The sequence below is a fragment of the Enterococcus sp. R12 genome (genome assembly GCF_058135755.1).
On record NZ_CM176874.1, the window covers coordinates 1038086 to 1153428 of the forward strand.

Annotated in this window: 107 protein-coding genes and 1 pseudogene (2 of these 108 running past the window's edge); 77 read left to right on the top strand and 31 right to left on the bottom strand. The window is 44.5% G+C overall.

Features of this window, described 5'->3' with window-relative positions; genetic code table 11:
• Both ACTW1R_RS04820 and ACTW1R_RS04825 read left to right on the top strand, forming a co-directional pair.
• Positions 1–1659, top strand: partial view of a S8 family serine peptidase gene (locus ACTW1R_RS04820; protein WP_271814849.1) — the 3' portion only. The gene continues 2499 nt to the left of window position 1, outside the view; 1659 of the gene's 4158 nt are visible here — the last part of the coding sequence; its start codon lies off the left edge, out of view; the stop codon is at positions 1657–1659.
• A gap of 132 nt (positions 1660–1791) precedes the next feature.
• The gene (locus ACTW1R_RS04825) at positions 1792–3318 is read left to right on the top strand and encodes a hypothetical protein (RefSeq protein ID WP_271814850.1); all 1527 of its coding nucleotides are present in this window, start codon (positions 1792–1794) and stop codon (positions 3316–3318) included.
• A gap of 351 nt (positions 3319–3669) precedes the next feature.
• On the opposite strand, the gene ACTW1R_RS04830 is transcribed toward ACTW1R_RS04825, so the two are convergent.
• Entirely contained in the window at positions 3670–4509 is an 840-nt protein-coding gene (locus ACTW1R_RS04830; RefSeq protein WP_016610001.1) for an aldo/keto reductase, read from the bottom strand.
• A gap of 135 nt (positions 4510–4644) precedes the next feature.
• On the bottom strand, positions 4645–5472 hold the full coding sequence (locus ACTW1R_RS04835) for a manganese catalase (RefSeq protein WP_005225417.1): 828 nt from the start codon (positions 5470–5472) through the stop codon (positions 4645–4647).
• Positions 5473–5656: 184 nt separating this feature from the next.
• Here ACTW1R_RS04835 and ACTW1R_RS04840 point away from each other — a divergent pair, with 184 nt between their 5' ends.
• Positions 5657–6598 carry a magnesium transporter CorA family protein gene (locus ACTW1R_RS04840; protein ID WP_167821661.1) on the top strand — a complete coding sequence of 314 codons (942 nt, stop codon included), beginning with the start codon at positions 5657–5659 and terminating at the stop codon, positions 6596–6598.
• Between the two features lie 72 nt (positions 6599–6670).
• Here ACTW1R_RS04840 and ACTW1R_RS04845 read toward each other — a convergent pair whose 3' ends face one another.
• The 4 genes from ACTW1R_RS04845 to ACTW1R_RS04860 form a co-directional block, all read right to left on the bottom strand.
• Positions 6671–7522: a carbohydrate ABC transporter permease gene (locus tag ACTW1R_RS04845; protein ID WP_010747711.1), complete on the bottom strand. Its 852-nt coding sequence runs from the start codon at positions 7520–7522 to the stop codon at positions 6671–6673.
• On the bottom strand, positions 7512–7874 hold the full coding sequence (locus ACTW1R_RS04850) for a carbohydrate ABC transporter permease (protein WP_489927473.1): 363 nt from the start codon (positions 7872–7874) through the stop codon (positions 7512–7514). Before ACTW1R_RS04850 ends, ACTW1R_RS04845 begins: the two co-directional genes overlap by 11 nt.
• A complete protein-coding gene (locus ACTW1R_RS04855; protein WP_489927474.1) occupies positions 7850–8383 on the bottom strand; it encodes a carbohydrate ABC transporter permease in 534 nt (177 codons plus the stop codon). The genes ACTW1R_RS04850 and ACTW1R_RS04855 overlap by 25 nt, the downstream gene beginning before the upstream one ends.
• A gap of 92 nt (positions 8384–8475) precedes the next feature.
• Entirely contained in the window at positions 8476–9735 is a 1260-nt protein-coding gene (locus ACTW1R_RS04860; protein WP_489927475.1) for an ABC transporter substrate-binding protein, read from the bottom strand.
• A gap of 406 nt (positions 9736–10141) precedes the next feature.
• Between ACTW1R_RS04860 and ACTW1R_RS04865 the strand changes: the two genes are divergently transcribed.
• The 3 genes from ACTW1R_RS04865 (at position 10142) to ACTW1R_RS04875 (ending at position 12087) form a co-directional block, all read left to right on the top strand.
• Positions 10142–10390 (top strand): GlsB/YeaQ/YmgE family stress response membrane protein, encoded by a 249-nt coding sequence (locus ACTW1R_RS04865; protein WP_005225422.1) that lies wholly within the window; start codon positions 10142–10144, stop codon positions 10388–10390.
• A 183-nt stretch (positions 10391–10573) separates the two neighbouring features.
• A complete protein-coding gene (locus ACTW1R_RS04870) occupies positions 10574–10975 on the top strand; it encodes an Ohr family peroxiredoxin (protein ID WP_005225423.1) in 402 nt (133 codons plus the stop codon).
• A 77-nt stretch (positions 10976–11052) separates the two neighbouring features.
• Complete coding sequence (locus tag ACTW1R_RS04875) at positions 11053–12087, top strand: YncE family protein (RefSeq protein WP_489927476.1); 1035 nt, start codon at positions 11053–11055, stop codon at positions 12085–12087.
• A gap of 60 nt (positions 12088–12147) precedes the next feature.
• Here the strand turns inward: ACTW1R_RS04875 and ACTW1R_RS04880 are convergent, their stop codons facing one another.
• Positions 12148–12492 (bottom strand): peptidase, encoded by a 345-nt coding sequence (locus ACTW1R_RS04880; protein ID WP_005225425.1) that lies wholly within the window; start codon positions 12490–12492, stop codon positions 12148–12150.
• A 292-nt stretch (positions 12493–12784) separates the two neighbouring features.
• On the opposite strand from ACTW1R_RS04880, the gene pepA reads away from it, so the two are divergent.
• From pepA to ytpR, 4 genes are all read left to right on the top strand, one after another.
• Positions 12785–13861, top strand: a complete 1077-nt coding sequence (pepA, locus tag ACTW1R_RS04885) for a glutamyl aminopeptidase (protein WP_325816768.1) — start codon at positions 12785–12787, stop codon at positions 13859–13861.
• 129 nt (positions 13862–13990) lie between these two features.
• Complete coding sequence (locus ACTW1R_RS04890; protein WP_026008043.1) at positions 13991–14311, top strand: thioredoxin family protein; 321 nt, start codon at positions 13991–13993, stop codon at positions 14309–14311.
• A gap of 12 nt (positions 14312–14323) precedes the next feature.
• Positions 14324–14785 carry a universal stress protein gene (locus ACTW1R_RS04895; RefSeq protein ID WP_005225429.1) on the top strand — a complete coding sequence of 154 codons (462 nt, stop codon included), beginning with the start codon at positions 14324–14326 and terminating at the stop codon, positions 14783–14785.
• 572 nt (positions 14786–15357) lie between these two features.
• The gene (gene ytpR / locus ACTW1R_RS04900; RefSeq protein WP_005225431.1) at positions 15358–15972 is read left to right on the top strand and encodes a YtpR family tRNA-binding protein; all 615 of its coding nucleotides are present in this window, start codon (positions 15358–15360) and stop codon (positions 15970–15972) included.
• Positions 15973–16040: 68 nt separating this feature from the next.
• On the opposite strand, the gene ACTW1R_RS04905 is transcribed toward ytpR, so the two are convergent.
• Positions 16041–17345 (bottom strand): S1C family serine protease, encoded by a 1305-nt coding sequence (locus ACTW1R_RS04905; RefSeq protein WP_096741488.1) that lies wholly within the window; start codon positions 17343–17345, stop codon positions 16041–16043.
• Between the two features lie 373 nt (positions 17346–17718).
• On the opposite strand from ACTW1R_RS04905, the gene rlmH reads away from it, so the two are divergent.
• The 6 genes from rlmH (at position 17719) to ACTW1R_RS04935 (ending at position 21731) form a co-directional block, all read left to right on the top strand.
• Complete coding sequence (gene rlmH, locus ACTW1R_RS04910; RefSeq protein WP_008379108.1) at positions 17719–18198, top strand: 23S rRNA (pseudouridine(1915)-N(3))-methyltransferase RlmH; 480 nt, start codon at positions 17719–17721, stop codon at positions 18196–18198.
• Between the two features lie 66 nt (positions 18199–18264).
• Positions 18265–19002: a tRNA pseudouridine(38-40) synthase TruA gene (gene truA, locus ACTW1R_RS04915; RefSeq protein ID WP_005225435.1), complete on the top strand. Its 738-nt coding sequence runs from the start codon at positions 18265–18267 to the stop codon at positions 19000–19002.
• 42 nt (positions 19003–19044) lie between these two features.
• On the top strand, positions 19045–19830 hold the full coding sequence (gene map / locus ACTW1R_RS04920; RefSeq protein WP_128488873.1) for a type I methionyl aminopeptidase: 786 nt from the start codon (positions 19045–19047) through the stop codon (positions 19828–19830).
• Between the two features lie 577 nt (positions 19831–20407).
• Positions 20408–20506 (top strand): type I toxin-antitoxin system Fst family toxin, encoded by a 99-nt coding sequence (locus tag ACTW1R_RS04925; protein WP_115233064.1) that lies wholly within the window; start codon positions 20408–20410, stop codon positions 20504–20506.
• A gap of 590 nt (positions 20507–21096) precedes the next feature.
• A complete protein-coding gene (locus ACTW1R_RS04930) occupies positions 21097–21387 on the top strand; it encodes an AbrB/MazE/SpoVT family DNA-binding domain-containing protein (RefSeq protein WP_080583835.1) in 291 nt (96 codons plus the stop codon).
• The gene (locus tag ACTW1R_RS04935) at positions 21381–21731 is read left to right on the top strand and encodes a type II toxin-antitoxin system PemK/MazF family toxin (protein WP_325816660.1); all 351 of its coding nucleotides are present in this window, start codon (positions 21381–21383) and stop codon (positions 21729–21731) included. The genes ACTW1R_RS04930 and ACTW1R_RS04935 overlap by 7 nt, the downstream gene beginning before the upstream one ends.
• Before the next feature lie 314 nt (positions 21732–22045).
• Here the strand turns inward: ACTW1R_RS04935 and ACTW1R_RS04940 are convergent, their stop codons facing one another.
• Positions 22046–22453, bottom strand: coding sequence for an Lrp/AsnC family transcriptional regulator (locus ACTW1R_RS04940; protein ID WP_404850161.1), 408 nt, complete (start codon positions 22451–22453; stop codon positions 22046–22048).
• Between the two features lie 120 nt (positions 22454–22573).
• Between ACTW1R_RS04940 and ACTW1R_RS04945 the strand changes: the two genes are divergently transcribed.
• The 21 genes from ACTW1R_RS04945 to ACTW1R_RS05045 all read left to right on the top strand — a co-directional run bounded on the left by ACTW1R_RS04945 (position 22574) and on the right by ACTW1R_RS05045 (position 45040).
• The gene (locus ACTW1R_RS04945) at positions 22574–23119 is read left to right on the top strand and encodes a cysteine hydrolase family protein (protein WP_035006689.1); all 546 of its coding nucleotides are present in this window, start codon (positions 22574–22576) and stop codon (positions 23117–23119) included.
• A 316-nt stretch (positions 23120–23435) separates the two neighbouring features.
• Positions 23436–24359 carry a peptide-methionine (S)-S-oxide reductase MsrA gene (gene msrA / locus ACTW1R_RS04950; RefSeq protein ID WP_489927477.1) on the top strand — a complete coding sequence of 308 codons (924 nt, stop codon included), beginning with the start codon at positions 23436–23438 and terminating at the stop codon, positions 24357–24359.
• A 349-nt stretch (positions 24360–24708) separates the two neighbouring features.
• A complete protein-coding gene (locus ACTW1R_RS04955) occupies positions 24709–26070 on the top strand; it encodes a hypothetical protein (RefSeq protein ID WP_005225442.1) in 1362 nt (453 codons plus the stop codon).
• 16 nt (positions 26071–26086) lie between these two features.
• Entirely contained in the window at positions 26087–27310 is a 1224-nt protein-coding gene (locus ACTW1R_RS04960; RefSeq protein ID WP_271814866.1) for an amidohydrolase family protein, read from the top strand.
• A gap of 549 nt (positions 27311–27859) precedes the next feature.
• Entirely contained in the window at positions 27860–30967 is a 3108-nt protein-coding gene (locus ACTW1R_RS04965; protein WP_489927478.1) for a WxL domain-containing protein, read from the top strand.
• Between the two features lie 9 nt (positions 30968–30976).
• A complete protein-coding gene (locus tag ACTW1R_RS04970; RefSeq protein WP_489927479.1) occupies positions 30977–31186 on the top strand; it encodes a hypothetical protein in 210 nt (69 codons plus the stop codon).
• A gap of 247 nt (positions 31187–31433) precedes the next feature.
• Positions 31434–31841 carry a helix-turn-helix domain-containing protein gene (locus ACTW1R_RS04975; RefSeq protein WP_270276125.1) on the top strand — a complete coding sequence of 136 codons (408 nt, stop codon included), beginning with the start codon at positions 31434–31436 and terminating at the stop codon, positions 31839–31841.
• 321 nt (positions 31842–32162) lie between these two features.
• Positions 32163–32741 carry an LOG family protein gene (locus tag ACTW1R_RS04980; RefSeq protein WP_153883348.1) on the top strand — a complete coding sequence of 193 codons (579 nt, stop codon included), beginning with the start codon at positions 32163–32165 and terminating at the stop codon, positions 32739–32741.
• A complete protein-coding gene (locus tag ACTW1R_RS04985) occupies positions 32716–33177 on the top strand; it encodes a nucleoside 2-deoxyribosyltransferase (protein ID WP_489927556.1) in 462 nt (153 codons plus the stop codon). Before ACTW1R_RS04980 ends, ACTW1R_RS04985 begins: the two co-directional genes overlap by 26 nt.
• Before the next feature lie 15 nt (positions 33178–33192).
• Positions 33193–33915: a deoxynucleoside kinase gene (locus tag ACTW1R_RS04990; protein ID WP_005225447.1), complete on the top strand. Its 723-nt coding sequence runs from the start codon at positions 33193–33195 to the stop codon at positions 33913–33915.
• Between the two features lie 65 nt (positions 33916–33980).
• Complete coding sequence (locus tag ACTW1R_RS04995) at positions 33981–34832, top strand: helix-turn-helix domain-containing protein (protein ID WP_489927480.1); 852 nt, start codon at positions 33981–33983, stop codon at positions 34830–34832.
• Positions 34833–35033: 201 nt separating this feature from the next.
• Positions 35034–35972: an FAD:protein FMN transferase gene (locus ACTW1R_RS05000; RefSeq protein ID WP_489927481.1), complete on the top strand. Its 939-nt coding sequence runs from the start codon at positions 35034–35036 to the stop codon at positions 35970–35972.
• Between the two features lie 24 nt (positions 35973–35996).
• Positions 35997–36602 carry an NADPH-dependent FMN reductase gene (locus ACTW1R_RS05005; protein WP_375826210.1) on the top strand — a complete coding sequence of 202 codons (606 nt, stop codon included), beginning with the start codon at positions 35997–35999 and terminating at the stop codon, positions 36600–36602.
• Between the two features lie 26 nt (positions 36603–36628).
• Positions 36629–37849, top strand: a complete 1221-nt coding sequence (locus ACTW1R_RS05010; protein ID WP_176323979.1) for an NAD(P)H-dependent oxidoreductase — start codon at positions 36629–36631, stop codon at positions 37847–37849.
• Between the two features lie 261 nt (positions 37850–38110).
• A complete protein-coding gene (locus tag ACTW1R_RS05015) occupies positions 38111–39160 on the top strand; it encodes an FUSC family protein (RefSeq protein ID WP_156235551.1) in 1050 nt (349 codons plus the stop codon).
• 235 nt (positions 39161–39395) lie between these two features.
• Positions 39396–41465: a BglG family transcription antiterminator gene (locus ACTW1R_RS05020; RefSeq protein ID WP_489927482.1), complete on the top strand. Its 2070-nt coding sequence runs from the start codon at positions 39396–39398 to the stop codon at positions 41463–41465.
• A 24-nt stretch (positions 41466–41489) separates the two neighbouring features.
• Positions 41490–41792 (top strand): PTS sugar transporter subunit IIB, encoded by a 303-nt coding sequence (locus ACTW1R_RS05025; protein ID WP_015509266.1) that lies wholly within the window; start codon positions 41490–41492, stop codon positions 41790–41792.
• Positions 41793–41823: 31 nt separating this feature from the next.
• Complete coding sequence (locus ACTW1R_RS05030) at positions 41824–43113, top strand: PTS sugar transporter subunit IIC (RefSeq protein WP_008379073.1); 1290 nt, start codon at positions 41824–41826, stop codon at positions 43111–43113.
• Between the two features lie 18 nt (positions 43114–43131).
• Entirely contained in the window at positions 43132–43524 is a 393-nt protein-coding gene (locus tag ACTW1R_RS05035) for a hypothetical protein (protein ID WP_005225457.1), read from the top strand.
• 22 nt (positions 43525–43546) lie between these two features.
• Positions 43547–44413 carry a class II fructose-bisphosphate aldolase gene (locus ACTW1R_RS05040; RefSeq protein WP_156235547.1) on the top strand — a complete coding sequence of 289 codons (867 nt, stop codon included), beginning with the start codon at positions 43547–43549 and terminating at the stop codon, positions 44411–44413.
• Positions 44414–45040: a P-loop nucleotide/nucleoside kinase family protein gene (locus ACTW1R_RS05045; RefSeq protein ID WP_086338511.1), complete on the top strand. Its 627-nt coding sequence runs from the start codon at positions 44414–44416 to the stop codon at positions 45038–45040.
• Between the two features lie 43 nt (positions 45041–45083).
• Here the strand turns inward: ACTW1R_RS05045 and ACTW1R_RS05050 are convergent, their stop codons facing one another.
• The gene (locus ACTW1R_RS05050) at positions 45084–46088 is read right to left on the bottom strand and encodes a DUF389 domain-containing protein (RefSeq protein ID WP_270290573.1); all 1005 of its coding nucleotides are present in this window, start codon (positions 46086–46088) and stop codon (positions 45084–45086) included.
• A gap of 189 nt (positions 46089–46277) precedes the next feature.
• On the opposite strand from ACTW1R_RS05050, the gene ACTW1R_RS05055 reads away from it, so the two are divergent.
• The 5 genes from ACTW1R_RS05055 (at position 46278) to ACTW1R_RS05075 (ending at position 52724) form a co-directional block, all read left to right on the top strand.
• Positions 46278–46877: an NUDIX hydrolase N-terminal domain-containing protein gene (locus tag ACTW1R_RS05055; RefSeq protein WP_489927483.1), complete on the top strand. Its 600-nt coding sequence runs from the start codon at positions 46278–46280 to the stop codon at positions 46875–46877.
• Between the two features lie 160 nt (positions 46878–47037).
• Positions 47038–48348, top strand: coding sequence for an NCS2 family permease (locus tag ACTW1R_RS05060; RefSeq protein ID WP_270290571.1), 1311 nt, complete (start codon positions 47038–47040; stop codon positions 48346–48348).
• Between the two features lie 371 nt (positions 48349–48719).
• A complete protein-coding gene (locus ACTW1R_RS05065; protein WP_200126396.1) occupies positions 48720–49715 on the top strand; it encodes a LacI family DNA-binding transcriptional regulator in 996 nt (331 codons plus the stop codon).
• 146 nt (positions 49716–49861) lie between these two features.
• On the top strand, positions 49862–51238 hold the full coding sequence (locus tag ACTW1R_RS05070) for a PTS transporter subunit EIIC (RefSeq protein WP_015509272.1): 1377 nt from the start codon (positions 49862–49864) through the stop codon (positions 51236–51238).
• 43 nt (positions 51239–51281) lie between these two features.
• Positions 51282–52724 carry a glycoside hydrolase family 32 protein gene (locus ACTW1R_RS05075; RefSeq protein ID WP_489927484.1) on the top strand — a complete coding sequence of 481 codons (1443 nt, stop codon included), beginning with the start codon at positions 51282–51284 and terminating at the stop codon, positions 52722–52724.
• A 121-nt stretch (positions 52725–52845) separates the two neighbouring features.
• Here ACTW1R_RS05075 and ACTW1R_RS05080 read toward each other — a convergent pair whose 3' ends face one another.
• On the bottom strand, positions 52846–53517 hold the full coding sequence (locus ACTW1R_RS05080) for a cyclic nucleotide-binding domain-containing protein (protein ID WP_005225467.1): 672 nt from the start codon (positions 53515–53517) through the stop codon (positions 52846–52848).
• A 91-nt stretch (positions 53518–53608) separates the two neighbouring features.
• On the opposite strand from ACTW1R_RS05080, the gene ACTW1R_RS05085 reads away from it, so the two are divergent.
• Complete coding sequence (locus ACTW1R_RS05085) at positions 53609–54268, top strand: YczE/YyaS/YitT family protein (RefSeq protein ID WP_270290568.1); 660 nt, start codon at positions 53609–53611, stop codon at positions 54266–54268.
• A 21-nt stretch (positions 54269–54289) separates the two neighbouring features.
• Here the strand turns inward: ACTW1R_RS05085 and ACTW1R_RS05090 are convergent, their stop codons facing one another.
• Genes ACTW1R_RS05090 through ACTW1R_RS05100 form a run of 3 tightly spaced genes read right to left on the bottom strand, consistent with a single transcriptional unit; the run spans position 54290 to position 56471 of the window.
• Complete coding sequence (locus ACTW1R_RS05090; RefSeq protein ID WP_325836478.1) at positions 54290–54694, bottom strand: arsenic metallochaperone ArsD family protein; 405 nt, start codon at positions 54692–54694, stop codon at positions 54290–54292.
• A gap of 50 nt (positions 54695–54744) precedes the next feature.
• The gene (locus ACTW1R_RS05095) at positions 54745–55722 is read right to left on the bottom strand and encodes an ABC transporter substrate-binding protein (protein ID WP_270290566.1); all 978 of its coding nucleotides are present in this window, start codon (positions 55720–55722) and stop codon (positions 54745–54747) included.
• Entirely contained in the window at positions 55719–56471 is a 753-nt protein-coding gene (locus ACTW1R_RS05100) for a polysaccharide deacetylase family protein (RefSeq protein ID WP_489927485.1), read from the bottom strand. The genes ACTW1R_RS05095 and ACTW1R_RS05100 overlap by 4 nt, the downstream gene beginning before the upstream one ends.
• A 96-nt stretch (positions 56472–56567) precedes the next feature.
• Here ACTW1R_RS05100 and ACTW1R_RS05105 point away from each other — a divergent pair, with 96 nt between their 5' ends.
• From ACTW1R_RS05105 to ACTW1R_RS05150, 10 genes are all read left to right on the top strand, one after another.
• Positions 56568–57287: an ABC transporter ATP-binding protein gene (locus ACTW1R_RS05105; protein WP_010747744.1), complete on the top strand. Its 720-nt coding sequence runs from the start codon at positions 56568–56570 to the stop codon at positions 57285–57287.
• A complete protein-coding gene (locus tag ACTW1R_RS05110; protein ID WP_325836344.1) occupies positions 57284–58018 on the top strand; it encodes an ABC transporter permease in 735 nt (244 codons plus the stop codon). Before ACTW1R_RS05105 ends, ACTW1R_RS05110 begins: the two co-directional genes overlap by 4 nt.
• A 113-nt stretch (positions 58019–58131) precedes the next feature.
• Complete coding sequence (locus tag ACTW1R_RS05115) at positions 58132–58365, top strand: DUF1858 domain-containing protein (protein WP_167821684.1); 234 nt, start codon at positions 58132–58134, stop codon at positions 58363–58365.
• A complete protein-coding gene (locus ACTW1R_RS05120; RefSeq protein ID WP_325836343.1) occupies positions 58362–59675 on the top strand; it encodes a DUF438 domain-containing protein in 1314 nt (437 codons plus the stop codon). Before ACTW1R_RS05115 ends, ACTW1R_RS05120 begins: the two co-directional genes overlap by 4 nt.
• A gap of 214 nt (positions 59676–59889) precedes the next feature.
• The gene (locus tag ACTW1R_RS05125) at positions 59890–60711 is read left to right on the top strand and encodes a PRD domain-containing protein (protein WP_010747748.1); all 822 of its coding nucleotides are present in this window, start codon (positions 59890–59892) and stop codon (positions 60709–60711) included.
• 111 nt (positions 60712–60822) lie between these two features.
• Entirely contained in the window at positions 60823–62757 is a 1935-nt protein-coding gene (locus ACTW1R_RS05130; protein WP_270290600.1) for a beta-glucoside-specific PTS transporter subunit IIABC, read from the top strand.
• A 13-nt stretch (positions 62758–62770) separates the two neighbouring features.
• On the top strand, positions 62771–64258 hold the full coding sequence (locus ACTW1R_RS05135) for a sulfatase family protein (RefSeq protein ID WP_270290561.1): 1488 nt from the start codon (positions 62771–62773) through the stop codon (positions 64256–64258).
• Between the two features lie 29 nt (positions 64259–64287).
• Positions 64288–65400: an SPASM domain-containing protein gene (locus tag ACTW1R_RS05140; RefSeq protein WP_489927486.1), complete on the top strand. Its 1113-nt coding sequence runs from the start codon at positions 64288–64290 to the stop codon at positions 65398–65400.
• Positions 65397–66173 (top strand): sulfite exporter TauE/SafE family protein, encoded by a 777-nt coding sequence (locus tag ACTW1R_RS05145; protein ID WP_074534991.1) that lies wholly within the window; start codon positions 65397–65399, stop codon positions 66171–66173. Before ACTW1R_RS05140 ends, ACTW1R_RS05145 begins: the two co-directional genes overlap by 4 nt.
• A 15-nt stretch (positions 66174–66188) precedes the next feature.
• Positions 66189–67052, top strand: a complete 864-nt coding sequence (locus tag ACTW1R_RS05150; protein ID WP_156235523.1) for a formylglycine-generating enzyme family protein — start codon at positions 66189–66191, stop codon at positions 67050–67052.
• Between the two features lie 51 nt (positions 67053–67103).
• Here ACTW1R_RS05150 and ACTW1R_RS05155 read toward each other — a convergent pair whose 3' ends face one another.
• From ACTW1R_RS05155 to ACTW1R_RS05170, 4 genes are all read right to left on the bottom strand, one after another.
• Positions 67104–67946: a hypothetical protein gene (locus ACTW1R_RS05155; protein WP_271814060.1), complete on the bottom strand. Its 843-nt coding sequence runs from the start codon at positions 67944–67946 to the stop codon at positions 67104–67106.
• A 182-nt stretch (positions 67947–68128) separates the two neighbouring features.
• Entirely contained in the window at positions 68129–68344 is a 216-nt protein-coding gene (locus ACTW1R_RS05160) for a DUF378 domain-containing protein (protein WP_008379021.1), read from the bottom strand.
• Positions 68345–68372: 28 nt separating this feature from the next.
• On the bottom strand, positions 68373–68708 hold the full coding sequence (locus ACTW1R_RS05165; protein WP_156235519.1) for a YrhK family protein: 336 nt from the start codon (positions 68706–68708) through the stop codon (positions 68373–68375).
• Positions 68709–68736: 28 nt separating this feature from the next.
• Entirely contained in the window at positions 68737–69870 is a 1134-nt protein-coding gene (locus ACTW1R_RS05170) for an alcohol dehydrogenase catalytic domain-containing protein (protein ID WP_489927487.1), read from the bottom strand.
• A 287-nt stretch (positions 69871–70157) separates the two neighbouring features.
• Here ACTW1R_RS05170 and ACTW1R_RS05175 point away from each other — a divergent pair, with 287 nt between their 5' ends.
• Positions 70158–70442: a hypothetical protein gene (locus tag ACTW1R_RS05175; protein WP_026008050.1), complete on the top strand. Its 285-nt coding sequence runs from the start codon at positions 70158–70160 to the stop codon at positions 70440–70442.
• A gap of 55 nt (positions 70443–70497) precedes the next feature.
• Here the strand turns inward: ACTW1R_RS05175 and ACTW1R_RS05180 are convergent, their stop codons facing one another.
• Entirely contained in the window at positions 70498–71016 is a 519-nt protein-coding gene (locus tag ACTW1R_RS05180; RefSeq protein WP_142973765.1) for a cysteine hydrolase family protein, read from the bottom strand.
• A 242-nt stretch (positions 71017–71258) separates the two neighbouring features.
• On the opposite strand from ACTW1R_RS05180, the gene ACTW1R_RS05185 reads away from it, so the two are divergent.
• The 9 genes and pseudogenes from ACTW1R_RS05185 (at position 71259) to ACTW1R_RS05225 (ending at position 82505) form a co-directional block, all read left to right on the top strand.
• Positions 71259–72575, top strand: coding sequence for an ABC transporter substrate-binding protein (locus tag ACTW1R_RS05185; protein ID WP_008379010.1), 1317 nt, complete (start codon positions 71259–71261; stop codon positions 72573–72575).
• Positions 72576–72707: 132 nt separating this feature from the next.
• Entirely contained in the window at positions 72708–73619 is a 912-nt protein-coding gene (locus ACTW1R_RS05190; protein WP_005234717.1) for a carbohydrate ABC transporter permease, read from the top strand.
• Complete coding sequence (locus ACTW1R_RS05195) at positions 73619–74479, top strand: carbohydrate ABC transporter permease (RefSeq protein ID WP_005225484.1); 861 nt, start codon at positions 73619–73621, stop codon at positions 74477–74479. The genes ACTW1R_RS05190 and ACTW1R_RS05195 overlap by 1 nt, the downstream gene beginning before the upstream one ends.
• Positions 74476–75078, top strand: coding sequence for a hypothetical protein (locus ACTW1R_RS05200; RefSeq protein ID WP_005225485.1), 603 nt, complete (start codon positions 74476–74478; stop codon positions 75076–75078). The genes ACTW1R_RS05195 and ACTW1R_RS05200 overlap by 4 nt, the downstream gene beginning before the upstream one ends.
• 141 nt (positions 75079–75219) lie before the next feature.
• On the top strand, positions 75220–76254 hold the full coding sequence (locus tag ACTW1R_RS05205) for a LacI family DNA-binding transcriptional regulator (protein WP_081118221.1): 1035 nt from the start codon (positions 75220–75222) through the stop codon (positions 76252–76254).
• A 100-nt stretch (positions 76255–76354) separates the two neighbouring features.
• The gene (locus tag ACTW1R_RS05210; RefSeq protein ID WP_015509292.1) at positions 76355–77689 is read left to right on the top strand and encodes a PTS sugar transporter subunit IIC; all 1335 of its coding nucleotides are present in this window, start codon (positions 76355–76357) and stop codon (positions 77687–77689) included.
• 52 nt (positions 77690–77741) lie between these two features.
• Positions 77742–78208: pseudogene (locus ACTW1R_RS05215) on the top strand (hypothetical protein).
• 8 nt (positions 78209–78216) lie between these two features.
• Positions 78217–80454 (top strand): alpha-galactosidase, encoded by a 2238-nt coding sequence (locus ACTW1R_RS05220; RefSeq protein ID WP_489927488.1) that lies wholly within the window; start codon positions 78217–78219, stop codon positions 80452–80454.
• Positions 80451–82505, top strand: coding sequence for a beta-galactosidase (locus tag ACTW1R_RS05225; RefSeq protein WP_489927489.1), 2055 nt, complete (start codon positions 80451–80453; stop codon positions 82503–82505). Before ACTW1R_RS05220 ends, ACTW1R_RS05225 begins: the two co-directional genes overlap by 4 nt.
• Before the next feature lie 74 nt (positions 82506–82579).
• On the opposite strand, the gene ACTW1R_RS05230 is transcribed toward ACTW1R_RS05225, so the two are convergent.
• The gene (locus ACTW1R_RS05230; protein ID WP_081116578.1) at positions 82580–83416 is read right to left on the bottom strand and encodes an NAD(P)H-hydrate dehydratase; all 837 of its coding nucleotides are present in this window, start codon (positions 83414–83416) and stop codon (positions 82580–82582) included.
• Positions 83417–83575: 159 nt separating this feature from the next.
• Between ACTW1R_RS05230 and pepV the strand changes: the two genes are divergently transcribed.
• Positions 83576–85000 carry a dipeptidase PepV gene (gene pepV / locus ACTW1R_RS05235; RefSeq protein ID WP_005225493.1) on the top strand — a complete coding sequence of 475 codons (1425 nt, stop codon included), beginning with the start codon at positions 83576–83578 and terminating at the stop codon, positions 84998–85000.
• A 161-nt stretch (positions 85001–85161) separates the two neighbouring features.
• Here pepV and ACTW1R_RS05240 read toward each other — a convergent pair whose 3' ends face one another.
• The gene (locus ACTW1R_RS05240; RefSeq protein WP_081116579.1) at positions 85162–85617 is read right to left on the bottom strand and encodes a type II toxin-antitoxin system HicB family antitoxin; all 456 of its coding nucleotides are present in this window, start codon (positions 85615–85617) and stop codon (positions 85162–85164) included.
• A 309-nt stretch (positions 85618–85926) separates the two neighbouring features.
• On the opposite strand from ACTW1R_RS05240, the gene ACTW1R_RS05245 reads away from it, so the two are divergent.
• Positions 85927–86220: a hypothetical protein gene (locus tag ACTW1R_RS05245; protein WP_005234725.1), complete on the top strand. Its 294-nt coding sequence runs from the start codon at positions 85927–85929 to the stop codon at positions 86218–86220.
• A 140-nt stretch (positions 86221–86360) separates the two neighbouring features.
• Here ACTW1R_RS05245 and ACTW1R_RS05250 read toward each other — a convergent pair whose 3' ends face one another.
• Together ACTW1R_RS05250 and ACTW1R_RS05255 are read right to left on the bottom strand one after the other, a co-directional pair.
• Positions 86361–86567 carry a glycine zipper domain-containing protein gene (locus ACTW1R_RS05250; RefSeq protein ID WP_034857684.1) on the bottom strand — a complete coding sequence of 69 codons (207 nt, stop codon included), beginning with the start codon at positions 86565–86567 and terminating at the stop codon, positions 86361–86363.
• A gap of 128 nt (positions 86568–86695) precedes the next feature.
• Positions 86696–87004 carry a DUF5960 family protein gene (locus ACTW1R_RS05255; protein ID WP_008378984.1) on the bottom strand — a complete coding sequence of 103 codons (309 nt, stop codon included), beginning with the start codon at positions 87002–87004 and terminating at the stop codon, positions 86696–86698.
• Positions 87005–87164: 160 nt separating this feature from the next.
• Here ACTW1R_RS05255 and ACTW1R_RS05260 point away from each other — a divergent pair, with 160 nt between their 5' ends.
• Positions 87165–87515, top strand: coding sequence for a hypothetical protein (locus ACTW1R_RS05260; protein WP_375826227.1), 351 nt, complete (start codon positions 87165–87167; stop codon positions 87513–87515).
• Positions 87516–87634: 119 nt separating this feature from the next.
• On the opposite strand, the gene ACTW1R_RS05265 is transcribed toward ACTW1R_RS05260, so the two are convergent.
• Positions 87635–88378, bottom strand: coding sequence for an NADPH-dependent oxidoreductase (locus ACTW1R_RS05265; protein ID WP_375826228.1), 744 nt, complete (start codon positions 88376–88378; stop codon positions 87635–87637).
• A 349-nt stretch (positions 88379–88727) separates the two neighbouring features.
• Here ACTW1R_RS05265 and ACTW1R_RS05270 point away from each other — a divergent pair, with 349 nt between their 5' ends.
• Positions 88728–91379: a cation-translocating P-type ATPase gene (locus ACTW1R_RS05270; protein ID WP_375826388.1), complete on the top strand. Its 2652-nt coding sequence runs from the start codon at positions 88728–88730 to the stop codon at positions 91377–91379.
• Positions 91380–91437: 58 nt separating this feature from the next.
• On the opposite strand, the gene ACTW1R_RS05275 is transcribed toward ACTW1R_RS05270, so the two are convergent.
• The 5 genes from ACTW1R_RS05275 to ACTW1R_RS05295 form a co-directional block, all read right to left on the bottom strand.
• Entirely contained in the window at positions 91438–93576 is a 2139-nt protein-coding gene (locus ACTW1R_RS05275) for a transglutaminase-like domain-containing protein (RefSeq protein ID WP_375826229.1), read from the bottom strand.
• Entirely contained in the window at positions 93573–94616 is a 1044-nt protein-coding gene (locus tag ACTW1R_RS05280) for a DUF58 domain-containing protein (protein ID WP_167822982.1), read from the bottom strand. The genes ACTW1R_RS05275 and ACTW1R_RS05280 overlap by 4 nt, the downstream gene beginning before the upstream one ends.
• Before the next feature lie 2 nt (positions 94617–94618).
• A complete protein-coding gene (locus ACTW1R_RS05285; RefSeq protein WP_005225502.1) occupies positions 94619–95557 on the bottom strand; it encodes an AAA family ATPase in 939 nt (312 codons plus the stop codon).
• Between the two features lie 191 nt (positions 95558–95748).
• The gene (locus ACTW1R_RS05290; protein WP_375826230.1) at positions 95749–97590 is read right to left on the bottom strand and encodes an FAD/NAD(P)-binding protein; all 1842 of its coding nucleotides are present in this window, start codon (positions 97588–97590) and stop codon (positions 95749–95751) included.
• 37 nt (positions 97591–97627) lie between these two features.
• Positions 97628–98623, bottom strand: a complete 996-nt coding sequence (locus tag ACTW1R_RS05295) for an ROK family protein (RefSeq protein WP_375826231.1) — start codon at positions 98621–98623, stop codon at positions 97628–97630.
• Between the two features lie 172 nt (positions 98624–98795).
• Between ACTW1R_RS05295 and ACTW1R_RS05300 the strand changes: the two genes are divergently transcribed.
• Positions 98796–99602, top strand: coding sequence for a Cof-type HAD-IIB family hydrolase (locus tag ACTW1R_RS05300; protein WP_015509304.1), 807 nt, complete (start codon positions 98796–98798; stop codon positions 99600–99602).
• An 85-nt stretch (positions 99603–99687) separates the two neighbouring features.
• Here ACTW1R_RS05300 and ACTW1R_RS05305 read toward each other — a convergent pair whose 3' ends face one another.
• Both ACTW1R_RS05305 and ACTW1R_RS05310 read right to left on the bottom strand, forming a co-directional pair.
• Positions 99688–101838, bottom strand: a complete 2151-nt coding sequence (locus ACTW1R_RS05305) for a GH92 family glycosyl hydrolase (protein WP_375826232.1) — start codon at positions 101836–101838, stop codon at positions 99688–99690.
• A 5-nt stretch (positions 101839–101843) separates the two neighbouring features.
• Positions 101844–102896: a GntR family transcriptional regulator gene (locus tag ACTW1R_RS05310; RefSeq protein WP_336680748.1), complete on the bottom strand. Its 1053-nt coding sequence runs from the start codon at positions 102894–102896 to the stop codon at positions 101844–101846.
• A gap of 155 nt (positions 102897–103051) precedes the next feature.
• Here ACTW1R_RS05310 and ACTW1R_RS05315 point away from each other — a divergent pair, with 155 nt between their 5' ends.
• From ACTW1R_RS05315 to ACTW1R_RS05355, 9 genes are all read left to right on the top strand, one after another.
• Complete coding sequence (locus tag ACTW1R_RS05315; protein ID WP_015509307.1) at positions 103052–104341, top strand: glycoside hydrolase family 125 protein; 1290 nt, start codon at positions 103052–103054, stop codon at positions 104339–104341.
• A gap of 73 nt (positions 104342–104414) precedes the next feature.
• Complete coding sequence (locus tag ACTW1R_RS05320; RefSeq protein WP_375826233.1) at positions 104415–107093, top strand: alpha-mannosidase; 2679 nt, start codon at positions 104415–104417, stop codon at positions 107091–107093.
• 3 nt (positions 107094–107096) lie between these two features.
• Positions 107097–107972: an ROK family protein gene (locus ACTW1R_RS05325; protein ID WP_081091708.1), complete on the top strand. Its 876-nt coding sequence runs from the start codon at positions 107097–107099 to the stop codon at positions 107970–107972.
• Positions 107965–109356 carry a glycoside hydrolase family 1 protein gene (locus tag ACTW1R_RS05330; RefSeq protein ID WP_016608260.1) on the top strand — a complete coding sequence of 464 codons (1392 nt, stop codon included), beginning with the start codon at positions 107965–107967 and terminating at the stop codon, positions 109354–109356. The genes ACTW1R_RS05325 and ACTW1R_RS05330 overlap by 8 nt, the downstream gene beginning before the upstream one ends.
• 240 nt (positions 109357–109596) lie before the next feature.
• A complete protein-coding gene (locus tag ACTW1R_RS05335; RefSeq protein WP_086294872.1) occupies positions 109597–110478 on the top strand; it encodes an ABC transporter permease in 882 nt (293 codons plus the stop codon).
• A gap of 13 nt (positions 110479–110491) precedes the next feature.
• Entirely contained in the window at positions 110492–111412 is a 921-nt protein-coding gene (locus tag ACTW1R_RS05340) for a carbohydrate ABC transporter permease (RefSeq protein ID WP_005225516.1), read from the top strand.
• Between the two features lie 27 nt (positions 111413–111439).
• Complete coding sequence (locus ACTW1R_RS05345) at positions 111440–112909, top strand: ABC transporter substrate-binding protein (RefSeq protein ID WP_005225517.1); 1470 nt, start codon at positions 111440–111442, stop codon at positions 112907–112909.
• 278 nt (positions 112910–113187) lie between these two features.
• Complete coding sequence (locus ACTW1R_RS05350) at positions 113188–113808, top strand: DUF624 domain-containing protein (RefSeq protein ID WP_115232105.1); 621 nt, start codon at positions 113188–113190, stop codon at positions 113806–113808.
• Positions 113801–115343 carry the 5' portion of a sensor histidine kinase gene (locus ACTW1R_RS05355; protein WP_375826234.1) on the top strand. Its footprint extends 206 nt past the window's final position, so the window shows 1543 of its 1749 coding nt (coding positions 1–1543); it begins with the start codon at positions 113801–113803; its stop codon lies beyond the right edge, outside the window. The genes ACTW1R_RS05350 and ACTW1R_RS05355 overlap by 8 nt, the downstream gene beginning before the upstream one ends.

Consider the following 115343-nt stretch of genomic DNA (forward strand, 5'->3'; position numbering starts at 1 on the left):
GTTAGTGGAGTAATTAATATTTCACGACAGAATCTTCTTAGTTATAATTCGTTTGATAGGATAGGTTTAGTAAAAAATGACGACGAGGATGGTAGTAAGTCAGAGGTTGAAAGACTTACAACTAGTAGTTTTGCACAAACAAGAGGACTAAACTGGAATGTCGTAAATGGTGCCCAAGTTGTAAACGTGAGTCTTGGTGGGGGAAAAGAAGTGGATCGACTGATGTATCAAAATAGTTTTCTAAACCGTTTCATAAGAACCACACAAAACTTAGTTAGTGCTCAATATGAGTTCATTGTCGTTCATTCTGCTGGGAATAGGGCAATTGATGCTAAGTTCAACCAATCTTTTTCAAATATTGGAGAGGGACACAAGCTCAGAGAACGTATTATAACAGTCGGAGCAACAATGAATGTGAACAATCAAGTTGAAATGTGGAGCCGTTCAAATTATGGAACGATTATAGATGTTGTTGCTCCAGGGCATGATATAAAAAGTGCTTCATCGGTTAGCAAAGACTTATATGTTAATAAAAACGGTACTTCCATGGCAGCACCTCATGTTGCTGGTCTTGCCGCTCTTGTATGGTCGGAAAATCCAGGACTTTCGAGTGCACAAGTTAAAGAGGTCATCACCCAATCTGCAAAAAGGTCTGGCACAGAGGTTAAAGAAACTAGGGCAGATCTTCCTAAACTAACATACTATCAAGTAGATGCTCATGCTGCACTAAGTCAAGCTCGTGGAGTAAATCCAGATATTGATACGGTTCTCATTCGTGGAAAAGTTTGTCTAGAATCTAATGGTCATATGGTCGAAAATGCTCGTGTTCATTTGTATCAGAATAATGAACTATTAGAACGAACATGGACAGATCAAGGGGGAGAGTTTCGATTCCACAATCAAACGCCCGGTCATGATTACCGAATAACAGTGCACTACCCATGGCATGCAGCTGCCAGAATCAATAATCTTTCAACTACTGCTGGCAGTCAAGAAACGAATGTAGGGCTAATTTTCCTCCATGAATCTTCTTATGTAGGAATTGACACTGTCTTTTTATTAGATGATTCTGGCAGTATCAGCGCGAATAATTTTAGGCAGATGACTAATGAAGTACAGGCATTATTTTTAAATGAAGATGCTTTTACGAGTGACGATCGGATTAGCTTGTTTACCTTTAATTCTAGAGTAAATCGACATTTCTCATTTTTAAATCCTTTACTTGCAGCTGAGCGGCTTCCTAGGCAAGTTGGCGGTAGTACTGCATTAAACCAAGCAATTGCGCAAGGTAACCAAGAATTTGAACAGTATGGACGAAAAAACGCAAAAAAAGTAATGGTTGTTCTTACAGATGGACACAATAATATTTCAGGTCCCCCAGAGGCAGAGTTGATCCAACAGGCTAAAGAAAACGATGTAACAATCTTTTCTATAGGGGTGGGGAATAATCTAAATCAACGCTTTCTCGAAAATATTGCAAAAGAAACAGATGGTGAATTCTTCCATATCTCTAACTTCCAACAATTAGCAGAAATTTTTGAAAAAATTCGTTACGAACTATTTGACGAAGATATCCAAAAGCTGCAAATCGAACTTTCAGATACTATTGCTCAAAATCTTCAGACGACCAATGTGGAGTCTGAACGTTTAGTAGCATAGAGTTCTTTTTAAGGAATATGAATTTGTTGTTCATCAAATGGTTATCAATTAGTTTTTTTACTAGTGAAAAATAATCATTTGATGGACATTTTTTATAAACTTCGAAAACCTTAGATGTAAGGAGTGAATTGAATGCAATCAGATAAACGCATAACCTCAATGAGTAAGAAAAAGGCTGATAGAACAGATCCCTTATGTATCATTCTTTGTATTTTATTTATCTATTTCACCATCTGTCACTTTTTAGTTTTACCTGTAAAAGCAGCCGAAGTTTCAGATACTGATTCAATTCAGATAGAAGGCACCTTAGCGGCCATCCTCAACAGCGAAAGGAATACTACAGAACCCACAGAGCCGCTCACTGAACCATTGTTGGAAATCGTCACGGAACTTCCGAATTCAGAATTGATGGTTCCTTTTTTAGAATTGATTTATGCGGTCACACCAAGCGAAGGGCAAACGTTAGAAGAAGTCTATGTCAATGTGAACGGCGAATACGATCAGCACTTGTATAAAAAAAAAGCGGGAGAACCTGAAGTTACAGAGCGAACATTCGGTGAAGCTCGTCTCTTTCTTTCTACCGATGAACAGGAGAGCCGATTTGAATTAGTCGTCGTCGATAGCAGTAATGCAAGGACTCATTATCTCATCCAGCAACCCTTTTGGTTGTCAGAAAACCCCGAACCGTCATCACCGACTATCGCTGATGTAACGACGGAAGATTATTATGGGAAAGAAGTGACCTTTATTAATAATCGGGTCCATCTCCAATTGAACCATGAGACTTATACGCAAAAAAATGATGAAGGGTTCGAAACGATGCTTGACCTTGTTCTTGATGAATTTTCCTACTACGATATGGAGCTGGTCGCTGGACCAGACAGAAATGATCGAGTAGTGGTTCAGTTGAAGCAAACCTCGTATGAGGAACTGGGCAGACTTATTTCTGATTTGAATCTTTTCACACGTGATGTGATTGCCAATGGGAGGAGAGAGGAAATCGATTTAGCAGCGGCTGAACGTCTCCCAAAAACAGAGGAACCTGTCAATCGTTCTGTAGAATTCACACCAGAGATGCTAAAAATCGGCTGGGTACCGGGTTTGTTTTTCCGAAGATATCAGGACAATGTGGTAGGTTTCAAGCTGCATGAAGAAACCACATTTTTAAGTCCAGAATCATTTCCTGAAACTTATCTTAGCAAGGCACTGATAAAAGAAAAAATCGATGAAGCTGTTGCAACGATTGGCGGCGTTCGTTTAGAAGAAAATCGACCTTCCTATCCTTATGTGGAAGTAGGCGTTGCAGGAAATACCCCAAGGAATTTAGTGAAAAAAGGGCAACAACTACTAACTGATTATCCCGAAGTCTTTTCAAAAGGGTATGTAATAATCAGAGAAAGTCAAAAACTTCATAGTGTGCCAGATGTCTATCTACGACGATGGCGTGTTATGAGCACCTTTGAAGAACGGAACTATCCTATCTGGGCGACCATCAATAGGAATGGCACAGTATCATCCATATACAAAATGGGCTTAAGAGGGCTGCCGACTATCGTGAAACTACTAGGAGGCGCCGGTCTATTTTGTGGCATTCTGAGTTTCGCCATCTTCATTTACCGAAAAAGACCTCCTCGCAAGAAACACGAGTTTTGGGGATAACGTTCATTGATGGGCATGTGAAAATTCCTTTCAAGCTGAAGGAAAACGGGGGAAACGCTGTTGTCTTTAAGTGTCGAAACAGTGAAGGACAACCTTCTTTCGAGAAACCGACATTCGATTAAAAGCTGTGATGAACGCCTAGCTGAGGCTTGTTACCTTTAAGAAAATCGAACTGCTAGCAAGGATATTTCTGCCAAAAAGAATATTTTGATCGTACGACTTTGATCCACGCAAAGCTAACCACTGGAACCTTGGTTACATAAAAAACCTCTCAAAAGCAGCTGGTCGCTGATTTTTGAGAGGTTTTGTCTGCCAAGAGATAGCTATGGTGTTTTTTTCAGTTGTAATTGTTTATTCAAATTCTTCATACTCATTTGGGTCTTGACCATCGATGCGGCCGTCTGCTTTGTTTAACTGATTGATTTGATTGATTTCATCTTCAGTCAGTTCAAAGTCGAAGATCGCAAGATTTTCTCGTTGATGGGCGAGGTTTCTTGATTTTGGAAGGGGCAAAATGCCACGATCCACATGCCAGCGCAAGATGATTTGACCAGCTGATTTTTGGTATTTTTCAGCTAATTCAGTGATCAGTGGTTCTTTCAGGGCATCGCTGCCACGACCTAATGGGCTCCAAGCTTCCGTTACGATGCCGCGTTTTTTGTTTTCTGCGACCATTCGTTCTTGGACCCAGTAAGGATGGATCTCAATTTGATTTAATGCAGGAGTCACACCAGTTGCTTCAATGATGGCATCCAAATGTTCTGGTTCAAAATTGGAAACGCCGATGGAACGGATCAAGCCTAATTTTTGGGCGGTCACTAAGGCTTGCCAAGCTTCGACATATTTGCCGCGTTTTGGTAATGGCCAGTGGATCAAAAAGGCATCGAAGTAGTCGAGCCCCATGCGAGCAAGGGATTCTTGAATGCTGGTTAAGGCATCATCATAGCCATGGTATTTTCCTGGTAATTTTGAGGTGATATAAAATTCTGAACGTGGGATACCCGAGCGACGGATCGCTTTGCCGACAATGCCTTCATTGTCATAATTGGTTGAAGAATCGATCAAGCGATACCCGTCGGCGATCGCTGCTTGCAGCTGGCTCAATCCTTCGCCACCACGGATCTGATAGGTACCGATGCCCACTGCGGGGCGTAAATTGCCGTCGTTTAATGTCAATAAAGGTGCTTTCATAAAATGATTCCTCCTTTTCTTCTCTACATTCTACTCTAACGCTTTTTTGACAGGAACGTAACCAACTTGCTCAAACAGACAAAGAAAAAAGAGCAACGGTTTCTGTTTCAGAAACAATTGCTCTTTTTGATTAAATTATTTTTCAGGCGGTGTGCCATACATTTTTGGTGTGACTTGATCGAGTTTTGGCGCTTTTCCTTCGACTTTTGGTTCGTCTAGCCATTGGTATTCGCCTTCACCATCAAGGGCTTTGCCTTTCGCCCAAGAGCCTTCTTTACTTTGGTCGCCTTCTGAGAAGTTATAGAAATCATAAGCGATATCTAAGCGTTCGTTTTTGCGATCAAAGGTAGTCGGCACTAAAATCGAGCCTTCGTTTTCTTCCAATTCTTTCACGGCAGCTGCCCAAAGATTTTGGTGGTAGCTATCACGCGCTAATAAGACCGAAAGTAAGTCTTTGACCCCACGGTCATCGATCATTTCATAGATGCGTGCTACTTGCAGACGACCTTGTGATTCCGCATTTAAGTTGGCACGAAAATCAGCAAGTAAGTTGCCACTAGCAATGATATACGCACCTGACCATGGATTGCCGACGCTATCAGCAGGACGTGGTCCTAAGCCAGCAACGATGGCATGTTGCGGATTCATGCCAGAAATGATCGCACCGATCGTTGGGTCTTTTTTCATGGCAGCTTCCTGATCTTCCACAGGTGCACCTTCCAGCAGACGTGCAACCATCGTTGCTAACATTTCAACGTGTCCAAGCTCTTCAGTAGCGATATCCATTAACATGTCTTTGTATTTTTCTTCCCCACGGCAGCTCCATCCTTGGAATAAGTATTGCATGGCAACACTCATTTCTCCATATTGTCCACCGATTAATTCTTGAAGGTATTTCGCAACTAACGGATTTGGTTTTTCTGGTTTAGCTTCAAACTGTAATTCTTTCTGATGACGAAACATACTATTCCTCCTAAAATTTTTTATTGGGCCCATAAAAAGTTTCTCATGAATCGAAACGTTCGTCTAATAAAACGCACTTTGCCAAAATAAAAAAGCACTGAAAAGAAAAGCCATTTACTTTGACAAAAAGCGTGAAGCGTTAGATAGTTAAATTAAGAGAGAATTAGAAAAGGAGCGAGTCACCATGTTTCAGTATTACAAAATGGAAGACCGAAAAATCAGAGAATCTTCGGAGGAGGATTACAATTGGCTAGTGGTTTCTGGCACAGATCCAGAGGAACAACGACACTTGTTAGATAAGTATCAACTGCCCGAAGATATTTTTATTGGCGCCAATGAACCGGAAGAAGTCTCACGTTTGGAATACTTGCGCAACACCAAGTTAAATCATCCGATTCTCTATACTTTGATCGATTTGTCGGAAGTGACTGAGGATCGAATCGAAGACCGTCTTGAGCCTGTGACTTTTATCTACACCAAAGATCTGTTGATTACGTATGTCTCCCATCAATCCAATCTGATCAAACGATTGATCGAAAAGCATGAACAAGATATCCAACGGTATGAAGATATCGTTGCCTATTCGACGTTGATGATCTACACCCATTACATCAAAGGTCTGCAGGAAATGAAGAAGCAAATCGATGATTTGGATCAAGCAGCCCGTAAAACGACGGAAAACAAGGAATTGTTTAACTTAGCCGATACCGAGCGAGACATGGTCTATCTTGATCACACCTTGCGGGACCAAAACCATACTGTCGATCGATTGATGGATCGCAAAGAATTTTTGGATCGTTTGGATAATGAAGCACTCGTTTATGACATCAAGCTGCGGCAGAAATTTGCCATGAAAATGGTCACTATCTATCGCGACTTGTTAGAAACCATCGGTGGCTTGTTCTCTGATATGATGGACAACAATCTAAACCATTTGATGAAATACTTAGATTCTGCGGCATTAGTGGTGGCAGTGCCGTCCTTGATCGCGGGGCTATGGGGGATCAACACCGGGGGACTGCCAGGAAAAGACAATGCGATCGGTACGATCGTCGTCTTTGGCTTGGCTATTTTAGTCGGCATTTTAACCGCCGTCTACTTGTCACGAAAAGACTTTTCAAAATAAAAAGCGCCGCTGCTCTGTGGCACTTTTCATCCATAAAAGGAGAAAGGTGCGACGAAGCAGTCGGCACTTTTTTTATTTTAACCCGCTGTCTAAATTGCTGTCGAGAATCCAGCGCTGAAAGGCGAGGAAGACCAGCAGCAAAGGCAAAATGGAAATTACCGAGGCAGCGATCAAAATCGTCCAATTGATATTTTCCGCGCCCACCAAGCTGCGGATCGCCACTTGCAAGGTGTATTTTTTCGGATCATTCAAGACGATCAAGGGCCAGATATAATCATTCCACCGCCACTGGAAGGAAAAGATCCCCAGTGTCATAATGATTGGTCGGGCAATCGGCAGCATGATTTTCAAAAAGATCATCCCATCCGAAGCGCCATCGATGCGGGCTGATTCAATCAGATCGTCAGGAACGGAGACGAAAAAGGTTCGGAACATAAAGATACCGGTTGCTGTATTGATGGAAGGGATGATGATCCCCAATAAGTTATCATATAAGCCTAGTGAACGAATGACAGAAAACGTTGGGTTCATGATAACTTCCGTCGGCAGCATGGTGGTGGCGATGATACAGATGAAGAAAAAACGCAGCCATTTCGCATCGTATTTTGCAAAGGCATAGCCACAGGCGGCGCTGACTAGGATCGTCAATAAAGTGGTGACCACCGCTGAAATCAACGTATTATTGAAGTAACGAAAGAAATCCAATGTTGTCCAAGCATCAATAAAGTTTTGAATGGTTGGATTTTCAGGAATGATTTTCAAGGGATAAGCAAATAGTTCAGTCCCTGGTTTAAAGGCACTTAATAAGAACCAAAGTAGTGGAAAAAGGTACAGCAGGGAAGTGATGATCAGTGCCAGCGTTAAAAAAAACATCGCTGACTTTCTTGTGACAGGTCGTTTGGTTTTGATAGTCTTAGATGTCATTCTTGCCGCCTCCAATCTTCATTTGTGCTAAGCCTAACAGTAAAAGAATCACGAAAAGTACCATGGAGGCAGCACTGGCATAGCCGACCCGCATTTTGTCAAACCCAGTCGTATAGATATATTGCACGATCAACATGTTGTCGGTTCCTGGACCACCATTGGTCAGCGATTGCACGAGGGCGAACTCTTTCATAGCGCCGATCGAAGCCAATAAGATAACCATAAAGGAAGTCGGCCGCAGCATAGGCAAGGTGATGTAGCGTAATTTATGCCCAAAGCTGGCGCCGTCGATCTCGGCAGCTTCATACAATGAGCGAGGGATATTTTTCAAAGCTGCAGTAAATTGCAGCATGTTAAAGGCAGTCCCGCCCCAGATGGCAGCCAAAATAATGACAGAAAGGCAGCATTCGAGTCGGTAAACCACGGGACAGTTTGTTGTCCTGCTTGCTCTAGAATAAAGTTGATAAAGCCAAAGTTTTCACCAAACAGCCATTTCCAGATAACCCCAGCGATGATCCCAGAGATAGTCCATGGTAAGAAAAAAATGATCTTTGCGAGAAATTTGCCTTTCGCCAGCTGACTGTTCAACATCAAAGCGACGGCGAGAGAAACGACATAGATGCTTGGGACCAGAATAATCACATAACGAAATGTACGAAATAGTGCTTTATAAAAGCTGGCGTCTTGAAACAATTCTTGATAATTCGCCAAGCCGATAAAATTGGCTGTCGCAAAGCCTTTATAGTCCGTCAACGAGTAATAAAGTCCTAAGAGTGCTGGAATCAAAAAGAAGATAATGAACAAAATGATGCTTGCGCCAGTAAACAGCAGCGGCCATTTGTTTTTTTGTAAAGTGCTCACAGAAAATTCCTCCTCCGACGATCGTATCAGCAACAAAGAACCCGCAGTCTGCAAAAAGCCAGACTATGGGTTCTTTGTGGTTGAACGTCTGTTTATTTCTTCAAAAACCCATCATTGTAATCCTTGATCGTCTTGTCGATTGCCTCATCTAATGTAATTTCATCATTTAACACTTGCACGATGGCATCACGGTAAGCCCCTGTCAATCCAGTGTAGCCTTTCATACTCATCGTCACTTGATCGGTGGTTTGCTTGCTGCTGATTGGTTGAGCAGCGGCTGCGATCTCTTGGTTGTAGATTTCATAAGCATCCTGGCCTTGTTCATAGTCGACCGTCAAATCTTCCGCCGCAGGTAAGTAACCAGCATAGGTACAAAGCTGTTTGTAATTTTCCTCTTCGTACAACCATTTGATGAATTTTTCGCCTTCTTCACTGTTTTTACTATTGTTGAAGCCAGTGATGAAGTTGCCGCCCATATTGACCGCGCGGGTCTCTTCATAAGGAGAATAGGTGGATTGCCAGTTAAAGTTGCTGATGTTGGTAGAAAAATCAACGATCTGCCAGCTGCCAGAAAAGTAAGCTGGAACACGGCCGCTCTTGAACATAGCAGAAGCATCTTCTCCAGAGGTCCAAACCGATTTTGGCATCACTTCGTCATTGTTCAAATCAACAAATTTTTGCAAAGCCGCTTTCGTAGCATCATCGGTCGTATAAGAATCACCGCTGTCATCTAAAAAGAAATCTTGTCCCCCATATTGATAGGTGAAAGCCCGTAAACGGTGATCCGACGCGTCCATGACCATGCCGTATTTGGCATCGGTTTTTTCAACGACTTCATTGATCGCGGTTAAAAATTCATCCCAAGTCCAAATGTCCTCTTCCGAAGTGGGGTAGGTCACACCAGCTTCGTCAAACAAATCCGTATTGATAAACAACCCAGTGGCAGTGACATCAGAAGGAAGTGCTTTGACGACATCTGCTTCATCTTTGATCGTCATCGATTCCAATGTTTTTGCCTCACTGGCGATGTCTGATAGATCCATCAGATAGTCATTCCAGTCAGGTTGAACGGTAGAAACCCGCACGACTTCTGGCGCATCATCCGCTTGAACAGCTTTGGTGATCTTTGTCAGCAAGTCTGCATAAGGCACGTCGGTGACTTCGACAGTCACACCCGTTTCTTCCTTGTATTTTTCCGCCATTTTCGAATAAGCGCCGCCTTCACTGGTATCTCCAGAAACGAACATACGAATCTGCTTGTTCTCGCTGGCACTGTCACCACTGCCGCAGCCAGCGACCCCTAACATCACTGCTGCCAAAGACAAAATTGAATACCCTATTTTTTTGTTCATTTTGTTCCTCTCCTTTATTGAATGAATTTTGTTCAAAAAAACGTTTCCAATCGAAAACGATCGAAACGTCCCCCAATGAAAAATAGCTGAAGTACTGAAAAGATAGCAGTCCTAGGACTGATTGAGGAGTGAAAAGTGCCAATAATCTGACAAAATAAGAGTGGTTCTCCCTCAGTTTAGCGGATAAGATGCAAAATACAAAATAAAACGATTTCAAAAAATGCACCAATACTAAAAAAAACGAATTAAAGCTCTTACAACGATAATTAAGAAGTGCTGATAAACGTTAATATAACAAGGTTTGAAAATTATTTTTGCAAATTGAGTGCAAATCTTTTGTCTAAAACGGGGATTAAGCGTAACATAATATGTGTAATAACTACTTAAAAGAAAGAAGGAGAAAAATATGCATTGGTTATGGGTATTAATCGTAGGAGCTATTATCGGTTTGATCGCCGGAGCTATCACAAATAAAGGTGGATCAATGGGTTGGATCGCCAACATCGTTGCAGGTTTAGTAGGTTCAGCTATTGGACAAGCGATCTTAGGTTCTTGGGGTCCATCACTTGCTGGAATGGCAATCGTCCCATCAATTATTGGTGCGGTTATTGTAGTTGCTGTTGTTTCATTCTTCTTAGGACGTTCAAACGGCTAGTCCATTCAGCAATTGTTTCTATTCATTTATTTCGGGTAGCAATTACCTCGAATAGACAGGCAAATCCAGAGTTTCTGGGTTTGCCTTTTTTGTTTTTTAAAAGGATGCATAAGCAATCCCTTTGTCAGATTAGAAAATTGTCGTTACACTTGAAGTAGGTCGAAAAAGAAAGGAAGAGGTTCAATGAAAAAGCAATATGAAACAGCGATGATCAATCGAGGCGGACGTGTCGGAGAGGTCGAAGCACCAAACGGTAGTTTTCACCTGAAAATCGACAAGCCAGGTCTTCATAGTGAAGGGACCAATCCAGAGCAATTATTTGCCGCAGGCTATGCTTCATGCTTCAACGGTGCCGTACAGCATATGCTGAAAGAGCATAACATCGAATCCGAATCCGAAGTTAAAGCAAGAGTGTCTTTGTATCAGCATGAGGACGGTAGTTACCAAATCGGCGTGATTTTAGAAGTATCGTTACCAGGCGTTGAAAAAGCCGAGGCAGAGAAAATCGCAGAAGAAGCCCACGATTTTTGTCCGTATTCTCGGGCCACTCGCGGCAACATTGATGTCGAAGTTCAAGTAGTCTAAGCATTATTACGAATAGACAAACAATAAGCGGCTGGTAAATCAGCCGACAAGAGGGAATTCATCAAGGAGGCCAATCAATGAGACAAACAGAGAGCTTGCTGCTTTTGGGCGTGTTTGTGGTTGGCCTTTTTGTGGTGTACTGGCTAAAAAAGCACCGACAGGCGCGCCACAACCAAGCAATGGCAGCTCAACTGAAGCGTTATCCCAGCGTGCGGCAAGCGTGGCTGGCAGCCGGGGCAAACAGGGAAGCAGTCCTTTTGGTTCCAGGTTTAAAAGAAGCCACTGCCGCAGTGGCAACGAAGGCAACGGCGAAAGCAGAAACGAGGCTGCACAAGCATGCAGATCAGTGTCAAGCAATGACCCCACAAGGGTTGGCCGTTTCAGAGGACTATTTGTTCATCTCAGCGTATTGTTCGCAGCAGGAACATCACTCACAGCTTTATATAATAGAAAGAACGAATGGACGGCATCTGAAAACGGTGGTTCTGCCAAAGCGACCCCATGTCGGTGGACTAGTCTTTGATCGAGCAACGCAAATGCTGTGGCTAACCATTACTGGGAAAGGAATGGGGCGCGTAGCGTGTGTTTCTCTACAAGCACTGCTGGAAGATGATTCCTTGGCAACCAATCAGCCTATCGCTTATCAGCAAGTCATCGAATTGGCAGGCATCACTCACAGCTCCTATTTGGCAGCCGATAGCGGTGAACTTGTCTCAGGGACCTTTGCCTTGAAACAAGGGGGCGTGGTGGCGAATTATCCGCTGCCTGTTCTTTCAGACAGCGGTCGCAAAGCGTCTCCTCGCATCAAGCCGCGTAAGAGAAGGGTCACCACCACGAAAGTCCAAAGTATCGCCTTTACCACTGAATACATGTTGCTGGCACGTTCCTTTGGACCAGGGTCGGCGGAGTTATGGGTCTTTTCAAAGGATGCAACGGTGCTGACCCGCAAACATGCGTTGCGGCGCATCAAGTTTCCCCATTACCTTGAACAGATCGTGGTAGAAAAAGGACAGCTGTATTGCTTGTTTGAAAGTGGGGCATGGGCGTATCGGCAAAAAGGCGGCAGCATCGATGAAGTCGTGGTATTGGATCTTGCGACCTTGCTCCAGTAAAAGCACTGCTTAAAAAGAAAAAAGACCAGCCTCTTAAGAAGCTGGTCGTAAGTGCAGTGATTAGTCCACGATTGCTCGTTGGATATCTAAGACGGTACCTGTATGAGCATCTGCCAAAAATTCATAGGTGACAAGCTGCCCGTCTTCGGTGCGGGTGATGCCGCCAGTATATCCTTGGGAAGTGATCGCAAATTTGCGCAAAGGTTGTTTTTCGAAATTGATCCAAGAACCTTCGATCGGTCCTTCTTTGATAAATGCTGCTTTTATATTGTCTAAGACATCATCGGCATTCATGGCTTGCCTTTTCTTCAACCAGATCGTTGAAAAAATCCCTCCTGCAAAGCCAAGACCTAAACCGATGGTCAGTCCATTTTTAAAATAATGCAATGGATGCTCATTCTCCATCTAATGTCCCTCCTAAAGTAAGTTTTCCCGAATGTTTTGATCTCGGTGAAAGCACAGGTTCTCTTAACAATAGTTTACCATAGTTTAGAAATATTCTATAAGAAAAATAACCAACAATAGAAATTTGCGCTATAATAAAGAATATCAGTAGGAATAAGGAGGAAGAGAGCACATCCGTTGTTTCACCCAAAAATTGCTGGAAAACACAGCAACAGCAAGCGTTGCTTTTTCAAAAAAAGCAGCTTTGTTTCTTTAGGGCAGCAAACAACCGATACGTGTTTCTCGAATGATCATGGAAGAAAAAACATTTCAACGCATCAAAGAACTAACGGAGTTACAAGGAACCAGTGGGTTTGAACACGACGTGCGGACGTATATGCGTGAAGCGATGACCCCCTTGGTGGACGAGATCCAACAAGATGGCTTAGGCGGCATCTTCGGTTTGCGTCACCACCAAGAAGCAGATGCACCGCGAGTGATGGTAGCTGCTCACATGGATGAAGTTGGTTTCTTATTGACGACGATCACCGATCGTGGCTTATTCAAAGTCACTCCTTTAGGCGGATGGAACCCTTATGTGGTTTCTGCCCAACGCTTTACATTGAAAACAGCGAAAGGCGATTATCCATGTGTTTCTTCTTCAGTACCGCCACATTTGTTGCGAGGAAGCAGCGGTCAAAAAAATGTTGAAGTCACAGATATTTTGTTTGATGCTGGGTTTGAATCAAAAGAAGAAGCAGAAAGCTTTGGTGTACGTCCTGGCGATACGATCGTCCCACAAGTGGAAACCATCAAAACTGCCAATGGGAAAAACATCATCTCGAAAGCTTGGGACAACCGTTACGGCTGTGCAGTCGTATTAGAAGCACTTGAAGCCTTGAAAGAGGAAACGTTAGGCCATACGCTGATTGCTGGTGCCAATGTTCAAGAAGAAGTCGGCTTACGAGGTTCTCGTCCGTCTGTGACGAAATTCAAACCCGACTTGTTCTTTGCGGTCGATTGCTCGCCAGCAGATGACACAGTCACCAAAAATGGCACCTTTGGTCATCTAGGGGCAGGGACTTTGATGCGAATCTATGATCCAGGCATGATCATGTTGCCACGGATGAAAGAATTCTTGTTGGATACAGCAGAAACCAACAACATTCCGTACCAATACTTTGTTTCAAAAGGCGGTACCGATGCTGGTGCGGCACACATGGCAAATGAAGGGATCCCAAGTTCAGTCATCGGTGTTCCTGGACGTTACATCCACACCCACCAAACCCTATTCAGTATCGCTGATTATGAAGCGGCACGGGAAATGGTGATTCAAGTCTTGAAAGGTTTGGATCGTTCAACCGTTGATACGATCTTGGCTGGACAATAAGCGAGAACGAACGAAAAGAGACAGCCATCCGTTGTCTCTTTTTTTTTGCAGGGTTTTGCAAGATCAGCATGTCAGTTGGTAGTCCCTGAAAGAAAGGTGTATACTGAAAGAAAAGAAAGTGGTGAGCATTTGATTATTCCAAAAGATTTAGCAGAGTTAGCAACATATGTGGAGAAAGGCAAAAATGTCTTCTTTTTCACCGCCGATTGGTGTGGCGATTGTCGATACATCAAACCGCAATTGCCTGAGATCGAAGCGGACTTTCCAGATCTTCAATTTATCGAAGTCGACCGTGATGAATACATGGATGTAGCGGTTGAATGGAACATTTTTGGTATTCCTAGCCTCGTCGTTATCGAAGACGGCAAGGAGCTGGGACGGTTAGTCAACAAGGATCGCAAAACCAAAGAAGAGATCGAAGCCTTTTTAACCAGCGTACAATCAGCATAGGAGGGGAAAAAGATGGAAGCACAAAGATATCAAAACATTTTAGTAGGGATCGACGGTTCAGATCAAGCGATGTCTGCCTTCAAAAAAGCAGTGGAAGTCGCTCGTCGAAATCAAGGGAAGGTCTATGCCGCAACGATCATCGATCAGCAAGTGCCGACCATGATGGGCTATGCACCTTTGGATAGTTCCATCTTAGAACAAGAAAAAGATACGGCGAAAAATCTGATCGACGACTGCAAAGCCTACGCAAAATCAGTAGATTTTGATCTAGTAGAAGGCATCGTCGCTTACGGCTCCATCAAAGACGCCCTTGCCACTCAATTACCAGACCAATACGACATCGATTTGATCATGGTGGGGCAATCTGGGCTGAATGCCGTGGAACGCTTCATGATGGGGAGTGTCGCCAGCTTCGTTATCCGTGAAGCCCGGTGCGACGTGCTGATCGTATCACCTGAAGAAACCAAAGCGTAAGGTCATTTTTTTAAAATAAGCTTGTCGTTGCCGAGTTCTTTTTCTTAGAGAAGATGGCAGCAAAAGAAGACGAGGGTTAAAAGAAAGTTCCTGAGAACCAGCGATGTTTCACTTGTTAGCAAAGCACCGTCTTTCGCCGATGAGCTGCAGCTGGTTCTCAGGCTTTTGTGCTCATTTTGAGGGAAGATATCTGTCGCTGTTGTCTTGTTACATAGGTAGTAGTGCCAAACAGAAGTTTTTTAGAACTTGCGTTTACCGGCTCGTTAGCAAAGCAGCGTCTTAGCTAATAAGCCGCAGCTGGTTCTTAGTTTTTTCCTGTATACAGTTTTTGGATAACTTATTGTTGCCTTCTTTCGTAGAAAGTAGTTCTACCAGCAAATTCTTTAGAAGCCGCGGGTTCTGCTCCTTCGCCAATTCTCAACCTAAGCCAGCCAGCAGAAGTTGGTTCTCAGGCGTTTTTTGTCTTTGAAAATAAGTAGAATTTCAAGGAAAACAAAGAAATTCCATGACGGATGCCGAAAAATTTGTTAAGATTATGGGCGGAATGTGTAAGTACCTAAGGAGGAAAAAACGTGATTTTTGCTTATAACAAAGAATATGTCAGTGATACACTGCTTGCCATCACAGCAGATGATAAAGGATTAGAACAAACCGTCGAACGTAAAGGCAATGTTGCCCAAATCAAAAATGAAGAAGGCACGATCGTCGGCTGGAACTTTTTTGCGATCTCAGAAGTGATGACGATCGAAGGCCGTGGCCAAGTGACGTTGACGAAAGAACAAATCCAACAATTGAACACCATGATCAAAGAAGCAGGATTCAGCGAAGAACTGCCAGCAGATACGGAACCAAAAATCGTCGTTGGCTATGTGAAGTCTTGTGTGGAACATCCAGACAGCGACCATCTGTCTATCACGGAAACAGAAGTCGGGGATGGGGAAGTCTTGCAAATCGTCTGTGGTGCTGCCAATATCCGTAAAGGCTTGAAAGTCGTTGTCGCAAAACCTGGGGCAATGATGCCAGATGGCTTGATGATTTGGCCAGGGACGCTTCGTGGCGTAGAAAGCTTCGGAATGATCTGTTCTGCTAAAGAACTGCATTTAGAAGGTGCACCAATGAAAAAAGGCATCCTTGAACTGCCTCAAGATGCCGTTGTAGGTGAAGCTTTTCCAGTCGGTAAAGCCTAAAAAAATGAACTGCCGCTTCCTGTTTTTGCGGCAGTTCATTTTTTGATTGTTTCGATTGGTTTTGGTGATTAGTTGCTGCTGTCTGTTGATTGTTCGTTGATCGACGTATCAACGGAAAGTTTTACTTCTGCTGTTTTTTCTTCATCGCCACGATAGAAGGTTACAGTGATCGTGTCACCGACTTTGTGTTTGTACAACGCAGATTGCAGATCCGTTGTTGTGCTGACTTCTGTATCATCGATCTTCGTGATAACGTCATATTGTTGCAATCCTGCTTGTTCTGCTGGTGTTGCATTGTTGACTGAGTAGATCACAACGCCTGAAGTTACGGATGAAGGAACTTTCAAGATTTGTTCTTGTTGTTGTGATGTGATGGAACCTAAATCGATCGTTTGGATACCTAGTGCAGGGCGAACCACTTTGCCGTCTGCTTCTAGTTGATTGATGATTTCAACGACATCGTTACTTGGGATCGCAAAGCCCATCCCTTCGACACTAACACCTGAAGCAGAGCCCGAGGTGCTGGCGATTTTACTTGAGTTGATCCCAATCACTTGGCCATCAACGTTGATCAGTGGACCACCTGAATTCCCTGGGTTGATCGCAGCATCCGTTTGGATCGCATTGATACTGATCGTACCACCCGATTCGTTTTGGCTTGTTACTTGACGATTCAAGGAAGAAACGATCCCTTGTGTCACAGAGTTTGCGTAGTCAGAGCCTAGAGGTGAACCGATCGCGATGGCTGGTTCGCCGACTTTCAAGGCACTTGAATCACCGAATGTTGCTGCAGTTGTAACTTTTTCAGAAGAGATTTTTAAGACGGCTAAGTCAGTGTAAGAATCGGTACCGACCAATTCAGCTTTGACTTTCGTACCGTCTGCTAAGACAACTTCCAAACCGTCTTGACCTTCAACGACGTGGTTGTTGGTTACGACATAGGCATCGTCGCCATCGATTTTGTAGATGACTCCACTACCTTCAGAAGAAGCTTCTAAAGCACTGTCGTCGTCGCTTTGGCTATCGCCTTCACTTTGTCCACCTTGCTGACCAAAGAGGCTGTTCCAATCGTTGCTTTGACTTTGTTGTAGATTAATGATGGAAACGACAGAATCTTGTACTTTTTCAACTGCTTTCGTGACATCGCTAGTCACATCTAGTTTTACATTGGATACTTGGGTTTGTCCGTTAGAATCTTGGACCCCGCTGTTGGTCGTGGTTTCTGGTGTTGAAGTCAAAGAGGAACCCATTGCCAGATACAGACCGCCGAAGGTCAATAAACCGCCGACCATACCGCCTAAAATCCCAATACCTAATCGTTTTAATAAACCAGGAGAAGTTTTCTTGCCTGGTGTGACATATTTTCTTGCCATTACTATTTCCCCCTTAATGAATAATTCGTTATAATCAGTATATTCCTTCTATCTGAGATTAGTCTACTAAGAGATTTTGAAAAAAATATGAAGAAGTTGCGTAAGAATCTGTTTCAAACGATGAAATTTTCTTCGCAAAACCCGTTCATTTTTGAATAAAAATAGCAGGCAAAACTGGGGAGAAGCGAAGGTCTGTTTATCCACAGTGTGTGGACAAACTTGAAAGCTTTGGTTGGGTGGATGAAGAAACCCTTGAAGTGTCGCATTTTTATAGATAAGATAGAAGAATTTCAAAGAAAGTCAAAGTGTGTAAAAGGTTGTGGATAGCATTGTCCACATGTTCATAAAATAAGGGGATAACGAGGAGGAACCTATGAAAATCAAAATCGTCACAGTAGGAAAACTAAAAGAAAAGTACCTCGTTCAAGGAATCAACGAGTACGCCAAGCGATTGGGGGCATACGCAAAGCTTGAGTTTGTCGAAGTACCGGATGAAAAAGCACCAGAAACCTTGAGTGAAGCCCAAATGCTGCAAATCAAAGAAAAAGAAGGCCAGCGCATTTTAGCCAAAATCAAAGACACCGAATATGTCTTTGCCTTAGCGATCGAAGGCACCAACCCCACCAGCGAAGCCTTCGCCAAACAAATCGATCAACTCGGCATCCAAGGAAAAAGCCAACTGACCTTCGTCATCGGCGGCTCCCTAGGATTGAGTCAAGAAGTCATGACCCGCAGTGATGCCAAAATCTCCTTTGGCAAAATGACCTACCCGCACCAACTCATGAAACTGATCTTATTGGAGCAAATCTATCGTGCGTATCGAATCAATACGGGGGCGCCGTATCATAAGTAAATACCTCAAGCAATAGAATAGAAAAAAACTATCCACCGATAGTATCGGTAAAAAGGAGCAACAACCATGCGAAATATCAAATTAACGATTGAATATGACGGCAAGCGCTACTTAGGGTGGCAACGACTAGGAGATTCTGAAAAAACGATCCAAGAAAAAGTTGAAGGGGTCATCAAATTATTGACGGGAGAAGAAATTGAGATCGTGGGTTCTGGCAGAACCGATGCGGGCACGCATGCTCGAGGACAAGTGGCGAATTTCAAGACGACCCATCAAATGAGTTTGCCAGAGATGCAGCAGTTCTTTAACCGCTATTTGCCGCAAGACATCGTCGTCAACAAGATTGAAGAGGTGCCTGAGCGCTTCCATGCACGCTATCACGCCAAAGGCAAGCAATACAGCTATTATGTTTGGAACAACGCGATTCCATCAGTCTTTGCTCGCAATACTAGTTTTCATTGCCCGCAGCCCCTTGATTTGGAAAAAATGCAGCAGGCGGCTGAGAAGTTGATCGGCACCCATGATTTTATCGGCTTTTCTGCATTGAAAAAATCAAAAAAATCAACGGTGCGCACGATCGATGAAATCACCATCACACCAGAAGGCGACCTATTGCGGTTTACCTTCAAAGGCAACGGCTTTTTGCATAAAATGGTCCGAATCTTGACAGGCACACTGATTGCCATTGGCGATGGCACACTGCCACCAGAAGTGATCGATCAAGTGTTAGCCGATAAAGTACGACAAGCAGCTGGTGAAACAGTGCCTTCTCATGGCTTATTTCTAGATGAGGTGTATTATTAAAAGAAACAGGGTAATGGCTATTTAAGGAAAGGAGATCATCAATTGATCACATTAAAATCCCCACGAGAAATCGAACAAATGAAAACTTCTGGTCGTATCTTGGCAAGTATTCACGAACAGCTACGGGAAAAAATCGTTCCCGGTATCACCACGAACCAAATCAACGCCTTTGTCCATCAACAGATAGAAGCTGCAGGGGCAACAGCCGCGCAAATCGGGTTTGAAGGCTATGAATTTGCGACGTGTATCAGTGTCAATGAAGAGATTTGTCATGGTTTCCCTTCAGAATATGTTTTAAAATCAGGCGATGTCGTCAAAGTCGATTTTTGTGTCGATTACAAAGGGGCAATCTCTGACAGCTGTTGGACGTATGCGGTAGGAGAGATTTCACCAGAACATCAAGCGCTGATGGAAGTAACGAAAGAAGCCTTGATGAGAGGCATCGAGCAAGCACAAGTCGGCAACCGAGTTGGCGATATTGGTTATGCGATCCAAAGCTTCGCTGAAGAAAAAGGGTATGGTGTCGTGCGGGACTTTATTGCTCACGGCATTGGCCCAACCATTCATGAAGAACCATTCTTTCCTCATTTCGGGTTACCTGGCAAAGGAATTCGGTTGAAAGAAGGCATGACGATCACTATCGAGCCGATGATCACGACCGGCACTTGGCGCATGAAGATGGACCCGAACGGCTGGACAGCACGCACGATCGACGGCAGTTATTGTGCCCAATATGAACACTCGATCGCCATCACCAAAGAAGGTCCAGTCATCATGACGTTGCAAAAGGAAGAAACGTCAACATCACTTAATGTCTTTGAAAAATAACTGTGTGTAATTTCCGTAACATGAATACTTTCTACATCTCTTAAAAGGGCGTACCTAACTGATGGTACGCCCTTTCGAACTGTGCTTTTTTCAAAAAGATTCGTAAAAGAACTCAGTAATCAACAAGTGCTTGTCTATTCATATCGATATTATTTGATGGAGTCGTTCATATAGCATGTCGTGTGCTCAGTTGTTTTGGGGTGATTTAAACAAGCTATAGAATGATCTTTTTTCTACCTAAAATGAAAGTGGGATTGGAGAGTCAATTCTGATTTATCAGCCCGATAAAATAAAGAGCGAAACTAATTAAACCAATGAATTTCAAATCATTCATACAATGGACTAGAAGCTTAAAAGTGTTTGAGATTTTTTCCCTTCATTCTTTCTATAGAAGACTATTTTATAGTGTGAGGACAGAGTTGACGTTAGATATTTAAGACCAGCTACTAGATAAAAAATAGGTAATTTATTCAATTAATAGATTACACTTTTATTTTTGAAAACTGTCTAAATGATGCTGAAGATTTGATATAATAAAAAAGGCAACTTGCCCCCTGGGGGGGTGTTTGTAGTGTATATGAGTTTTCTATCGTTGGTTGTCGCACCAATTATTGTTGGTATAGTCATCGAACTATTTTCTCACTGGTTGGATGAGAAAGACAAAGACGACAACTAAGCAAGTTGCTATCCAACTCACATGCTAGCAGTCGCAACTAGCATAAAAAAAGGCGCTCCCTTTCGTCGCGGTTAGGGAGCGCCTTTGTGCTGTAGTGCTATAAATTTTCTATCGTTTCGCAAGGTTATTATACCACAGAAAAAAATAAAAAACTACCCGTGATATCCACTTGAATAGATAAAGTAAACGACCCAGTATTTTCTGATAAAGCCATGGATGACGGTTTTGCAGGTATTTCTATTGAAGAAATTGTTGGCTCCCTGATTAGTGGGAAAGTTAACTATTTTTTCGAACTAGCTATGCTATCGAATATAGAACACATGAGGGAATAAATAGGGGAGGGACAGCAATCCCTGTTGTTTACTACTTATTTGCATCCAAATATTGTTAATACCTAATGAGCGTATCACGTGGCTATAATCAAATCGTTTATGTCAGTCATTGTTTTACAATGCGACATTTCAGCATACTACAAATTTTTATTAGCACAGCAGAGTAAACTTTTAAGAACAATTCTTTTTAATGGAATTTAGGTGAATCGACCAAAAAGGATAATTATGTATATACTCTGTCGCGGTATATGTTATACTATGTATATACAGAAAGAGGTGTCGAACATGGAAATGCTACCTATAAAAAAATGGGGCAATAGTAACGGTCTTAGATTGCCAAAGTACATTATGGAGTATCTTGGCATTCATACTGATGACAAAGTGAAGATAATACAAGAAGAAGTAAACGGACATAAACGGCTAATCATCGAAGCAGCAAATGTAGAAAACGAGTTAACGATTGAAGAGTTATTTGAAAACTACACTGCTGAGAGAAATCATGTGGAAATTCAACATTTAGGTGAAGCAGTAGGGAATGAAAAATGGTAAGAAAACCTAGACAAGGGGATATTTTGTTATTGGATACAGCTCCTCGTGCTGGACATGAACAAACGGGAAAAAGGCCCTATATTGTTTTAAGTCATGACATGATTGCAGATTATAGTAACGTTGCCACCGTTGCTCCGATTTCGAGTACAAGTAGAAACTATCCGTTACATGTAAGTATTAATCCAGATTATGGCATGAAGACAACAGGAAAAGTATTGTTGGATCAATTAACGACAATTGATTATGAAGCCAGCGCATGTGTTTTTTTGGAAAAAGCGCATGAGCACTTGGTTGATGAATTATTGATGAAAGTTAGAACAGTATTTCAAAAAGTAAGTAAATAAAAACAGCATGCTCATCTTATCGATGTTGACCATGCTGTTTTCTTTTATTCTATAAACGCTTTGTCTCGTAACATTATACGCTGTACAATCTTTGAGATACTAGCTCCATTCCCGTAATCCTGAACGATATTTTTATAAACAAGGCAACGGGGGCGCTTTTGTGTCTGCACTAGCAATCTTAATACTTTATGCTTGGCGATGTTTGAATTCGGCACGCTGCTGCTGGGCATCATTGCGAAAATTTCGACGATCAAGACTTTGATGAATATATCAAGGAATCTAATGAATGTAGGACTAGCCCACAGACGCTAACATCAATCATCCCCGTGATTGAGTTTGTCAGCCACAAAGGTTTCTACACTATACCTGCCCCAGTTTGAGAGACTCTCTATAAATAAAGGGAAGGTTACATCTGTAAAATGACTGACTAAGAGATAACAAGCTTGACCTGAAACTTTATGAAAAACCTCAATTTCTTTGTATTGATTCACGAAGGCTTCAAAAGCTGTATAGCGATTTGAATCCATAAAAAACCGGATGTATTGCGTACTTGGATAGTTTACTACAATACTAAATCGCTGAATGATTCCCTCATCTTGCAACTTCAAGATGCGATTGCCCACGGCTTGTCCCGTCAGGTGGACCATTTCGCCGATTTCTTTGTTCGATAATTTGCTGTTGTGTTTCAGGATAGCTAGGATTTGTTCATCGATGATGTCCATAAGGGTTCCTCCTTTCATAATGAAAGTGAATTGACTTTATCTTTTTCAAGAGACGCTTTGTTGTAAGGTCATATGTATTTATACTGGATTATAACAAATAAGAAAAGAAATGGTGATTCTATGAAAAAAGCTTTAGTAATTATTGATGTCCAAAATGACTATTTTAAAGAAGGAAGAATGGCCCTTCATTCCCCTGAACAGGCGCTTGCAAACATAAATAAACTAGAAGCGTCTTTTATCGAAAAGCAACTCCCGATCATCTATATCCAACACATCAACGATCAAGAAGCAGCTGATTTTTTTGAACGAGGGACCAAAGGTGTGCTGCTGCATGAACAGTTAAAAACAACGCATTCTTCTATTATTATCGAAAAGCACTTTCCTAACTCCTTCATTGAAACAAATTTAAAAGAGACGTTAGACTCTTTAGGTGTTCAACAAGTTATCATCACTGGGATGATGACGCATATGTGCATCGATTCAACCACAAGAGCTAGTAAAGAACTCGGTTATCAGCCCATACTGATTTCTGATGCCACGGCAACGAAAGCATTAACATTTGAAGCACACGAAATTCCTGCGGAAGCTGTTCAACGAGCGTTTTTATCGGCGTTGGAAACTTTCTCTACGGTGATGAAAACCGATGACTATTTAAACGGATTGTAGAAAAATTGCGTATTTACTAACAAAGGCAAAGGTTCATTTGCATTGAGTGGTTCTTGATCACTCTTTGAAATTGGCAATCCTATCTCATTCCGCTTCAATGTTTCTAAAAAAAATGAATGCCCAATTGCGTACCCACCAATGATACTGAGCTGATCCCTCAGAGGATGAATAAGAACCAACCCATACAAAAGCCAATAACGTTCGAGGATTTCTCTCGAACGTTTTTTTGGGCATCAAATTGGGCGAATCGGCGAAACTATGGTACAGTGCAACCAAACAAGGAGCGAGAGTCGCTCCTTCATGAGGCAAAGGGGCAATGGTGATGAAGCAAACAACGATGGCGTGGCTGTCAGAAATCTATAATTTGATCTTGCATCCTGGCACGAGACAGTGGGAACGAGAACAACTGGTGCAAGCAAAAAATACACTGGAAACTCAGCTGGCGACCAAACAAAAAGCAGGCAAACACGAAAAGGAATCGTCAAATAGCCTTGAAGACCAACAGACCAGACGGGTTTTGGAAAAACTAGAAGCGTCGTTGCGTCCTTTGGCACTGAGAAACAATCTGACCCCGAATGTCGCAGAGTTTTATCAAACAATCAGCCAGTCAGCACCGACAAAGGCAATGAATGAAGAAACAAGCAAAGTCCAACCAGCAGAAGTTTCGGTGGAGCCGAACGAAACAGGTGGAAAAGCACAAGAAGTGGCTATTTTTGCTGGCGGTTGCTTTTGGTGTATGGTAGAGCCTTTTGAAGACCAGCCGGGCATTCTTTCCGTCTTGTCGGGGTATACCGGGGGAACAGTCCCGAATCCGACGTATGATCAAGTACTAAGCGGAACAACAGGGCATGTCGAAGCGGTAGAGATCATTTTTGATCCCGAAATCATCACCTATCAGGACTTGTTGCAGTTGTATTGGCAAGTGACAGACCCGACAGATGCTTTCGGACAATTTCAAGATCGCGGCAATTTTTATCGTCCAATCATTTTCTATACGACTGCTGAACAGGAAGTGCTTGCGCAAGGAGCAAAAAAGGAACTAGCCCAATCTGGTTATTATCAGCAACCTATCGTGACCGAGATCCGCAAGGCCAAGCAGTTTTGGCCAGCGGAAAACTACCATCAAGCATTTTACAAGAAACAGCCAAAGCGCTACCAGCGGATCAAGCGAGCGCGCAAACAACTGATGCTTTTTTATCGGCTGAAACGCTGGACAAACCGAGGAAAAAAACGATCATAAACAGAAGATCACTAAAAAAAGCGGGGCTCCGAGAAAAGGGCAAATGGATCAAATGAAGGCTCTTTTCTCCACAAGCCGCGCTTTTTTCTGCGCTTTTAGCCAATTGGATAAAAAACGTAGATTTATTTTAGAATAATGTCCAAAGAAAGCGTTAACAACAAGAATTATAATAGAGAAAGAAAAAGTGGCGAAAAAGGTCGAAAAAGCAGGTGTCTTTTGCTTGATTCCTTTCTTCGAGGAAAGAAGGTGGGAAACACCAGAGAAAAATCAGCGGAAAAATCAATCGGCAACACCCCATAGCAACACAACATTTATTATATGGAGATTCATATAAGTTAGGAGAAATGTGATGAAAAAAAAGGGAACGTTCGTCTCACTGTTTATGGCTCTCATTCTTTTTATCTTTTCAGAAAGAACAGTGTTTGCGGCAGAAGCGATCAATGAGATCGTCGCACCAACAGGAGTCAAAGCATTTCTAGTACTGATTCCATTAGTGTTAGTGCTGGTTTTGCTCTTTAAAAAAGTAGATATGATCATTGCTGGCTTGATTGCTGGGATCTTGGCGATGATTATTGGCGGGATCAGTTTAGCTGAAGCCAATTCGCAACTGTTGGAAGCTATTCCGACGATGTTGAGTATTACGGTGCCAATCATCAATTCCGCTGTAGCGATGGCGGTCTTCAAAGCGGGTAGTTATACGGCGGCCTTAACCTTAGCCAAAAGAGGAACCAAAGGAAAAGTGGAATATGTGGCTGGTTTTATTGTCATCTTATTGGCAGCAGCGACTTATATGTCTGGAATCGGCGGCGGGAGTGCGATGGTGATCGCACCGTTAGCATTTGCGGCAGTTGGGGTGGTACCCGAATTGATCGCAGCGATGTCGTTAGCAGCAGCGGTCTCCTTTACGACGTCTCCTGCCTCTTTGGAATCTAGTATCGTGTCTGAACTAGGCGGTTTTAGTGTCGCTTCTTACGTCGATCAAATGCGCCCATTTTGGTTGCTATTCGTTGGTTTGGCGATTTTATTGGCATTCTTCGGGACCAAGCGTCGTCATTTGGGCTTCAAAGAATCAGCCAACCAAGAGTACGAAAACAAAAGCAATGGCGAGTTATTCAAAACGACACTGCCTGCGATCTTCTTGCTTTTTGCGGTCATCTTTGGCCCGTTGATCAATGACCTGATCGGCTTTGTCCTCTTTACGCCGCTAGTTTATATGGTGGTCACGTTGGCGTTGATTTTTGTTTGTACCGACTTTTCCATGAATCAATCGGTGGAAGCGATGGTGGACGGATCCACGTATATTTTGACCCGCTTGTTCCAAGTGGGGATCTTTTTAGCCTTCATCAACGTGATCGCTGAAACTGGGACGTTTGCTGTAATTGCCGGTGCGGCACAAAATGCCCCCGCAGCGATCGTCGTTCCCGTGGCGATCTTGACGGGTGTCTTGATTGGGATTCCCGCAGGTGCCTATGTCGGCTCCGTTTTAACACTCGTGCTACCAGTTGCCGTTTCATTAGGCTTCCCAGTCTTAGCTCTTGGCTTTGTAACGATGGGGGTTGGCCTCGGCAGTCAAATGAGTTTCGTCAACATTACGATGCAAGCTTTATCTTCTGGCTTCCAAATTCCGATTCTAGATGTAGTCAAAGGAAACGTGAAGTGGTTGAGTTTAGCAGCCGTATTATTATTAGTCATCGGCTTAGTGTTTGGCTGATGGATAGGAGGAAAACATGGATTTATTGATCAAGCAAGCACGTCTTGAAGACGATGCAGAATTAGTAGACATTGCAATTTCAGAAGGAAAAATCACCGCAGTTGCACCCAACATTGAAGAATCAGCAGCAACAACGATTGAGGCGAAAGGCAAAGTGGTGATTCCTGGATTGATCGAAAGCCATATCCACTTAGACAAAGCCTTGATCGCCGATCGTGAGCCCAATAATTCAGGTACATTGCAAGAAGCGATCCAAGTTACGGCAAAGCTGAAACCGACCTTTACCGAAGAAGACATTTATGATCGGGCGAAACGCGCATTAGAAATGCTGATCGTACATGGCACGACTGCTGTGCGCACCCATGCCGAATTTGATCCAGCACAAGGCTTCACTGGGTTTGACACCATCATGCGCTTAAAAGAAGAATACCGAGACTTGATCGACATTCAGGTCGTTGCCTTTCCGCAAGAAGGAATTTTTAAAGCACCCGGAACGGATAAAATGATGATTGAAGCGATGGAAAAAGGCGCCGATGTCGTTGGCGGCATTCCTTACAATGATGCGCCAGCCAATGAACACATCGACTTGATCTTTGAGATCGCCAAACAATTTGACAAAGACATTGACTTGCATCAAGATTTTGCTGACGAAGCAGACGATACATCGATCGTCTACCTGTGTGAAAAAACTATCGCAGAAGGCTACCAAGGTCGGGTATCTGTAGGACATTTGACTGCGCTGCACGCTATGGAACCGGATCAGCTGGCAGAAGTTATCGATTTGATGGTCAAAGCCCAAATCAATGTGATGCCGTTGCCTGCGACCGACTTACACTTAGGTGCTAGAAATGATGCCTACAACGTTCGTCGTGCCGTGACGCCGATTCGCAAATTACGTGATGCCGGTGTGAATATTTGCTTAGGCAGCAACAATATCCGAAACGCCTTTACGCCCTATGGCAATGGGGATTTGATCCAAATCGCTATGTTGGCTGTGCCAGTGGCGCATTTAGGCGGTGCCGATGACCTGCCGACGGTCTTGCCAATGATTACGACCAATACCGCCAAAGCATTAAATATCAAAGACTATGGAATCGCTGTTGGCAACCGCGCAGATTTGATTCTTTTAGATACCAAAAGAAAAGCCGATGTGCTGATCGATATTCCTGAACGTTTAGTGGTCATCAAAAATGGCCGCATCACCGTGGAAGTCAAAAAAGAAGTGACGATCCACCGCTAAGCGATTTTTCGCCCTTATGGGGGTTGTCACAAAAAAAGTGAATCACTGAAAGAACACGTCCGTCAAAGGCAGTCTGACTGCTTTTGACGGATGTTTTTTTGTATAGGAGCAACCAGGTCGAACGGTATGCGCTTTGATTTTCTGAAACCGACAGTGGGACGTTTTCGATTCAATGACCTCTCCTGATCTAGAAGTAGGAAATGCCGCCCATGCAAGGATTTCCTTGACTGATGAATATCCTGATTTTTGATCTGTGGAGCTGTCCATTATACTTAAAGAGACAATCAAGGAGTGTGGGTCTTTCTCCAAAGGAAAAGAGGAGTAAGTACTTGTTTTTCACTTCTAAATCAGATTTTTCAAAAGCGTTTAGGCTGGGACCTCTAGCAGCTATCCATAAGAAACACATTGCTCAGCTTAAGCGAAGAAAAGGAGCAAAAACTGTATTGGCTTTGAGTATTTCGTTGGCTGTGTTTCCTAGTTGTTGTGAGCAGTCACTAGCCAATCGTCACAATCATAGTACCTAGACAAAGAAAGGAGGAGATCAACAAAATGAAAAAGAAGCCGCTAAAATTGCTGCTCCTAGTCATTGGGCTAGTGAGTATTCCGTTGAGTTTTCCCTTCTTACGAGATACTTTTATTGCGCCATTGTATGCGCTGCAGGAGCAAGAACGAGAAGAGGGTGAGCTTTCTTCAGCGGAAGAAATGGCTGATTTAACAGACGTTGATTTTCAATTTTTAACAAGTAACAAGCAAGGCTATTTAGGGGAGAAAATCCCCATCGAAATCATGGCACATCAGCCAGTAACCGAAGTGGCGGTGGTTCTGCCGCCAGAGGCAGTGATCGAGCCCTCCTTGTTTCCCGAAGGAATGACGATTGAACAGATGGAAGCCGACCAGTGGCAGCTGCTTAGCGAAACACCTCAGAGCAATTGGCTTTTGCCGATAACCTTTGAAGAAGAAGGAACCTACGGAGTCATGGTAGGAGAAGAACGGATAGAGATAGAAATCCAAGGTTCACCAGCAGAAGGTGAGGAAGGTCAGGAAGAAGCGCAAAAAAGCGATCGAGAGGAAGCAGAACCTGAAAACGAAGAGCATCCAGAAACAAACGATCCTGACCAAACAGAGCATCCAGAAACAACCGACCCTGGCCAAACAGAGCAGACGAGTCAACGGCTTCCCTTTGATGCCGATGATCCGGGCAATCTGTATTTATTAGGGGATGATGTTCGGACGATAGAGGTAGATAATTGGGTGGATTTTATGATTGCTATACAGGATGTTAGATATAATCATATCCTCTTGGTAGATGATTTTGAATCTCCTGATCGCCCGATGGAGGGATTGCCTGGAGCAGGAACGTCGACGAGTTCACATTTTACTTTACGTGACTGGGGGGGATTGTGGATGCACCCTGCCAATACGGTTATGAATGAAAGTGGAGGAGTTGCCTACCTAGATAATAGGAGACCAGACATTTCTCGAACGTTAATCATCGATGGACAAGGAAAACATAAAATTGATTTTCGAGCCGTGTCGGTATGTTTTTGGAGCTCAACGGTCAATGATGAAGAAAATATACCGTGGGATATTACACTCCAAAATATTGAAATTTATAGTGGGAATTATTTTGGGCCCATTCAATACAATGATTTAGATGATGCTGATCAAAGAAACGCAACGATGCGTTACCATAATGTCACACAGGTCGGTAATCAATTGTTTCATGGGTATCATGCTACAGCTAGTTTATCGGGGCATGTTTCTTCTGTACAAATGAATCCTTATGATGCAGGATTCGGACGCGGTAATTGGAACATTCATGGTCTTACTGAAGCAAATTTTGAAGTCGGTTATTTGGAGGTTCTTGAGGGGGCTAAAGTTCACCTTTCAACAATCAATGCAGGAAATATTTGGTTTCGCTATAGCTCAAATCCAACGTTTACGATCGGAGACGATGCGGAGGTTACGATCATTGCAAATGGTACAGGACAAGGTGAAGCATGGGGAGCAAATATATTCTTTAGATATAATTCTAATCTAACTGTAGGCAAAGGGGCGACCCTTAACTTGAACCCTAAAAGCAATTTTCCTGCTATTGTAACCAATGGCTGGGCTCCGGCTCAGACGGCTCATATCACTCTATTAGAGGAGAGTACATTAAATATCTACAATTCTGGACGTAATACTGCTGCTAACAATGATACGACCAATATTATTTCTATGCCACGTGGTCATGGTAGTAGTATTAATCTCAGAAAAGGGAGTACGCTTGATATCGAAGCAGTCAATCAAAATAATTCTGCTAGCCATGTTATTTTTTTTCATGCATCTGGACAAATTAATATTGATGAAGATGCTACCTTAGATATTAAGTCAGACAGTCTCTCAGCAAGTCAAAGCTTAATTATGTTTTCGACCAATAATAATACGAATAACTCAACGATCAATATAAATGATGCTGCAAGGGTAAATTTACAAAAGACTCGATCAATCACCTCAAGTACGGCACACGTGATTCGAGATGCAAGACTAAATGTAAATAATCAGTCGATTAAGCAATGGATTCCTGGAAATACAAACGAGAATCCTAATTTTGATTGGGAGAATATATTGAGGTTGAACGCTAATATTAACGGATCAGGAATACCGACTAATACGGTTAGCGCATTAGATCCCAATATAGCAGAACATGCCAGAGCGAACTTTACGCCAAGGGCGCAACGGCTCTTGTTTGAGAATATTCCTCCTGTCGAGATCGCGCTGGATCCTTTGACCAATGATCGCTCTCAACGAAATTCCTATACGATCACGGGAGAAACCAGTCCCGGCGCTTACGTTCGTTTCAGTAGGGATCTGAGTTTGCCAGAACCAACCTTAGATACTGTTGTAAATGGTGAGGGCGAAACAGAAAGTTTCCATGTCATTGCCGAAGCAGACGGCTCCTTTGAATTTGATCTTTCCCAATTTGATGACTTTGATTATTTCCGCGGGCAAGAAGTTGTAACGGCAACAGCATTTTTAAATGGACGACGCGATGAGACCTCCGTCATCGTAGACGGTGTCGATCCTCGAGATCCTCTGAATCCTGATGTAGATGTTGATCCAGATAATCGTCCGACGCTTCCTGAAAACCAAGGGTTGATCAGTATCGACTTTATCTCGCAATTTGATTTCGGACACGTGCCGATTCGTTCGAGTCAAGCCTATTATCCAGCACTGCCGCAAAAACTGCGCAATGCAGAGGATGATCCTGCTGGTGTAGAACGTCCAAATTATGTTCAAATCTCGGATCGGCGTGAGGAATCCACCGGCTGGACACTGAGCGCACGGCTAGATGAAGCAGGGTTTGTCAGTGAGGAAGGCCATCAGCTGCGGGGAGTCCAGCTCTTACTCAACAACATCCGCATGGCAACGACAAGTTCGAATACCTCCAGCGCCCCAACCTACTGGGAAAGTCGTGAACTTAATGCAGGCAGACAAATCTTGGCAAAAGCCGAAGAGGGACAAGGCAGCGGGACATGGATCCAACGTTTTGGTGATGGAGAAACAATGGATCAAAGTGTGATGCTGGAAGTTCCTGTCAGTGCTACACCGCAAGCAACAAGCTATACGGGTATTATCCATTGGGAATTAAGCTTTGTCCCAGAGATGGACTGAGCCGTCCCAATGTTTCTCAGTAGTCGGAAAAAAGAAGAAAATGGAGCCAGCAGCTGCAGAGAAAATCTGCGGCTGTTTTTTTATCTGCAAACAGCCATCGATGATGAAGCAACCGATAGCGCCCTTTGTGCTTTGGCGGATCTTCTTTGCTTAGAGAAATGGGGGAATCATTCATCACGTTTACTAGAGCAGATGCTGCTTTTTACTCCTTCACGTTGAAGGGCAAGAAATAGTTCGGAAAAATTCTGTCACAAAAGATGTAGTCGTTCGCCAAATGTTTTCTTAAAAATAAGAAGATCATTTTCTAGTCATTTGTTCTTTTTTCATCTATGATAGAAAGAAAACCGCTATCACGGAGATTTCGTTTAAGAAAATCTTGTCAAAACTGTTTGACAATGCCGTAATATCAATGGATTTGAGCAGCAATCACAGCAGGTCTGCGTTAAGGTAGGAGAAGGAGGCCAAGATGACGATTGGGGAAGCACTAAAGAACCATCGAGTCACACAGCAAATGAGCCAAGAAGAAGTAGCAACAAAAATTTTAGTGACCCGCACATCGATCTCAAATTGGGAAACCGGCAAGACGGTCCCAGACAGTTTGAATTTATTGAAACTGAGTACCCTTTATGGGTGCAGTGTCGATGAGCTATTAAAAAAGGAGCGAGCAGGAATGAAAAAGAACTTTCGTACGATGACCTATGGTGCTGGATTGAAAGATGGAACGATGCGTTTGAAAATCGAGACCGATGCCAGCAAGTTTTTCCCACGAGGGGTTGAAGTCAAAGCATCCGTCGATTTAGAAACAGGAGAAGTGACCTTTTTTGTCGAGCAAGAGGATTTGGAAAAACTGAAAGCAGCTACTGACGAAAAATAAATTTTTTATACAGTTTTTTGCTAAATTTTGCTTGGACAAGAGAAAAAAAGTGATGGATAAAAAACACGAGCCTAGCTGCATCGTGTTTTTTTATGTGGGATGAAAGAGGGCTGAGGCAATCGATGAAAGCTGATTCTACTTTTCCTTTTCTACTATTTTCAAGGTTTGTAACGTTTAAGAAAAAGCGAAAAGATGCTAACGGATATATACAATATATGGTGAATAGAACGGATTTTTTTCGAATGGAACACAATATGTAGTATTTACTTTTTTAAGAGATTGTGTAAAATAGCAGATGTAGTGAAGAAGGAGCTGTTGTTTTTGAGAGTAACTGTATGTTGCGGCACCCGTTTAGAAAATGAGGAAAAGTTGGCAAAGACCGCTCGTGCCATCGGCAATGCCTTGGCAAAAAATCACATCGAGTTGGTGTATTGCGGCCCTTTGGCTGGCTTGATGAGGGAGATCGTGAAAGGGGTCTTTGAAAAAGAAGGCGCAGTGACGGGGATCTATCCATCAGGTTCCTTTGCAGAAGATTTGCCGCCAATCATCACTGGATCAAGCACATACACCGAGTTCTATTCGGATACGAGGGAGGAACAAACGCAACAATTGCTGGAAATGAGCGATGCCTACCTTGTATTACCTGGTGGATTTGGTACACTAGAGGAGTTGTCATCAGTATGCTCTTTTATGACTCTTGGGCCATTTCCAGGCAAGCCGATCGGTGTGTTGATGACCGAAGGCTTGACTGATGGACTGAAGCCGCTGCTAAAAATGGTTGAAGCTTCCAGCTTTGCTTGGGCTGAACTGTCTGAAACGCTCTTTTTTCTATCTGACGTTGAGTCGTTGATCCAACGACTGGCAGCGAAGGGGTCTGGAAAGGAGTGCTTGGCAGGATGAAGCATGTCTATTTAGTGGGACCGTTTTTTCAAACGAACAAGTCGCCCGACTCAAACAAGTAGAACGCGGCTTAGCTGAAAACCCGCAGCCCTTGGCGGTCTATTCGCCACGCTTTTACCAAGAAGGTTCATCTGAACCCAATACACCAGAATGGGCGAGAGAAATTTTCGAAAAAGACATGCTGGAATTGACACGAGCCGACGTCGTCGTTGCCGTTTTGGATGACCATGAAGGGATCACCGATCCGGAAACATCCTTTGAAATCAGCGCAGCACACGTACGAAATAAACCAGTGATCGCTTTTCAGGAAAAAGCCGCGGCGGTCAATCTGATGTTGACGGAGTCGGTGCAAGCGTATTTGACTGATCTGGCGGCACGAACAGCGTATGATTTTGAAGCGATGGCGCACCGAGCATTTGTCGGTGACTATATTTAATAAAGGATGATGAATGTGTTATTAATCGCAGGAACGATCGGGGCAGGAAAAAGCAGTTTGACTGATTTTTTATCGAAGGAAATGGCGTCGAAGCCTTTCTATGAAAACGTGGAGGACAACGATGTTCTGCCATTGTTTTATTCCAATCCAGAACGATACGCCTTTTTATTGCAGATTTTTTTCTTAAACAAAAGCTTTTTAGGGATGCGGGAAGCTTTGTCCAATGATGACAATGTCATTGACCGCTCCATCTATGAGGATAGCTTGATGTTTCATCTAAATGCGGATCTAGGTCGAATCGCACCGATGGAAGTCGAACAATACGATAACCTGTTGAACACGATGTTGCGGGAATTGGAAGAATCAGCGCCATTGAAACATCCAGATCTAATGGTTCATATTAAGGTTTCCTTGGATACAATGATTGAACGGATCAACAAACGTGGTCGTTCCTATGAACAAATTGCCAACGATCCGACATTGTACGACTATTACAAAGAATTAAATCAGCGGTACGATGAATGGTATGAAAACTTTGACGTTTGTCCGAAAATGCAAATTGATGGGGATCAATTGGACTTTGTTGCCAATGAAGACAACCTCATGGTGATCCTCGAGATGATCCAAGAAAAACTGGCGGAAGTTCGTCAGACCCATGGCAAAGGACACTATTGTACGGACAAAGCCATCGCAAAAGGTGATTTTTCTAAGAAAAATGCAGCATCTGTGACAAGCTGATCCAGCAGTTGAGGACAGCTTAGGGAAAAAAAAGTGTCTTATCGACAATGGGAGGGAGCAAGGCGATGAATGTTGAACGATTTATTGAGGCGAGGAAACAGGCGGGCTTCTCGCAGCAAGAACTTTCGGAAGGAATCTGTACGCAAGCCACTTTGAGTAAATTTGAAAACAACGGTCAAGCACCGTCCCTCAAAATTTTGATCAAATTGTGTAATCGGATCGGCTTGCCATTGGTCGCCTTGTTTTCTTCCATGAATGTCGCAACGACCAAAATCAAAGAAGAATTGGCAAAAGCCGAATTCTACTTAATCACGAGCGAGTACGAACAGTTGGCTGCATTGTTAAGTCAAATCGAAGTGAAGCTGATCGATGAACCAGCATTAAAAGCGCAATATGATTATTTAAAAGGCTTTGAAATGATTTTTAATGAAGCTGCGATTACCGATGTCCTGTTTCAATTCGATCAGTTATTGATGAATGAAACGGCGGAGGAATTGTTTGATCTCTTAGCGTATACTGGGATCGGTTTGGTGTATGCCAGAGAAGAAGAATGGGCAAAAGCTGAGTTTTATGTGACGAAGGTCTTTGAGAAAATTTATACCTATCCGATCAAAACGATCGAAGACACGTGGCGGGTGTTGAACATCGTCTTCCATTGCGGCGTCTTTTATGCCAAAGTCGATGATTTGGAAACTAGTGATACCTTGTTGAATTATGTGTTGGCGATTTGTTCCGACAATCATTTGACCTACTACTTGGCTCGCGCGGCAGCCCAACTGACCGAAAATGCCATTCGCGAACAACAGCCGAAAGAAACAATTTTGGAAATGTTACACGATGCACGAGCGTATGCCAAAATCAATAAAAATGTAAAATTACTGGCGCATTTAAAAGCGGTCGAAGAAACGATTGATTAAAAATATATTTTCGACAAAAAAGATTTGTTGCGCAAATGCTTGATAACTAGCAGTCCTTTCGACGAAGGGACTGCTTTTTTTGATTTTCATTATATAAAAAAATATATAATCGTGTTGACAAAAAAATATATCGGGAGTATTCTTTAATTGTGAAAAAACTAACATATTTTGAGATGCATCGTTTTTAGGAGAAGAGATTTTATGAAGGCAGCAGTGAGAGAAGCCGCTCGCACGATTCAGCGGATGGGTACGTCCATTGAGTTAAAAGTCGCTCATACAAAACCAGAAAGTGTACTGGACGAGCTGGAGACCCAGCTGAAAGGATACGACCATCGCTTTAGTGCCAATGATCCGCGATCGGAATTGAATCAGCTGAATCAGTTGGCAGGACAAAAGGGGCTTGTGCTTGATCCAGAATTGTACCAGCTGATCGAAATCGGCAAACATCATAGCTGTGCTCCCCACAGTCAGCTGAATATTGCCATCGGTCCACTGGTCCAAGCATGGCGCATCGGGTTTGAAGATGCCCGCATCGTATCAAAGACGCAGGTCAAAGAATTGCTTGCGCTAACAGACCCGCAACAGATCCAATTGGCAGCAGGCAAGGTTTTTTTGAAAAAAGCTGGAATGAGGATCGACCTCGGAGCACTAGCAAAAGGCTACATCGCTGATAAGTTACGCACCCTTTGCCAAGCCCGTGGAGCAGCGTATGGATTGATCAACTTAGGCGGAAATATTGTCTGTTTCGGCGCTGCACCAAATCATTCGGACGGGCATTGGCGGATCGGGATACGAGATCCCAAGGGCGGTCGGGCCGACACCTTGGGCATTCTGCCAATCAAGGACCAAACCGTCGTCACTTCGGGCATCTATGAGCGGGTTTTGACCACCGCTGAAGGAACGTATCATCATTTGATTGATCCTCAGAGTGGCTTTCCCATCGAATGTGGGTATTTGAGCATCACGGTCGTTGCAGCGACATCGTTACTGGGGGAAATCTGGACTTCGCGCTTGTTTGGCAAGCCCATTCCAGTTGTTTTACAAGAGATTCAGCAGCAGCCAGAAATCGAAGGAATCATCGTAACCAAAGAAAATGAAGTCATTGCCTCTAAAGGCATTCAGGCAAGACTTTTAAGATAGCCCAACCAGAAAGGAAGAGACAGGATGAAATTTATCGGATTCGTAGGAACCAATGCCACTCGTTCCACCAATCGCACGTTGTTGCAATTTATGAAAAAAATGTTTGTCAATGAGGCAGAGATCGAACTAGTCGAGATCAAAGATCTTCCAATATTCAACAAACCAGAATCAAAGGAGTTGCCCGTACAAGTAACCCAGCTTGCCGAAAAAATCACGGCAGCAGACGGTGTGATCATCAGCACACCAGAATACGATCATGCCGTACCCGCAGCGTTGATCAATGCCCTGAACTGGTTGTCCTATGGAATTTTCCCGTTTGTTGACAAGCCAGTGATGATCACTGGTGCTTCTTATGGGACATTAGGTTCTTCTCGTGCCCAAGCCCATCTAAGACAGATTCTGGACTCTCCAGAGTTAAAAGCACGGATCATGCCTAGCTCTGAATTTCTATTAGGTCATTCGCTGCAAGCATTTGACGAGCAAGGCAACTTGATCGATGAAGAGCAGACCCAAAAATTGCAAGGACTGTTCAACGATTTTCTTTTATTTGTAAAAATTACCAGCCAGTTGCAGCACGCCCATGCCGCCAATCAAAAAGAAGCTGCTGAATTTTCATGGGAAACCATCTAATCGCAAAAGATAGGAGCGTAAAGACAATGAAATTGATCGGAATCGTCGGATCAGCCGCTGAAGTCTCCACCAATCGTCAGCTGCTGAACTTTATCAAAAAGCAATACAAAAAGGAATTCACGTTAGAACTTGTAGAGATCAAAGACTTTCCTCTCTTTAATCAAGAGGAAGATCAAACCCAAAGCCCAGCCATCCAGCGTTTGAATCGGCAATTATTGATGGCAGACGGTGTGATCATTGCCACACCAGAGCACAACCATACCGTGACGGCAGGACTGAAAAGCTTGCTAGAATGGCTTTCATTCAAAATCCATCCTCTGGAAAACAAACCAGTAATGATCGTGGGTGCCTCTTACTATGATCAAGGAACTTCAAGGGCCCAGCTGCATCTGCGCCAGATTTTGGACGCACCGGGAGTCAATGCTTTAGTGATGCCAGGGAATGAGTTTTTGTTAGGCAAAGCCAAAGAAGCTTTTGATGAAGCCGGTGATTTGATCGATGCCCGGACGGTTGCTTTTTTAGATGCGACGATCAACAGCTTCTTACAATTTATCAAAGTCGTTTCTGCCTTAGCGGGTCCCAAACAATTGCCGCCCGAAGACCTCTACGCCACAGGGAAAATCGCAACCACCGTGGAAGGGGTGGATATGTATGATGATCAATGGCTGGAAAAAGCCGCTGAAGCAGTCGGTGCTGTTTCTGGCAATACCTACGTCAAACTAAATCGCGGCTTGCTGACAGTTGATCAGATCAATTACTTCTTAGATTCGATGCCGATGGAATTGACATTTGCCGACAGCAATAACCAATTCTTGTATTACAATCTGCGGGAAGAAGCCCAAAATATGCTGGCAGCACGTGTGCCAGGACAAGTCGGCAATCCGTTAGCAAAATGCCATCCTGAAAAATCTTTCAAAAATGTTGAGTGGGTGATCCAACAGCTGCGCAGTGGGGCAACCGACGCGGTTCGGGTCCATGTGCCGAAACAGGTGCCAGAAAAATACATCGTCCACAATTATCAAGCGATGCACGATGAAAACGGAGAATATGCGGGGATCAACGAATACATCCTTGATTTCAAGCCAATCATCGAATGGTATTTGCAACAAACCGGCCAAAAACTTGTCGGCAATGAAGACGCCATTTCCAGTGCTTCTGTGCACCAAGAACCGACCGATGCGATCACTAGTGCCAGTACTCATGACGCACCTGCAGCAGATGCGGTCACCAGCGCTTCAGTGAAATAAGGGTTGTCTAAAGGGAGAGAAGGAATCGCTAGAAGCATTCGCTTGCAATCAGTTGCCAAGCGAATGCTTCTCTTTTTGCTGCTTTTTCATAAATAAACGGTTTTCTATGAGCGATTGAGTTGATCAAGGACATCGTTGCGAGAATTTCACAAAGTTTCTGAAAAAAATTTGCATATTCATCTTTTGCTTCGTATACTAGTTTAGGACGTTGCTTATAAAACGGCTGTATCATCGTACATATTTTTTGATAGGAGGAATTGCATGAAAGACAAACGAAAAGTCTTGCGTCCGTTAGGATCAGGGTTTGCGATGGCGGTTCCTTTGTTTATAGGGATCCTCGTTCAGGACCCTTTGATAAGTTCTGTGGGGGCGATGGGGGCTTTTTCCTACTTGGCTTTTCAACATCGGTCCCTTTTTTATAATCTGCGCGCCATTTTGACCCACGGCGCTGCGCTGCTGCTGGCATTTATTTTAGGCGCTGGGACAGCACTGATTCCTTGGAGCGCGCCTTTTATCATCGGTGCGTTATCGTTTTCTGCGTTTTTGTTGTCAAAAGTGATGCGGATCCCCAAGCCGGATTATTTCTTCGTGTTGATGCTTTATGCCACCGGCTTTAATTTTCACGCAGCGCACCTTGGAGAGATCTTGCACCACAGTTCCTATTTGCTTTATGGCATCGCAGGCTCACTGCTTGCTGGACTGGTGATTTCGTTGGCTGAACAGCTGCCGCTGAAAGAAGAAAAAACGGCCCTTCAACAACTGAGCTTGCACGAGAAATATTCGCTAGCATTATCTCAGCAACCAGAAATGGTCATCAAGGCGCTGCACTTTTCTTTGATATTGTTTATTGCGACCTACATTGCCTATCTGCTGCGGGACAGCAACGGTTATTGGATCTTGATTTCTGCTGCTGCCGTATTGGCAGGGGAACATATGGAAAAAATCAAAAATCGCACGATCGGTAGGGTACTGGGGGGAATCGTGGGGCTGCTGCTGGGTTTCTTATTGATGTCCTTGCATATGCCCCTTGAAGCAATCGCAGTGGTATTGATCATTCTAAACATATTGACGGAGTTTTTTATGCCAGTCAATTATACCGTTGCTAATTTTTTTACCAATCCGCAAGTCCTGCTGTTAATGACCATCGGTACTAGTTTTACGCCGCTGAAATTGATCCCATTGCGTTTTTCAGGGGCATTGATCGGCAGCGTGCTGGCAATGCTGTTGATCTTTCTAATGGATTGGGCAGTAAAGCAAATGGAACAAGCGCTGGGAAATAAGCCAGAAGACACGACGGATCATACACAATAGAATGCACCATCATCGATAAGCAAGAGCAGCAGCTCTTGCTTTTTTTGCCTTTGATCCTCTATCTAAACGTTATCTCCATCGGATAGGAAAATTAAGGGAAATATGAAATAATCGAGCAAAGGTTCCTATTTTGAAATAGAAGCGTTTACATTTTTGCAAACTAAAGTGGCAGAAACATCTACTTTTTTTGTTGTAAGCGAAATCATATACTCAAATCAAAGAAGGAGAGAAAGTTGTGAAAAAAAGAATCGTAGATGTTTTGCATCGCCTGTTGGTGACTGATTATCCACTATCCATCGAGCAACTGGCAGAAGAGACCGCAGCCAGTGGGCGGACGATCCGCAATGATTTGAATGAGATCAACACGTTTCTTGCTGACTTACACATCGGACCGATCCAAACCCTTCGAGGAAAGGGCATCCTTTTGAAACTGACCTCGAAACAGCAAGCCATCGTTTGGCAGGCATTACACGCACAACAGTCGGAATATATGACCCGTGAAGAGCGGAGTTTTGATCTGCTGCTGCATCTGACATTTTCAAAAGAGATCCTGGTGTTGAATAAAAAAGAAGAAGCGTACCAGATATCAAAAAGCAGCATGGATGAAGACATGCGCCGTTTGCGGGCGGACATCAATAAATATGGCATTGAGATCATCAGCCTAGGAAAAAAAGGACTGCGGTTGAATGGATCGGAACGAGCGATTCGGACGATGATTTTTGACATCATCAATCAGCGGATCGGTAGGTTGCCACTTGATAAACAGACCCCAGATTTAGTCTTTACGAAATTGCTTTATCGCTATTTGCCGCAAAAAGAAATCAAACAGATCCAACAAGTGATGCAAGGAGTATTGCCGCCAAATCAAAATGAGTTGTATAGCAGCCAAATCTTATTGTTTACCGCCATTTGGCTGATGCGTATCAGAATGAAGGAATTTATCACTCGCATGAACTGGTCTACTTCCAGCAATCAGCTCCAAGGATCAGCCTATATTCAGGCGATCGCTGAAACCTTTTCGATCCAGCCACCAGAAATCGAAGTCAACTATCTTTCTTTCATCATCGAGTCACTGAACTTTAAAGATTTGTCCAATTTCATCGAATGGGCGCATGCGCAACTTTTGTCGCTGCAGCTGATTCAATTTGTCGAATGCCAAACCAAGATCCCTTTTAGTAAAAAGGAAGAAGAGCTGTTAGAGGGATTGTATAAACATATGGCCGCGCTGATCGTTCGAGCCAAGAGCGGCATTCAAGTACCCAATCCGATCAAAGAGACCGTTCGCAAAAATTATAGACAAATCTACCAAGCCGTCAAGGGGTTCGCTCCTACGATCGAAGAGATCGTCGGTCAACCACTATCAGAAGATGAACTGACATTTCTCGTGATCCATTTTTCTACAGCCCTAAGTTCATTGAACCACGAGATCATTACGATCTATAAGGCGGTCGTCGTCTGTAACCATGGAATGGCAACCGGCAATCTGCTGGCAGCCAGCCTCAAGGAAAAGTTTCCAGAAGTAGAAGTTGCGGCAGTCTTGAATTCACAAGAAGTCAATTTGATTACAAAATTCGATGTAGATCTGGTTTTTTCAACCTATGAGATCGATTATCGAGAAAAGCCGGTATTACTGATCCCACCGATCATCAATGAAGAAAATCACCAAGTGATCCGCCGTTTCTTAAACAACAATGAACAATTCAAGCGGATCGCCTTTGACCAAAAAAATGCCACGCTGTTCTTCAATCAGTTGCTTACAGTGATTGAAGAAAGCGGCGGGACAGTCGATGCTGCCGCCTATCGCAAATTGACACACTTGTTTGAACAAAATCAATTAGCCATTAATGCAAGGGAGATTCAGCCAATGTTAAAAGATGTTTTATCCGCTAGTCATATTCAATTAAACGTTCCTGTTCAAAATTGGGAAGAAGCCATTGAACGCTCTGCGCAGCCGCTACTAAAAGAACAGATCATCGAAAAACGCTATATCGAGGCAATGGTTGCGGCGGTGGAGGAATACGGTCCTTATATCGTCATTGGCAAACATTTGGCGCTGGCGCATGCACGACCAGAAGATGGCGCCCGGCAGTTGGGTGTGAGTGTCCTCACCTTGGCGCCGCCAGTCGCATTTGGGAACCCAGAAATGGACCCCGTCAAAATCATTTTTTGCTTGGCTGCGGTGGACTCCTACTCTCATCTTGCCATCATGAAGGAATTGATCGAACTGATCAATGATGAAGAAAAAGTCACGCAGTTGCTGGCTTGCTCTACGATTGAAGCTTTTCAATCATTGCTATTTTCATAAAAAACAAGAAAAGGGGAAAAAATCATGAACAAATTATCGATCTTATTCGTATGCGGTGCAGGTCTTGGCAGCAGCTTTGCGGCTCAGATGTCAACAGAAGATGTCTTAACGAAATTAGGAGTGGAGGCGAAATTGGATCATGTTGATATCTCATCAGCGGTATCAATGAAACCAGACATCATCATTACGGCAGAGAATTTCCGAACGCAATTTGAAAAGTTTGCCTTGGACCCGACAACCGCAATTATTTATTTACGCAACATCGTTTCAAAACCAGAAATCGAAGAAAAAATCATCCCTGTATTAACGGAAAAAGGCGCACTGTAAGGAAGAGGCATGACGAAGGGAGTTTGAAAAAATGGGCATCATCAATTTTATCATTGATAATATTTTAACGCAGGCATCGATCACGATCGCTTTGATCGCGATGTTAGGGCTGCTGCTTCAGAAAAAGTCAGCAGGTCAAGTCATTTCAGGAAGTTTGAAGACGCTATTGGGCTTCCAGGTTTTAAGCGCTGGTTCTAGCATCATCGTCGGTAGTTTGACCTATTTCGGCGAGATTTTCACAGAAGGATTCGATATGCAAGGCATAATTCCTTCCATCGAAGCCATCAACGGGCAAGCGATGAATGAGTTGGGCTTGGGTCGGGACATAGCGCTGACATTTTTAGCCATCTTTGTTTTTAATATTTTATTGGCACGCTTTACAAAATGGAAATATATTTTCTTAACGGGTCAAGCCATTTTATGGATGGCGACCATGACGACGGTCTTTGGCTATTTCGCTGGTTTACGCGGCGTTGTCTTGATTCTTGTCGGTGGGTTGATTGGGGCGATCTTTGCCGTAGCGATGCCAGCGATGGCTCAGCCCATCATCCGCAAAGTCACTGGGTCAGACGACATTGCTCTCGGACATTTCTGTACGATCGGCTACCTCTTTGAAGCAGGCGTTGCCTATCTGTTTGGAGAAAGAGGCGAGAAGAAAAAATCGATCGAAGACATCAAACTGCCACGTTCTTTTGAATTTTTACAAGATACCTATCTTTCTGTCATGGTCGTGATGGTTCCACTGTATATCGTGACGGTCTTGTTTGCTGGAGAAACCTTTGCTTCTACGCTCTCTGGTGATCAAAATTACATCATGTATGCCTTCTTGCAAGCTATTCAATTCGTGGTTGGGGTCTATGTTTTGTTAGCTGGCGTTCGGTTGCTCTTAGGCGAGATCGTCCCTGCGTTTCGTGGGATCGCCATGAAATTGGTGCCTGATGCAAAACCAGCACTCGATTGCCCAGTGTTCTTCCCATATAGCCCCAATGCAGTTATTTTAGGCTTCATTACTACAACGATTGGGACAGTCATCGCCATGTTCGTTTTACCAGTCTTTGGCTTGGCGATGATCTTGCCAGGGATGCTGACGAACTTCTTTGCAGGCGGTACCGCTGGGATCTTCGGCAATGCGGTCGGTGGACGTCGAGGGGCGATCATCGGAGGGATCTTTCACGGCTTCTTCATTACGTTACTGCCAGCCCTACTTGTAACGATCTTCAATCAAATGGGCTTTGTTAACGCTACGGCAACTGATGTGGATACCGTCACGGCAGCCTTGCTATATGCTTGGATCATCAGTCCCTTATTGAAAAACTTTTAATCGCTAGGAGGAAGCCCCATGTTCTCTTTTTTCAAAAAAGAAAAAAAGCCCACAGAAACACCAGCGGTTCCTTTGACCGCTGAAGAAAGCCAAGAGGCCGAAGCGCTTATTGCAAATCTAGAAAGTCAGTTGCAAGCAGAAACCGACATCGACGAACAAGCAAAATTGTATGAAGCGTTAGGCTTGGCGCAGGCAAAACTTTCCCGCACAGAAGAAGCGATCGACGCATTGGAAAAAAGCTTGCAGGCGAAAAAATCGATCGGGGACGGCTACAAAAAACTGATGTCCCTATACAATGCTCAGCGTGCCGCCGCTGCACGAAACGGCGACGATGCAAAGATCGACTATTACATGGACAAAATGGAAGAAATGCGGCAAATCGCCAAACAACTTACGATCAGCGGCAATTAAACTAGACGAGGTGGAATCAAGGATGTATACAACATTAAAAGAAGTAACGAAAACAGCAGAAGCATTGAATTTTACAGTGGGGGCTTTTAATACCCATAATTTAGAAATGCTGCCAAGTATGCTGCGGGCAGCCAAAGAGATGGGCGCACCCATCATCATTCAAACAAGTATCGATACGGCGAAATACATCGGCTATGATGTCTTGGTCAATGTCGTCAAAACGATTGCCGATCACGAGCTAGTAGATGCTGTCTTGCATTTGGATCATGCCAGAGATTTCGATGAGATCAAAGCGGCGATTGATAGCGGCTATAGCTCGGTGATGTATGATGGCTCGCATTTGCCCTTCAAAGAAAACATTTTGAAGACGCGCGCAGTCGTCGAATACGCTCATGCTCATGGGGTGTCCGTCGAAGGAGAACTAGGAACGATCGGCGGCACAGAAGAAGGCATTCATGTGGAAGAAGACGATAAAGTCTTCACACGCCCAGAAGATGCGGTAGAATTTGTTGCTGCTACTGGCGTCGATGCGCTAGCCATCGCTATCGGAACCAATCACGGTCAATTCCGCTCAAAAACCGAAGTGAATGTTGAGTTATTGAAGGAGATCCATGCAGTCGTCGACGTGCCGCTAGTCATTCATGGAGGAACTGGCGTCAAAGAAGAAGATTATCCCGAATTGATCAATAACGGCATTCGCAAGTTTAATGTAGGTACTGAATTGTTGGTCAATTGGACGAAGATTGCGAAAGAAAGTTTTGGGGCAACGGAAGTCAACAAATCTTTGCGCCACAACGTGATCCCATCCAATGAAGCCATCAAAGAAATCGTCAAGCACAAGATCGGCCTTTTCATGAATACGAAAGCGCCGACTGCGATCGGCAAATAGATGGTACGCAAAAAGATGCTTGTTTTATTGGCAGGCAGCCCTGGAACTGGAAAAAGTTATTTACTGAACCTGTTGAAGACACGTTTTCCTGATCTTTTCGCTCTTACGCCAGATGAAATCAAAGAGTGCTATGCCGAATCCCTCGGCTTTGATTCATTGGCAGAAAAAGCCCAGATCGAAAAGCAGTATGTTTGGCCTTTTTACTATCAGGCATTGGGTTTGTACATGTCTTTAGGAAAACGCTTGGTGGTCTCGGAATACCCCTTTAGTGAAAAGCAGAAGCCCTTGCTGACTTTTCTCGCCCAAAGCTATGGCTATGACTGCTTGACCATACGTTTGACAGCTTCTTTTGAAACCTTATGGGAAAGACGTTACTTACGTGATCGAGCGGATGACCGCCATTTGAGTTTTATCATGGAACGGTACCATTACGGGGATGTACTGGAAGATAGACAAGCTGCAACCAACCATATAACCAAAGAAGCGTTTCGGCAAATCATCACTGATCGCCGTTACGATGACTTTCAGTTAGGAGCGCTTATCGAAGTCAATGTGGAAGATTACGAGCAAGTGGATTATCGCCCGTTGATCGAGCGAATCGCTGAACAACTCAATGACTTAAATTGAAGAAAAACAGGCGCTACACCTGAAAAGGGCAGCACCTGTTTTTTTAGTCTAATCCCAAAAATTTCGAAGTTCCTTGGTTTTGGACTTGTAGGATTTCGGCTAATACTTTGGCATCAAATTGCCCCTCTTTATTGGCAGAATAGACATTGACCTTGAGCTGGTAGTCGGGCAAAGCATAGTTTTCAAGACTTGCTTCAAGATGCGCGACCGCTTGTTTCGAGAGTGGTTCACCGACGAGTTTTAATTCAAGGGATTGTTTCTGCTCATTAAGTGTTTGCTCCAGCAAATAATGTTCCCCCAGTTTGGCTTCTACAAAACGCTTGGCATGGTATTCCACGATGGTCGTTTGGATCGTCGTATAAACGAAGAAACTCCCAATGACCGTGATCGGTAAGGCAACCACGGCAAACTTCCACCATTTTTGGTGACGGAAATCCCCATACTGCAACAGCCAGATGGTAATGAACAAGGAAAAACAAATCAAAAAGGAATTGGTGAAAAAGAGTTGAGCGGATTCCCATGAAATCGAATAGTCTTTGATCGACAGCCCATAACCCGTTACACAAAGCGGCAAAATCAGGGACGTCCCGATGGAGACACCGATAATGACATCGTTGTCGCGGCCCCTGACTTTGGCAAATGCCAGTGCTGAACCACCGATCAATGCGACGCAAATATCCCAAATCGTCGCAGACGTTTGGGTGATGATTTCAGGTGTTGTATCTTTGACTGGCGTGAGTAAGAAAAAGGCAAATGAGATGATTAGTACGATGATGACTTGGATGCTAAAGACCAGCAGTCCTTTTTTAACCAAACGTAAATGGGAAAGACCTAAACCAAAGCCGATCCCGTTGATCCCATTTAAAAGTGGCGAAATCAACATCGCCCCGATAATCGTTGTCGTAGAGTTGTAATTCAAACCAATCGAAGCAATCAGCGTTGCACAAACTAAAAGTGCATAGACGAGCATCGTTTGGTCCATATCTTTTTGAATTTTTCCAATCAATTGTTCTTTGGAAACTAAATCAGGCGTTAAGTTCACCTTCATCATCCTTTCTGAGAAAAATCATTCTAATCTTTTCATTGTCCCTTAAATCGACTGATTTTACAAAAATCTGCGTTTATTAGGCGTTGGCAGCCATGAGAATTCAAGGATTGGGTTGCCAATCTTTTGCAAAACAGCCGATTTCCTCTAGAATAAGAAGCATAACAGAGAAATGGAAAAGGCGGGGAATGGATGAAAGATTATTTTGCGCAATACAAACGCCTGTTATCGATCGCTGAAGCAGGTTTGTACTATGGCAAAGATGTGTACGATAAGGAACGTTACCAAGAGATCAAAGAGTTGGCATTGCATTTGATGAGTACCGTCGTGGATCAAGATGCAGCTGCGTTGACCCTTTTAACAGAAAAAAATGAGGGCTATCCTGCGCCCAAAGTCGATGTACGAGCATTGATCCAAAAAGACGAAAAAATCTTGCTGGTGGAAGACAGCCTGACGAAAGAATGGTCACTGCCAGGAGGCTATGCAGAAATTGGCTTGACGCCACGGGAAAACATAAAAAAAGAAGTGCTGGAAGAAGCTGGCTTGCTCGTTGAGGTCAAGGAGCTGCGAGCAATTTTTGATACGAATCTAAGACCAGACATTCCGCAAGTGTTTCAATACTATAAGCTGGTCTTTGCCTGTGATGTTTTGGCAGGAGATTTTATCAAAAATAGTGAAACCTCTAACAGCGATTACTTTTCGTTGAAGGAGCTGCCGAAGCTTTCCATCAAGCGCACCACCAAGGAACAGTTGGAGCAATTGGTGAATGAGAAGTCGTTACACGTTGATTAGAAACAGCTAAGGGTAAGATGTTGGAAAAAGCGTTTTATTGGTTTTTTTAACTGGATAATATTTACTTGCAGATAAAGTTGGTTTATGATTGATTTCGTCGTTTTCATTATAAAAAATCAAGCAATGGCGACACCTTTGCTTGATTGCTGGAGGAGTAAAAATGAAGAATCAAATCAATTCCTTTTTTGGGCTGGATGCCTTACAAACAACGGTCAAACGAGAAATCTTAGCTGGTTTTACCACCTTTATCTCGATGGCCTATATTTTATTCGTCAATCCAACGGTCCTTGGGGCATCTGGGATGGACGAAGGTGCCGTCTTTACGGCAACGGCGTTAGCCAGCGCATTGGGCTGTATCTTGATGGGGGTTTTAGCAAAATACCCGATCGCTACGGCACCCGCATTAGGGATCAACGCTTTCTTTTCTTATTCAGTCTGTATTGGAATGGGGGTTCCATGGCAAACAGCATTAGCGGGTGTGTTTGTGGCATCACTGATTTTCATCGTGATCACAATCTTTAAATTACGGGAACTGATCATTGATGCGATCCCTGCTGATTTAAAATATGCCATCTCTGGGGGGATCGGTCTGTTCATCGCCTTTTTGGGATTGAGCGAAGGCGGGATCATCGTTTCCGACGATTCGACCCTTGTGGCACTAGGTTCATTGAGTGTCGGTACGACGTGGCTGACGATTTTTGGTTTAGTGATCACTGCCGTCTTGATGGTTCGCAGAGTTCCTGGTGGAATTTTTATCGGGATGGCCGCAACAACTGTTTTAGGTCTTTTGACTGGCTTGATCCAAGCACCATCCAGTATCGTTTCTGCTGCACCGAGTATTTCGTCCACATTCTTAGTGGCGCTAAACCATGTAGGAGACATCAACTCCCTGCAAATGTGGGTCGTAGTACTGACTTTCTTACTCGTCACTTTCTTTGATACTGCAGGCACCTTGGTGGGACTTGCCAATCAAGCGGGTTTTATGAAAGACAACAAAATGCCGCGGGTCGGCAAAGCACTTGCTTCTGACTCCACCGCCATGCTCGCTGGTGCTTTATTAGGGACCTCACCAGTAGGCGCATATGTGGAATCCTCCGCTGGGATCGCCGTGGGCGGTCGTTCTGGCTTGACTGCCGTGACGACTGGAATTTTCTTCTTGTTCGGCTTGTTCTTTTCACCATTGCTATCCGTTGTTACTTCCCAAGTGACGGCACCAGCACTGATCGTTGTAGGTGTGCTGATGGCACAATCGCTGCGAGAAATCAAATGGCACGAAATGGAAATCGCAATCCCAGCCTTCTTGATTCTACTAGGCATGCCGTTGACCTACAGCATCTCCGATGGGATCGCCTTGGGCTTCATCTTTTACCCAATCACCATGTTAGCAGCCAAACGCGGCAAAGAAGTCTCACCAATCATGTACGGCTTGTTCTTTGTCTTTCTTGGGTTTATGTGGATTTTGAATGTGTGAGAGAGACGTTTTAATGTAAACTTAGGATAGGATTTCAAGTAATAAAAAACCAGTTAAGCGTGGCTTAGCTGGTTTTTTATTATATGTCGCTTGCTATAAAAATGTTCAGAATTGAATAAGGATTTACTATCCGTGGTTTATATGCCGACGGATCAGGGCGTTGTATTGCTTAAAAAAATACTCAATGATCTGATCGATCTTCACCATATCTTGTAAAGGGAGGTTTTAGTTTCTCTACCATTCATTGATTGTAAGATTACTTTGAAGTGAAACTTCATTCCAAAATCGCCCAACCCAACAATTTTCACGCAAAACCTGCGCTTTTCTATCAGTTATTGATATAATAAAAGAAAACGCAAAGGTGGGAAATCATGACAACGATCAAGGACATTGCTGAAAAGGCGGGAGTAGCGAAAAGTACGGTTTCCCGCTATCTGAACAATGGCTATATCAGTGAAGAAAAGCGCAAAAAAATTGATCAGATCATTGCTGAAACTGGCTATCGCCCCAATACATTTGCTCGTTCGCTGAAAGCCCAAGACACGAAATTGCTGGGCGTGATCATTCCTCGACTGAATTCACCATCGACAAATGATGTGTTGAAAGGGATCGATACGACGGCACGGGAAAACGGCTATCAAATGCTAATCACCAACTCTGATCAAAGCGATGAACGGGAATTAGAAAATATCGAAATGCTGGTCAAACAAAAAGTAGCAGGGATGATCCTGTTTGCGCGCAAAATCACGCCGCAGCTGCAAGCGGTGCTGGCAGAGGTTCCTATGCCTGTTTTATTGTTAGGCCAACAGTTGGCTGGCATTCATTCCATCGTCCATGAAGATTATCAAGCTGGCAAAACCATGGCAGAATATGCAGTCAGCGCTGGCCACCGACGTTATTTATTTGTTGGTGTCAGCGAAAATGATTATGCGGTAGGTGTCTTGCGGAAAAAAGGATTTCTTGATGTCTTGGCACAAACCCCCAACGTCAAAGTCGACTTTATCGAAACGTCCTTTTCAAGAAGAGAAACGTACCAAAAAGCCCTTGTGTTCTTGAAAGATCAATCGGCAACGTACATCGCCTGTGCTACCGACAATATTGCTGTTGCTGTATTGAAAGCCGCCCATGAACTAGGGTATCAAGTGCCGCAAGACTTTTCCTTGAACGGATTTGGTGGCTATGATTCGACGGATTATGTCTATCCGACCATCACAACGACCCAATATCCCTATGTCCAATTAGGCACCGATGCCGTCTTAACGATCCAAAAACTGACGCAAGGGGAAGAGGTTCCTGAGGTGATCGAATTACCGAATCGATTAGTGGTCAAACAGTCGACTGCCAAGCGTGAAAAGCAGGAGAAATAAAGCAAACATTTTTAGAGAAAACAGGACGTCCAGTTGCGGCGTTCTGTTTTTTTATTTTCTTTGCTTGCAATTGCAAACGGTTTCTGTTAATCTACAAATGTAGAACCGGTTCCACAAATGGACCGACGATCAAAGGAGTGGGAAAAATGAAGGAACAAAAAACGATTGACCAAGTGTTAGAAGCTGTTGGCGGCAAAGAAAATGTCAAAAACTTTGAACACTGTGCCACACGTTTGCGCTTGATTTTGAAAGACGATCAGTTAGTAGATAAAGACAAGGCGGAAGCAGTTGAGGGCAGCAAGGGCTATTTTTTCAACACGGGACAGCATCAGTTCATTTTTGGAACAGGAAAAGTCAATGAAGTTTATCAAGCCTTCGCAGCAGAAATGGGCAATGACGCCTCCGCTGATAAAGCTGGCTTCAAAGATGATGTGTATTCGAATCTGTCACCCGTCCAAAAAGTTGTCCGCACGTTGTCAGATGTCTTGGTGCCATTGATTCCAGCTTTGGTAACGACGGGGCTTTTGATGGGGATTCGGGGATTATTGACCGAGTTGGGGGTCACTTATAGTGCTGACTGGTTAGCTATGTTTGAAATGTTAACGGATACAGCGTTTGCCTTTTTACCTGTTTTGATCGCCTATAGTGCGACGAAAAAATTCGGCGGTAATCCGATCATCGGGATCGTGGTAGGATTGATGATGGTGGCACCGCAATTGCCGAACGCTTGGGCAGTTGCCAGCGGGGATGCAGAGCCACTGCACTTATTCGGTTTATCGATCTCTGGGTATCAAGGGTCGATTTTTCCAGCAATTATTGTCGGGATCTTAGTTTCTAAGCTAGAAAAATGGTTCCGTAAATTTGTTCCGCAAATGATGGACTTGATCGTGACACCATTCTTAACGATTGTCATTACTTTAGGTTTGATTTTGTTTGCGTTAGGACCAATCTTGCAAGTAGCTGAAAGAGCAGTCATCAACAGTATCGTCTACTTGGTGCAAGCACCATTGGGCATCGGTTATATCATTTACGGAGGGGTTCAGCAAGTGATCGTAATCACTGGATTGCACCATTCGTTAAGTATTATTGAGTTAGGTTTATTGAATACGACAGGCGAAAACGTCCTACAAGTCTTAGGTACAGCAAGTATGGCGGGACAATTTGGGGCTGCGATTGCTGCGGCATTTATTTATAAAAACAAAGTCAAACGCTCAAATGCCATCAGTGCGGCGGTTCCAACCTTATTTGGGATCACTGAACCTTTACTATTTGGGGTCAACTTACGCTCGATGCGCATTTTTGGCGCAGGCATGCTGGGAGGCGCAGTCGGCGGGTTTGCGACGTATGTCTTCCAATTAGCTGCCACTGGGATGGGCATCACTTTTATTCCAGGCCTGTTGTTGTATACTGGAGATTTCGGTGCCATGCTGAAATACGTTGTCGTGATTTTGATTGCCTTTGGTGTCGGTTTTGCTGGTGTCCAATTGCAGCGCAAACCGCTAGCCAAAGAGTTGAACCAATAAATAATCCCTTGCTGTTCATCGGCAAGAGAAAAGAGGTACCACATTGTTAACGAAGGAATACTGGGCACAGCTTGCCCAAACCCAAAGCGAATTAGCAGAAAAAATCAGTGCTGATGCGTGGCACTTGAACTATCATTTGATGCCAGAAACAGGATGGATGAACGACCCGAATGGTCTTTGCCAATTCAAAGGAGTGGTTCATTTTTACCATCAATATGTACCGCAAACGCCCCATGGCGGGGAACCACCTCACTGGGGACACAAAACGTCGACGGATTATGTCACGTTTCAAGAAGAAGCGCTGTTTCTTTCTCCCGAACACGACTATGACAAAGACGGGGTCTACTCGGGCTCTGCCTTTATCGAGAATGACGCGATCCATTTCTTCTATACTGGGAATGTCAAACATCCTGGTGATCATGACTATACCTTTAGTGGACGAGAACAAAACACGGTCCATGTAATCAGCAAAGACGGCTATACCGTCGAAAAGCAAGAAGTCGTGATTCCTCATGAAGACTACCCTGAAGGATTTACCGATCATATTCGTGACCCAAAGGTTTTTGCCCACGAAGACACCTACTATATGCTACTAGGCGCGCGTACGTTGGAAAACGAAGGCAAAATTTTGATTTATGAATCGACGGATTTAAATGAATGGACCTATCGAGGAATCTTTTTCGGTGAGAACTATGCTCTAGGCTACATGTGGGAATGCCCAGATTACTTCCATTTAGATGGCAAAGATGTGTTGGTCTTCTCACCGCAAGGCTTGGCAGCCAAAGAACATGCCTACCAAAATATTCATCAATCAGGGTATCTGATTGGTGAGGTGGATTGGGAAACCCTGACGTTTAAAGAAACTTCTGCGTTTCGTGAACTTGATTATGGGTTTGACTTCTATGCCCCGCAAACCTTTGAAGATGAGCAGAAACGTCGGATCTTGTGGGGCTGGATGGGGCTAGGGGATACCAGTCCTGAATACAGCAACCCTACGATCCCTCGCGGCTGGCAGCATGCAGCAACGCTGCCAAGACAGCTTTCGGTCAAAAATGACCAATTGTATCAAGAACCTTTGCCAGAATTCCAAAAATTGCGGGACAAGCAAGTCAGCCAAAAAATTGTGCTATCAGAGAAACCGCAGCACTTGTCTTTCGATGAGTCGGCGTATGAGTTGCAAGTTATGGCGGAAGCCCCATTGCAGCAGTTCCAGCTTGGACTTTTGCAAGATACGACTTTGGCTTATGAAGCTGGTGTCTTCACGATCCATCATGGCGTTTCTGGCTACGGTCGTAAACAGCGCAGTGTCAAGGTCGATGAACTGATGCAGCTGCAGATTTTTGTCGATACGTCTTCGATTGAGATCTTCCTAAATGGCGGGCAATATTGTTTGACCTCTCGCGTGTATCCCAAACGGACCGAGGCGATCGCTCTCAGCGGAACCGGCACGGTTACTGTCAATACTTGGGCATTGGCGAAAAAATAAAGCAACGATCCGAAAACGACAGCAAACAGTTGGTTTTTCTTGTTGCACCCCCAAGAGTCAGCTTTTTCTCTGGCTTTTAGGGGGGCATCATACCAACTATTTTGCTGTCGTTATTTGCTTGTTACTGCTTTTGTTGGTTTTGGATAAAGGTCTGCAGCGCAGGCGCATCGATCCGATAGCCGTCTGCAGTTTTTGTGACTAGTTTTTGCGTTTTGAAATCTTTTAAGGTATACGTTAAATGGCGATAGCTCACGCCTAAGTATTCTGCGGTCTCCGTTAATTTTTCTTGAAAAAGATCATCGATCGAAGCTTCCAACAGTAGATGGGCAAGGCGCCAAGCTAAGGGGTAGGTTTGATTGACGGAAAAATGATCCATACGCAGCAGCAATTTTTCACCGATAGTTTTGCCTAGTGTTTGTACGAAAGCCAGGTCTTGCATGAGCCCGTGGGCTGCTGCTTGCATCGGAATGCCCAGACATGTTGTTTCACCGATCGCAACCACGGTTTTCGGTACTGTTTCGGCGCCAATCAACGTGAGATCGCCAATGCAATCACCAGGATGGAGAAACTGCAGCAAGGCACGTTTGCCGTTTTCTTGCGTTTGAATGATCTTGGCTTTGCCAGTCAATAGGACGAAAAAGACCGACATCGGCACCGTTTCTTTTTGGATCGCTTCTCGATGATCAAAGGTCCAGAGGGCACTTTGTTGTAAAATCTCCTCAGGAATCGGCAAGGGGCAGCTTTCTTTGATTGGTACCTGCTTTATTGCCAAGGCATAAGCGGTTTTTTTCACTTTTTCCCTCCAAACTAGGAGAAATCTCCTATTTGTTTTTAGTCAGTATAGCACATACTTAGAAAAGCAAAAAAGAAAGTGTGGGAGAAAAATGAATAAAAAGCAATGGATAGGATCAGGGATTTTTTATGGGTTGAGTGCATTCGGGATCAGCTTGACCATTAAGGCAAGCGTTGGGGTCAGTAGTTTTAATGCCTTGAATGTTACGCTGGCAACGATGTCAGGAATCAAAGTCGGCACCATCACAACAGCCATCAACTTGGGCTTTTTAGCTGCCTGTTGGCTATTGGATCGGCGGCAGACGTCCCTCAAACAAAAAGGCAGTGAGTACTTGACTATGTTTTTTGCTTTGCTGGCATTCGGCTATTTGATCAATGGCTTTGTTTACTACTTCTTGGCATCGCTGCACTTGACGAATTATTGGAGCCAACTAGCTGCTTTGATCGGTGGGATCTTGATTTCTGGAACCGCGACGGGGCAAGTCCTACGGTTGCAGGTCTTGAAATTTCCAATCGAGCACTGGTGTCATTTGCTGGCGCAACGCAGTCGTTGGACTTTTAAGCAGTACCGTTATGGCGTTGATGCAGTCTGTATTTCGGGGGCACTCTTGCTAGCGATCAGTTTGGGCTTGCCGCTAGCGGTGAGGGAAGGGACGGTCATTAGTTTCTTTTTGCTGTCTGGTGCCATTGCTTGGTCGAAGGAACGTGATTTGGCTTTGGTAATACTGACACGGCAAAAGCGTCAAGGGTAAATCCTTCAACGTCTTTTGATCTTACGCATCAAATTGCACAGTGATCCCAGATTTCGTCAATTGTTCCCATTCACGGATCGTTGGCAAGCGACCTTGACAAAATAGCTGATCGTCAACATACACGAGTGGCAGACAGCTGCGCCCATTGCTTGCTAATTGCTGGCTGACGGCTTGATTCGCATGGAAAGGGGCAGGATCTTCTGTAAAAAAATATTCGTCGATCGTTAAAGGTTCGTTATGGAATGTTTGATGAGCCTGGGTCCTTTCTTCATTTATTTTTAACTGGTGAGTCAAGTGTGCTTCCCAAGTATCTTTTTTCTGGTCGGCATAAATAGCGATCGTTGGCATTGCATCAAATCCTTTCATGGCAGCTGATTTGTCAAAAGTATACCTGAATTTCTTGCTACGAGCAAAAAAGAGTATCAAAAAGAAGTGAAACGACAAAAAAAGACGCAAATGCGTCTTTTTTTTTTTTCTTATTCGTCAGCGGGTAAAAAATCGAAATTGGTCAACTCGTTGTAAGAATACGCTTGGTCGATTTGACCTTTGTCTTTCGTCCAAGCAATGATCGCGTCGAATTGCTCTTGCGGCACTTGCTGAGCATACGGATAGTCTTCCTGGCTGTCTAAGTAAGTACTCATAGCATCGGGAAATTGATAGTCTGCCAAGATGTCGGCATAGTCTTTTGCTGAATGAGCATTCATGTAATCGATGGCTTCGTTGTAAGCAGTGTAGAATGCTTTTAGGTCTTGCGGGCGATTTTGGATAACTTCGTCCATAAATTGCAGTGTGCCGCCTTTGATGCCAGCATCTTTAGAGCTGCCTAAAACAATCGCCCCTTGGGCAGCCAACATGCTGGCTTGCGGTTCCGTATAAACAGCGCCATCGACTTGGTCATTGAGCAATGCTTCGGAACGGGCAGAAAAAGAAGCGATATCCACGATGTCATAGGTAAAATCATTTTCCTGTGCAAATTGGTCCATGATGTATTCTAAAATGAAATTCGGTACAAGGGTGATTTTTTTATCCGCTAACCCTTTCATCTCAGTGATCCCTGAATTCGGTGAAGCGAGAATCTTGAAGTTTTCCAAAATATCAGAAGTGATCGTCATATCAATGCCGTTTTGCTTAAAGGTCGCTTCTGTCATGACATCGCTGATCGTACCATCCAGCTCGCCTGCCTGCACCGCCACATTGCGGTCATTCGGGGAAGTGAAGGATTTGAGTTCCACAGTCAATCCTTGCTTTTCGAAAAAGCCTTCTTCTTTTGCTAGAATGATCGGAATCGCTGATTCTGCTGGTAACACCCCGATCGTCAATGTTTGATCTGTGACCGCAGCTTCTGTACTGCTAGTGCTGGAATTGCTGGTACTTGCTGTTTCGCCAGTGTTACCGCAGGCGGCAGCGCCAACAGCGAATAGTGCTAGGATACTTGCTAAAATCGTTTTTTTCATTGGTTCATTTCCTCGTTTCTAAATCGTTGTTCAAAAGCAGCCAGTGGTAGTGAGAACGGGATGACTGCCCGATGGAGTTCCATTGGCTTGGTTTGTGCCGTGTTGATACCTGGTTTGGTGGTAAATGCTAGAACGAAGCCTTCCTTTTCCAAGGTAGCGATCGTCTGTGGATCATAAAAGCCAAAGGGATAGGCAAAAACATCCTTGATGGCCACGTGCTGATTGCAGCTTCGTAAGTCTTGCGCAAAGGCTGCTGGTGTTTCCCACATCGAACGCCCTTGCTGGTCCTTGCGTTCGTGAAAATGATCGGTATGGTTGGCATATTCGAAGACATCGCTCATTTCGGCTAATTCGCCGCTGCTCAATGTCCGCGAAACTTCTGGCTCGTAAGGCAGAGGGGCATCAAAAAGCCAGCCAGTCACGACAAAGGCTGTTGCCTTGAAACCAGCTTCTTTCAACAGTGGGTAGGCATATTCTTTCATCGATTGATAGCAGTCGTCAAAGGTCAGCAACACGGATTTTTCTGGTAGCGGCTGCTGCCGGAAATAAAAATCTTTGACTTCTGCAAGGGTCAACGTATGGTAATTTTCTGCTTTCAAAAAGTCGATTTGTTGTTTAAAATGAGAAGTGCTATTGAATAAGGGCAGAGGCAAGGCATCTTGATACCCGTCTGCGACTTTGATCGGGCGGACCTGATCATAAAGTTCTGCTTCGGGACGTATTTCATGAAATACGAGGGTCTGAAACATCATAAACCATCCTTTCTTGTCAATCACGCAAAAAATAGTATAGCATAAAATGTGAAAACCAACACAAATAATTTGAAGAAAGAAGTTTATTCTCTGATGAGTATTCTATTCGATTCCGTTTCCTTTACCTATGGAGATACCGCCATTTTTAAAAACCTTTCGTTTTGTTTTGAACAAGGCGCGACCTATGTGCTGCTGGGAGAATCGGGGATTGGCAAAAGCACGCTTTTATCCTTGATCAAAGGGTTGCAGCGACCGCAATCAGGCACGATCACTTACCAAGGCTGTTCCCCTGACAACATCGAGGTCGTTTTCCAAGAACTGCATTTGTTTCCTTGGCAAACAGTCTACCAAGCACTGGAAATGCCGCTGATTATCAACCAAACCCCTAGTGAGCGCCGTAAAAAACGGGTCGCCAGCTGTTTGGCTGAGTTGGGATTGACGCAGGTGCAGGACCGCTATCCGCATCAGCTTAGCGGCGGTCAAAAACAGCGGGCCGCCATGGGGCGGGGGCTGATCACACAGCCCGATGTTTTATTATTGGATGAGCCGACTGCTTCGCTGGACCAAGAAACCAAAGCAAACGCCCAAGCCATGATCGCTGCCCAACAGCAGCGCAGACAAAACAGCTTGATCGTGGTGACCCACGATCCAGAAGAGGCAGTGTTTTTGGGGCAGACGATTTTGCTGCTAAAAGATCAGGGCGTTACGCCGATCAGTAATCCTTTTTACGGCAGCCAGCAGGAACGAGACTCGTTGGCTTTTTATGAAGTCGTCTTGCAGTTAAAAGAACAAATGAGGGAGGCGAGGCAATGAAAACCATCAAATCTTTTGCTTGGGGCTTCTGTTCGTTTGTCTTGGTTTGGTGGGGCGTAAGCTGGGTGACCAACAATCGCTCACTGCCTAATCCTTTAGAAACGGCCGAACGTTTTTGGGCACTGCGAGAAGTCTTACTGATTCACACAGGTGCCAGTTTGCTGCGGGTATTTGCGGCGTTGAGTGGGGCGTTGCTAGTCGGTGTGCCGTTAGGAATCTTGATTGGGCGATCCCAAAGAGTGGATCGGCTGCTTGGTCCACTGCTTTACTTTTTATATCCGATTCCTAAAGTTGCGTTTTTACCCGTCTTTATGATTTTCTTTGGCTTAGGCAATCTCTCAAAAGTTCTCTTGATTTTTGCGGTGATCGTCATTCAAGTGATCGTCTCGATTCGTGATGCAGTCACAAAGATCCCGCCAGCGTATTTTCAGGTCATGAAAAATTATACTAACCAATGGCACTATGTCTTGCGCTTCGTTATTTTGCCCGCGCTCATGCCCGCGCTTTTTGCCAGTGTGCGGGTCAGTATCGGGATCGCGTTGGCTTCCCTCTTTTTTGCCGAAAATTATAACACGACGTATGGTGTCGGCTATCTGATCTTAAGTGCGTGGTCAAAAATGGACTACCCACAAATGCTTTCGGGTATCCTCCTGATTGCTTTGATGGGCTATCTGCTTTTTGCCAGTATCGATTGGTTGGAAAAAGTGGTGTGCCGTTACCGACAATCTTAGAAAAGAATGATCGATTGATAAATGTTTGCAGCAGTTCGTGTATTTTTGAACAAAATGATTTATACTAAGGATATCTTATTGAGAATCATTCTCATTGAAAGGAAGACCTTACTATGAAAGAAATCGATCTGTCAAAAACGCTCTATGAACTTGTGGCACAATACCCTGAAATACAAGAAATTATGAGTAAACTAGGGTTTACGGCGATCAATCAACCAGGGATGCTGCAAACTGCTGGACGTTATATGACGATACCCAAAGGTGCTCAGATGAAGAAGATCCCCTTGGAAATGGTTTGTCTCGCTTTCGAAAAACAAGGGTTTCTTGTGAAAGGAGCGACGAAATGAAAACTAACAGTCAAAGACAAGAACGGATCGTCGAAATACTGAGTTTGCTTCACCAAGGCGGTTCCTTTGAAGAGGCTAAACGCTTATTTAACGAAGAATTTGATGGTGTGGATGTGACGGAGATCACTGCTGCTGAAAAAGCTTTGATCCAAACGGGGTTGGACCCTTCTGAGATTCAGCGTTTGTGCAATATTCATGCTGCTGTTTTCAAAGGATCGATCAATGAGATCCATCACTCCAATGAAGAATATGGGCAACCAGGCCATCCTGTTCATACCCTGAAATTGGAGAACCAAGTCCTGCAATCCCTGTTGACCGATGAGATCGACAGCCTCTTAGCCAAAATCAAAACCGGTGATTGGACGCCTAAAAAGCGTCTACAAGCTGCCTGCAATGATTTAATGCAGATCGACAAACACTATGCGCGAAAAGAAACGTTGATTTTTTCTTACATGGAGAAGTACGGGATCACTGCGCCGCCAAAAGTGATGTGGGGTGTTGATGATGATATTCGGGTTATGATCAAAGCGCTCAATGAGCTTTTGGCATCCGAAAAAGCTGCCTATAATCCAATCGCTGTCCAATGGGAAGCAGTCAAAAACGAGATCGAAGAGATGATTTTCAAAGAAGAAGAAATCATGGTGCCCATGACGCTGGATGTCTTCAGTCTTAAAGATTGGGAACAAATTGCGACTGACAGTTTTGACATCGGCTTTGCCTTTATCCCAGAACCGCTTCCTTGGAAACCGAGCCAAGAAGCCCTTGAAAAGGAACAGGCGGCAGAACCCGCACGGCAAGCGGCGATCAAACAAGCCCAAGAAACAACCGCTGGCATCGCAGCCGGTTTAGGATTCAATGACTTTCAAGTCACAGAAACGGAAGATTCGCCGCAAATTGCTGAACAGCCGACCGTTTCATTGCCTACTGGTAATCTGCAATTTGAGCAATTGGTGGCCATTTTTCAAACGTTGCCAGTGGACTTGACCTTTGTAGATAGTGAAGAGCGGGTGCGCTTTTATTCAGAAGGCAAGAGTCGCGTCTTTCCACGAACGAATTCGGTTTTAGGTCGTGAAGTCGTCAACTGCCATCCACCGAAAAGCATGCATCTCGTGCAACAGATTTTGGATGATTTTCGAGCGGGTACAAGGGAGACTGCTGAATTTTGGATCGATATGCGGGGCCGTAAAATCTATATTCGCTACTTTGCATTAAAAAATGAAGCAGGCATCTATTTAGGTTGTCTAGAAGTCACGCAAGACATTACGGAGATCCAAACAATCGAAGGGCAAAGCCGATTGCTGGATCAGTGAGCAGTTTGGAGAAAGGCTGATCCGTGTCTAGTTGAAACGAAGCAAAAAAAGAAAAATCAATAAAACGCTTGCAACGTTTCTAGAAAAATAGTATAGTAAAGGCAATCAAATGGGTAGTTACTGATAATGCAGGCTATACCTTTTTACGTGTGTATGGATCCTACACATGTATTAAGGTATCGCCTTTTTTCATTTTAAGGAGGTGAGAAGCGTCTTGAAGATCAAAAAAATCTTAAACAACAATGCAGTTTTGGTCGGACAAGATGGCAAAGATTTTATCTGGATCGGTACCGGCCTTGGCTTCAAAATGAAACCAGGACAAACCGCCGATGAATCAAAAATTGAAAAAGTGTTTGTGCTTCATAAGAAATCCTCTGATCGTTTGATGGAATTGCTAGAGAACATTCCAATCCAATATGCGTCTCTTGCGGATGATATTATCCGTTATGGAAAGCAAGTCATTTCCTACCAATTAAGTGATTCCATTTACATCTCTTTGACGGATCACATCTATAATTTGATTCGCTTGAAAGAAGAAGGGATCAGCATCAATAATCGCTTGACCTGGGAAATCAAGCGTTTCTATCCCAACGAGTATGCAGTAGGAGAGCATGCGGTTCGATTGATTGAAAGCAAAACGCAATTCTCCCTAAATGAGGCAGAGATCAGTAATATCGCCATGCATTTTATTAATGCGCAAATCAATGACGATTCAGAGAAGATGGAAGATATCGAATTGCTGACACAAAAAATCAAAGACATTATTTCACTTATTCGTATTCACAATCGTGTGCACATTGATGAGAATAGTTTAGCTTTCGATCGCTTCGTCACCCATTTGAGATTCTTTTTTAAACGGATTGAAAACAAGGAAATCGTTGAAGGCGTCGGGAATCCTCTGTTAGTCCACGTGATTGATAAATATCCTAAAGCCTATGAAACCACCCGTTTGATTGGCGAATATTTAAATAAAACATTATATGACGATGAACAATTGTATTTAACGCTTCATGTACAAAAATTGATCGATCAATAATTCAAGGTGTTACTGGTAAAGCAGGCAAGACTTGACAAGGCTACAAGAAATGTAGTGTTGTTTGGTCTTGCCTTTTTTATTGGTTGTATAGTAGAGAAAGGAATGAATGAGATGCAATACCAAGAATTGAATGAACAAATTTTAAAGAATATCGGCGGAAAAGAAAACATTGCTGGATTGACGCATTGTATTACCCGTCTTCGGTTTAAACTTAAAGATGAATCAAAAGCCCAGACCCAAACGATCAAAAATTTGCCGGGGGTTGTCACCGTCGTCCAAAGTGGGGGACAATATCAAGTAGTTATCGGAAATCACGTAGCAGAAGTTTATAAAGAATTTACGGACATGATCGATATGAATACGGAAGAAACTTCTGGACAAGAGGAAGAACCAAAAGGGATTTTAAACCGATTTATCGATATTGTCGCTGGTATTTTTACGCCGATCATCAATGTCTTGATGGCAGCAGGGATGATCAAAGGGTTACTTGCTTTATTGACAACATTTGAAGTGCTGGATAAAGCATCAGGGACGTATTTGATTTTAAATGCGACAGGGGATGGATTGTTTTATTTCTTCCCACTCTTTCTAGGGTACACTGCTTCGAAAAAATTTGGGGGTAAACCCTTTATCGGAATGGCGATCGGGGCAGCATTAGTTTATCCGACGATCGTAGCAGCAAATGGCGGAAGCGAAGCGATGTATACCTTATTTGCAGGTTCTGTCTTAGAATCTCCAATCTATATTACTTTTCTTGGAATCCCTGTTATATTGATGAGCTATACTTCAAGCGTGATTCCAATTATTGCAGCTACTTATTTGGCATCAAAACTAGAAGCTTTCTTTTCTTTATTGATTCCACGAGCAGTGCGGAGTTTCTTTGTTTCTTTTCTGACCTTGATCATCACAGTTCCATTAGTCTTTCTAATCGTTGGACCGATTACTACTTGGGCAGGATTATTATTAGGGCAAGCATTGTCAGCTGCTTACGAGTTTAGTCCGATTATTGCGGGTATTGTTATCGGTGGATTTTGGCAAGTCTTCATTATGTTTGGCCTGCATTGGGGCTTTGTGCCGATCGCTTTGAACAACTATGCCACACTAGGGTATGATGTCGTGATGATGGCTGGTCTGGCAACACCCGTGGCGATGGCGGGAGTCACCCTCGCAATCTTTTTGAAAACTAGAAACAAAAAATTAAAAGAAATTGCCTTCCCTGCTTTTCTTTCGGCAATCTTTGGTATCACGGAGCCAGCACTGTATGGGGTAACCTTACCAAGGAAAAAAGCATTTTATACTACCTCCATCGCAGTCGCTGTTGCAGGAGGAATCATGGGATTGTTCAAAACGAGAGTCTATATCAATGGTGGGACAGGTATTTTCGCTTTACCACGATTTATTCACCCAGAAAATGGTATTGATAACAGCTTTATCGGGTTTGCCTTAGCTAGTGCCGTTGCCTTTGGATTAGGATTTTTGATCACGTTCTTTTATGCCTATAATCCTAAAAGTGATGACGAACCAGCTAGTGAAGGCACTCAGGAAAAAAACGTGGAGCCATCGACACTGAATCATGAACTTGGACAAACTGTTCTCTATGATTTAGCAACACCAGTTAGAGGAACGATCATCCCACTAAAAGAAGTAAGAGACGAAGCGTTTTCCAGCGGATTGTTAGGGAAAGGATTAGCTGTCATTCCGTCAGAAGGAAAGGTCTACGCACCAGCAGATGGAATCGTTTCAACACTTTTTCCGACAAATCATGCTGTGGGAATCACGACCGCAGATGGTGTTGAAGTTCTGATTCATGTAGGGATGGATACAGTGAATTTGAAAGGACAGTATTTCCAGCCAGCCGTTGCCCAAGGAGACTCAGTAACGAAGGGACAATTACTTTTGAGTTTTGATAAAGACGCATTGGAAAAAGAAGGCTATTCCATCGTGACACCGATTATTATTTCAAACACGGCGGATTACCTAGATATTGTTGAAACAGACAAACAAGATGTTGAAAAACAAGATACCTTATTAACGGTCATCGGTTAGGAGGAAAGACAAGTTGAAAAAAAATATCTTTTTATTCGTAGCAGATCAGATGAGAAATGACGCACTCGCACATATGGGGAATCCCGCATCAATCACCCCTAACTTTGATGAACTGGTAGAAGAAGGGGTTTCATTTGAAAATGCCTACTGCCAAAACCCTGTCTGTGTGCCTTCTAGAAATAGTTTTCTGACGGGTTTTTATCCACATGTCAATGGGCATCGAACGATGCACTATTTGCAAAGAGAAGATGAACCCAATATTTTGAAAGAAATGAAGAATCAAGGCTATGAAGTCATCTGGATCGGCAGAAATGATGTGGTTCCAGGGGATAAACCAAAAACAGACTATTGTGATGAATATTATGACGGTGTGGTAGACGAAAACACTCGGGATGCTCAAAACAGTGAAGTCAATCATTCTGCTGATATGAACGAAGCCAGTAAACAGCTGTACGACCAGATGCTTTCAGGAGATACGTATTATTCATTTTATATGGGAAAATTACCAGACAGTGAGGGCTATGGCAAAACGGACTGGAATTGTGTGAAAAAGGCGTTGGACTATCTTGAACGTCGCAGTCAGGAAAAGACAGACAAACCATTTTTCGTTTATTGTACGATCTCATTCCCACATCCACCCTATGCTTGCGAAGATCCATGGTATTCGAGTATTGATCGTCAGAAACTGCCGAAACGTCGGCCGAATATCAAAGATATTCCTAACAAAGCCTCAATGCTGTATGGCATCAATGAGAAACAGAATTTGAACGGTTGGACAGAAGAGCGCTTTGATGAATTACGAGCTACCTATTTAGCAATGGTTTCGCGTTTTGATCATCAACTGGGCATGATCAAAGAGAAGCTGCGTGAAACAGGCTTTTATGATGAAACAAACCTCATTGTTTTCAGTGACCATGGAGACTATACTGGTGACTACACGATCACTGAAAAAGTCCAAAACTGTTTTGAAGAGCCGATCACGAATGTCCCATTGGTCATCAAACCTGCTAAAACGATTGAAAGTGTGCCGCGAATCACCAAAGCACAAGCGGAACTGCTAGATTTACCAGCAACGATCGCCGAACTGGCTGAGTTCGATCTTTCCTATACACAATTTGGAAAATCATTGGTTCCTGTGATCGAAGGAGCCGAAGAGCACAAAGATGCTGTTTTTTGCGAAGGCGGACGAATTCATGGCGAGACACAAGCGATGGAGCTGGGGCATGGACCGAAATCTCCGTATTGGCCGCGGCTTGCGACACAGTATAGCGAAGGTCCGGAACATACAAAAGCAGTTATGTGCAAGATGGGAAACTATAAATATGTGATGCGTCTTTATGAGCATGACGAATTATATGATTTGGAAAAAGACCCAATGGAAATCAAAAACTTAGCACTAGAAAAAGAATACGCCGAAATTGTCGAGAAAATGAAGCAACGCGTTACTCGTTTTTATATGGAAACGACTGATTTTGTTCCGATGAAACGGGACAAACGCTAAATAAGTAAAAAAAGAATCGAGGCCTCCACATGAAACACATCTCCGTATTGATCAAGCCAGCATCCTCTCTTTGCAATCTGCGCTGCACCTATTGCTTTTATGCTAACGTCAGTTCCTTGCGTGAAGTGCGTTCCTTTGGCAAAATGAAAGAGGATGTAATGGAAAAGATGATTGCAAACATTTATGCAGACTTAGAAGCTGGCGATCATTTGACGTTGGCATTTCAAGGCGGAGAGCCGACGATGGCGGGGCTGAGTTATTTTAGAAAACTAACGGCTTATGTTGCGGCGCAAAAAAAGCAAGTGACAGTACACTATGCGATCCAGACCAACGGCATGGTGATCAATGACAAGTGGTGTCGTTTTTTGAAAGAGCATCGCTTTTTAGTCGGGCTGTCGATCGATGGGTATCCGCTTGCGCACGATCGTCATCGATTAGACGCCAAAGGGCGGGGAACCTTTGCGCGGGTTTTACAGACCAAGCGGTTATTGGATGCCTATCAGATCAAGTACAATGTCTTGTGCGTGTTGACAAATCCGTTAGCAAAGGAAGCCCAGCGTGTGTTTGACTTTCTCGAGGAAGAGCAGATTGCCTTTGTGCAATTCATTCCTTGTTTGGCTGATTTGGATGCCACATCAACCAACGACTATGCTTTGACACCAAGAAGCTTTGCTGGCTTTTATCAGCAGCTGTTGGCGTTTTGGCTGCAGGAATTGAAGCAAGGGCGCTACCTAAGTATCAAGCTGTTCGATGACTTATTGAATCTATTGGTGCGGCAGCAAGTAACTGCCTGCGGGATTCTAGGCAATTGCCAAGTGCAGTATGTGATCGAAGCCGACGGCAGTGTCTATCCTTGTGACTTCTATGTATTAGATGAGTATCGCATGGGCTATATCCAAGAGCAAACGTTGCGGCAATTGTTTTCTCAAGACTGTTCGCAGCAGTTTTTGTGCCAGAAAAAAGACATGCCTTCGAAGTGTACGCAATGTCCTTTCCAAAAAATGTGCCGAGGAGGCTGTAAACGAATGAAAGATGCAATGTACGTGGATAGTGAGGGTTTTTGCGGCTATCAGGAGCTGTTAAAAGACTTCACACCTAGAATCAATGAGATACTGGGGCTTTTGCAAGGGGTTAGACAATGATCGGACTGATTTATTTTCTCGTGATCGTCTTAGCAAATGCCGTAGGGGCAGTTTCGGGCATGGGGGGCGGCGTGCTGATCAAACCGATTTTCGATTTTATCGGCGCCCATTCTGTTGCTGCGATCTCTTTTTACTCGGCGACAGCGGTCTTCACGATGTCCATCGTTTCGACAGCTAGACAATTAGCCAGTGGACGGAAAATCAATTGGTCGATTGCCTTGTGGGTTTCTGGCGGCGCTGTGTTAGGCGGTGTTTTAGGCAATGTTGCCTTTGAACAGCTATTGCTGGTCTTTCGAGACGACAAGATGGTTCAGCTGATCCAAATCCTTGTGACCGTGCTGACACTATTGTTTGCTTTTTTGTATACAAAATATAACTGGCGCGGGTTTGCGTTGGAAAAAGTCGGCTGGTATGCAGCTTGTGGCTTGATTCTCGGCTTTCTAGCCAGTTTGCTGGGGATCGGCGGCGGACCCATCAATGTTTCTTTATTGATGCTGCTGTTTGCCATGCCGATCAAAGAGGCGACGATTTATTCAATTTGTACGATTTTTTTCTCACAGCTGGCAAAAATTTTGACGATCGCTTTTACGACAGGTTTTGGTGCGTATGATCTGCAAATTTTGTGGTTTGTTATTCCAGCCGCGATCGTGGGAGGACTCTTAGGCGCCAAGGCCAGCAACGTTCTGTCGCCGCAGCGAGTGACACTGGTATTTCAAACTGTGATCGTGCTGGTGTTACTGATCAATCTGTACAATGGCTATCAATTATTGTAAAAAGGAGGCAAGCAGATGCCCACGATTCCAGCAGGAACTTATCGAATCGGCACGAATACGATGGACGGCTTTGCCGAGGATCTTGAGGGACCGCAAATCAGCCTCGACAGCCCAGCATTTGCCATTGATGCCACGACGGTGACGAACCAAGCTTTCCAAGTTTTTGTGGAAGCAACAGGATATGTCACAGAAGCCGAGCGCTTTGGCTGGTCGTTCGTTTTTCACTATTTTTTAAGTGAGCAAACGAAACACCGCAGTCAAAAGGTACCAAATATGGCTTGGTGGTACGCGGTTAGCGGCGCAGATTGGCGTCATCCTGAAGGACCTGATTCAACGATTGCCCAGCGGATGGATCACCCAGTGGTTCAGGTGTCTCGCAACGATGCGATCGCCTATTGCCACTGGGCAAACAAACGCCTCCCGACAGAAGCAGAGTGGGAGATCGCTGCGAAAGGCGGGACAAGTTTTGAAAAATATCCTTGGGGAAGGGAATTTTTGGCAGAAAATACCTATCATTGCAATATTTGGCAAGGTGAGTTTCCAAAAAGCAACACGCAAGCAGATGGCTTTGCCAATACAGCGCCAGCGAAATGGTATGAGCCCAACGGCTTTGGTCTGTATCAAATGATCGGCAACGTCTGGGAATGGTGCGTCAATCCTGCCCGCATCCCGCTGACGCAGTTTCAACAACAGACGGGACAAACCTTTTGGGCAAGGAATCAAACACAAGATGATCAAATGTATGCGACTCGCGGTGGTTCGTTTTTGTGCCACGAATCCTATTGCAAACGATACCGAATTGCCGCTAGAAATGGTAATTCTGGGATGTCGGCAGCCAATAATTTAGGGTTTCGGTGTGTCAAAGACTTGGATCAGTAAACCGATAAAAACAAAAGCGGCACCTATCCACGTGGATAGGTGCCGCCTGTTTTATTGCCATTCGGATTGATAATTTCCTTTGAGATCATAGACATAATTGATCTCGGTGCGATTACGAATCCCATTTAACCCAACGGTCCAAGTCCATTCGCCTTGGAAGCCGTTTAAAATGACGATGCTGACGCCAGGAACATAGTGATCCAGCTGAGCTGCTCGCGCCTCAGAATCCTTGATGATCTTGGGAATGACGCCCCAATCGATGGCATCAAAGGCAATGGTATCTTCCATCGAAAGCTCGATCGTATCGTCGTCTTTTTTCCATTTGGTCAACAGATTTTCTGGGTAGTACCAATACTCGTCTTGCAGGCCTGTGTTTGGATTGATCACTCGCGCAACTGCATAAATGCCGCTTTTCAGCGGGACATTGCGTATGTGAAAACTATAGCTGACCAGTTGCAGCTCTTTGTCTTTGAATGAGGATTGATTCGGCAGCGCAGCCATAATTTCTTTGGCACTGGCTTCTTCTCGAAAGAGTTGGCGGTCTACAGGTAAAAAGGTGGAAACTACGCCAATACAAAAGAGAATCACTGGCAGCAAGAGCAATGAGAATAACCAATAGAATGGCGATTTTTTGCGTTTCTTGATGCCGATGATCAGACCGATCAAAAAGACCAGCAGGATCCCTGTTACCCAAAAGTAGGGGAACAAACGAACGATCTGATGCCTGGTTTCAACGACTTGGTATTCATTCAGACCAAACCAGTTTTCCGCGATGGTGAGGTTATTTAAAACAATGATTCCGCCAATAATACTTAGAATAAATAAGAAAATCAATAGCAAAAGTATCCGGCCGAGTATCCGACGTATCAGCGAGGGTCTAGTAGGTGGGGTCATGAGTCACGTCCTTTTTATTTTTTTCGAAAATAGTAGGTTAAATACAAGAGTAGTACAACTAGTGTTTTTTTTCAATGATTGTAGACAAAAAAACTGCATCCGCAGATGCGACCTCAAAAAGTTAGACCAAAAATCTAACTTTTTTGGGGTCAGTACACCGCAGATGCAGGTTTTATTTTCAATTAGTCGAGGGTTTGTTGGCGGGCGATAGCTGGAAAGAATTTCAGGCTATACAACGCGCTGATCCCAACTAGAATATAAATGACGCGGGCAATGATCGACGTGCTGCCGCCTGTGATCGCTGCGACAAGGTCAAACTCGAAGGCGCCGACCAGCAGCCAATTGATACCGCCGATGATCAATAGTGTCAGTGCGATCCCATCAAATGTTTTTAACATAGGAAACTCCTCTCTAGTTGTCGTCCCATCAACTTTCATCGTCGGTGATGGTGACATCTTTTTCTTTCTCGCCTTGTTGATTGCGATCATTATAGATATAGACATGGCGAACGATTTTAATCAGCGGGCGAATGGTCAAAAAGACTCCGCCGATCAAATAAGCAATCGTTCCGTAAATCGTAGGCAAGCTAGTTAATGAAACGATACTTCCGAAAATATAAAACAAGCCCGTCAAAATATCATTCGTAAGTGAGATCAACATGTAGCGATTTTGAAAGTAGATGCGAAAGCGGCTTGCCTTGATGATCACATCTTCTTCTTTTCCCGGATCGAATTGATGTTCACTCCGTTTGATTTTTGGCATAGGTGCTATCACTGCTCCTTTGTTTGTGCTAAGGTTTCAAGACAACTTTGATGTTCTTGTCTTCTTTTTTGTCAAAAATCTCATACGCTTTGGCAGCATCTGCTAAAGGCATCGTGTGGGTGATGATCTGTGACGGGTCAAACAAACCATCGGCAATCATGTCATAAATTTTCGGCATTAAATGGATCACAGGTGCTTGCCCGTGTTTGACATCAATGTTGCGCATAAAGAATTCTTGCAATGGATAAGAAGAAGCAGGAGTCATGTAAACGCCAGTGATTTGGACGGTACCAAATTTTTTGACTGCCTTGGCGGCCATCTGGATCGGTGAGATCGTGCCACTTTGTAAGCTGACTAGGTTTTTGGCTTTTTCTTTGACGGGTTCTAAACCATCCATCCCAACACAGTCGATAATCACATCAGCGCCACCTTTGGTCAGCTCATACAATTCATCGGCACTAGTAGCCAAATCATCCAATTGGAATGTTTCGACTTGATTGTAGCTGCTGGCTTTTTCTAAGCGATGAGCAACAGGGTCCACGGCAATCACCCGCTTAGCGCCTGCCATCACGGCAAATTTTTGGGCAAACAATCCAACTGGTCCTGAGCCTAAGACGATCACGGTATCATCCTTTTTGACGCCCGCATTTTGGACACTCCAATACGCTGTAGGTAAGATGTCAGATAAAAACAATACTTTTTCATCAGGGATCGTTGATTCAGGTACGATAAACGAGGTGAAATCTGCGAAAGGTACGCGCAAGAATTCGGCTTGACCGCCCCAGTGGTTGCCGTTCATTTTTCCAAAACCGAATAAGCCGCCATACAATGTATCTTCTGAAGAATTGTCGCATTGACTTTCCATTTCATTTTGACAAAAGTGGCAATGGCCGCACCCGATATTGAAAGGGATGACGACGCGGTCGCCTTTTTTTAGTTTCTGTACTTGACTGCCGACTTCTTCGACAATACCCATTGGTTCGTGACCAACGACATAGCCTTCTTCCAAAACCGAGCCGCCATGGTGGTAAAGGTGGAGATCAGAGCCGCAGATCGCGGTTGCGGTGATTCGGATGATCGCATCCGTCGGTTCTATAATCGTTGGATCTTCTACACGGCGAACGTCCATTTTTTGATTTCCTTGCCAGGTTACTGCTTGCATCATTTTTCCTCCTTGTTTGTACAGATAAGTTCGGACAATCACTAATTTTATCAACAACATGTTTTTACTTTTCAGTAACAGATAATTTAATTCTGCAAGGATTTTAACGATTTGACAACGAAAACGCTCAAAATGGTTGATTTGTTTTTTCTTCATCAATGGTTTAAAAAAAGAAAAACAGATGATTTGCTAAAAAAGTGAAAGCGTGACACTATTAAAGTGAAGCATGCATGTGTTACGAGTATTTAACGGAACCTGCATCAACCAGTGACAAGAAATGAGGAGGGATGATCATGGATCTAACGATTCGAGGAAAAGCTTCCTGCACCAATTGCAATGAAAACTTTGATGGGAAGCTGGTCGTTCATTTACAAGAAGACAGCGAGGGGCAATTAACCATGGTACCACCGCTGGAAACGAATGAATTGGCAGAAGATGAAATCGCTATTCATTACGCTTACGGGGAAGTGAAGGAAGCCATCGAAGGAACCTTCGTATGTCCAAACTGTCAGACTGAAAATGAGGTTCGGATTGAAATTCCGACCGAGCTATTAGATGGCTCAATGAATTAAATGAATAATCAAATTGAAAAAGCTCTCTGTTCCTTGAACAGGGAGCTTTCGTTACCTATTGGTCATTGGTTTGTTTTGTGCCATCAATGATTTGGACATTGAAGTCTCGTAAGATGTCGAGTCCTTGCGACTCGTGGTTTTTACCAGCGACTAATGTTTTATTGATGGTGAAATCAGCGTCAGGAAAGGCGCTTTGGATCTCGATGGTATTGGAAAGGACACAGATGTTGGTTTCAACACCAGTGATTTCGATTTTCTTTTCTTCTTCAGGTTCAAATAGATTTTTCTTGATGTCGATCAAGACTTCAGGTGGAATACTGTAATAGTATTTCTTGACGACTTTTTCATTTTTGAGAGGCTTAAGTTCTGGGATCAGCTGCAGGGCATCGGCTTCTTCATCAGGCGTTCCTTTGACTTCGATTGGAATGTCGCGGGTGTGTAAAATGTACTCCCCATTCGCCCGCGCTTGTTCTAGGCGCTTGGCGATTCGTTTGACGAGAGCGGCGCCATCTGGCACATACGCTTCGTTCTCTTCATCGAGAATTTGGTTTTGCATATCGACAATGACTAGCATGTGGTTACTCCCTTTCTATAAACATCGTTTTTCAAATGGTCTGACGTGAGGTTGAAAAATAGGTGCTAGTTCTATGATGCCCCACTTTTTTTATATTTTCAAAGAAAACGTTCTTCTTATCGAGAAACGGTAAAAACGTTATTTTTTTATTCGAATCACGATGCTTTTTATTTGCTGAAAAGAAGAAGTAGTGATAGCTTTTAAATAGTACATTAAAAATAAATGAAAGTAGGTTAGGTTAAATGAGAAAGTTATTTTATATGGGGACTTTGCTTTTTTCAGTTGGTGTACTGGCGGCAGGATGCGGCAACAGTGAAACCGCTGATTCCTCGGGGAATGAGTCAGCAGATGGCAAAACGACGTTGGACTTTTGGTCCTTCTGGGGGTCTGGTGCAAGACAAGAAGTAATTGAAGAAATTATTGATGATTTTAATGCGTCACAAGATAAAATCGAGGTCAAATACAGCTACCAGCCTTGGGGCGATATTTGGACAAAATCACTATCGTCAATCACTGCTGGCAATCCGCCTGATGTTATTGTACAAGATATCAATTCTGTTGCTCAGCGGGCAGAAGCGCAGCAAGCAACGAATTTAAGCGAGTATATCGAAGAGGGCTTTTCTGATGAATTTTATCCGCAATTATGGGATACGGTGGAGTACGAAGGGGATGCCTATGCCGTTCCATTCAATACAGATACGCAAGTGATTTTCTACAATAAGACACTCTTTAAAGAGGCTGGTATCAGTGAAGAGCAACTGCCACAAACGTGGGAGGAGTTAGAAACAGTTGCTCGTAAATTAGATGTCAAAAACGGTGATGATTTTGAGCGAATCGGCTTTTACCCATTGTGGAATTTAGGCGCTGACGTGTGGGCGTTGAATGCCGACGATGGCGTCAGCTGGTTTGACAAGGATGAGAACGTCAAAATCGATACAGACAACAAAGTGGAAGCGTTGGAATGGATCTTAGACTGGCAAGAGTATTATGGTCAAGATACCATTAATCGCTTAGAAGCTGAATTTGGTTCAGGGGTTGCCGATCCATTCATTTCTGGATTAGTGGCGATGCGTGCGCAAAACATCAACTACTACTCAAGTTTGGCGGAAAATGCACCAGATGACTTTGAATTTGGGGTCATTCAAATTCCTGAAAAAGAAAGCGGCTCTGGTCACTGGTCATGGGGCGGCGGGTTCGTCCTAGAAGTGCCATACGGTGCCAAAGATCCTGAAGCGTCCTATGAGTTTATCAAATACTTGTCGACACCAGAAGTTCAAGAGAAATTTGGTGAGAAGAGCTTTGATATCATGGCGAATCGGACAGCCAACGAAAACTTGGTCAACAACGACAATCTAGATGAAAACGGCCAAATGATCTACCAAATGGCGGATGAAAACTTTGCCAATACGGTGATCACGCCTGTGCCGTTGACAGCGCCTGACTTCAGCAGTCTTGTCAATGAACAGATCGACCAAATCATGCTCGGCAGCAAAACACCGGCTGAAGGGTTGGCAGATGCGCAAAAAGCGGTGGAAGATCTTGTTGAGCAAAACAAATAAACTTCAAAACGAGCGTTTTTAAAAAAGAAGGAAAGTCCAGTCGGTTAGCGGACTGGGCTTTGCTTTCTGCTTTGCGAAGCGGACATGTTTTCTTGAACAAACAATGAGTAAAAATAGAATGGAGTGGAAGGAATGCCAAAGAAGCGTTCAAAAAGTAAACGGCAAGAAGCTCTTTGGGGCTACTTCTTCGTAGCACCATTTTTGCTTGGGTTCGTGGTGTTTATGTTAGGGCCCATGCTGTTTTCCTTCGTAGGAAGCTTTACCGATTACAATCTGACGTCGAAAATGAATTTTATCGGCTTTAAGAACTTTACCCGCATGTTTACGCAAGATACCCTGTTTTGGAAATCTCTCTATAACACAGCGTATTTTGTACTCTTCAATGTTCCCTTAACCACGTTGTTCAGTGTCTTTCTAGCCACTTTATTGAATCAAAAAATCCGCGGAATCAGTTTTTTCCGAACCACCTTTTACTTACCAGCGATCCTTTCAGGGGTTGCCGTCTACGTCTTATGGATGCAATTATTATCTCCTTCCGCAGGATTGATCAATACCTTCTTGAGCTGGTTCAATATCAAAGGTCCAGCATGGCTGTTTGATCCCGAATGGACGAAACCAGCGTTGATTTTGATGAAGATTTGGAGTTCGGGGGGCGCGATGCTCTTGTATCTAGCTACCTTGCAAAATATTTCACCGACGCTGTATGAATCGGCTGAGATCGATGGGGCGGGAGTTTGGGCGAAATTCAAAAATATTACGATCCCTTTGATCACGCCAATCATCTTCTATGATGTGATTACTTCAACGATCGGTTCTTTTCAAATTTTCCAAGAAGCATACGTGATGACCAAAAATGGTACCGGCGGTCCGGCAAATTCGCTGCTCTTCTATAATTTGCATATGTGGAACAAAGCCTTCGTCGCCTTTGATATGGGCTATGCGATGGCCATGTCGATGATCTTGTTCTTGATCGTCTTAGTCTTGACCTTTATCAATCTCAAACTGGCACCACGCTGGGTTCACTATACCGGAGGTGGCAGCTAATGGAAATGACGACAAAAACACGAAGCAAATCAAGCCAACAGCGAGTCAAAAAAATCATCAGCTATGTGGTGATGTCGATCATCGGGATCGTGCTGCTGATTCCGTTGCTGTGGATGGTCTTTACGTCATTGAAACCGATGGAGGAGATCGTGCGCTACCCGCCGACCTTTTTCCCAGAAGAAATCAATCTTGGCAATTATTTGGAGACTATCAACGCCTTTCCATTTTGGCAGTATGCAAAAAATACGTTATTCATTACCGTCTTAGTGGTCTTCGGGAATGTCTTATCAAATTCCTTCATTGCTTATGGGTTTGCAAAATTGGCCTTTCCAGGAAAAAATCTGATCTTTGCCCTCGTCTTGTCTACGATGATGATTCCTGGCTTTGTGACGATGATCCCGCAATATGTCTTGTTTTCCAAAATCGGCTGGGTCGGCACCTATCTGCCGCTGATCGTTCCAGCGTTTTTCGGCAACGCCTTTAACATTTTCTTGATGCGGCAGTTTTACTTGTCCGTCAACAATGAATTGATCGAAGCCGCTAAGATCGATGGCGCCAATCATCTTTATATTTGGAGCCATCTAATGATCCCTTTGACGAAACCCGCGCTGATCACGATTGCCATCAACTCCTTCAATGGGGCGTGGAATGATTTCTTAGGACCATTACTGTATATTCAAAACCAAGAAAAGTACACGCTGCAGATTGGCCTGCAAGTCTTCCAAAACCAATCAACCACCCAATGGAACTACTTGATGGCAGGAGCAACGCTTGTGCTATTGCCGACGATCTTGCTATTCTTCCTCGCACAACGCTACTTTATTGAGGGAATGGATCTGACGGGAGGTTCCAAAGGATGAGAACAAAAGTTACCCCGCAACGCTTAAACCAAGCGCTGTTGACTGGCATCAACTGGCTTCCGCATTTACTGGTTTTACAAGGCATGTGGCTGTTGTATTCCTTGCCTTTGATCACCAGTACCACCGCTAGTCGAGCATTGATCGAGACGTTGACGGAACTGCGGAACGATGGCTTGGAGGCAAGCAGCAAAGCTCGTTTTCAGCAAGCATTTCATCAACAGTGGACAACAAGAAAAGGGCAAGACCGTTTGCTCAGTCTATTCTTCCTGCTGCTTTTGGCGGACAGCTTTATCTTTAGCCGTTTGCAGCACCCGCTGTTTCAGATCGCTAGTTACGCGTTAGCGTTCACCTTTGGCTTGTTTTGCTTGGTCTTACTTTATCAAACGAGGCTGCTTCACACCTATCCGCAGCAGCCCAGCTCATTGTTTTATAGTTTTTATCAGTTTGCTCGTTCACCCAAACGAGTACTGGCACATCTTCTAGCAACGGTGACGCTTGTCTTGACCTTTTTGCTGTTTGGTCCTGTCTACTTATTGGTCTTAGGGATCAGCACCTTGTATTTGGTCAATGTCGTGCTCTGTGACCAAGCGCTCAAATAGAAAACAAATGGGTATCCCGAAACTTCCTTAGTGAAAAGCTAAGGAGTTTCGGTTTTTTTGTGAAAAGAAGGTTGACAGGGTCAAAAATTATGCCTATGCTGAATGTAAATTTAGTAAACAGTAAACAGATGAGGTGCAGCTATGGCAAGTATGAGAGATATCGCGAAATTAGCCGGGGTGTCGGTAGCAAGTGTTTCTAGAATCCTTAACAATGATGAAACCTTCAGTATCAATGAACACACGCGGCAACGAGTCATTGAGATCGCCAACCAAATGAATTATTCAAAAGAAAAAAATCAACCCCATTCCCGTGAAGTCGGCGACCAAAACACGATTGCCATCATTACCCGCCACGATCGAGAGTCGGAAAGAAACGATCCGTACTTTATGATGATCCGCAATGGGATCGAAAAGGAAGCGGCGAAGTGGCGCTTAAAAACGATTCGGGCCTTTTCCATGCGGGAGCCTCAAAAAGATTTGGCACAATTGGCGAAGTATGGCGCAGTCATTATTATTGGAGAGATGACTAGCGATGCTTTGGCAGAGATCAGTCAGCAAAATGCCAATATTATCCTGGTGGATAATTATAGTGAAGCACCTAGCTACGATTGCATCCAAACCGATTTTGCCCAAAAGACTCACCAGATCCTCACGATGTTAAAAGAGAAGGGCCATGAGAATATCGCCTTTGTGGGTGGTGTTGCCAGCCGAGTGACGATTTCTGGCGAAGTCGTTTACGATGAACAAGAGATTCGAGCAGAAAACTACCGCCAATGGATGCTGCTCAATAAATTGGAAAAGTTCACAACCGTGCTGCAGGGGAAATGGTCACCAGAGACTGGTTTGCATTTTGGTCAGCAGATCGCGCAAATGAATCCTCGCCCCACAGCGATCGTCGTTGCCAGCGATCCTATGGCTGTCGGGGTTTACAAGGCACTCGCTGAAGCGGGGCTATCGATTCCTAAAGATGTGTCGGTCGTTAGTTTTGATGATATCGAAATGGCGCAATTTATGACGCCCGCACTGTCCTCTGTTAAGATGAAAGCCGAAGAGATGGGGCAGATGAGTGTCGAATTAGCGAAAAATAAAATCCTTGGGGTGCGGACGATGCCTGTTCGCGTCGTTTGTGGCAGTGAATTGATCATTAGAGAATCGATTGCCGAAAAAGATCAGTGACGTCTGATCTTTTTTTATTTTAGGGGTTGTGTAAACATTAACTAAACAACTATACTGATTGTAGTAAACGTTTACAGTTAAAAATAAAGGAGAAAACGAAATGAAGTTTATTGATAAATTAGCCGAAAAGATGGTGCCTTTTGCTCAGATCATTGCCAACAACAAATACTTGTTAAGTCTTCGTGATGGGTTTATGGTCGCTTTTCCTGCAACAATGTTTGCGTCAATTATGATTATTATTCAAAATCTGCCTGCTACTTTCGGACTCTCGGAAAAACTTCCAGAGGGATTCATCACGTTTCTAAACGACTTTTTTGGTCCTATCGGAAATGCGACCATGAGTATCACCGCTATTTTCGTTGTTTTTGGGATCGGCTATCAATTGGCTGGCAAGTATGGACAAGCCAAATTATTTGCGGGTGCCATCTCACTGTCTTCGTTTTTGATGCTGCTGCCTTTTGGCTCATCCGAAGAGTTAGGTACAGTGATCCCCTTGTCGAAATTAGGGGCTGAGGGAATGTTTGTCGGAATCATCACGGCCATTATCGCTACGCAGATCTATTGCAAAATCAGTGCGGCTGGGCTGACGATCAAAATGCCAGATTCGGTTCCGCCAATGATCGCAGAATCATTTGTCGCCATCATTCCTGGTGCGGCACCGTTGTTCCTTTTCAATTTGATTCGCTACTTGTTCACCTTTACTTCATGGGGCAATGCCGTTGATTTCGTTTATGAGATTTTGCAAAAACCATTAATGGGCTTAGGCGGTACGTTGCCAGCAGTACTGATCGCCGTCTTGTTCACCCAATTCTTCTGGTGGTTTGGGATTCACGGAACACTAGTGGTCAATGCGGTGATCGATCCAATCATGAATGCGTTAGCGATCGAAAACTATGAAGCCTACAAAGCAGGGGCTGAACAACTGCCCCATATCATTAACACTACGTTTATGGGCGTGTTCGTCAATCAAGGAATGCAGCTGGGGATCTCGATTACAATGGCCTTCTTTATCGCTCGTTCGATTCGGATGAAAAAATTAATGAAGACGGTGATCGCTCCATCTGTTTTCAACGTGTCTGAACCGATGACCTTTGGGTTGCCGATCGTCTTGAACCCGATCGCTTTTGTTCCATGGATCTTAGCGCCATTAGCCAGTACGACGATCTCTTACTTTGCGATTGCCGCAGGCTTAGTGCCGCGGCCAATCGGAGCAACGGTTGTTTGGACGACCCCTGTTTTCTTATCTGGTTGGTTAGGCACGGGTTCTGTTGCCGGCGCAATCTTACAGTTAGTGACGGTTGCCGTAATGACCTTGATCTGGGTGCCATTCTTGATCGTAATGGATCGCGGGTACTTGAAAGAAGAAAAAGCGGAAGCGGCATTAAATGAACAAGCGACATCTGAAACGATCAATCAAAGGGTAGAAGAAAGATAAGCCCAGAAACGGAAAGGAATGCAATAGCGCACCCTTTAGAAAGGAATTTGTTATGAGAACCGATACATTGTCTTGCAGTTATCAAATGAATACGACACCTCGGACTTTTCCCGTGTGTTATTGGCGGAACAAGAGAAATTCTTTCTAGCCAAACAAGCCCAAGAACCGTTCGGGGAAGGCTGCCGTATTGAAACGATGATCCAAACCAAAACCGCCCCGCGGTTGGTACCTGCCGTCATGACGGTCAAAAAAATTGCCGCGGATGAGCTGTGGCTTCGTACGACCCATGAAGAAGGAGTGATCGATCAACGGTACAGTTTTGCTCCAGGACGAAAAGGGAAGCTGCAAGTCACGTATTCGGAACAAAGCCGTTTTGCGCAGCAGAAAACAACCTACAGTTTTATGCTGGCGGCGCTGTTTTACAAATTCTTTTTCAATCGCGGCGTCAAAAAACGCTTGCGTTATCTTGAAGCAGCTTGTCAACGAGCAGGGACAAATGAAAAAAATGGGGAAAATTGAGGATAGCAATGATAGAAATTAGGAATGAACAACTCTTTCACTTATACAATGAAAAAATCAGTTATATCATAAATGTGTTACCAAATCAGCAACTGGGTCATGTCTATTTTGGGCCATCTCTAGGCACACTGGCGCCATTTGATCAAGCGTACCTTGAGAAAAAAGAGAATAAATCGGCAGGAACCGTCAAGTTTTTTGAAGCTGACAATCTTTTTACCTTGGCGGACCGTTTTCAAGAATTGCCAACGTATGGGACTTCTGATTTTCGAGAAGGGGCAGTGTCGGTTTTTGAGGAAGAAACCCCTCTTTATGTGGATTTTAAACTTGTGGCTTTTCACTGTTTTGAGGGCAAAGAACGAAAGCTGGCACAACCAGCCAGCTTTGCTTCTGCCGATGAAAGCCAAAGCATCGTCTTTGAATTAGTAGACCAAGAGCGACAGCTGGAAATGGCAATCACCTATACGATCTTCAAAGGATCAGGAACGATCACGCGGCAGCAAACACTGACCAATAGGGGGAGCAAGCCGAGAACCATCCAGCGCTTTTTGAGTGGTGTCTTGGAGCTGAAAAATCGCGATTTTGAACTGCTGCATCTTTCAGGCGCATGGCTGAAAGAACGGCATATCAAGACGGTCCCTTTGACCCAAGGGACGATCAGTGTCGGCTCGTTAAAAGGAGCGTCTGGTCATCAGCACAATCCTTTTGTCGCCTTAAAAGAACAGCAAGCCACCAATGACACTGGTCACGTCTATGGTGCCAACCTGATTTATTCGGGCAACTTTTTGGCGCAAGCGGAAATGGATGAATGGGACAACGTTCGATTGATGTTGGGGATACATCCTGAGCATTTCAGCTGGCAGCTTTCACAAGGAGAAACTTTTGAAGCCCCAGAATGTCTCTTCACCTTCACCGCTGCTGGTCTGAATGGCTTGAGTCAAGAATCCGCCCAATTTATCGAAAAGCATGTGATTGCTCCTTATTGGCAAAAGCGGCAGCGGCCGATCGTCTTTAATAACTGGGAAGCGACTTATTTTGATTTTAATGAAGAAAAGCTGTTGACCTTAGCTCAAGAAAGCAAGGCGTTAGGGATGGAGTGCTTTGTGCTGGATGATGGTTGGTTTGGAAAACGCAACGACGATCGCAGTTCATTAGGCGATTGGGTGGCGGACCCTGCCAAATTTCCAAAAGGAATCGGGTCTTTTGCTGAGAAAATTCATGCCATGCAGCTGCAACTGGGGATTTGGTTTGAACCAGAAATGGTTTCGCCGGATAGTCAGTTGTACCAAGAGCACCCTGAGTGGGTAGTCAAGCATCCTTATGAGCGGATCTCTGTGGGGCGCGGACAATACGTGTTGGATTTTGCCAATCCAGCAGTGGTTGAGGCGATTTTCGAAGCGATGCAAAAAGTGATCCTTGAAACCAAGCTGGATTACATCAAATGGGATATGAACCGCAATATCACTGAAGCTTACTCTCCCTATTTAGCGGAACAGGGTATTTCTCAGACGGAGTTTTATCATCGCTACATTTTAGGTCTTTATCGCTTATATGAAAAAATCTTAGCTGCGTTTCCGACCCTTTTGATCGAAGGCTGTGCTGGCGGCGGGGGCAGATACGATTTAGGGATCTTATTTTACAGTCCGCAGATTTGGCCTAGTGATGATAGTGATGCAGTGGAACGTTTAGCCATCCAAAGCGGAACGTTGTTAGGGTATCCTTTGTCCTCCTTCAGCAATCACGTGTCGGCGGCACCAAACCACCAAGTCGGCAGGTCAACGTCTTTAGCCTTTCGGCAAACCGTCGCAATGTTTGGGCCTTTGGGGTATGAACTCGATCTCTTTCACTTGTCTGAAACCGAAAAGCAGGCAATCAAATCCCAAATCGTCTTTTATAAAAAACAGCGGCAATTGCTGACCTTTGGCACTTTTTACCAGCTGCAGCAGTTGGACCATGCCAATGAAACGACTTGGGCGGTGTATGATCCGCAAAATGAAGAAGCCTTGGTTGCTTTCTTTCGCGTGTTGGCACAAGCCAATCCGACGGCGGAAGACTTTTTGCCCGCAGCCTTTCTCAATGTCCAACAGGTGTACCAGGTCAATGGCGAAACTGTCTCTGGTCAGCTGTTAAGACAATTAGGGTTGCGTAAACCCTATCAGTTTAATGCCGTCAACCATGGAACAGCGCAAGTCACTGGCGATTTTCAATCATTTGTCTACCAGTTACAAGCCAAAAAAGGAGCAGAATGATGAGCAATCAATTGTTTGATCAGCAGTTTATGCATGGCGGGGATTACAACCCCGATCAATGGCTGGCTTATCCAGAAATCTTGCAAAAGGATCTTGCTTATATGCAGCAAGCCCATGTCAACACTGTCACATTAGGAGTGTTTGCTTGGAGTGCCTTAGAGCCGCAGGAAGGTGTTTATCAGTTTGACTGGTTGGATCGTGTGTTTGATCAGATCCATGACATCGGCGGCAAAGTCATTTTGGCCACTCCTAGCGGTGGGCGTCCTCAATGGCTGAGCCAAAAGTATCCCGAAGTCAATCGGACCAACTCCCAAGGGCAAAAACATACCCATGGGTTTCGCCACAATCACTGTTACTCTTCACCGATCTATCGGGAAAAGGTGACGCAAATCAATCAGCAGTTGGCAAAACGTTACGGCAAGCATCCGGCATTAGCCATGTGGCATATCTCCAATGAGTACTCTGGGGAATGCTTTTGCTCCTATTGTCAGGAAAACTGGCGCAGCTGGCTGCAAAAAAAATATGGTGATTTAGCCACGTTGAATCATGCCTGGTGGACTTCTTTTTGGGGCGGTACTTACTCCGATTGGTCGCAGGTTTTACCGCCTTCACCTTTAGGGGAACACAAAGTGCATGGCATGGATCTTGATTGGAAACGATTTGTCACAGATAGGACGATCGATTTTTATTTGCATGAATGTGCGCCGATCCGTCAGCTGACACCGGACATTCCTGTGACGACGAATTTTATGGCGGAAGGACATGCTACCCAAGATTTTATTCCTTTAGAAGGCATTGACTACAGCAAGTTCGCTCGTCATGTGGACATCGTTAGCTGGGATAGTTACCCTGATTGGAACAACAACTTTGAATCCTTGGCAGCGACAGCGATGAAATCCGCCTATGTGCATGACCAGTACTGGTCATTGAAGAAACAGCCCTTTTTAGTGATGGAATGCACGCCGAGTTTTGTTAACTGGCATTCCTTTAATAAAGCGAAAAAGCCTGGTGTCCATCAGTTGAGTGCCATGCAGCAGATCGCCCATGGCTCAGATAGTACCTTGTATTTTCAATGGCGCCAATCCCGTGGCAATTCAGAAAAATTCCATGGGGCAGTCGTGGGACATGATGATTCCACGGAGAATCGGGTCTTCAAAGAAGTTGCGGCTTACGGCAAGCGCTTGGAAAAAATCAAAGAGATTCAAGGAACCACCAGAAAAAAAGCAGTGGCGATTCTTTTTGATTGGGAAAGCAACTGGGCATTGAAGCGAGGTGGCGGGTTTGGGCGACCAACACGACGGTATCCCCAAACGTTGCAGGAGCATTATCGTTATTTCTGGGAACAAGACATCGCGGTCGATATTTTGACCCCAGAGCAAGATTTTTCTGACTATCAGTTGGTGATCGCTCCGATGCTTTACTTGATGACAGCAGAGACGATGGCAAAACTTTGCCAGTACACGGAAGCTGGTGGTACCTTGATTTCCAGTTACTTTAGCGGCATGGTCAATGAAACCGACCTATTGTATCTGGGGGGCTTGCCACAGCCGTTGCGAGGGTTATTAGGCATCAACGTGCTGGAGCTGGAAACTCTTTTTGACACTGAACACAATCAAGTGGTTTTTCAAGGACAGCTTTTTGAAACACGGGACTACTCTGCAATCATCGAAGCCGAAACAGCGGAGGTACTAGGGGAGTATCAAGCAGATTTTTACCAAGGAACCCCTGCGATCACCAAAAATGCCTTTGGTGCCGGCACCGCTTATTATCTGGCGGCTCGCACCAACTATGACTTTTTCGAACAGTTTTATGCCTCTTTGGTCCGTGAGTTGTCTTTGGCAGAGGAAAGGATCGCGCATGCCAACCCTGAAGTCTCGATCCAAGGCAGGATCAGTCCAGAACGAACGTACTTTTTCATCATGAATTTTTCTGAGAAAGAGCAGATATTGGACTTGATCAAAGAAGTCGTTGATTTAGAGACCAATCAAGCAGTCCCTCAAACAGCAACCTTGGCGCCGTATGAAGTGCGAGTGGTTTATTTTAACAATTAGCTGACCATTGAAAAAAACGTCCCCTTCGACAAATGCAGAAAGGGACGTTTTTTTGATGAATGGTTTATCAGAAATCATTCTGGATCGGATGCTTGGTGCTTTTTCATCCATTGAGGCAATGCGGCACTGATTTGTGTCGGCAACACGACATAGTGCTCTTTTGCCAATGCTTCGCCAATCAGGCTATGGAGATAGACAGCCGCTTGGATCGTTTCCTCTGTTTTTTCAAACTGTGCCAAAAAGCTGGTGATCATGCCTGCCAGCGTATCCCCCATGCCGCCAGTCGCCATTGCGGGTGTTCCGAGGGGATTTTGGGCGATACTGCTGCCGTAAATTTGCGTGCGATGGCTTTTTAAGACCACCAGACTTCCGAGTTTTTGTTGGGCTTGTTGGTTGTTTTCTTCTGTCTGGTCGGCAATTGCCAGTCCGCTGAGCCGTTGCCATTCCATCTGATGCGGCGTGAAGACGACTTGTTCAGGAAAGGGGATGATCAGCGGATATTTGGCAGCCAAATTGATCGCCGAACCATCGATCACCAACCATTGGTGTTCTTTTTGGGCAGAAACGATCCGCTGCAGCAGATCAAAATTGCTTTTTCCTTCGCCTAATCCAGGACCAATCAGTAGGACGTCTGCCGATTCGGTGACCGTATCGATCAGTTCTGTTTGCTGCCAATCGACAAACATCGCTTCAGGCAAGCGGGCGTGCAGGGCGGTTCGGTTGACGCCATCGGAGATCACGGTGGTCAAACCAGTTCCCCCATACACACAGGCTTGCGCAGCCATTAAGATCGCCCCACCGAATTGGCGGTTGCCCCCTACTAAAACGGCTCGGCCAAAAGTGCCTTTGTGGCTTTTTGTCGGGCGCTGTTGGATCACTTTGGATAAAATTGCAGAATCAAGTTGCTCCATGCAATGACTCCTTTCGTTAATCAAAATCGAGTTATATTTATTATACCTGTTTCCTAGAAATTTCATAGAAAAGACCCATGGAAAAAGGCGCAATTTTTTTTCCTTTTTTGGTTTAAGAGTGTTATCATAAATAGCGAGAACAGAAATGGAGGGAACACTATGACAATCGATTGGAAAAAAGAGGTCGAAGCCCGCAAAGACGATTTGCTGAACGACTTGATTGATCTATTGAAAGTGAAAAGTGAAAGAGAAGATGATAAAGCGACTGCGGATGCGCCATTTGGTCCTGGACCTCGTGATGCGTTGCTACACATGCTAGCTTATGGCGAACGTGATGGCTTCACAGTCAAAAACGTCGATAACTACGCTGGTCACATCGAATTTGGTGAAGGAGACGAAACATTAGGGATCTTCGGCCACATGGATGTTGTTCCTGCAGGTGACGGTTGGTCAACCGATCCTTATGATCCAGTCATCAATGACAACAAAATCTATGCTCGTGGTTCTTCTGATGATAAAGGTCCTTCAATGGCTGCCTATTATGGGATGAAGATCATCAAAGAATTAGGCTTGCCATTATCGAAAAAAATCCGTTTTGTCGTTGGTTCTGATGAAGAAAGCGGCTGGGCAGATATGGATTACTACTTTGAGCATGAAGAAAAGCCTGATTTTGGCTTCTCACCAGATGCCAATTTCCCAATCATTAATGGAGAAAAAGGAAATGTGACATTAGGGATCCATTTCCAAGGCAACAATGAAGGAGACTTCACGCTGCAAAGCTTTACTGCTGGCTTGCGAGAAAATATGGTACCAGGAACGGCAACAGCAAGCTTCATTGCTCCATCAACAGAAGAAGCATTAGCGATCGAAAAAGCCTTTTTCGATTACGTTGAAGCCAATCCAGTGACAGGGACGATTGAAACAGAAAATGAACAAGTGACGATCGAATTAGTCGGTAAAGGTGCTCATGGTGCCAGCCCACAATCAGGAATCAATGCGGGGACTTTCTTAGCAGTCTTCTTAGATAACTATGCCTTTGGCGGCGGCGCAAAACAATTCATCCATGCAGCAGCAGCCTATGTCCATGAAGATTTCTACGGTGAAAAATTAGGTGTGGCGTACGAAGATGAAAAAATGGGTAAATTGACTATGAATGCGGGCTTGTTTGCTTTCAAAGCGAACCAAGCAGGAACGCAAGCAGACAACTTTATCGCATTGAACTTCCGTTATCCTAAAGGCGTAACTGCGGAAGGACTTGAAATCGGTGTGGAACGCACCGTCGGTATGGAAGGGGCAACCGTTACCCGCAATGACCGCAACATGGAACCTCACTACGTGCCAGCAGATGATCCATTGGTAGAAACTTTATTGGCGGTTTATGAAGAACATACTGGCGAAAAAGGCTTCGAACAAATCATCGGCGGCGGCACATACGGCCGTCTATTGAAACGCGGCGTTGCTTATGGCGCAATGTTCCCTGGCTATGTCGATACCATGCACCAAGCCAATGAATTCATGAGCTTGGATGACCTATTCAACGCAGCGGTGATCTATGCAGATGCTATCTACCGTTTGGCGAAATAAAGAGACATTGATTGGGTCTGTTCACTCGCTAAATAAATACAATTGAACGTTTCGTGCGGCATTCTCGTATCTTTTTCATGTGAGAGAATGCCGCATTTTTTAGTATAGAACAGCGGGCTGAGTAGTAAAAAACACCTCATAGTGATGAGGTGTAGAAGCAATCAGTCTTTACATTTTTTCTTTAGGATTGCGTCAGTGAGGATTTCTGAAAAATCTAAATGCATAGTTCGTCCTAGTTTATCCGCCCATTGAGGAATCGCCAGTTTTTTCTCGACGAAGGTTTGATTCTCTAAATATTCTGAAACATCGACAAGGACCATCGATAGAAATGATTTTTCTTTATCGTAATCGAATTCAAAATCTAAATCGTCTATAAATGGATTGTTCGCTTCCAGTGATAAACAATTAATGGGGGTAGAGAGCGGAATCTCCCGATTATTTTCAATACAATCTGCCAAAACGATTCCGAGCCAATCGGATGCCATGAATAAAGCATCGGCGATGTCTAAGCCTTGAGTGCCGACTTGCTCTGGAAAATCAGGAAAAGAAATAAAATACTTCACTTCGCTTTCGTCTGTATCGGTGTAATAAAACAATGCAGGGTAACTTGCTAACATAGTGTACAACTCCTTTTTCGCAATTCGCTATAGATCTGATTACAATGGTAGCGCTCTTATTTTTCACTAGTACCTAGTAGTCTTAAGCAAGAGTTGTTGCTTTTTCAATTGTACCAGTGTCATAAATACTGAACAATAGGCAATTTTTTTAAGAGGAGAGTATCAATTCAGAAATTCTGATGATTGAAAGAACATCATCTTTTGTGGTAATTTAAAAATCTTTGTGTCTATTATTAATGAAAATGTTCTATTTTATTATTGACATCAAATCATCTGAATGATTTACTTTTTGTAAGGAGTTGAAAAGTGATGCCTGATTTGGTGAAATTTATTTTGGTTATTCTGGCGATTTGGGTGGTTTATCAAGTATTTACGACGATTTTATTTACCCTTTCCCAAAAAGCAGTTGCCAAACGAATCAAAAGCGGGAAGATGTCTGATCAGCAATTGGCGAATTTGTACCACGCTGTAGCACGAGCAAATCAAGGAAGCAATTTCCAAGCGATTTTCTCTTATGGGCTCTTTTACCGCAGCCATGCAAAGCAAAGTGATGCGGTCTATGAACTGTATCGCGCAGAAATGGCGAAAAGAAATCTGCTGTAACCAACTGTGAAGCAGCTGCTTTCGAGAATATTGCTAGAAGTAAAAAAGCCTAGGTCCTGCACAACAAGTGCAGAACCTAGGCTTTTTTGGTATTTACTGGGCAGCAAGCTGTAACAGATAAATACAGATCCTTGCTGCAGCTATTTCTTGTCTTTGCTGCTTTTTTGATCCATGCCCGCACCGATCGCTACCCCTAGTGCGATGCCTAAACCCATGCCTAATGCTAGATTGTCAAAAAACAGCAGCCCAAATGCAGCACCTAATGCCATTCCGACACCGATCCCCAGTCCCATATTGTTAGAAGCGGCTTCCTTTTCTTCAGACGTTTGCGGCGGTTTTTTCGTCATTGTGAAAAACCCCTTTCTTTTTAGTATAGAGGGGTTTCGTTTGGATGACAAATATTCGAACTGCTGCTCAGTGATATGCATCAGGAGAGTGTAGGCGCTGAGTACAGTAAACGGGTTGAACCATTGGTCTATCTTCCGCCGGGCAAATAGTTACGCTCGGGGTTGTAGCGGCGAATGATCTTATTTTCAGCGAGTACGTGCTCATAATAATAAACAGGCGCATCCTTAGTCTCTAGTCGAAAAACAAAGACGAGCGGAACCTTTAAGACGGAATAGCGCGCGGGGATCGCAATATACGATTTTTGATTGCGCTCCATCGTCAGTGCGAATTCATCAAACAAAAGCGCCACTGGTGTGGGAAAGTTTACCAATTCATAATAGTGTTTTTCAAATGCATAGGTTTCTTGTTTTGCATAAGCGATTTTTGCAGCTGGCATACACATTCACCTCACTTAAATTATACGAACGTTTGTTCTTTTTGTAAAGTGAAAAATTACCAAGCGAGGAAAAAGGAGGCGTTCTCTATGAAAAAGATGTTATGCTAACAAGAAATTTGCTACACTAGAGAAAAGAAGGAATCAAAAAGGAGCAGATACCATGGATTACGAACGTTTCGCACGATTGCAGGCACGCTTTGCCGATGAAAAACTGCTGACCCAAGAAGGGGTCTATCGGTTGCGTTTGTCAGGGAAGGCGCAGTTCGAACTAGCCTTTATCAAAACCGGACCCTGTGGCGAGTCTGTCTACCAGCCGCTGATCAAGGGCACTTTTGCTGAAAAAGAAGCAATCCCTACCTATTTGCTGGATCTTGCGGCGCAGCCTATGACGCAAATCAGTCAGCGAACCTCCGAAAATGAAGCAGTGTTAGATAAAGCATTAGTAGAATTAATGGAAAAATGTGAGCAGGCAGTTGCCGTCAACGAAGCCGCACAAGAAGCCACACGTTAATTAGCATGACAAAGATACAAGAGCCGCCTGAACCTGATTTTTTACACTAAGCAAAAAACGATCCTGACAAGATTCCTTGCCAAAGATCGTTTTTTATTTTCCCGTGGTAATTAGTGTCCTCATTCGCCGAAGTGGTCTGAGAAGCCTTGTTGTTTCATAAAGGCCGCGACATCTGGACGTCGCGGTTCACGGAAAAATTCCGTCATTTTCGTTTGCCAATTGGTTTGCTGTTGATTGCTGCTGCGCTGTGCATAATAGGCTTCTGTCGTTTGATTGTACTGGGCTGTTTGCTCCTGCGTCAGCGGTTGATACTGATCGACACTTACGATCGCTTCTTGGGGCAAGCGGACTTTCGGCTTATTTCTGTGTTGCGGATAGCCGATCGTTAAACCGAATAACGGAAACGTCAATTTTGGTAAGCCGACAAGTTCTGCGATACGAGGCAAATCATTGCGGATGCCGCCGATGTAACAAATTCCTAAGTCTTGCGCTTCAGCGTAAGCTACCATGTTTTGGGCAGCGATGGTCGTATCAACGACAGACACAATAAATGGTTCCATCGTGGTTAAGTGGGTATCAGGCACCCCTGCTTGGGTCAGCAGCTGCTGGTGTTTATGTAAGTCGGCGACAAAAAGATAGAAGACGCCCGTTCGAGTGATGTAATTTGGGGCACCGGCAATTTTTTCGATGGCAGCCAGTTTTTCAGGATTACTGACCTCAATGATCGAATAGGCTTGAACAAAGTTCGAACTGGAACCGCTCTGGGCAACCGTTACTAATTTTTGCTTGAGTTCCTTTGATAGTGGGCGGGGTTGAAAATCTCGGACAGAGCTGTGGCGGGTAAAAGTATCAAAAAGATCCATCGTTTTTCCTCCTGTAACGTACAAATTTCTTTCTTCCTTAGTGTAACAGAAAAAAAGGAATGGGGACAAAAAGAATGTTTTCAAAAAATTTTCAAATTGATGTTTTATAGTTGCCAAGCACAAAAGTTTCCGTTATGATAATGATACATTCTTATTATTATTCCTTAGGGGAGTAACCGGTGGCGCAAGCTGCGATAATATCAACAGTAAGTAAGCTGGCGACAGCTTTCTGGTATTATTTGAAATGGTGAGACCTAAGACAAGCGTATACTTGTCTTAGGTCTCTTTTTTTCTAGCAGAGTGCCTAAGGAAAATAAAATTAAAAGGGGCAAAAAAATTGGCGAAAGAAATGTATCAAAAAGAAATCTCGGAAATTATGGCAGAGGTCCAGAGCAGTCCAGAGGGGTTGACGCAGCAAGAGGCAGCCAAGCGGTTAGAAAATGGCTTGAACCAGCTGAAGGAAGCACCTAAGAAATCTAGCTTTGCCTTATTCTTAGATACCTTCAAAGATGCGATGGTGATCGTCTTGCTGATCGTGGCAATCATCCAAATGGTTATGGGTGCCCACGTTGAGTCGATCGTTATCTTCGCAGTACTCTTGTTGAATTCCGTCGTCAGTGTGATTCAAACGAAAAAAGCCGAAGGGTCGTTAGACGCCTTGAAAAGCCTATCGGCACCAGATGCTAACGTCATTCGGGATGGCAAAGAACAAAGTGTGCTGGCGAAAGAATTGGTTGTCGGCGATATCGTTATTTTAGAAGCTGGGGACTATGTACCAGCAGATGGTCGATTGATCGAAGAGGGTTCTTTGAAGGTCGATGAAGGAATGCTGACTGGGGAATCAACGCCAGCGGAAAAAGAATTAGGTGTGATCGATCGTACCGCACCGATCGGCGACCGTGACAACATGGTCTTCAGTGGAACGATCGTCACTTATGGACGTGGTCGGTTTATTGTAACCGCGACTGGTAATGTGACGGAAATCGGTCAAGTAGCTGGCTTATTGGAAAGTACAGTTGAACACAAAACACCATTGCAAAGAGGATTAGACAGCTTCAGTAAAAAACTGAGCTTGGCGATCTTAGTCCTTTCATTGATTATTTTAGGGGTTCAAGTCGCACGGTTGTTCTTAGGTGACGGAACAGGTGATATGACACAAGACTTAGTCAACGCCTTTATGTTTGCGGTAGCCGTAGCCGTTGCAGCGATTCCAGAAGCCTTGCAATCGATCGTGACGATCGTTCTTTCGATCGGAACAAAACAAATGGCGAAGCGTCATGCCATCATTCGAAAACTACCAGCGGTTGAAACATTGGGTTCAACGAGTATCGTTTGTACCGATAAGACCGGGACTTTGACTCAAAACAAAATGACCGTTGTTGACTACTATTTACCAAATGGGCAAACGGGCACGTTCTCCGATGAACCAACTACCTGGACATTGCCTGAAAAACGCTTAGTAGAGATCAGTGTCTTGGCCAATGATGCTGCCATCAGTGAAGATGGGGCGAAGCTAGGAGACCCTACTGAAATTGCTTTTCTGGATTACAGTGAGAAACTAAATCAGCCTTATCGGGCAATTCGTCAACAGTTTCCTCGTTTGCAAGAATTGCCTTTCGATTCTGATCGTAAATTGATGTCTACCTTACATGAGATCGATGGCGAACATTTATTGTTGACCAAAGGTGGGCCAGACATTGTCTTTGGCCGCAGTACCAAAGTCTTGATCGATGATCAAGTCGTGCCTTTAACAGATGAAATCAAGCAGAAATTGCAGCATCAAAACGAAGAATTCTCAAAACGGGCATTACGGGTCTTGGCGTTTGCTTACCGTCCATTGACCGATGCCCAATCACGAGAATTGACACTTGAGGATGAAAATGAGCTGATTTTAGTTGGTTTGATGGCAATGATCGATCCTCCTCGTAAAGAAGTCAAACAAGCCGTAGCGGATGCTAAATCTGCTGGTATCAAAACAGTAATGATCACAGGGGACCACAAAACGACAGCCGTGGCGATCGCACAAGAGATCGGTATTTCAGCCGAGGGCGACTTAGCCTTGACTGGTACGGAATTGGATGCACTTTCTGAAACCGAACTAGCGGATCAATTAGACAAAATCACAGTCTATGCTCGTGTTTCGCCAGAAAACAAAATCCGTATCGTGCGGGCTTGGCAAGACAAAGGCAAGATCTCTGCCATGACCGGGGATGGGGTCAATGATGCACCCGCCTTGAAACAAGCGGATATCGGGATCGCAATGGGAACCGGAACGGACGTTGCCAAAGACGCAGCGGCGATGGTCTTGACGGATGACAACTTTGCCTCGATCATTCGTGCAGTAGAAGTTGGCCGAAACGTCTTTGACAACATCAAAAAAGCCATTTCGTATTTGTTTGCTGGAAACTTAGGTGCGATCATTGCGATCGTCTTTGCCTTAGTGATGGGTTGGGACAATCCATTTACTGCCTTGCAGCTGCTCTTTATCAACCTAGTCAACGACTCATTACCAGCGATTGCTCTAGGAATGGAAAAAGCCGAACCAACGATCATGCAGCGCCAGCCAAGAGATCCAAATGCTGGTATCTTCACTGGAAAAACATTGATCTCAGTAACGTATCGCGGTATTTTGATTGCCGCTGTCGTGATTTTGGCACAATGGTTAGGAATGAACCAATCACCTGAATTAGGTGTAGCGATGGCCTTCTCAACACTTATCTGGAGCCGAACATTGCAAACATTACCAGCACGCTCAAACACTGAGACTGCTTGGCAAGCTGGCCTTTTTGCCAATAAAATGGTATGGTTGGCAATCGTCGTTTGTGGTGGACTATACAGCATTACCTTGATTCCTGGCATCCGTGAAGTCTTTGCGATTCCAGCAACCTTCACTTTAGGACATGTCGGTCTATGTATCGCAATGGCTGCAGTGGCAGTTGTTTTGATGGAAATCACGAAACTGATTATTATTGCCGTTCAAAAACGTCAAGGAAACGTCTAAAGCAAAAAACGTATCGATCGTTTGATCGATACGTTTTTTTGTCGTTTATCCTCACTGCTTAGTTGATTTTTTTCAGCTGACTGATTTGGGCAGCGACTTGCTTCAAGAAGGCTTCTTGACCAGCCGGCTGTTCTTGGCTGTAAAGGTAGGCTTCGTATTGCTGCGTCAAGCGGATAAAATCACCATGGAACAGTGGATAGAATGATTCAAGTCGTTGGGCATAATCGATCAACGGCTCCGCCTCGTTACGGTACAGAACTTTCGTCGTTTGCCGCAAAAACAAAGGATAGGCAGCAACTAGCGGCTGTTTGGTAAAGCGGCAGATCAACCATAAATGAATACGGAAAAACGAATGGCGGAAATAGAAAAGTAGGCCAAGTCCTAGGATAGCTAAGCCTCCAAAGAAGCCATTGCGCAGCGTTTGTTTCAACTCCTCAGTCAACCAAACGTCATCGGTAACCGCGGCTGTTGCAGAACTGCTGGTCGTGGTTTCGCTGCTTTCTGTTTCCGTGCTGCTTGTTGGTGTTGTTTCACTGCTAGCGGTCGGTGTTTCTTCGGAGCTAGTAGATTCTTGAGTCAACACGGGACGATCTGGATTTTGGAAACTAGGGGTCGGTTCAAAAGGTACCCAACCGTAGCCGTCAAAGTAGACTTCCACCCATGAGTGGGCATTCAAGTTGCGAACGGTATAGGTAGTGATGCCGTTTTCTGTTGCAGGAGATCCAGGAGAAAAGCCTTTTGCCCAGCGAGCAGGGATCTCTAAACTCCGTAGTAGCACGACCATTGCTGTGGAAAAATTGTCGCAGTAGCCGACTTGTGATTCAAATAAAAATTGATCAACATAATCTTGCTCTTCTGCAGGCACGACGGCATCGGTTTTGGAATAGCGGAATACGAGCGGATCTTTCAAATAGCTTTCAACCGCCGTGACTTGATCAAACAGACTGTTGCTGTCAGCGGTGATCTCAGCTGCGAGATCTCGTACCCGCTGCGGCAAAGAATCGGGTAACTGGATATAATCGATCGGAGAATCCGGATAGATCAAAGGCAGATTTTGGAGATTTTCTGCGGCAAAATCTGGATGGTCCCAATCGAGGGTCAAGGTGGTGTCTGGGAGTGGATCAATGAGATCGACCCGCTGGATGGCGTCGCTGATCTGAAAACCGCGAGCACCGTTTTCAAGGGACAACGTGCTGCGTCCATAGGGCAATGGGACATAGTCTCCATGGTTTTGAAATTGGACCCGAACAGACTCGTTCTCAAGATAAGCTTGCTGATAGCTTTGATCCGCGATCGTGACGCCCTCTGCTTCTAAGCGAGCCTCTTCGCGGCTCGTACTAATCCAGCCCTTACCAGAATAAAAATCTTTGCTTTCCACCCGCCAGTAATGCGGGGTTTCTTGTTGCGCTTCAAATAAAATCGTCGCATCATCCAGTAGTGGTCCGCCTAATTGACGGTCGTTTTCACTGAATCCAGTGCGAGAGCCGCTGGGCGTGCCATGTTCTTCAATAAATTGATAAAAACCCAGCTGATTCAGATTTGTCCGTATAGGCGTGGAACGGGCTGCCAACTGTTCCCGCAGGCTCGTTTGCGGCAAGTAGACAGCAGTGACGGCTAATCCACCAATCAATAGCATCACAGCGAACCAGGGAGCGATCGTTTGACTGGATTGAAAGACGCTGCGCTGGATCAGTGAAGAAGCCAAGGCACAAAGAAAAATACCCATCAAATGCCACGTCAGATCAAATTGATTAAAAATCACGACTGTTAGCAAGTAGCCGATCATGGTAGCGTAAATCAAGAAAAAGCGTTGATAAGCGATCGGTAAGATCGCTAAAAACAAAACCCAACTAACGATCAATGTCACCGCCGCCAGTTCGGTGATATAGCCGACTTCACCGCTGAGGATCTCTTGAAAGGCACGGTGCAGGTCTAGCCAAAAACGCAACAGCCAATCAAAAGAAAAGGCAGTCCCATAAGGAAAGATCCGATACAAGACGATCAGCCAAGCGGCTGCCAGCAAAGGCAAACTGTAACGGACTTTCGGCACCACGGTCAAAATCAAACAGACACTAAAGGCATAAGTTAAAAGGGTGAACTGATTGCCAAGGTCATAAACTGCGATAAACGGCAAGATCACCAGTGATAGACTGAGAAAGGTCAGAAGACCAATCAGCGCTTTCTTAATAAATCTCATCCTACCGCCTCCTCAAGTTTATTCAACTGCCTCATTAAATCAGCGTAGGTAAACACTTGGCAGCTGTTTTTTGCTTCCAACTGACTGAGGTAGTCTTCCAGTTGTGGGGTAAAAACCGGGGTAATGAAGACAAGATGGCTGCCAGTCAAAAGCGGTACCCCTTCAGGAACTTTCTCGAAGGGAAGGATCTGGGCATAGGCAGCGGCATCCGTTTGGTAAGGAGAAGTCAATCCGTCACCAATCAAGAGCGGCTGAAAAAGTCGTTGATTTTGCGAGAAATGGTGGATCGAATAAAACAGTGTCAAAGTCTCTTCAAAAGCAGGATGATCTTCTCCCCAAAAGAGCAGAACGATGTCTTGTTCTTCTTCATGTTCTCGTTCGCGATAGATCAATTCCTGTTGTTTGCTGGATAATTTCCAATCGATATTTTTTAAGGAATCCCCTAACTGGTATTGACGGAACTGTCGAATAGAAAAATTGGGTTCTCCGTGGGTTTGGCTGCGGACTTGCTGTTTAAAAAATGGCAGCAGGGTAACGGCTTCTGGCGCCAATTTAGGCAGGATCAAAATCGATTGTTTCGCAACTGCAGCGTAGCTTTTTTCAAAAAAGCCAAAGAGATCATGGCTGTACAATTGAACGGGCAATTCTTCATAGATGCCTCGCTCCTTTGGGGTCCAAGGCAGCTGCAGCCGAATCAGATTGCCTCGATAAAAGGCGCTGTGATGACTTTCCTTGAAACGATCGTCAAACTGTAAGGTGAAATCGACCAGCGGCAGCAGCGTCGGGCGATACTTGAAGACTTGCAGCGGTAAGGTGATCGCTGTGTGTGTTTCAGCTTGGATCGATTCTTCTAAAATGATTTGGACCTTCTTGAGGGAGGGGAGCAAGAATACTGCATCAAGCAACAATAACAAAGTCAGTAAAAACCAAAGGCTCCAGCCAGCATTATTATTGAAGATCACACAATAAGCCAGCAGCAGAAAATAGGCAGCGCTAAACAACAGGAGGCGCAGCAGGCGTTCAAGCTTCTTTTTCTTCATCGCTATCTCCTCGTTGGGACAGGCACTCGTTGGATCATCTGTTTCATCAAGTCTGAAAGGGTCTCCGTGCTGGCATGAACGCCACCTTTCAGTAATAAACGATGACCGAAGACTGCTGGTAAAATTCGCTGCAAGTCTTGCGGCGTGACAAAGGTCCGACCTTCCGTCAACGCTAACGCTTTTGCCCCTTTTAAGAAGGCGATCCCACCACGAGGGCTGATACCAAGGTCAATGGCATTATGCTGACGGCTCGCTTGAACCAGCTGCAATGCGTAACGGGCGACCCGCTCATCGACATACACGTCATCGACCATCGCTTTTAAAGCAGTCACTTCATCAGCATGTAAAATGGTTTGGATCTGATCCAAGCTTTGCTGTCGTTTTCCAGTCAAGAGGGCGAGCTCATCTTGAAAATCTGGGTAACCGATATGCAGGCGGAACAAAAAACGATCCAATTGGGCTTCAGGCAAAGGATATGTTCCTTCATACTCGATTGGATTTTGCGTGGCTAAAACAAAAAAGTGGGGACTCAATGGGTACGTTTGATTGTCGATGGTGACATGATTTTCTGACATGGCTTCTAAGAGTGAGGCTTGCGTCCTTGGTGTGGTTCGGTTGATCTCATCTGCCAAGAGGACGGAGGTGAAGATCGGGCCAGGACGAAACTCGAACTGGTGGCTTTGGGAATTAAAAATCGACACACCTAACACATCGTTAGGTAAAAGGTCTGGGGTAAACTGTACCCGTTTGTAGTCACTTTGAATGGCTTTGGCTAACGATTTGACCAACATCGTTTTCCCAACACCAGGGATATCTTCGAATAAAACGTGTCCGCCAGCAAGCAGCGCAGCCACGGTAAATTGGATCACATCTCGTTTGCCTAAAATCACTTTTTCCACTTCTGCGATCAAGGCATCTATTTTTTGTAATTCAGCGGTCATCTGATAACCTCCCTACGTTCGTTTCTTCCATTGTAACGGTTTTCTAGGACTGTCGCAATTTTCGTGTAACAATTAAAGAAAATTTCAAGAATATTCAAAAAAGAGAAATCCTTTCTGCGGATTTGCGAAAGAAAAACAAAAAACTCCCGAAGCGTTTCCTCGGAAGTTTGCGTTTGATAGAAAAGAAGCGACTAGAAGGTGTGGTGCAAGAGGTCAGCGGCGATCTGGTCCGCCTGCCGTAAATTCCAAGCATCGGTTCCTGGCTGAGCAGTGGCAGCCGTCAGCCAGCGGATGCCTTCTGTGGGAATCCCAAAACAATAGAGGGTAGGGTAAGGGCGGTCATCTGGTCCAAGGATCTGATTGGTCTCAGGATCGATGGCGATCGCACCCGTCTCAAAAGGCACCTCATTGGGGATCGCCAACTGGTGCGGGTGAATGATCCGATCGTTTAGCAGTTGCCGCAACAAGGAATTGTTGGTTCGACGAATCGCTGTCGATGGAATGCGAGCCTCAATTAATTGCGTCGCGTGATAGTGTGTGTCGTCAAATCGCTTTGAATACGTACAGTAAGCCTCCTCGATCTCAACAGTCATGTCAGGACCTAGTAAGGTCACCACTCCTGCTTCCATCAATGCCACCAGTTCCTGCAGTCGCTGAACTGGCGGTCCGATCGATAAAAAGCTGTTCAAGGGAACGAAAGACTGCCAAAAGAGTGTTTTCAGGTCTTGTGCTGGCATTAGCTGATGATCGAGAACAAACCGAATCGGGTCCCGCAGATCTTTGAAGACTTCCAAGGCACTGCTGATAGGTCCTGTTAGATTGCCTTTTTCGGCATCTTGGATTTGGGTACGTAATAGTGCAATGAAAAAGTCTTGCAACGACTGTTGCTTTTTCTGAGCAAAGGGGTCGGCTAGTTGTTGCCATGACCACCACTCCGTCGTAGGAAGCTGCCATTTTTTCAGCAAGTCTTCAGATCCTTCCGTGGCAACAAAGGCGGCGGTAAAAGCGGCAAGCTGATCTTTGTCCAGTAGCTGTTTTTCTAAAAGCAGCGTCTGATAATAGACGAGTTCTGCCTCTTTTTTTAAATAGAAGAGTAGGGTCTTGCCAGCAACCGTTTTGGCTGCTTGCCAAGCAGCGAGGCGTTCAGGGGTCAAAAAAACGGGCTTTCGCTGCTGCGTCGGTGTTTTTTGATTGCGGCCACGAGGATGATACGGGACACCCCGACGAGAACCTGCGATGATTTGCGGTTCTTCACCAGAAGGTTGATAGACGAGGGATCCATTGACTTTGACGAAGGTTCCGCCCCGACCGCTGGTCAAGCGGGTGACGTAATCGTAAAAGGCAAGTCCTAGTCCCCGTAAAATCACAGGTTCGCCAGCTTTCACCGCCGTTAGATCCGTATCTGCCGCATTGGCTGGCGGTGCATAAAACCAGCCATTATTTTCTGCGGCAGCCGCCAATCGTTGTTCTGCTGCTGACAGTTGGGCTTGTGAATGGCCTGTAGCTAAGACGACGGCATCAACAAGAAATGTGTGGTGAGCCGTCGTCAACTGGTAGCGATTTTTGGAAAGAGGGGTCAAGGAGCTGACACTGTCTGACAGATGGTTGACGGTAATGGATTCAGGCAGCTCTTTTAATAGCTGCTGATAAAACCACTGCTGATAGAGGCCATATAACGCCCGCGAGCAATGCCCGTTAGGATCAAGTGAATCAAGTGCTGTGCATTCCGCAACGAGCTCAGGGGCATGCGTGGCTGCGAAATGTTTCCCTTCTGTCACTGCCCATTCGTATAAGGTAGGTCCTTTGACCACGGGACCGCCGGTGCTTAATGTGTCATCCGTGAAAAGGGTGACTTGACTGGTTACAGAATTCAATAGCAGATCCGCCGATTGGTCCGTGCGCCAAACTGCCCCAGGAAGAAAGGGATCAAACAGCAGCAAGTCGATGGCTTGTTTGTTTTGTTTGCTATGAGCGATCAGTCGTTCTGAAAGTGAAAGTCCACGAGGACCAGCACCAATGATAGCTATTTTCATATCACACCGCCTCAATTATTCTATGGTCTTTGTGTCATTAACGGGCTAAGTCAAAAGGTGTCTTGCGGAAAATCAGCCAGTGCATGCCTAGCACCATGGCTTCCTCGATGGCATCGATATAATGAAAAGCAGGCTGATTGGGTTGTTGCTGCAGCAATGGATTTTTTTGGATCGCGTCTAAGAGATCGGTTTTTACGGCGTCACTGCTGGCTAAAATAATACAGTGGGGGGCAAAAGCTGCATTGTAAAATGGCAGTAAGCTTGTCAGACGCTGAACCAAAGCCCTGCGGTCTTGCGGTGCCCCTTGATCCAAGTAGCCGGGCAAAAATTTTGCTTCTCCTGCTAGGGCATCTTTTCCTTCTAAAAGTGCACCATTGACCAGGAGCGTGATACCAGGCATGCTTTTTTCGGGATTGTACATGCCGACGATGGTTTGCTGCAAAGAGATCTGTTGGGCGATGCAATAGCCGATCGTTAAAATATGGGCATCGTTTTGACAGTAGAAGGGCAGTGCAGTGACCTCTGCCACGAGAGCTGCCAACTGCCAGCCATTGAATTTTTCATACCAGCTGGAAGTCACGGTTCCTCCACTGATTTTTCCTGGTAAAAAGAGGGCGATCTGTTCCACAGAGGGAAATAATGCTAGCTCGTTCGTTACACATTCTTGAAAGCGATGAGGGGCAACATCAGGAAACGGCTGGTCGTGTTTTGCCAAAACCTTCCCCTTGCGGTCGATCAGCATGGACCAAAGAGCCAAGGAACCATCGTGATCAATAAAGCTAAGCAAAAGAGAATGACCCCGGTCTTGGTTGAGCTGATAGGTCACAGCAGGCCGCCCTAGCTCTTTTTGCTCCAGCGGACCTTTAGTGATTTCCCCCTCTGTTAACAATTCTTTTAATAATGAGTTAGTGGTGACCATGCTGATGCCGGTTTTCTTCACTAAATCGGAGGCGAATAATGCCCCGTTTTGAAATAAGGTTTTTAAAACCAGCTGTTTGTTTTGCTGGCGAATGGAATGGGTGGTAGAAGCCATAGGTGTTCTCCTTAATGAAGTGATTTAATTAAGTATACCGACGGGATGAAACGATGTAAAGTTTTTAAAAGACTGACTTGACGGAAAACTTGAAAATAAGTATACTTAATTAACAATATTAATTAAGTGATTCGCCATAAAGAGGACACGAGGTAGAGGGGAAGAGAAACGTATGATCAAATTAGTCATCACAGATTTAGACGGCACATTTTTGAACAGCCAAGGCAGTTTTGATCGGCCTTATTATGAACAAGTCAGCCAACAAATGAAAGAAGCGGGTGTTGCTTTTGCTGCGTGTACCGGCAAACAGTGTGAACGAGTGGAAGAACTGTTTGGTGAAGCAGCAGCGGATGTTTGGATTCTTGGGGATAGCGCGACCCGCATCAAACATCAAGGCGAATACATCTTTGAATCACTGCTGCCAAACGAATTAGGGCGGCGGATCATTGCGAAGCTCGCTGCGATTGCGCAAGATCATGTGATCATCGCCTGTACACCGACTGCGGCGTACATTGCTGAAACGACCAATGAAGCAGATGCCCAGAAAGTTCGCGGCTCTTATCGGGTGGTCAAAACGGTGACGGATTATCAAACCATCACCGAAGATTTTGTGAAGCTCACTATTTTTGATCCCAAACTACGTTGCTTTGAGCATGTCCAACAGTTAGGTGAGTTTACAAACGACGCCTACATCGTGGCTTCGGAAGCCGCTTGGATCGATATCACCAATCAAGGCGTCCACAAAGGAACGACTGTGGCACACTTGCAAGAATTGCTGCACGTCACACCAGAAGAGACAATGGTTTTTGGCGATGGCTTGAACGATTTGGAGTTGATGGCAGCTGGCACGTTTAGTTTCGCCATGAGCAATGCCTTTGAGGAAGTCAAGGCAGCGGCAGCGTTTGTGACCAAGTCAAACGATGAAAATGGCGTGCTGAAAACCATCGAACGTCTGTTACCGCTACAAATGAACCAATAAAAAAACCGCTCCCTAGCAGGGATAGCACGTACTTTCATTTGACTGAAAGTAGACTGCTGCCTGTTGCTACGGAGCGGTTTTTTCGTTATGCATGTGGTTGACTGACGCTATAAGGATAGGCATCGGCTGACCACTCTTTGCTGCGAGGGACGATACCTAGCTGGAAGTTCAATGTACCACCGGCAGTCAATTCTTGGTGGGTGAAAAACAATCGCTCGAAGGGTTCTTCGTTCAATGTGATTTTATCCACGAAGAGCTGTTGCGGCGCATTGGGCGTGCTCTTGATCACTAAGTCTTTGCCTGAAGCAAGATGTAGTGTTGCTTGATCAAATAATGGCATGCCGATGATATATTCCCCCGTCCCTGGTGTGACTGGATAAAAGCCCAAGGAGTTGAAAATGTACCAACCAGCCATGCTACCGTTGTCTTCATCGCCAGGAAAGCCTTTGGGCGAGTCATTGAAGCATTGTGTCAATAGCTGCTTGATCAAGGGCTGTGCCATTTCTGGTTTGCCCAAATAGCTGAATAGATACGGATAGTGGAAGCTTGGCTGATTGGAGATCGCCAGCTGACCAAAATCGAGTGCGGCCATCTCACTCATTTCATGGATCTCAAAGCCGTAGCCTTCTGTCGTATAGCGAGGTTCTTGATTGCACAAGTCGATCAGTTTTGCTTCAAAGGCCGCTTTGCCGCCATGTTCGGCGATCAAACCAGCGAAATCATGATAAACAGCAAAACTGCTTTGCCACGCACTGCCTTCTGCATAATCTAAGCCCCAGCGTATGTCACTGAATTCTGGACGAAAGGCACCATCGGGATCTTTTGCCCGCATAAAGCCAGTTTCCTGATCGAAAATGTTGCGGTAGTTTTGCGATTGCTGCTGATAATAGTCTGCTTGCTCGTCACCCAGCTGTTGCGCGACTTGTGAAATACAAAAATCACTGTAACAATAATCAAGGGTGTGATTGACCGATTCATGATGCGTCAATGGCACATACCCGTAAGTCAAATAGTCCGTCGTGCCGCGCCGACCATAATTGGGATTTTCACTTTGGACGGTGGCGCCTTTTTTCATCGCTGCTAAAAATTCGGGCATCAAATCAGGACGAATGCCTTTTACTGCGGCATCAGCGATCACGGCATCGATCAGCGTCCCTGGCATCAATCCACGCTCATCTGGCGATAGCCATTTTGGTAAAAAGCCGCTTTCGCGATAACTGTTCAAAAAGCCTTCCAGCATGTCTTCCAATTGTTCGACAGCCAAGAGTGAAAAGAGCGGGTAGACAGTTTTATACGTATCCCAAAAGCCGTTGTTTGTATACAGTGGTCCTGGTTTGATTGCTTTTGCCAAGGTATCCCAATGCATTTTGCGGCCCTCTTGATCGATTTCGAAGAAGGTTTGAGGAAACAAGAATAAGCGATAAAAATTATGATAAAAAGTAGAAACTTGTGTTTGATCGTGATGCTCAATCTCGATTTTTTGCAAAAAATGATTCCATTGCTGTTGGACAGAAGCCAGATAATCGGCAGGAGCCCATTGCTGTTCCCGTTGCAAGTTCAAACAAGCTTGTTCGCGACTGAGAAACGAGGTCGCAAAACGGATCGTCTGTGTTTGGCAATCATCAAAGCGGAGAACGACGAAGGCTTCTTTGCCTGTCAAGGCACCTTCGATCGCCGTGATGGGTGTTTCAAAACGATAGACGAAATGGAAGGTGAAGCGTTCATCTTCGCACCCTGAAAATACGATCAGTTGACCAGCCACTGTTTGTTCATCCAACTGTTCTAAGACATAGTCACCCGGCAGTGACAAGCCAAGACCTGGCTGATCCCCGCAGTTTTCAATAGTCAGCACACCGCCATACATACTGGGGATCAAAGTCGTTGTTGTTAAATACCGCTGCGTCTTGATTTTAAGAAAGGCTGGATTAAAGGTGCTTTCTTCGGGACGATACGAGCTTTGCGCATGGAAAAGGGTATTTTCAGAAAGCGTGCCGTTTATCGGCAGCATCGTCAGATGGCTGAAATCTCCCATCCATGGACTAGGCTGATGGGTGATGCGAAAGCCCTGAAAGGTTCGATCTTCTGGATGAAACCACCAACTGCCGCGTTGATCGCTGGTTTGCGGGGCAAAGTAGTTCATGCCAAAAGGAACCCCTGTATAAGGCAGGCAGTTGCCGTGGGAAAAACTATATTGGTTGTCTGTTCCGTGTCGTGTGTCGATCATTGATACGTTCACTTGGTTCACTCCTTTAATTGGGTTGATTCTCTTTTGATCAAAGAAACCGCCACTAGATGGGTGGTCGTCTCCGTTGGTACTGGTGTTGCTGCCTTCGCAGCGTTGATTTTCTCAATCACTTGGTTTCCTGCCAAGCGCCCCATCTCGGCAAAATTCTGCCCGATAGTCGTTAGTGCTGGATCAATGAGGGCTGCGGCTTGGATATTATCGAAACCAACCAGGGAAATGTTGGCAGGGACGTGCAAACCTGCTTGGCGCAAAGCACGCATCAATTCGATGGCGATCAAGTCATTTTCACAGACGGCTGCCGTGACCTGATGTTCTTCCAAGTAGGCAAGCGCATTTGCGATGCTGGCAGCCGTGTCGTCGAGCTTGGTGCGAAAGGTTCTTTGGGCTTTTTTCAGCGCATCGATGTAACCTAGATAACGCTGACGGACGGATTGCGGATGATGGGTATCACCAAAAATATAAGCGATCCGTTGATGCCCCAACGCAAGTAAATGCTCTGTGGCTAGCTGTCCACCTTGAAAGTTATCTGGCATCACCGCTGGAAAATTAAACTCATGCAGCTTTTTATCTAAGGTCACGATAGGAAAGTGCTTTTCAGCACATTCGAACAGCAAGTCATAGTAAGAAAACGTATTGCTGGCGTAATAGATCAGGCCGTCGAATTCTTGCATCAGCTCAGCTGCCGTCGTTTTTTCCAAATAATCCACTGGTGTCATCAAAAGTTCAAAGCCGTGTTCTTGCATCACGGGGTAAATGCCTTCGGTAAAGTTTCCTAAAGAGAGATCATTGGCAAAGGGCAAGACAAACAAAATTCGTCCAGTCGCTTTTTTTTCCTTCAATTCTCGGACAAAGCTGCCGCTGCCTTGCACGCGATAGATCAGCTGATTTTGTTCCAGTTCCGTCAAGGCTCTTTTAGAGGTGATCCGACTGACTTGGTATTTTTCAGATAGTTCTTTTTCAGTAGGGACACGACTGCCAGCCGCTAATCGCCCTTCAACGATGGCTTCGTGAAGCTCCGCGTAAATTTTTTTATATAATGGTTGTTTCATAAGAAAACCCCTTTTGATATATCATATTTATTAGCATACCATAAACCAATAAAAATGAAAACCCTTTAATTATTTTGGAAAAGCGCTAGACATTCAGATAATTCATGATATACTAGGTTCGTAAATTGATATATCGAATCAGGGAAGGTGATGGAATGGTTTATAAAGAAATACCAACTTCAGTAGCAACATTTATGGAAACGATTACGGATCTATGCGGAGAAACGCATGCCGATTGGGCGAAAAATTTTAACGCAGCTTTTGCCAATACACTACTAACGACGGTCAAGCGTCATGAGGATGGCACGACCTTTTTACTGACGGGGGATATTCCAGCGATGTGGCTGCGAGATTCCACTGCACAAGTTCGTCCGTATTTGGTGATCGCCAAAGAAGATGAAGACTTAGCAAGCATGATCAGCGGGTTAGTTAAAAAGCAATTCTACTATATTACGATCGATCCTTACGCAAATGCCTTTAACGAATCAGCCAATGGCGCTGGCCACCAAACAGACGATACAGAAATGAACGATTGGATCTGGGAACGCAAATATGAGATCGACTCTCTATGCTATCCGATCCAACTGGCCTATCTGCTATATAAAAACACAGGCAGAACCGATCAGTTCAATGATGATTTTGTAACAGGCATCAAAAAAGCCTTGGAGGTGTTTGTGACAGAACAAAACCATGAGGAGTCTCCCTATCGCTTTGAACGGGATACCTGGCGAAAAGAAGATACCTTGACTCATGACGGCAAAGGCGCACCAGTGAAACCCGTCGGCTTGACTTGGTCAGGCTTTCGACCAAGTGATGATGCCTGCAAATACGGCTATTTGATTCCCTCCAATATGTTTGCGGTGGTGGTCTTAGGCTATATCCAAGAAATCTTTACGACGGTTTTAGAAGACGCAGCGATCGTGGCACAAGCGAAAAAATTGCAAGCAGATATCGAAGCAGGGATTAAAGCATACGGGTTGACCACGAACCAAGCTGGCGAAGAAGTCTACGCCTATGAAGTGGATGGATTCGGCAATGGCACCCTGATGGATGACAGCAATGTGCCGAATTTGATCGCCGCCCCTTACTTGGGGTATGGCAGCATGGAAGATCCCCTTTATCTTCAAACCCGTAAAACGTTGTTGAGCAGTGAAAATCCGTATTTCTATGAAGGGAAATACGCCAAAGGCATTGGTAGCTCTCATACGCCAGAAAATTATGTGTGGCCGATCGCCATGGCAATGGAAGGGATGACCACCACTGACAAAGAAGAAAAGAAACGAATTTTGGATCAGTTAGTGGCGACAGATGCGGGTACAAATTTGATGCATGAAGGGTTCGATGTCGATGATCCTTCGCAATACACGAGAGAATGGTTCTCGTGGGCGAACATGATGTTTTGTGAATTGGTCATGGATTATTTCGATATCCGAGTGGAAAAATAAGCAGCACGACCCACCACCATTCGAGTGACACAAAAAGCAGTCCAACGACGCAAACAGCGAGGAGTAAAAATCAATGAAGAAACAAGTTTATATCATCTCACACAGCCACTGGGATCGGGAATGGTACATGCCTTACGAACAGCATCACATGCGGCTAGTGGAATTGATGGATGATCTTTTAGAATTAATTGAAAATGACCCTGAGTTCCACAGCTTCCATCTAGATGGACAGACGATCATCTTGGATGACTATTTAGAAGTGCGGCCTGAAAAACGCGAGGCGGTCAAAGCGGCCATCCAACAAGGGAAATTACAGATCGGTCCGTTTTATATTTTGCAAGATGACTTTTTGATCAGTGCCGAATCAAACACCCGTAATATGCTGATTGGAATGGCAGAAAGCAAAAAGTGGGGCACCCCCGTTATGTTGGGGTATTTCCCAGATACCTTCGGCAATATGGGACAAACTCCGCAAATGATGCTACAAGCCAATCTTGAAAGTGCTGCATTTGGGCGTGGCGTCAAACCGATCGGCTTTGACAACGAAGTTTTACCCGATGATCAATTTACTTCCCAATATTCTGAAATGCATTGGGAAGGTCCAGATGGCAGTCAAATCTTTGGTCTACTTTTTGCCAACTGGTACTCCAATGGCAATGAGATTCCAGTGGATAAAGCAGAAGCCAAAGCTTTTTGGACACAAAAACTGCAAGATGTAGAAAAATTTGGAGCCACCAATCATTACTTAATGATGAATGGGGTCGATCATCAACCCGTCCAAAAAGATATTTCGGCAGCGATTCGTACAGCCAACGAGCTTTTCCCAGAGTATGAATTCAAACACGCCAGCTTTACCGAATACCTTGAAGCGGTGCAAGCAGATCTGCCAGATGACCTAGGAACTGTCACAGGTGAATTGACCAGTCAAGAAACCGATGGTTGGTATACTCTAGCCAATACCGCCTCTTCCCGAGTTTATCTAAAACAATGGAATACAAAGGTTTCCCGCCAATTAGAAAATGTTGCGGAGCCATTAGCAACTATGGCTTATGAAGCAAGCGGCAGCTATCCTCACGATATGTTGGATCATGCGTGGAAAACCCTGATGCAAAATCATCCTCACGACAGTATCTGCGGCTGTTCAGTGGACGAAGTACACCGAGAAATGATGCCGCGCTTTGAAAAAGCCAATGAAATCGGCAAGTTCGTGGCAGATGAAGCGTTACGCAATTTAGTAGCCGCCATCGACACGAGCCAGTTTCCTGAGGAGAGTCGACCCTTCGTGGTCTTCAACACCACTGGCAGCACCCGTTCTGGTTTAGTGGAAGTCGTGATCGAACTTGAGCGTAAAACATTCCGTGAAGGATTGCCAAGCAAGCTTTACCACGAATTGTTGGCGAAGCCAAAAGGTTCTTATTCGGTGATCGATGAACAGGGGAACCCTGTTGCTGCGATCATCAGTGAAGAAGAGGTCCTTTTTGACTATGAATTGCCTAAAGATGCTTTTCGGATTCCTTTCATGAAACGCTTTGTCAAGGTCCAAGTTGAAGCAAACCAGTTGCCAGAATTTTCATGGCAGACCTTTGCCCTAGTAGAAAAAGCCGCTACGCCAGTAGAGAGCGCCCCGATCGTTTCAGAAGGAGGGCGCAAACTTGCCAACGCACATTTGGAAGCCGTCATTACTGAAAACGGCAGCTTGACGATTACAGACAAAGTAACCCAAAAAACGTATCGCAATTTACTGGTTTTCGAGGATGTGGGGGATATCGCCAATGAGTACATCTTCAAACAACCAGAAGGGGATCAAGCAATCTTATCGACACAATTTCCGCATCACGTGACGATCGAACAAAACGATCCACTGGTGGGGATCGTGCGACTGACGCAAGAATTGCAGATTCCCGTTTCAGCAGATGACCGTTTGTTAGAAGAACAAAAAGCTGTCGTCGATTTCCGTTTCCGTAAGGCACAGCGGAGTCAAGAATTGGTTGCATTCAAGATCGAGACGGAGATTCGCTTAGAACGAACCAGCAACCGCTTGGCATTTAAAACCACCGTCAACAACCAAAGCAAAGATCACCGACTGCGAGTGTTATTCCCAACAGGGATCATCACGGATTTCCATGAAGCTGACAGCATTTATGAAGTCGTAAAACGGCCGAATCAGGTTTCCAGTCATTGGGAAAACCCAACAAATCCGCAGCATCAGCACGCCTTTGTCAACTTGCATGATGAAACTAGCGGCATGACGGTTTCTAATTTTGGTTTGAACGAATATGAAATCGTGAAGGATCAGATCTGCTTGACCTTGTTGCGCTGTACGGGAGAGCTAGGCGATTGGGGATACTTCCCAACACCAGAAGCGCAATGCTTAGGCAGCCACACCTTTGAATACGGCGTAGCCTGTCATGGAGCTCCTGAAGAACGTTATGAAACGTATCGCCAAGCACAAGCTGCCCAAGTTCCTTGGACGGCAAGCCAGACCGACAAGCATCAAGGCAAGCTAGCCAGCAGCAACCAATACATGGAAGCTCATGGATCGACGGTAGCTATCACCGCCTTAAAACGCAATCGCCAAGACCAGCAGATCGTTTTGCGGGGCTATAATTTGGCGGATCAAGCCACTGCCTTTCACGTGCAAAAAGAGCAGGCGACGCTCTGTCTGTTGAACCTTTTAGAGGAAGAACAAGCATCGACCGTCAATCAGCAATTACACCCATATGAAATTCGTACCATTGGAGTAAAGGAGTGAGTAATGATGGTTTATGGAGGAATTGAAGCCGGCGGCACAAAAATGATCTGTGCCGTTGCCGATGACCAGTTGACGATCATCGCCCAAGAGTCGATCCCAACGACAACACCAGAGGAAACGTTAGCGGCGATCTTTGCCTTTTTCGATCCCTACGATCTCGTGTCATTAGGGGTCGGTTCCTTTGGTCCGATCGGGATCGATCCAACCCAAGCGACCTATGGCCACATACTAGCGACGCCGAAACAGGGCTGGCAGCAGTTCGATTTTCTCGGTGCATTGAAGAAGCGCTACCCAGAGACAGCATTTGCTTGGACAACAGATGTCAATGCTGCCGCTTATGGGGAATTACGCCAAGGAGCTGCCCAAGGCAAAGACAGCTGTGTCTATTTGACAGTAGGAACCGGCATTGGCGCAGGAGTCGTTCGTGAAGGAAAGATTTTCGAGGGGATCGGTCATCCAGAAATCGGTCATACCTATGTCAAACGCCACAGTGAAGATACGTATGCTGGTACATGCCCGTATCACGGCGACTGTCTGGAAGGATTAGCCGCAGGGCCTTCTTTAGAAGGACGTACGGGGATCAAAGGACAAGACTTGCCGCAAGCGCACGAGATTTGGGGGTTGCAGGCCTTTTATCTAGGGCAAGCGCTGGTCAATATCACGTTGACCTTAGCACCTGAGAAAATCATTTTAGGCGGCGGGGTCATGAATCAGCCGCATCTACTCGCTCAAATCCAACAAGCCTTCCAAAAACAAATGGCAGGCTATATGGAGACACCACCAGTGGAAGACTACATCGTCACTTGGGGATTGCCGAACAAAAGCGGGATTATCGGCTGTCTCTTGTTAGGCAAAGAGCAGGTGACTGCCCATGACTAACCTGCATTTTCCTAAAGATTTTTGGTGGGGAGCCGCTGCCAGCGGTCCGCAAACTGAAGGACGAACGGCCGATGATGGCAAAGGCGATTCGATTTGGGACTATTGGTACGCAACGGAGCCAGAACGTTTTTATCAAAAACGGGGACCAAAAGATACCGTCCAGCTGCTGCAGCGTTACCCAGAAGATGTGGCGTTGATGAAAGAGATCGGCTTTAATTCTTTTCGAACCTCGATCCAGTGGAGTCGCTTGCTGCCAGAAGGAAGAGGGGCGGTCAATCAACAAGCGGTGGCGTTTTATCGCGAGTACTTCGCCACTTTGATCGAAAATGGCATCGAACCCTTCATCAATTTGTATCATTTTGATATGCCGATGGCACTGCAAAAAGAAGGCGGCTGGCTCAATCGCGAGACTGTCACAGCATTTGCAGATTATGCCGCTTTGTGTTTTGAGTTGTTCGGTGATCAAGTCCGTCATTGGTTCACGCAAAATGAACCGATCGTGCCAGTGGAGATGGGGTATTTGTATCAACAGCATTACCCAGCAGAAATCAACTTGGCACATGCGGTGCAAGTCGGCTACCATGAAGCACTCGCCAGCGCCTTAGCGATCCAACGCTTCCGTCAATCTCAGCAATCAGGCGAAATCGGCATCATCTTGAATTTGACACCGACTTATCCGAAAGATCCGAACGATGAAAAAGATGTCCAAGCTGCGCAACTGGCAGATGCTTTTTTTAACCGATCCTTCTTAGATCCAGCGGTCAAAGGCACCTTTCCTGTAGAATTGATCGCTGTCTTAAACGAGTTGGCGATCATGCCAGAAACCAGAGCAGAAGATTTGCAGATCATTAAAGAAAACACGGTCGATCTCTTGGGGGTCAACTATTATCAGCCACGGCGGGTGCAGCAAAAGCGTTCTGCCAAAACAGCGGACACACCAATGCCAGAAGATTACTTCGATGTGTATGATTGGCCAGAAAAGAAAATCAATCCCCATCGAGGCTGGGAAATCTATGAACGAGGCATCTATGATACCTTGATCAACCTACGTGACAATTACGGCAATATCCCCTGTTATATTTCAGAAAACGGCATGGGGGTCGAAGATGAAACACGCTTTATCGATGCCAGCGGTCAGATCCAAGATGAGTACCGCATCACCTTTATCAAAGATCATTTGCGGTATGTTCACCAAGCCATCCAAGAAGGCAGCCAATGCCGCGGGTATCACATGTGGACCTGCATGGACAATTGGTCTTGGCTGAATGAATTCAAAAATCGTTACGGGTTTATTGCTGTCGATTTGGCTACCCAAAAACGGACCATCAAAAAGTCTGGTGAGTGGTTCCACGAAGTGATTCTACAAAACGGCTTTGTCGACTGATCATTCATAAAAAACAAATCAATGAAGCGTCCTATCTTGCAAAAGGTAGGACGTTTTTCAGGTTTTTAGAGAATAAAAACAAAATATAAACAAAGACCTTTAATTTGTTTCATTTTATCTTTAGTTTGTTCCTTATTTTTTAGGGATGAAAGCGTTATTCTAGTAGCATGAAGGAGATGATGAGATGTGAAGAAAAAGGGGTTTTGGAGGAATGTCTGGCAATACAAAGCATTGATATTGATGGCTTTGCCAGGTGTTGTCTGGTTTATCTTTTTTTTCTATATACCTGTATTCGCAAATGTGGTGGCGTTCAAAGATTTCCACATTTCACCAGACGGCTTTTTTGCCAGTTTGAAACAAAGCCCATGGGTCGGCTTTGATAACTTTAAATTTTTATTTGCATCCAATGATGCTTGGCTGATCACTAGAAATACCCTACTCTACAATATCGTATTTTTAGCATTCAACCTATTCTTTGCGATTGCCTTTGCCATTATTATGAGTGAGCTGCGCAATAAGCGCTTGGTAAAAGTGTATCACACGATGTCCCTGTTGCCGTACTTCCTTTCTTGGGTGGTTATTTCGTACTTTGTCTATGCCTTTTTGAGTCCAGACAAAGGGATCATCAACCAATGGATCACCGGTATGGGCGGTGAAGGAATCAACTGGTATGCTGATCCGAAATGGTGGCCGTTTATTTTCGTCTTTATGAATGTCTGGAAGAGCTTAGGCTACAACAGCATCATCTATTATGCGTCAGTGGTCGGGATCGATCAGACGTATTACGAAGCCGCGATGGTCGATGGCGCCAGCAAATGGCAGCAGATCAAAAATGTGACGTTGCCACAGCTGATTCCAATGATTTCTGTTTTGTTGATTTTGAACATCGGTGGGATCTTCCGTGCCGACTTCGGACTTTTCTATCAAGTCCCACGAAACTCTGGGGCATTGTACCAAGTCACCTCCGTTTTAGATACGTACATTTATAATGGACTGACTGCCACAGGCGACTTCGGGATGACCGCAGCTGCTGGCCTTTATCAATCAGTGGTTGGGGCATTACTATTACTAACAGCGAATTTGGTTGTTCGTAAACTAGAACCAGATTCAGCATTATTCTAAGGAGGATGGATAAATGAAGAAAAAAGTAACGAAAGTCGAGATCCGCTCCTTTAACCCAACGGTCAACCTGATTTTTAATATCGTGATCGGTCTGTTCGCGATTTCCTGTGTCTTGCCGTTTCTCTTTGTGATCGCGATCTCATTGACCAGTGAAACCTCTTTGGCAGAAAACGGCTATCGCTTTTGGCCACAAGAATTTTCGTTCGCAGCGTATACCTACCTGTTTAGCGGACAAATGAGCAGCAAAATTTTTCAAGCATTTGGCGTATCTATTTTTATCACTGTTTTTGGTACCTTCGTCAATGCAACGATGACTTCGCTATATGCCTATGTCATCTCTCGCTCAAATTTTCCATTCCGTCGTTTCTTTACGATCTTCGCTCTGATCACCATGTTGTTTGCGCCAGGGATGGTTGCCAATTATTTAGTGATGGTCAACTTGATCCAATTGAAAGACACGATTTGGGCGTTGATTTTGCCCCTTGCCTTAGGGCCTTTTAATATCCTTGTTATGCGGACCTTCTTTAAAAAGACGGTACCAGATAGTATTATAGAATCTGCGCGCATCGACGGTGCCAGCGAAATGAAGATTTTTCTGTCCATCGTGTTGCCGTTAGCCGTTCCAGGGATCGCAACGATCAGTCTATTTGCCGCTCTTGGCTATTGGAATGACTGGTTCAATGCATTGTTGTATATTCAAAAAGACTCTTTAGTGCCGTTACAAGCACTTTTGATGCGGATTCAAAGCAACTTGGACTATCTAGCCAAAAGCTCTGGTATGGCTGCCCAGATCCAAGGTGGTTTGGCCGCTTTGCCAAGCGAAACTGCTCGCATGGCAATCGTTGTTGTTGCAACCTTACCGATTGCGATCACCTATCCATTCTTCCAACGGTATTTTGTCGGTGGTCTGACAATTGGTGGCGTCAAAGAATAATCAAATAAGTATAGGGAGGAAACAAAAATGAATTTGTGGAAAAAAACAGCTTTTGCTGGGATGGCCGCAGCGGCAACTTTGGGAATGGCTGCCTGTGGGTCGAACGGCGCAACATCCGACTCAGAAAACAATGCAGACGGCGTAACGACTTTATTGATGTATCAAGTTGGGGACAAGCCAGAAAACTTTGATCAATTAATGGAGATCGCCAATAAACGCATTGAAGAAAAAACCAACGCTCGCATCGATCTGCAGTATATCGGCTGGGGTGATTGGGATCAAAAAATGAGTACCATCATTTCATCGGGTGAAAACTACGATATTTCCTTTGCCTCAAACTATGTTGCGAATGCGCAAAAAGGCGCGTATGCAGATTTGACGGAGTTAGCACCAAAATATGCCAAAGAAGCGTATGATCAATTAGACGAATCTTATATCAAAGGCAATACGATCGACGGAAAATTATATGCCTTTCCAGTCAACGGCAATATTTATGCCCAACAAGTCTTGACCTTCAATAAAGAGTATTTAGATAAATATGATTTGGATATTAGCGGGATCGAATCTTATGCAGATGCCGAAGACGTGTTGAAGAAGTTTAAAGAAGAAGAACCAAACATCGCACCGTTTGCGATCGGACAAACCTTTAATGTTTCTGGAAACTATGATTATGTGATCGGGAAAGATTACCCATTTGCTGTTAAATTGGACGGCGATACAACGAAGATCATCAATCAATACGAAGATGATGAACAAATGGAAAACTTGAAATTGATGCACAAATGGTACAACGAAGGCTTGATCCCAACTGATGCAGCCACTAATACGACTGGTTACCCATTAGAAGGCAACACATGGTTCATGCGTGAAGAAACCCAAGGACCAATGGATTACGGCGATACGATCTTAAGCAATGCCGCAGGTCATGAATTGGTTTCACGTCCAATCACGAAACAATTAAAATCAACAGGCCAAGCGCAAATGGCAAACTTTGTCGTAGCGAATGTTTCGAAAAACAAAGAAAAAGCAGTGGAAGTGTTGGGCTTGTTGAACAGCGATCCTGAATTGTTGAATGGATTGGTTTGGGGTGTTGAAGGCGAAGCATGGGAAAAAATCGAGGGCGAAGACAACAAAATCCGTCTCCTTGATGGCTACTTGCCAAATACCCGCATGGCTGCTTGGAACACTGGGAACAACATGATCCTTTATACACAAGAATCCATCACAGACGATATGATCAAAGAGCGTGATGAAAATATTGCTAACGCTGAAGCATCACCAATCTTAGGGTTCAACTTCAAGACTGATAATGTGAAAACAGAAATCACGAATATCGCCAATGTCATGAACCGTTACAAAGCAAGTTTAGCAACGGGAACGATCGATCCAGAAGAAAATGTTCCGAAACTAAACGAAGAATTAAAAACTGCTGGCTGGGAGAAAGTCCGCGATGAAATGCAAAAACAATTTGATGAGTATCGTGCAAGCCAAGAATAAGCAACAGGCGCCGCTCACCAATCAATAGATCAAGTAAGCCGGAGGCTAAACGCATCAGGACCAATGGTTCCCACGTCTAGCTTCTGGCTGCTTTTTCTTTAAAGTAAGTAGCGGAATCTTTGATGGAAAAATAACGTTACTTTTGTTTTTTAACCTTCAAGCAGCAAGCATAGTGCCTCTAAAACGTACATAGCATTAAAAGATTCTCAGGTAGCTTGAGTAGGAAGCTAAAATCATGCTACATTTTCGATAGGGAACAAATAAGGGAGGAATTTTAAATGGAAGAAACAGCAAATAGTGGGTTGGTCAAGGGCTTTCGCTTGATTTGGGCGATCGTGAAGTTGAATTTGTTTTTCGTCGTATTGACATTGGCAGGTGGCGGAATCTTAGGGATCGGTCCAGCGTTTCATACCATTAGTACCTTGATCCACGAAGACGGTTTAAATTATGAGCAGCAAAGCTTTCGCAGCGCATGGCGCATTTGGCGCAGCGTCTTTGTCAAAGCCAATAAACAGTTTTATCTTTTCTTCCTACTGACAGGTTTCTTAGTGTATAACTTGTATTTAGCTACCCAGATCCAAGGCTTGATCTGGCTGATGATCTCTTTTGTTTTAGTTGTCGTCAGCGGATTGAGTATCTTACTGTACTTACTAAGTGTGGTTTTTGACACATCCTATGAGATTTCCTTGTGGAATAACCTGAAATTGTCCTTCGTGTGTCTGTTTCTTCATATGGCGACCTTTTTAAAATTGTTAGTGGGGATTGCCAGTATTTTCGCTTTTACTTGGATGATGAAAGGGCTCTTGCTCTTTGGAACCTTCAGTCTATTGATTTTGTGGTGCCACGTGGCGATCAGTCAGGAAAAAACCGTCATTGATCGGGACTTGGCACATGACTAAGCAGCGCTTTCGTTTGTTTAAACATGACTTTTTGATCAATCAGTTGATGCAGTTGTATAGCGTCCTTTTGGTGATCATCTCGATTATTATCATGCTGGTTCTGACGGCATATACTGGGGCAGACCGCTTCAATAGCAGCGAACGCCTCGTGGAAGCTACCAGTATGCAGCTGGATGCATACGTGCAGGATCAAAACGCGGTCGTTTCAACGGTATTAGGCGAATTTACCAGTTCGGATACTGCTTTTGAATCGCTGCGCAATTATTTACAGCTTTCATTGCCAGACTATTTTTCCTATAGTAATGATATTTTTCGCCAGACGGGACAAAGTGTGTATTTGCCAAACATCCTCTATCGCTTGATCCGTAATCATCCTAGTATCGAAGAGATCATTATTCAACTAGATGAAAGCAATGAGACACTAGTGGCAACCCCAGATACCCCTTATGGAGAAAAACGCAGCGGCAAGCAGATCGATTTGAAAAATCGTCTGTTTTTTGTTCGTTCGATCGCCCAACCAAGTAATTATGCGCAACCGTTAGGGCAAGTCTACGTGATTTTTCACTCAGACGATGTCTTAGCCAATCGACAAGAAGACAACCAAGCGCATGGTATTAACAGTTTTTTGTATACCTCCAATGGGCAGCGGCTATACAAGGATGCCGCGAACCTTAGCAAGCAGACCTTAGCGAAAATTGATCAGGCGGTGGCTCATGGAACTATTCACGACACTCTGTCGAAAGACTTTTATATCAAAAAACAAACGACCGTCAGCGGAGAGTTGTCACTGATCTTGTTGTCAAAAGGTGTGATCTGGCGGGATATTTTTTCTAGCGCCATTTGGATCTTTAGCTTTGGGATTGGGATTCTCTTATTAGTCCTATGGGTGCTCCATCGGACCTTCAAGCGCTATACCTCGCAAGTACAGCAGATCGTTTATGCGACGAAAGAAGTCAGTCAAGGGAATTTTGATAAGCGGATCGATACCGACAATGTCCAACAAGAGCTGAAAGAAATCGCAGAAGCCATCAATCAAATGACTTACAGTATCAACGAGTATATCAAAGATATCTACACGTTAGAGATCAAGCAGCGAGACGCCGATATGCGGGCGTTGCAAGCACAGATCAATCCGCATTTTCTGTATAACACGTTAGAATACATTCGAATGTATGCCTTGAGTCGCAACCAAGAAGAGCTGGCGGATGTCGTCTATGCCTTTTCGGCACTGCTACGGAACAATACGACGCAAGAAAAGACGAAGACCTTAAAAGAAGAAATCGATTTTTGTGAAAAATATGTCTACTTGTTTCAGATGCGCTACCCAGATAAGATCGCCTATCATGTAACCATCGATTCGGCATTAGAACAGTTGGAATTGCCGAAGTTCACGCTGCAGCCGCTTGTCGAAAACTATTTTGTTCACGGCATCGATTATCAGCGCAATGATAATGCCATCAGTATCAAGGCTTATAAAGAAGTCGATCAGATCGTGATTGAGGTCAAAGACAACGGCAAAGGCGCAGATGCACAGC

Coding starts and splice junctions, on each gene's coding strand:
- ACTW1R_RS05335 (WP_086294872.1), top strand. CDS start 109,597: ATGGCTTTGCCAGGTGTTGTCTGGTTTATCTTTTTTTTCTATATACCT.
- ACTW1R_RS04965 (WP_489927478.1), top strand. CDS start 27,860: ATGAAAAAGAAGCCGCTAAAATTGCTGCTCCTAGTCATTGGGCTAGTG.
- ACTW1R_RS05210 (WP_015509292.1), top strand. CDS start 76,355: ATGAAGTTTATTGATAAATTAGCCGAAAAGATGGTGCCTTTTGCTCAG.
- ACTW1R_RS05170 (WP_489927487.1), bottom strand. CDS start 69,870: ATGCAAGCAGTAACCTGGCAAGGAAATCAAAAAATGGACGTTCGCCGT.
- ACTW1R_RS05185 (WP_008379010.1), top strand. CDS start 71,259: ATGAGAAAGTTATTTTATATGGGGACTTTGCTTTTTTCAGTTGGTGTA.
- ACTW1R_RS05105 (WP_010747744.1), top strand. CDS start 56,568: ATGAGTATTCTATTCGATTCCGTTTCCTTTACCTATGGAGATACCGCC.
- ACTW1R_RS05150 (WP_156235523.1), top strand. CDS start 66,189: ATGCCCACGATTCCAGCAGGAACTTATCGAATCGGCACGAATACGATG.
- ACTW1R_RS05200 (WP_005225485.1), top strand. CDS start 74,476: ATGAGAACAAAAGTTACCCCGCAACGCTTAAACCAAGCGCTGTTGACT.
- ACTW1R_RS05195 (WP_005225484.1), top strand. CDS start 73,619: ATGGAAATGACGACAAAAACACGAAGCAAATCAAGCCAACAGCGAGTC.
- ACTW1R_RS05000 (WP_489927481.1), top strand. CDS start 35,034: ATGAAGGCAGCAGTGAGAGAAGCCGCTCGCACGATTCAGCGGATGGGT.
- ACTW1R_RS05240 (WP_081116579.1), bottom strand. CDS start 85,617: ATGTTAGCAAGTTACCCTGCATTGTTTTATTACACCGATACAGACGAA.
- ACTW1R_RS05110 (WP_325836344.1), top strand. CDS start 57,284: ATGAAAACCATCAAATCTTTTGCTTGGGGCTTCTGTTCGTTTGTCTTG.
- ACTW1R_RS05315 (WP_015509307.1), top strand. CDS start 103,052: ATGGTTTATAAAGAAATACCAACTTCAGTAGCAACATTTATGGAAACG.
- ACTW1R_RS05245 (WP_005234725.1), top strand. CDS start 85,927: ATGCCTGATTTGGTGAAATTTATTTTGGTTATTCTGGCGATTTGGGTG.
- ACTW1R_RS04880 (WP_005225425.1), bottom strand. CDS start 12,492: ATGGAGAATGAGCATCCATTGCATTATTTTAAAAATGGACTGACCATC.
- ACTW1R_RS05280 (WP_167822982.1), bottom strand. CDS start 94,616: ATGAAGAAAAAGAAGCTTGAACGCCTGCTGCGCCTCCTGTTGTTTAGC.
- ACTW1R_RS04935 (WP_325816660.1), top strand. CDS start 21,381: ATGGTAAGAAAACCTAGACAAGGGGATATTTTGTTATTGGATACAGCT.
- ACTW1R_RS05320 (WP_375826233.1), top strand. CDS start 104,415: ATGAAGAAACAAGTTTATATCATCTCACACAGCCACTGGGATCGGGAA.
- ACTW1R_RS04860 (WP_489927475.1), bottom strand. CDS start 9,735: ATGAACAAAAAAATAGGGTATTCAATTTTGTCTTTGGCAGCAGTGATG.
- msrA (WP_489927477.1), top strand. CDS start 23,436: ATGGTGATGAAGCAAACAACGATGGCGTGGCTGTCAGAAATCTATAAT.
- ACTW1R_RS05175 (WP_026008050.1), top strand. CDS start 70,158: ATGATCATGGATCTAACGATTCGAGGAAAAGCTTCCTGCACCAATTGC.
- ACTW1R_RS04830 (WP_016610001.1), bottom strand. CDS start 4,509: ATGAAAGCACCTTTATTGACATTAAACGACGGCAATTTACGCCCCGCA.
- ACTW1R_RS05155 (WP_271814060.1), bottom strand. CDS start 67,946: ATGACCCCACCTACTAGACCCTCGCTGATACGTCGGATACTCGGCCGG.
- truA (WP_005225435.1), top strand. CDS start 18,265: ATGCGAAATATCAAATTAACGATTGAATATGACGGCAAGCGCTACTTA.
- ACTW1R_RS05015 (WP_156235551.1), top strand. CDS start 38,111: ATGAAAGACAAACGAAAAGTCTTGCGTCCGTTAGGATCAGGGTTTGCG.
- ACTW1R_RS04905 (WP_096741488.1), bottom strand. CDS start 17,345: ATGGCAAGAAAATATGTCACACCAGGCAAGAAAACTTCTCCTGGTTTA.
- ACTW1R_RS05310 (WP_336680748.1), bottom strand. CDS start 102,896: ATGAAACAACCATTATATAAAAAAATTTACGCGGAGCTTCACGAAGCC.
- ACTW1R_RS04975 (WP_270276125.1), top strand. CDS start 31,434: ATGACGATTGGGGAAGCACTAAAGAACCATCGAGTCACACAGCAAATG.
- ACTW1R_RS05160 (WP_008379021.1), bottom strand. CDS start 68,344: ATGTTAAAAACATTTGATGGGATCGCACTGACACTATTGATCATCGGC.
- ACTW1R_RS05285 (WP_005225502.1), bottom strand. CDS start 95,557: ATGACCGCTGAATTACAAAAAATAGATGCCTTGATCGCAGAAGTGGAA.
- ACTW1R_RS04930 (WP_080583835.1), top strand. CDS start 21,097: ATGTATATACAGAAAGAGGTGTCGAACATGGAAATGCTACCTATAAAA.
- ACTW1R_RS05115 (WP_167821684.1), top strand. CDS start 58,132: ATGAAAGAAATCGATCTGTCAAAAACGCTCTATGAACTTGTGGCACAA.
- ACTW1R_RS05250 (WP_034857684.1), bottom strand. CDS start 86,567: ATGACGAAAAAACCGCCGCAAACGTCTGAAGAAAAGGAAGCCGCTTCT.
- ACTW1R_RS05145 (WP_074534991.1), top strand. CDS start 65,397: ATGATCGGACTGATTTATTTTCTCGTGATCGTCTTAGCAAATGCCGTA.
- ACTW1R_RS04865 (WP_005225422.1), top strand. CDS start 10,142: ATGCATTGGTTATGGGTATTAATCGTAGGAGCTATTATCGGTTTGATC.
- ACTW1R_RS05220 (WP_489927488.1), top strand. CDS start 78,217: ATGATAGAAATTAGGAATGAACAACTCTTTCACTTATACAATGAAAAA.
- ACTW1R_RS05065 (WP_200126396.1), top strand. CDS start 48,720: ATGACAACGATCAAGGACATTGCTGAAAAGGCGGGAGTAGCGAAAAGT.
- ACTW1R_RS04925 (WP_115233064.1), top strand. CDS start 20,408: ATGAGTTTTCTATCGTTGGTTGTCGCACCAATTATTGTTGGTATAGTC.
- ACTW1R_RS05120 (WP_325836343.1), top strand. CDS start 58,362: ATGAAAACTAACAGTCAAAGACAAGAACGGATCGTCGAAATACTGAGT.
- ACTW1R_RS05190 (WP_005234717.1), top strand. CDS start 72,708: ATGCCAAAGAAGCGTTCAAAAAGTAAACGGCAAGAAGCTCTTTGGGGC.
- ACTW1R_RS04835 (WP_005225417.1), bottom strand. CDS start 5,472: ATGTTTCGTCATCAGAAAGAATTACAGTTTGAAGCTAAACCAGAAAAA.
- ACTW1R_RS05205 (WP_081118221.1), top strand. CDS start 75,220: ATGGCAAGTATGAGAGATATCGCGAAATTAGCCGGGGTGTCGGTAGCA.
- ACTW1R_RS04995 (WP_489927480.1), top strand. CDS start 33,981: ATGAATGTTGAACGATTTATTGAGGCGAGGAAACAGGCGGGCTTCTCG.
- ACTW1R_RS05095 (WP_270290566.1), bottom strand. CDS start 55,722: ATGAAAAAAACGATTTTAGCAAGTATCCTAGCACTATTCGCTGTTGGC.
- ACTW1R_RS05005 (WP_375826210.1), top strand. CDS start 35,997: ATGAAATTTATCGGATTCGTAGGAACCAATGCCACTCGTTCCACCAAT.
- ACTW1R_RS05100 (WP_489927485.1), bottom strand. CDS start 56,471: ATGTTTCAGACCCTCGTATTTCATGAAATACGTCCCGAAGCAGAACTT.
- ACTW1R_RS04970 (WP_489927479.1), top strand. CDS start 30,977: ATGTTTCTCAGTAGTCGGAAAAAAGAAGAAAATGGAGCCAGCAGCTGC.
- ACTW1R_RS05270 (WP_375826388.1), top strand. CDS start 88,728: ATGTATCAAAAAGAAATCTCGGAAATTATGGCAGAGGTCCAGAGCAGT.
- ACTW1R_RS05025 (WP_015509266.1), top strand. CDS start 41,490: ATGAACAAATTATCGATCTTATTCGTATGCGGTGCAGGTCTTGGCAGC.
- ACTW1R_RS05300 (WP_015509304.1), top strand. CDS start 98,796: ATGATCAAATTAGTCATCACAGATTTAGACGGCACATTTTTGAACAGC.
- ACTW1R_RS05010 (WP_176323979.1), top strand. CDS start 36,629: ATGAAATTGATCGGAATCGTCGGATCAGCCGCTGAAGTCTCCACCAAT.
- ACTW1R_RS05275 (WP_375826229.1), bottom strand. CDS start 93,576: ATGAGATTTATTAAGAAAGCGCTGATTGGTCTTCTGACCTTTCTCAGT.
- ACTW1R_RS05350 (WP_115232105.1), top strand. CDS start 113,188: ATGGAAGAAACAGCAAATAGTGGGTTGGTCAAGGGCTTTCGCTTGATT.
- ACTW1R_RS04870 (WP_005225423.1), top strand. CDS start 10,574: ATGAAAAAGCAATATGAAACAGCGATGATCAATCGAGGCGGACGTGTC.
- ACTW1R_RS05225 (WP_489927489.1), top strand. CDS start 80,451: ATGATGAGCAATCAATTGTTTGATCAGCAGTTTATGCATGGCGGGGAT.
- ACTW1R_RS05325 (WP_081091708.1), top strand. CDS start 107,097: ATGATGGTTTATGGAGGAATTGAAGCCGGCGGCACAAAAATGATCTGT.
- ACTW1R_RS04850 (WP_489927473.1), bottom strand. CDS start 7,874: ATGCTGCAATTTACTGCAGCTTTGAAAAATATCCCTCGCTCATTGTAT.
- ACTW1R_RS04955 (WP_005225442.1), top strand. CDS start 24,709: ATGAAAAAAAAGGGAACGTTCGTCTCACTGTTTATGGCTCTCATTCTT.
- ACTW1R_RS04940 (WP_404850161.1), bottom strand. CDS start 22,453: ATGGACATCATCGATGAACAAATCCTAGCTATCCTGAAACACAACAGC.
- ACTW1R_RS04825 (WP_271814850.1), top strand. CDS start 1,792: ATGCAATCAGATAAACGCATAACCTCAATGAGTAAGAAAAAGGCTGAT.
- ACTW1R_RS05290 (WP_375826230.1), bottom strand. CDS start 97,590: ATGAAAATAGCTATCATTGGTGCTGGTCCTCGTGGACTTTCACTTTCA.
- ACTW1R_RS05260 (WP_375826227.1), top strand. CDS start 87,165: ATGGATTACGAACGTTTCGCACGATTGCAGGCACGCTTTGCCGATGAA.
- ACTW1R_RS05165 (WP_156235519.1), bottom strand. CDS start 68,708: ATGCCAAAAATCAAACGGAGTGAACATCAATTCGATCCGGGAAAAGAA.
- ACTW1R_RS05045 (WP_086338511.1), top strand. CDS start 44,414: ATGGTACGCAAAAAGATGCTTGTTTTATTGGCAGGCAGCCCTGGAACT.
- ACTW1R_RS04875 (WP_489927476.1), top strand. CDS start 11,053: ATGAGACAAACAGAGAGCTTGCTGCTTTTGGGCGTGTTTGTGGTTGGC.
- ACTW1R_RS05345 (WP_005225517.1), top strand. CDS start 111,440: ATGAATTTGTGGAAAAAAACAGCTTTTGCTGGGATGGCCGCAGCGGCA.
- ACTW1R_RS05035 (WP_005225457.1), top strand. CDS start 43,132: ATGTTCTCTTTTTTCAAAAAAGAAAAAAAGCCCACAGAAACACCAGCG.
- ACTW1R_RS04945 (WP_035006689.1), top strand. CDS start 22,574: ATGAAAAAAGCTTTAGTAATTATTGATGTCCAAAATGACTATTTTAAA.
- pepA (WP_325816768.1), top strand. CDS start 12,785: ATGGAAGAAAAAACATTTCAACGCATCAAAGAACTAACGGAGTTACAA.
- ACTW1R_RS04845 (WP_010747711.1), bottom strand. CDS start 7,522: ATGACATCTAAGACTATCAAAACCAAACGACCTGTCACAAGAAAGTCA.
- ACTW1R_RS05070 (WP_015509272.1), top strand. CDS start 49,862: ATGAAGGAACAAAAAACGATTGACCAAGTGTTAGAAGCTGTTGGCGGC.
- ACTW1R_RS05255 (WP_008378984.1), bottom strand. CDS start 87,004: ATGCCAGCTGCAAAAATCGCTTATGCAAAACAAGAAACCTATGCATTT.
- ACTW1R_RS05230 (WP_081116578.1), bottom strand. CDS start 83,416: ATGGAGCAACTTGATTCTGCAATTTTATCCAAAGTGATCCAACAGCGC.
- ACTW1R_RS04840 (WP_167821661.1), top strand. CDS start 5,657: ATGTTTCAGTATTACAAAATGGAAGACCGAAAAATCAGAGAATCTTCG.
- ACTW1R_RS05085 (WP_270290568.1), top strand. CDS start 53,609: ATGAATAAAAAGCAATGGATAGGATCAGGGATTTTTTATGGGTTGAGT.
- ACTW1R_RS05130 (WP_270290600.1), top strand. CDS start 60,823: ATGCAATACCAAGAATTGAATGAACAAATTTTAAAGAATATCGGCGGA.
- rlmH (WP_008379108.1), top strand. CDS start 17,719: ATGAAAATCAAAATCGTCACAGTAGGAAAACTAAAAGAAAAGTACCTC.
- ACTW1R_RS05050 (WP_270290573.1), bottom strand. CDS start 46,088: ATGAAGGTGAACTTAACGCCTGATTTAGTTTCCAAAGAACAATTGATT.
- ACTW1R_RS05330 (WP_016608260.1), top strand. CDS start 107,965: ATGACTAACCTGCATTTTCCTAAAGATTTTTGGTGGGGAGCCGCTGCC.
- ACTW1R_RS05140 (WP_489927486.1), top strand. CDS start 64,288: ATGAAACACATCTCCGTATTGATCAAGCCAGCATCCTCTCTTTGCAAT.
- ACTW1R_RS05180 (WP_142973765.1), bottom strand. CDS start 71,016: ATGCTAGTCATTGTCGATATGCAAAACCAAATTCTCGATGAAGAGAAC.
- ACTW1R_RS05040 (WP_156235547.1), top strand. CDS start 43,547: ATGTATACAACATTAAAAGAAGTAACGAAAACAGCAGAAGCATTGAAT.
- ACTW1R_RS04895 (WP_005225429.1), top strand. CDS start 14,324: ATGGAAGCACAAAGATATCAAAACATTTTAGTAGGGATCGACGGTTCA.
- ACTW1R_RS05340 (WP_005225516.1), top strand. CDS start 110,492: ATGAAGAAAAAAGTAACGAAAGTCGAGATCCGCTCCTTTAACCCAACG.
- ACTW1R_RS05055 (WP_489927483.1), top strand. CDS start 46,278: ATGAAAGATTATTTTGCGCAATACAAACGCCTGTTATCGATCGCTGAA.
- ACTW1R_RS05060 (WP_270290571.1), top strand. CDS start 47,038: ATGAAGAATCAAATCAATTCCTTTTTTGGGCTGGATGCCTTACAAACA.
- ACTW1R_RS05265 (WP_375826228.1), bottom strand. CDS start 88,378: ATGGATCTTTTTGATACTTTTACCCGCCACAGCTCTGTCCGAGATTTT.
- pepV (WP_005225493.1), top strand. CDS start 83,576: ATGACAATCGATTGGAAAAAAGAGGTCGAAGCCCGCAAAGACGATTTG.
- ACTW1R_RS04960 (WP_271814866.1), top strand. CDS start 26,087: ATGGATTTATTGATCAAGCAAGCACGTCTTGAAGACGATGCAGAATTA.
- ACTW1R_RS05295 (WP_375826231.1), bottom strand. CDS start 98,623: ATGGCTTCTACCACCCATTCCATTCGCCAGCAAAACAAACAGCTGGTT.
- ACTW1R_RS05030 (WP_008379073.1), top strand. CDS start 41,824: ATGGGCATCATCAATTTTATCATTGATAATATTTTAACGCAGGCATCG.